At 60.5% G+C, this 115343-nt stretch carries 79 protein-coding genes and 1 tRNA gene (2 of these 80 cut by a window edge); 38 read left to right on the plus strand and 42 right to left on the minus strand.

The features are described from left to right. On the minus strand, positions 1-1255 hold the 5' portion of the coding sequence (locus AAIH70_RS15555; protein WP_165932028.1) for an ABC transporter permease. 578 nt of this gene lie to the left of the window's left edge; only the first 1255 of its 1833 coding nucleotides appear in the window; its start codon is at positions 1253-1255; its stop codon lies off the left edge, out of view. Positions 1256-1571: 316 nt separating this feature from the next. Here AAIH70_RS15555 and AAIH70_RS15560 point away from each other — a divergent pair, with 316 nt between their 5' ends. The 4 genes from AAIH70_RS15560 (at position 1572) to AAIH70_RS15575 (ending at position 3476) form a co-directional block, all read left to right on the plus strand. Next, positions 1572-1976, plus strand: a complete 405-nt coding sequence (locus AAIH70_RS15560) for a hypothetical protein (protein ID WP_132274309.1) — start codon at positions 1572-1574, stop codon at positions 1974-1976. Positions 1977-2125: 149 nt separating this feature from the next. Then, the gene (locus tag AAIH70_RS15565; protein ID WP_132274312.1) at positions 2126-2605 is read left to right on the plus strand and encodes a copper chaperone PCu(A)C; all 480 of its coding nucleotides are present in this window, start codon (positions 2126-2128) and stop codon (positions 2603-2605) included. Further along, positions 2602-3189, plus strand: coding sequence for an SCO family protein (locus AAIH70_RS15570; RefSeq protein WP_132274314.1), 588 nt, complete (start codon positions 2602-2604; stop codon positions 3187-3189). The genes AAIH70_RS15565 and AAIH70_RS15570 overlap by 4 nt, the downstream gene beginning before the upstream one ends. A gap of 212 nt (positions 3190-3401) precedes the next feature. Continuing rightward, positions 3402-3476, plus strand: a tRNA-Gln gene (locus AAIH70_RS15575). Positions 3477-3896: 420 nt separating this feature from the next. On the opposite strand, the gene fdhA is transcribed toward AAIH70_RS15575, so the two are convergent. After that, complete coding sequence (gene fdhA, locus AAIH70_RS15580) at positions 3897-5087, minus strand: formaldehyde dehydrogenase, glutathione-independent (RefSeq protein ID WP_132274317.1); 1191 nt, start codon at positions 5085-5087, stop codon at positions 3897-3899. 275 nt (positions 5088-5362) lie between these two features. Next, positions 5363-5959, minus strand: a complete 597-nt coding sequence (locus AAIH70_RS15585; protein ID WP_245519164.1) for a PilZ domain-containing protein — start codon at positions 5957-5959, stop codon at positions 5363-5365. Positions 5960-6256: 297 nt separating this feature from the next. Between AAIH70_RS15585 and thrC the strand changes: the two genes are divergently transcribed. From thrC to AAIH70_RS15605, 4 genes are all read left to right on the plus strand, one after another. Further along, complete coding sequence (gene thrC, locus AAIH70_RS15590; RefSeq protein ID WP_132275825.1) at positions 6257-7663, plus strand: threonine synthase; 1407 nt, start codon at positions 6257-6259, stop codon at positions 7661-7663. A 28-nt stretch (positions 7664-7691) separates the two neighbouring features. Next, entirely contained in the window at positions 7692-8990 is a 1299-nt protein-coding gene (locus AAIH70_RS15595; protein WP_132274320.1) for a M16 family metallopeptidase, read from the plus strand. 330 nt (positions 8991-9320) lie between these two features. After that, positions 9321-9926, plus strand: coding sequence for a GNAT family N-acetyltransferase (locus tag AAIH70_RS15600; protein ID WP_430034584.1), 606 nt, complete (start codon positions 9321-9323; stop codon positions 9924-9926). Positions 9927-9979: 53 nt separating this feature from the next. Beyond that, on the plus strand, positions 9980-12820 hold the full coding sequence (locus tag AAIH70_RS15605) for an EAL domain-containing protein (protein ID WP_430034919.1): 2841 nt from the start codon (positions 9980-9982) through the stop codon (positions 12818-12820). An 18-nt stretch (positions 12821-12838) separates the two neighbouring features. Here AAIH70_RS15605 and AAIH70_RS15610 read toward each other — a convergent pair whose 3' ends face one another. Continuing rightward, a complete protein-coding gene (locus AAIH70_RS15610) occupies positions 12839-13180 on the minus strand; it encodes a hypothetical protein (protein WP_132274329.1) in 342 nt (113 codons plus the stop codon). Positions 13181-13309: 129 nt separating this feature from the next. On the opposite strand from AAIH70_RS15610, the gene AAIH70_RS15615 reads away from it, so the two are divergent. Beyond that, on the plus strand, positions 13310-13699 hold the full coding sequence (locus tag AAIH70_RS15615; protein WP_132274332.1) for a hypothetical protein: 390 nt from the start codon (positions 13310-13312) through the stop codon (positions 13697-13699). Here AAIH70_RS15615 and AAIH70_RS15620 read toward each other — a convergent pair. Beyond that, positions 13696-13977 (minus strand): hypothetical protein, encoded by a 282-nt coding sequence (locus AAIH70_RS15620; protein ID WP_132274335.1) that lies wholly within the window; start codon positions 13975-13977, stop codon positions 13696-13698. The two genes, AAIH70_RS15615 and AAIH70_RS15620, sit on opposite strands and share 4 nt — an antisense overlap. A 127-nt stretch (positions 13978-14104) precedes the next feature. On the opposite strand from AAIH70_RS15620, the gene AAIH70_RS15625 reads away from it, so the two are divergent. Continuing rightward, complete coding sequence (locus AAIH70_RS15625) at positions 14105-14533, plus strand: DUF6678 family protein (protein ID WP_132274338.1); 429 nt, start codon at positions 14105-14107, stop codon at positions 14531-14533. Between the two features lie 406 nt (positions 14534-14939). Here AAIH70_RS15625 and AAIH70_RS15630 read toward each other — a convergent pair whose 3' ends face one another. The 5 genes from AAIH70_RS15630 to AAIH70_RS15650 all read right to left on the minus strand — a co-directional run bounded on the left by AAIH70_RS15630 (position 14940) and on the right by AAIH70_RS15650 (position 17681). Then, positions 14940-15260, minus strand: a complete 321-nt coding sequence (locus AAIH70_RS15630) for a ribonuclease E inhibitor RraB (protein ID WP_132274341.1) — start codon at positions 15258-15260, stop codon at positions 14940-14942. Positions 15261-15267: 7 nt separating this feature from the next. Further along, the gene (locus tag AAIH70_RS15635) at positions 15268-15531 is read right to left on the minus strand and encodes a hypothetical protein (protein ID WP_132274344.1); all 264 of its coding nucleotides are present in this window, start codon (positions 15529-15531) and stop codon (positions 15268-15270) included. A 67-nt stretch (positions 15532-15598) separates the two neighbouring features. Then, on the minus strand, positions 15599-16663 hold the full coding sequence (locus AAIH70_RS15640; protein ID WP_132274347.1) for a zinc-binding metallopeptidase family protein: 1065 nt from the start codon (positions 16661-16663) through the stop codon (positions 15599-15601). Positions 16664-16766: 103 nt separating this feature from the next. Beyond that, a complete protein-coding gene (locus AAIH70_RS15645; protein ID WP_132274350.1) occupies positions 16767-16958 on the minus strand; it encodes a CsbD family protein in 192 nt (63 codons plus the stop codon). A gap of 117 nt (positions 16959-17075) precedes the next feature. Then, positions 17076-17681 (minus strand): YqgE/AlgH family protein, encoded by a 606-nt coding sequence (locus AAIH70_RS15650; RefSeq protein ID WP_132274353.1) that lies wholly within the window; start codon positions 17679-17681, stop codon positions 17076-17078. 151 nt (positions 17682-17832) lie between these two features. Here AAIH70_RS15650 and AAIH70_RS15655 point away from each other — a divergent pair, with 151 nt between their 5' ends. Together AAIH70_RS15655 and AAIH70_RS15660 are read left to right on the plus strand one after the other, a co-directional pair. Further along, complete coding sequence (locus AAIH70_RS15655; protein WP_245519165.1) at positions 17833-18717, plus strand: protein-disulfide reductase DsbD domain-containing protein; 885 nt, start codon at positions 17833-17835, stop codon at positions 18715-18717. A 124-nt stretch (positions 18718-18841) separates the two neighbouring features. Next, positions 18842-19327 (plus strand): peroxiredoxin, encoded by a 486-nt coding sequence (locus AAIH70_RS15660; protein ID WP_132274356.1) that lies wholly within the window; start codon positions 18842-18844, stop codon positions 19325-19327. Between the two features lie 49 nt (positions 19328-19376). Here AAIH70_RS15660 and AAIH70_RS15665 read toward each other — a convergent pair whose 3' ends face one another. Then, a complete protein-coding gene (locus AAIH70_RS15665) occupies positions 19377-19685 on the minus strand; it encodes a Dabb family protein (RefSeq protein ID WP_430034589.1) in 309 nt (102 codons plus the stop codon). A gap of 216 nt (positions 19686-19901) precedes the next feature. Here AAIH70_RS15665 and AAIH70_RS15670 point away from each other — a divergent pair, with 216 nt between their 5' ends. The 3 genes from AAIH70_RS15670 (at position 19902) to AAIH70_RS15680 (ending at position 22533) form a co-directional block, all read left to right on the plus strand. Continuing rightward, the gene (locus AAIH70_RS15670; protein ID WP_132274361.1) at positions 19902-20264 is read left to right on the plus strand and encodes a hypothetical protein; all 363 of its coding nucleotides are present in this window, start codon (positions 19902-19904) and stop codon (positions 20262-20264) included. Positions 20265-20356: 92 nt separating this feature from the next. Next, positions 20357-21271 (plus strand): peptidoglycan-binding domain-containing protein, encoded by a 915-nt coding sequence (locus AAIH70_RS15675; protein ID WP_430034591.1) that lies wholly within the window; start codon positions 20357-20359, stop codon positions 21269-21271. Positions 21272-21456: 185 nt separating this feature from the next. Beyond that, positions 21457-22533: an NAD(P)-dependent alcohol dehydrogenase gene (locus tag AAIH70_RS15680; RefSeq protein ID WP_132274367.1), complete on the plus strand. Its 1077-nt coding sequence runs from the start codon at positions 21457-21459 to the stop codon at positions 22531-22533. Between the two features lie 136 nt (positions 22534-22669). Here AAIH70_RS15680 and rnhA read toward each other — a convergent pair whose 3' ends face one another. The 3 genes from rnhA to AAIH70_RS15695 form a co-directional block, all read right to left on the minus strand. Next, a complete protein-coding gene (gene rnhA / locus AAIH70_RS15685; protein ID WP_132274370.1) occupies positions 22670-23137 on the minus strand; it encodes a ribonuclease HI in 468 nt (155 codons plus the stop codon). Further along, entirely contained in the window at positions 23134-24108 is a 975-nt protein-coding gene (locus AAIH70_RS15690; RefSeq protein ID WP_132274373.1) for a homoserine kinase, read from the minus strand. The genes rnhA and AAIH70_RS15690 overlap by 4 nt, the downstream gene beginning before the upstream one ends. 145 nt (positions 24109-24253) lie before the next feature. Further along, positions 24254-25582, minus strand: a complete 1329-nt coding sequence (locus AAIH70_RS15695) for a PLP-dependent aminotransferase family protein (protein WP_132274376.1) — start codon at positions 25580-25582, stop codon at positions 24254-24256. Positions 25583-25685: 103 nt separating this feature from the next. Between AAIH70_RS15695 and AAIH70_RS15700 the strand changes: the two genes are divergently transcribed. From AAIH70_RS15700 to AAIH70_RS15720, 5 genes are all read left to right on the plus strand, one after another. Continuing rightward, complete coding sequence (locus AAIH70_RS15700; RefSeq protein ID WP_132274379.1) at positions 25686-26657, plus strand: nitrate ABC transporter substrate-binding protein; 972 nt, start codon at positions 25686-25688, stop codon at positions 26655-26657. Positions 26658-26719: 62 nt separating this feature from the next. Continuing rightward, positions 26720-27607 (plus strand): ABC transporter substrate-binding protein, encoded by an 888-nt coding sequence (locus tag AAIH70_RS15705; protein ID WP_132274382.1) that lies wholly within the window; start codon positions 26720-26722, stop codon positions 27605-27607. Then, complete coding sequence (locus tag AAIH70_RS15710) at positions 27604-28533, plus strand: amino acid ABC transporter permease (protein WP_132274385.1); 930 nt, start codon at positions 27604-27606, stop codon at positions 28531-28533. The genes AAIH70_RS15705 and AAIH70_RS15710 overlap by 4 nt, the downstream gene beginning before the upstream one ends. Beyond that, entirely contained in the window at positions 28530-29324 is a 795-nt protein-coding gene (locus AAIH70_RS15715; protein ID WP_281033596.1) for an amino acid ABC transporter ATP-binding protein, read from the plus strand. The genes AAIH70_RS15710 and AAIH70_RS15715 overlap by 4 nt, the downstream gene beginning before the upstream one ends. Positions 29325-29398: 74 nt before the next feature. Beyond that, positions 29399-30583, plus strand: coding sequence for a M20 aminoacylase family protein (locus AAIH70_RS15720; RefSeq protein ID WP_132274388.1), 1185 nt, complete (start codon positions 29399-29401; stop codon positions 30581-30583). 91 nt (positions 30584-30674) lie between these two features. On the opposite strand, the gene AAIH70_RS15725 is transcribed toward AAIH70_RS15720, so the two are convergent. After that, the gene (locus AAIH70_RS15725) at positions 30675-31328 is read right to left on the minus strand and encodes a hydrolase (RefSeq protein WP_132274391.1); all 654 of its coding nucleotides are present in this window, start codon (positions 31326-31328) and stop codon (positions 30675-30677) included. Positions 31329-31481: 153 nt separating this feature from the next. On the opposite strand from AAIH70_RS15725, the gene AAIH70_RS15730 reads away from it, so the two are divergent. Next, complete coding sequence (locus tag AAIH70_RS15730; RefSeq protein ID WP_132274394.1) at positions 31482-32375, plus strand: LysR family transcriptional regulator; 894 nt, start codon at positions 31482-31484, stop codon at positions 32373-32375. Between the two features lie 55 nt (positions 32376-32430). On the opposite strand, the gene AAIH70_RS15735 is transcribed toward AAIH70_RS15730, so the two are convergent. The 8 genes from AAIH70_RS15735 to AAIH70_RS15770 all read right to left on the minus strand — a co-directional run bounded on the left by AAIH70_RS15735 (position 32431) and on the right by AAIH70_RS15770 (position 66110). Continuing rightward, positions 32431-32799: a YkgJ family cysteine cluster protein gene (locus AAIH70_RS15735; protein ID WP_132274397.1), complete on the minus strand. Its 369-nt coding sequence runs from the start codon at positions 32797-32799 to the stop codon at positions 32431-32433. Between the two features lie 5 nt (positions 32800-32804). Further along, positions 32805-33119: a hypothetical protein gene (locus AAIH70_RS15740; protein ID WP_132274400.1), complete on the minus strand. Its 315-nt coding sequence runs from the start codon at positions 33117-33119 to the stop codon at positions 32805-32807. An 80-nt stretch (positions 33120-33199) separates the two neighbouring features. Beyond that, entirely contained in the window at positions 33200-33424 is a 225-nt protein-coding gene (locus AAIH70_RS15745) for a hypothetical protein (RefSeq protein ID WP_132274403.1), read from the minus strand. A gap of 219 nt (positions 33425-33643) precedes the next feature. Then, positions 33644-33853: a cold-shock protein gene (locus tag AAIH70_RS15750; protein WP_132274406.1), complete on the minus strand. Its 210-nt coding sequence runs from the start codon at positions 33851-33853 to the stop codon at positions 33644-33646. A gap of 288 nt (positions 33854-34141) precedes the next feature. Then, complete coding sequence (locus AAIH70_RS15755; protein ID WP_132274409.1) at positions 34142-35836, minus strand: flotillin family protein; 1695 nt, start codon at positions 35834-35836, stop codon at positions 34142-34144. Beyond that, positions 35833-36483 carry an OB-fold-containig protein gene (locus AAIH70_RS15760; protein WP_132274412.1) on the minus strand — a complete coding sequence of 217 codons (651 nt, stop codon included), beginning with the start codon at positions 36481-36483 and terminating at the stop codon, positions 35833-35835. Before AAIH70_RS15760 ends, AAIH70_RS15755 begins: the two co-directional genes overlap by 4 nt. 5 nt (positions 36484-36488) lie before the next feature. Then, positions 36489-37634, minus strand: a complete 1146-nt coding sequence (locus AAIH70_RS15765; protein WP_132274415.1) for a PspA/IM30 family protein — start codon at positions 37632-37634, stop codon at positions 36489-36491. Positions 37635-37862: 228 nt separating this feature from the next. Then, entirely contained in the window at positions 37863-66110 is a 28248-nt protein-coding gene (locus tag AAIH70_RS15770) for an Ig-like domain-containing protein (protein WP_430034598.1), read from the minus strand. A gap of 474 nt (positions 66111-66584) precedes the next feature. Between AAIH70_RS15770 and AAIH70_RS15775 the strand changes: the two genes are divergently transcribed. Genes AAIH70_RS15775 through AAIH70_RS15790 form a run of 4 tightly spaced genes read left to right on the plus strand, consistent with a single transcriptional unit; the run spans position 66585 to position 72485 of the window. Further along, positions 66585-68027, plus strand: a complete 1443-nt coding sequence (locus AAIH70_RS15775) for a TolC family protein (protein WP_245519166.1) — start codon at positions 66585-66587, stop codon at positions 68025-68027. 19 nt (positions 68028-68046) lie between these two features. Beyond that, positions 68047-68838, plus strand: coding sequence for an efflux RND transporter periplasmic adaptor subunit (locus tag AAIH70_RS15780; RefSeq protein WP_430034600.1), 792 nt, complete (start codon positions 68047-68049; stop codon positions 68836-68838). Between the two features lie 3 nt (positions 68839-68841). Beyond that, a complete protein-coding gene (locus AAIH70_RS15785) occupies positions 68842-70290 on the plus strand; it encodes an efflux RND transporter periplasmic adaptor subunit (RefSeq protein WP_132274424.1) in 1449 nt (482 codons plus the stop codon). Continuing rightward, positions 70287-72485, plus strand: coding sequence for a biotin/lipoyl-binding protein (locus AAIH70_RS15790; protein ID WP_430034603.1), 2199 nt, complete (start codon positions 70287-70289; stop codon positions 72483-72485). The genes AAIH70_RS15785 and AAIH70_RS15790 overlap by 4 nt, the downstream gene beginning before the upstream one ends. Here the strand turns inward: AAIH70_RS15790 and AAIH70_RS15795 are convergent. From AAIH70_RS15795 to AAIH70_RS15805, 3 genes are all read right to left on the minus strand, one after another. Continuing rightward, positions 72480-73172, minus strand: a complete 693-nt coding sequence (locus AAIH70_RS15795; protein WP_132274427.1) for a response regulator transcription factor — start codon at positions 73170-73172, stop codon at positions 72480-72482. The genes AAIH70_RS15790 and AAIH70_RS15795 overlap by 6 nt on opposite strands. Then, on the minus strand, positions 73169-75865 hold the full coding sequence (locus AAIH70_RS15800) for a sensor histidine kinase (protein WP_132274430.1): 2697 nt from the start codon (positions 75863-75865) through the stop codon (positions 73169-73171). The genes AAIH70_RS15795 and AAIH70_RS15800 overlap by 4 nt, the downstream gene beginning before the upstream one ends. A gap of 147 nt (positions 75866-76012) precedes the next feature. Further along, positions 76013-77173, minus strand: a complete 1161-nt coding sequence (locus AAIH70_RS15805; RefSeq protein WP_132275843.1) for an amidohydrolase — start codon at positions 77171-77173, stop codon at positions 76013-76015. A 230-nt stretch (positions 77174-77403) separates the two neighbouring features. Here AAIH70_RS15805 and AAIH70_RS15810 point away from each other — a divergent pair, with 230 nt between their 5' ends. From AAIH70_RS15810 to AAIH70_RS15820, 3 genes are all read left to right on the plus strand, one after another. Continuing rightward, a complete protein-coding gene (locus AAIH70_RS15810; protein WP_245519206.1) occupies positions 77404-78885 on the plus strand; it encodes a S10 family peptidase in 1482 nt (493 codons plus the stop codon). A 531-nt stretch (positions 78886-79416) separates the two neighbouring features. Further along, positions 79417-80385, plus strand: a complete 969-nt coding sequence (locus AAIH70_RS15815) for a phosphoglycerate dehydrogenase (protein WP_132274436.1) — start codon at positions 79417-79419, stop codon at positions 80383-80385. Beyond that, positions 80382-81431, plus strand: coding sequence for an Ldh family oxidoreductase (locus tag AAIH70_RS15820; protein WP_132274439.1), 1050 nt, complete (start codon positions 80382-80384; stop codon positions 81429-81431). Before AAIH70_RS15815 ends, AAIH70_RS15820 begins: the two co-directional genes overlap by 4 nt. 12 nt (positions 81432-81443) lie before the next feature. Here the strand turns inward: AAIH70_RS15820 and AAIH70_RS15825 are convergent, their stop codons facing one another. After that, the gene (locus tag AAIH70_RS15825; protein ID WP_132274443.1) at positions 81444-82361 is read right to left on the minus strand and encodes a LysR family transcriptional regulator; all 918 of its coding nucleotides are present in this window, start codon (positions 82359-82361) and stop codon (positions 81444-81446) included. A 375-nt stretch (positions 82362-82736) separates the two neighbouring features. Between AAIH70_RS15825 and AAIH70_RS15830 the strand changes: the two genes are divergently transcribed. After that, positions 82737-83402: a hypothetical protein gene (locus tag AAIH70_RS15830; RefSeq protein ID WP_430034606.1), complete on the plus strand. Its 666-nt coding sequence runs from the start codon at positions 82737-82739 to the stop codon at positions 83400-83402. A gap of 184 nt (positions 83403-83586) precedes the next feature. Here the strand turns inward: AAIH70_RS15830 and AAIH70_RS15835 are convergent, their stop codons facing one another. The 6 genes from AAIH70_RS15835 to AAIH70_RS15860 form a co-directional block, all read right to left on the minus strand. Beyond that, positions 83587-84507 (minus strand): hypothetical protein, encoded by a 921-nt coding sequence (locus tag AAIH70_RS15835; protein WP_430034608.1) that lies wholly within the window; start codon positions 84505-84507, stop codon positions 83587-83589. Positions 84508-84648: 141 nt separating this feature from the next. Continuing rightward, the gene (locus AAIH70_RS15840) at positions 84649-85854 is read right to left on the minus strand and encodes a KAP family P-loop NTPase fold protein (RefSeq protein ID WP_430034610.1); all 1206 of its coding nucleotides are present in this window, start codon (positions 85852-85854) and stop codon (positions 84649-84651) included. 110 nt (positions 85855-85964) lie between these two features. Then, positions 85965-86618, minus strand: a complete 654-nt coding sequence (locus tag AAIH70_RS15845) for a hypothetical protein (protein ID WP_430034612.1) — start codon at positions 86616-86618, stop codon at positions 85965-85967. A 570-nt stretch (positions 86619-87188) separates the two neighbouring features. Further along, positions 87189-87593, minus strand: a complete 405-nt coding sequence (locus tag AAIH70_RS15850; RefSeq protein WP_430034614.1) for a hypothetical protein — start codon at positions 87591-87593, stop codon at positions 87189-87191. Between the two features lie 227 nt (positions 87594-87820). Continuing rightward, a complete protein-coding gene (locus AAIH70_RS15855) occupies positions 87821-88303 on the minus strand; it encodes a pyridoxamine 5'-phosphate oxidase family protein (protein ID WP_430034616.1) in 483 nt (160 codons plus the stop codon). A 67-nt stretch (positions 88304-88370) separates the two neighbouring features. Continuing rightward, positions 88371-88775 carry a response regulator gene (locus AAIH70_RS15860; protein ID WP_430034618.1) on the minus strand — a complete coding sequence of 135 codons (405 nt, stop codon included), beginning with the start codon at positions 88773-88775 and terminating at the stop codon, positions 88371-88373. 428 nt (positions 88776-89203) lie between these two features. On the opposite strand from AAIH70_RS15860, the gene AAIH70_RS15865 reads away from it, so the two are divergent. Further along, complete coding sequence (locus AAIH70_RS15865) at positions 89204-92014, plus strand: type I restriction enzyme HsdR N-terminal domain-containing protein (RefSeq protein WP_430034620.1); 2811 nt, start codon at positions 89204-89206, stop codon at positions 92012-92014. A gap of 84 nt (positions 92015-92098) precedes the next feature. On the opposite strand, the gene AAIH70_RS15870 is transcribed toward AAIH70_RS15865, so the two are convergent. Continuing rightward, positions 92099-92800 (minus strand): hypothetical protein, encoded by a 702-nt coding sequence (locus AAIH70_RS15870; protein ID WP_430034622.1) that lies wholly within the window; start codon positions 92798-92800, stop codon positions 92099-92101. A gap of 323 nt (positions 92801-93123) precedes the next feature. On the opposite strand from AAIH70_RS15870, the gene AAIH70_RS15875 reads away from it, so the two are divergent. From AAIH70_RS15875 to AAIH70_RS15885, 3 genes are all read left to right on the plus strand, one after another. Beyond that, complete coding sequence (locus tag AAIH70_RS15875; RefSeq protein WP_430034624.1) at positions 93124-93789, plus strand: PIN domain-containing protein; 666 nt, start codon at positions 93124-93126, stop codon at positions 93787-93789. Positions 93790-94527: 738 nt separating this feature from the next. Beyond that, positions 94528-95682 (plus strand): DNA cytosine methyltransferase, encoded by a 1155-nt coding sequence (locus tag AAIH70_RS15880; protein ID WP_430034626.1) that lies wholly within the window; start codon positions 94528-94530, stop codon positions 95680-95682. A 418-nt stretch (positions 95683-96100) separates the two neighbouring features. Continuing rightward, complete coding sequence (locus AAIH70_RS15885) at positions 96101-96673, plus strand: response regulator transcription factor (protein ID WP_430034628.1); 573 nt, start codon at positions 96101-96103, stop codon at positions 96671-96673. Positions 96674-96900: 227 nt separating this feature from the next. On the opposite strand, the gene AAIH70_RS15890 is transcribed toward AAIH70_RS15885, so the two are convergent. From AAIH70_RS15890 to AAIH70_RS15910, 5 genes are all read right to left on the minus strand, one after another. Continuing rightward, positions 96901-97710 (minus strand): SDR family NAD(P)-dependent oxidoreductase, encoded by an 810-nt coding sequence (locus tag AAIH70_RS15890; protein ID WP_430034630.1) that lies wholly within the window; start codon positions 97708-97710, stop codon positions 96901-96903. A gap of 271 nt (positions 97711-97981) precedes the next feature. Further along, on the minus strand, positions 97982-102160 hold the full coding sequence (locus AAIH70_RS15895) for a PAS domain S-box protein (protein WP_430034632.1): 4179 nt from the start codon (positions 102158-102160) through the stop codon (positions 97982-97984). 97 nt (positions 102161-102257) lie between these two features. Next, a complete protein-coding gene (locus AAIH70_RS15900) occupies positions 102258-102398 on the minus strand; it encodes a DUF2474 family protein (RefSeq protein ID WP_430034634.1) in 141 nt (46 codons plus the stop codon). Then, positions 102398-103405, minus strand: coding sequence for a cytochrome d ubiquinol oxidase subunit II (gene cydB / locus AAIH70_RS15905; protein ID WP_430034636.1), 1008 nt, complete (start codon positions 103403-103405; stop codon positions 102398-102400). Before cydB ends, AAIH70_RS15900 begins: the two co-directional genes overlap by 1 nt. A 13-nt stretch (positions 103406-103418) precedes the next feature. Then, positions 103419-104837: a cytochrome ubiquinol oxidase subunit I gene (locus AAIH70_RS15910; protein ID WP_430034922.1), complete on the minus strand. Its 1419-nt coding sequence runs from the start codon at positions 104835-104837 to the stop codon at positions 103419-103421. Positions 104838-105133: 296 nt separating this feature from the next. Here AAIH70_RS15910 and AAIH70_RS15915 point away from each other — a divergent pair, with 296 nt between their 5' ends. Next, positions 105134-106099, plus strand: coding sequence for a magnesium and cobalt transport protein CorA (locus AAIH70_RS15915; protein ID WP_430034638.1), 966 nt, complete (start codon positions 105134-105136; stop codon positions 106097-106099). 411 nt (positions 106100-106510) lie between these two features. Here AAIH70_RS15915 and AAIH70_RS15920 read toward each other — a convergent pair whose 3' ends face one another. Then, entirely contained in the window at positions 106511-107482 is a 972-nt protein-coding gene (locus tag AAIH70_RS15920) for an MBL fold metallo-hydrolase (protein ID WP_430034640.1), read from the minus strand. A 318-nt stretch (positions 107483-107800) separates the two neighbouring features. On the opposite strand from AAIH70_RS15920, the gene AAIH70_RS15925 reads away from it, so the two are divergent. Beyond that, positions 107801-108661, plus strand: a complete 861-nt coding sequence (locus AAIH70_RS15925) for an SDR family NAD(P)-dependent oxidoreductase (RefSeq protein ID WP_430034642.1) — start codon at positions 107801-107803, stop codon at positions 108659-108661. A 149-nt stretch (positions 108662-108810) separates the two neighbouring features. Next, positions 108811-109386, plus strand: a complete 576-nt coding sequence (locus tag AAIH70_RS15930) for an NADPH-dependent FMN reductase (RefSeq protein ID WP_430034644.1) — start codon at positions 108811-108813, stop codon at positions 109384-109386. A 306-nt stretch (positions 109387-109692) separates the two neighbouring features. Here the strand turns inward: AAIH70_RS15930 and AAIH70_RS15935 are convergent, their stop codons facing one another. Both AAIH70_RS15935 and AAIH70_RS15940 read right to left on the minus strand, forming a co-directional pair. Then, entirely contained in the window at positions 109693-112638 is a 2946-nt protein-coding gene (locus AAIH70_RS15935) for a hypothetical protein (RefSeq protein ID WP_430034646.1), read from the minus strand. A 283-nt stretch (positions 112639-112921) separates the two neighbouring features. Continuing rightward, the gene (locus AAIH70_RS15940; RefSeq protein ID WP_430034648.1) at positions 112922-113287 is read right to left on the minus strand and encodes a response regulator transcription factor; all 366 of its coding nucleotides are present in this window, start codon (positions 113285-113287) and stop codon (positions 112922-112924) included. Positions 113288-113606: 319 nt separating this feature from the next. On the opposite strand from AAIH70_RS15940, the gene AAIH70_RS15945 reads away from it, so the two are divergent. Both AAIH70_RS15945 and tehA read left to right on the plus strand, forming a co-directional pair. Then, on the plus strand, positions 113607-114470 hold the full coding sequence (locus AAIH70_RS15945) for an aldo/keto reductase (protein WP_430034650.1): 864 nt from the start codon (positions 113607-113609) through the stop codon (positions 114468-114470). A gap of 68 nt (positions 114471-114538) precedes the next feature. Continuing rightward, on the plus strand, positions 114539-115343 hold the 5' portion of the coding sequence (gene tehA / locus AAIH70_RS15950; RefSeq protein WP_430034652.1) for a dicarboxylate transporter/tellurite-resistance protein TehA. Its footprint extends 212 nt past the window's final position; 805 of the gene's 1017 nt are visible here — the first part of the coding sequence; it begins with the start codon at positions 114539-114541; its stop codon lies off the right edge, out of view.

Here is a 115343-nt window from a genome sequence, read left to right on the forward strand (position 1 = left end):
GCACGCCCGAGGCCAGCGACGCGGCGCCGATGATGACCAGCGTATTGAGACCGGCGCTCCAGAATTCCGGCGTCAGCAGTATGCCGTTGCGCAACGCAACCGTATCGAGGTTCGAGCCGATCCAGTAATCGAAGGTAAAGTTTTCCGGTGTGAAACGGCCCGGCACGCGCATGATGGTCGAGAGAAACAGCGTCAGCAGCGGGACGACGACGCCGATGACGAAGAAGGCGACCGCAAAACCGGTGGCCGGGATAAACCAGCGCCCGAGCGGGCGACGACGGTTCATCGCCCCCTTGCCACCGACAATGGCGAAACGACGCGCCTCGCGCATCATCCGCGTATCGATGTAGAGCGTGAGCACACCGATCGCCATGATGACCGCCGCCATCACGGCTGCCATGCCGCTCTGGCGGGTAGAGATCGCGCGGTAAAGCGAGGTCGACAGCGTATCGAAGCCGACAGGCAGGCCGAGCACATAAGGTACGGCAAACTCGCCGATACAATCGGCAAAGATCAGCAGGCCGGAAGACAACAACGCCGGGCGCATCAGCGGCAGCACGATCTGGAATGCGACGCGGCGCCGACTTGCACCGAGAATACGAGCCGAATCCTCCAGCTGCGCATCGAGCCGCTGCAGCGCGCTGCCGAGGATGAGGATCACAAAGGGCGCATAATGCAGCGACAGGATGATGATCATCGGCAGGCGGCCATAGGCCAGCCAGTCGGGCGTGGCAAAACCGAGATTTTCCATCCAGCCGGGCTGGCCGCCCACAGTGCGGTTCTTGAAGATCGTCGTCCAGGCAAGTGCGAGCGTCCATGTCGGCAGCATGAAGGGGATGATCAGCGCCGTTGCGAACCAGCCGCGCCCCGGCAGCTCGGTCCGGTTGATCAGCCAGGCGAGCATGCCGCCGATCGACATGGACAGCACGATCGCACCAGCCGCCACCGACGCCGTATTGAGAAGCGGTTGCCACAGAAGAATGGCGGACATGCGGGAGGCAAAGGCGCGCGTGAGATAATAGAGCGTGAACGCCCCCTCCGGTGCGCGCATGCGCGCCGCATCGCCGATCTGCACGATCGCGACATTGACGAGAATCGAGATGACGGGCGCGAGAATGAGAAGAGCGAACAGCAGCGCAAGCACCAGCCCGATGGCAATGACCGGATCGCGGCGCGCCACGGCCAATTGATGACGCAGCCGCTGGAACCGTGAACCGGCATCCCCCCGCGTCATTCGCCCGTCGATCATCACCATGATGGCCGCCCCTTCTCTCGTTTATCGAGGCGGACCATAAAAAAGCTCGATGACAGCCGGATGACATTTTGCACATATGTGCACATCGAATATCGGGATTTTTTCGAAGACGCAGTTGTTATAAATCAGGTCTTGCTGGCATCGTCACAGGCCAAAGGCAGATCACAAATCAAGTATTTTTGCCCATAGGCGCATCGTTCAAAAAGGAGTTGATCGAGAGGTGCGCACCCAAGCGCAACCGTTCAGCGTCAAACCGCCGCAGATTGGCATTATCCACCTCGGTGACATCGCTGCGGCTTTGTGGCATTGAGATAACATGAGGGCGATCAGGCAAATCCTATCCGACAGGATTCTGGCCACCGCAATGGCGGTGGTGATCGCCTATGTGGTTGTCCTTCAAGGCCTGGCCGGCAGCTATGCCCGCGCATCCACCATCAGCCCGGCAGAAAACCCGTTCCATGTCATCTGCGCCTCTTCCGGCATCGTGGACACCGCGCCGGACAGCAAAAACACACCGCTGAAGAAAAGTGCGGAATGTCCATGCGCGCTGCTTTGCCGCCTCGCCGGTTCCGCAGTGCCCGCCATTCTTGCCGGCTCTGCCCCAGACATCCACAGGATCGCCGTCGCAGACAAGCCGACAGCGCACATGGTGGACATGGTCGCGCCGTCATCACAACGCCGGCTGCTCGCCGAACCTCGAGCGCCACCGCCGCGTGCCTGAACATCGGAATGTGAGGCGCCTTGCCCCCATGTTCGTCTTTCAGGAGAGATGTCTATCCGGCATCTCTCACGTTTCATGTTCGCGCTCCCCTCGCCTGACGGCACAGTACCGAACCCGAGCCGGCCGAGCGCACCCACCGGAGGAAACCCATGATCAGAAAACACATCGGCATCTTTGTGGCACTTGCAGCGACACTCAGCTTCGGCACGGCTCGGGCGCACGAATTCAAGGTCGGGGAGATCGAGATCGGCCATCCCTATTCGCGTGCCATGCTGCCCGTCGCCAAGGTTGGTGGCGGTTATCTGAAGATCACCAATGCCGGCCCGGCCGACCGTCTCGTCAGCGCCAGCTCCGATCGCGCCGGCAGCGTCGAATTCCATGAGATGAAGATGAATGGCGCCATCATGGAGATGCGCGAACTCCAGGGCGGTATTGTCCTTCCCGCCAAGTCCACAGTCGAGCTGAAACCGGGCGGTTATCATGTCATGTTCATGAATGTCACAAAGCCCTTCAAGGAAGGTGAAATGGTCAAGGCCACGCTTGTTTTTGAAAAGGCCGGCCCGGTCGATGTCGAGTTCGCCGTCGGCCCGATTGCCGGTGACAAGGCGCATTCGGAGCATGGAAAATGACGTCGAAAAATCCGTTCATGATGATCGCTGGCGTCGTGTCGGGCATTTTTGTGCTCGCACTCGTCGGCGTCATGGTCTGGATGTCGAAAGACACGCCCCGTTCGGGCACGTTCGGCACCGCCTTTTCCCTGGTCAATGACCAGGGAAAACCGGTCGATCAGTCGATCTTCAAGGGCAATCCGTCGCTCGTCTATTTCGGCTATACGCACTGCCCCGAGGTCTGCCCGACGACACTTTACGAGGTGGCAGGCTACCTTGAGGAACTCGGCGCGGAAGGCCAGTCGCTCAAAACCTACCTCTTCACCGTCGATCCGGAGCGCGACACGCCGGACATCATGAAAGGTTATGTCACCGCCTTTTCAGACCGCATCACCGGTGTCACGGGAACGCCGCAGGAAATGACAAAGGTCATTGCCGGCTGGAAGGCATTCGCGCGCAAGCAGCCAAACCCCAGCGGCGGTTATTCCATGAGCCACACGATGGATCTGTTTCTGATCGGCGCCGACGGACGCTTGAAAGGTCTCATTCCCTATGGCGCAGACCCTGACGAAGCCATCGAAAAAATCCGTAGCGCGCTTCTGTAATGAACACCGATTCCGGCCGTCGCAAAAGCTTGCGCAGCGGCCGGAAAGACCTGCGAACCTCAGCCTTGCCGCCTATTGCCGACAGGCTGTCCGTCTCCCACAAAAAAGCGCAGCCTTGCGGATTGCCGTGATGACAAAGCTTTGCTAAGGGGTGGCACCGTTTCCACCGGCTACAAGAATCTTCGCTTCGCGGAGTTGTTCCGGTTGTTTGATGGGGCGTCGCCAAGCGGTAAGGCACCGGTTTTTGGTACCGGCATTCCCAGGTTCGAATCCTGGCGCCCCAGCCACAACACTCTTTTTCAAGCCTAGAATCCATGTTTTCCGGCGTTTTCGCTTAGCTGGGAATCACGTTTCAGACGCTGTCTTACAGGAGTGTGTGACACAAGTGTCTTACAGGAACGCCGCTAAATCCTGCCCGTCCTTCCATTCAAGAGATGGGGCGAGGTTAGTTTGTGCTTTGCCAACTGGCGAATGGCTACTTCTCCGCCTGGCGATGAGAATGCTCACGGCCAGGTCGTGATAGCCGGTCACCGCAATCCAGCGACAGCCCCCAAAGATTGGCAAATGTCATCTGGGTTAAGCCGCTCCCCTTACGGGCGCCGGCAAGGACGGGCAGAGACACGCGGCTCTGCCCGGCTTGAGTCTGGGGTGAGGTGCGATGGCACCCAAGACAATACAGCCACTGGCCGCGAGATCGTCTTTGTTGATCAAGCCACCTTACCCAATACCCCATGCGGGTCGAGCACGAACTTGGTCGCCGCACCCTGATCAAAGCTCTCATAGCCTTGCGCGGCATCCTCCAGCGAAATCACCTTGGCATTGACGATATCGGCGATCGGCAGGCGGTCGTGCAAGATGGCCTGCATGAGCTGGCGATTGTATTTCAGCACCGGCGTCTGCCCCGTATGGAAGGACTGCGCCTTGGCCCAGCCAAGCCCGAACCGCAGTGACAGGCTGCCCTGCTTGGCAGCCGCATCCACGGCACCGGGATCTTCCGTCACGTAAAGCCCGGGAATGCCGATCTGACCGGCGGCGCGGGTGATTTCCATCATCTGGTTCAGAACGATCGCCGGCTGTTCGCCGCCGGCATGGCCGCGCGCCTCGAAACCGACGGCATCAATGGCACTGTCCACCTCGTCGGTGCCGACGACCTGCGCAATCATGTCGCCAAGTCTGTCAGACTGTGAGAGATCGATCGGTTCGAACCCGACCTTTGCGGCATGCGCCAGACGCTCCTTGTTGAAATCGCCGATCATGACGACGGCAGCCCCCAGAATGCGGGCGGAAGCGGCAGCCGCCAGCCCCACCGGCCCGGCACCGGCAACATAGACCGTCGAGCCGACGCCGACGCCGGCCTTCACCGCGCCGTGAAAACCGGTCGGCAGAATGTCGGAGAGCATGGTGAGGTCGCGGATTTTTGACATCGCCCGGTCGCGATCCGGGAATTTCAGAAGGTTGAAATCGGCGTAAGGAATGGTGACGTAGCGTGCCTGCCCGCCGATCCAGCCGCCCATATCGACATAACCATAGGCGCCGCCGGCACGCGACGGGTTCACCGTCAGGCACACACCTGTGTCCTGGGCCTTGCAGCAGCGGCAACGGCCGCAGGCGACATTGAAGGGCACAGAGACGATATCGCCGATCTCCAGCATCTCGACATCGACGCCCTTTTCGATCACCTCGCCGGTAATTTCATGGCCAAGCACGAGGCCAGGCATGGCGGTGGTGCGTCCGCGCACCATGTGCTGGTCGGAACCGCAGATATTGGTGGAAATGACTTTCAGGATGACGCCGTGCTCGATGCGCCGACCATCGGGCGCCTCCAGCTTCGGATCATCGATATCGCGGACTTCCACCTTGCCGGGTTTCAGATAAACGACGCCACGGTTCCTGCTCATACCATTCCTCCTTGGTTGAGTTTGCCCCCGAACTGTTCTGGTCGAAGGCATTTTTGCGGGGCCGATCCCTCCTCGGATCGACGCCGCAACCTTCCAATCGTTATTGCCGTTTCAAGAGACCATGCATGATGCTTTCGAACGCCCGCGAAAACGACATGGCCGGTCGGCAAAGACGACATATGGTCTGGAATGCGGTGAAGGGAACAGTAGGCATTAAAAAGCCGCCCGCAACATCGTCGCGGACGGCTCGAAAAATCTCTCGACGATATCGGCAATCAGCCCCGGCGCGCAGCCTTCTTCGGCGCGGCCTTGCCGTCGTCGAAACCGATGCGCACTGTCGTGAAGCGCGAAGCCCCTCCAGCAGCATTCGGGATCGAGACGTCGGCCTTGTTGAAGATGAACTGGCCGCTGCCTTCCGGCGGGATGTTGGCGTTAAAGGCAACCTTCTGCGAATAGATGACGTTACTGCCATCGACCACTTCCACCAGAACCGGCAGCGTCACGTCACCGGTCTTGCCGGCGGCGCCGGCCACGATGCGGCCCTGCGCCATCACATTGATGGTCAGCGTGGATTCACTCGCCGTGCAGGAGCGCGTCACGTCGGCAAAGGAGGCCTGATAGATCAGCTTGCTGTCGTCGCCTTCGGCGGCCTTGCCGACATAGGACCGGTGGAAACCGGTATCGGTGCGGATCACCACCTGCGGGCAATAGGCCTGCACGACCGGTGTGACACTGGCCTGCGCTTCGGCACGACCGGCAGCGCCCAGATCGGGCGTGCTGCAGCCGGCAAGCGCTGCGGCCAGCCCGGCACCGGCAGCCGTGCGCAAAACCGTCTTGAAAGATGCCGTGGTCAGGGATGTTTTTCCAAACACGTTACTCAACCCTTTTGCATATCTGATCTGCCGCCTGGCCGATCCTGGCTTTATTTCTGGCGCGACCGGAACTTCCGGCACCTCTTCAAGCCAAGGTCTATAGCAGTGGCATTTTGAAAAATCGATCCGTTATGACACGAAAATCATCTCTACGTTGAGAGACATGCGAATACGGCAAAATTCGAACTGCGGAACCGCTCGGGCATAATCCGGGCTCGCATTCCCCATCGGCTTTCTGTATTGAAGGCCGAACTTTTTTACGCCGGCTTTTCCGGAGCCGATGCTTCTTTCTGGGGAATGAACTTCGTGGAATACATCTCGACACGCGGCGAAGCACCCGCGCTCAGCTTTCGCGACGCACTCATGGCAGGCCTTGCCCGCGATGGCGGCCTTTACGTTCCGCGCGAATGGCCGACATTTTCCAAAAAAGACATCAAGGCCCTGCGCGGCAAGACCTATCAGGAGATCGCATTCGCGGTTATCAGCCGTTTCACCGGTAACGAGATCGCGGCCGACAAGCTGCAGGCGATGATCAATGAGGCCTATGCCACCTTCCGCCATCCGGCCGTTGTGCCGCTGGTGCAGACCGGCCCCAACGATTTCGTGCTGGAACTTTTCCATGGTACGACGCTCGCCTTCAAGGACGTGGCGATGCAATTGCTCGCCCGCCTGATGGACCACGTACTGGCCGAACGCGGCCAGCGCGCAACCATCGTCGGCGCGACCTCGGGCGATACTGGCGGCGCCGCCATCGACGCCTTTGCCGGCCGCGAGCGCACCGATGTGTTCATCCTGTTCCCGCATGGCAAGGTTTCGCCGGTGCAGCAGCGCCAGATGACCTCCTCGGGTGCTTCGAACGTTTATGCGGTTGCCGTGAAGGGCAATTTCGACGATTGCCAGAACCTTGTGAAGGAGATGTTCAACGACGTCGCCTTCCGCGAAAAGGTCGGCCTGTCGGGTGTCAATTCGATCAACTGGGCGCGCATCATGGCGCAGGTGGTTTATTACTTTACCTCCGCCCTTTCGCTTGGCGCACCAGACCGCAAGGTCTCGTTCACGGTACCGACCGGCAATTTTGGCGATATCTTTGCAGGCTACGTGGCCAAGAAAATGGGCCTGCCCATTGAGCGTCTGGCGATTGCCACCAACGACAACGACATTCTCGCCCGCACGCTGAAGACCGGCCGTTACGAGATGAAGGGCGTGCACGCCACCACCTCGCCGTCGATGGATATCCAGATCTCCTCCAACTTCGAACGCCTCCTGTTCGAAGCCTATGGTCGCGATTCCGGCGCCGTGCGCAATGCCATGGCGAGCCTGAAACAGTCCGGTTCGTTCGAGATCCAGCCGGAAGCCCTGAAAGCCATCCGCCGCGAGTTCCGCGCCGCCCGCGCCACCGAAAAGCAGGTTGCCGCGACCATCAAGGACACCTTGGCCGAGACCGGCTATCTGATCGATCCACATACGGCAACGGGCGTTTTTGCGGCGAAAAAGTTCGCAAAGCCGGGCGTTCCGATGGTGACACTGTCGACTGCCCACCCGGCCAAGTTCCCGGCTGCCGTAGAAAGCGCTTGCGGAATTTCTCCAGCACTTCCACTATGGCTTGCTGATTTAATGACACGGGAGGAGCGTTTCGATCTCTTGGATGCGGACCTGAAAGCCGTCGAAGGCTTCATCAGCAAACATGCCCGGGCCACCGCCTGACGGGATCAGAAGACGCCGGAGATACAGTATGAATGTTAATATCACCCGGCTCGCCTCCGGGTTGACCGTCGTCACCGAAAACATGCCGCATCTGGAAAGCGTTGCGCTGGGCGTATGGATCAAGTCCGGCTCGCGCAACGAGATGGATAACGAGCATGGTATCGCCCACCTTCTCGAGCACATGGCCTTCAAGGGCACCGCGCGCCGCAGTGCCCGCGATATCGCCGAGGAAATCGAGAATGTCGGCGGCGAGTTGAACGCCGCCACCTCGACGGAGACGACCTCCTATTACGCCCGCGTGCTGCGCGACGACGTGCCGCTCGCCGTCGATATCCTTGCCGACATCCTGACCGAATCGGCTTTTGATGAAGAAGAACTGCAGCGCGAGAAGAACGTCATCCTGCAGGAAATCGGCGCGGCCAATGATACGCCCGACGACATCGTTTTCGACCGGTTTTCCGAAGTCGCCTATCGCGGCCAGACGCTTGGCCGGCCGATCCTCGGCACGCCGGAAACAGTGCTGGCGTTCACGCCCGACAATATTCGTGGTTACCTTTCGCGCAATTACACCACCGACCGCATGTTTGTGGTAGCGGCTGGCGCCGTCGATCACGACGTGTTCGTCAAACAGGTGGAACAGCGTTTCGCCTCGCTGCCGCAGAGCCCCTCGGCACCGCCGGTTCTGGAAGCTGCCAAATATATCGGCGGTGACGTGCGCGAAACCCGCGACCTGATGGATACGCAGGTGCTTCTCGGCTTCGAGGGCAAGGCCTATCACATGCGGGACTTCTACTGCTCGCAGATCCTTGCCAACATTCTCGGCGGCGGCATGTCCTCGCGCCTGTTCCAGGAAGTGCGCGAACATCGCGGCCTCTGTTACTCTGTCTACGCCTTCCATTGGGGCTTTTCCGATACCGGCATCTTTGGCATCCATGCCGCCACCGGCGCGCAGGACCTGCCGCAGCTGGTTCCGGTCATTCTCGACGAGCTGCGCAAGTCTTCCGAAGTCATGCACCAGCAGGAAATCGATCGCGCCCGCGCCCAGATTCGCGCCCAGCTGCTGATGGGTCAGGAAAGCCCCGGCGCGCGCGCCGGCCAGATCGCCCGCCAGATGCTGCTTTACGGCCGTCCGATCCCGAGCGGCGAGATGATGGAGCGTCTGGAAGGCATCACCACCCAGCGCCTGACCGATCTTGCCGGACGGCTGTTTTTCGATACAGTTCCGACATTGTCGGCCATCGGCCCGGTGGAAACGCTGGCGCCGTTCGAAGACATCACCTCGGCGCTTTCTTCGCCGCAGATCAAGACACAACAGGCCACCGGCTGATCCGGCCCGGCCGGGGCTCAAAACATCGCTCCGGCTAACCGCCTTCCCGCCGATGTTCCCTGCCGACCCAGGGCTATCGCATATGGACCCGATGCAGCGCCGCGAGCTCCCTTTGAGTGCCCTCGTTGAAGCGGGGGCATCTGGCATCAAGAAAGTCCCCCTCTGGCCTGCCGGCCATCTCCCCCACAAGGGGGGAGAAGACTTGCGGCAATCACTTGCTCATATTGAACCTCGGCGGATCGGCTGGGTTAAGCCCCTCCCCCTTGTGGGGAGGGGTTTGGGGCGGGGTCTTTTAATATGCGAAACCGTATCCGGTGGAGCACGCATGACATGACGAAATCAGTCTTTCGTTTCCTGTCGCGGCAGCCGGAGACGCCGGAGCTTTACGGCGATCACCATCTGTTGCGCCTGCCGCGTTTTGCCGATTACCGCCAGTGGTTTGCCGCCCGTGACGGAAGCCGCGCCTTTCTGCAGCCATGGGAGCCGACTTGGCGGGCCGACGAACTGACGGAAAGCGCTTTCCGGCTGCGTGTGCAGCGCAATACACAGGAATTCTCCTCGGGCGTCGCGGTGCCGTTTTTTCTGTTCCGGCGCGAAGACATGGCACTGATGGGGGGGCTTACTGTCGGCTATATCCGCCGGGGAGCGGCACAAAGCTGCATGATCGGCTACTGGATGGGTGAAAAATATGCTGGCAATGGCCATATGTTCGCCGCACTCAAGCTAGCAGTACCCTACATCCACACCGGACTTCAGTTGCACCGTATCGAAGCAGCCTGTATTCCAGAGAATTGGAAAAGCGTGCGTCTTCTCGAGAAGGCCGGTTTCGAACGGGAAGGTCTCTTGCGAAAATACCTGAAGATAAACGGCGAGTGGCGCGACCACCTGATGTTTTCACGACTGGCCGGTGAGCCGACAGAGATCGGCACACCATGATGCAGCGTGCCCCTCGCCTGACCATGCAGCGCATTCTTGCCGCGCTGGTTCTGATGCTGACCGCCCTGGTTTCAACGGCCGCCTTCGCCGCCGAGCCGGTCAAGCTTTCGCGTGACGACACCGCGCTCGACCTGACGCCGACAACCGAGATCTATGCCAACCAGGGCGAAGCCTTTCAGGTTTCCACCGCTGCCGGCACCGATGGCATCCGCCGCCGTATCGAGGTGCGCGCCTCCTCGCAAAGCCACCAGGGCGACTGGGCTGTGTTCGCGCTCGCCAACGTCACCGACGAACAGCTGGAGCGCGTCATCGTCGCACCGCATTTCCGCCTGGCAAAATCGCAGCTATTCTGGCCCGATCTCGGGTCGCAGCGCATCATCTCGATCACGCCATCCGAAGGTTTTGCACTCGACCGTATCGCCAGCCCCGATGCCGACGTGTTTCGCATCACGCTCAACCCCGGCGCCGTCATCACTTTCGTGGCCGAGCTTTCGACTCCGCAACTGCCGCAGATCTATCTCTGGCAACCGGATGCCTATAAGGATTCGATCAACTCCTTCACGCTCTACAAGGGCATCGTGCTCGGCATCGCTGGCCTGCTTGCCGTGTTCCTGACCATCCTTTTCGTGGTCAAGGGCACCTCGATGCTGCCGGCCGCCGCCGCCCTTGCATGGGCGGTGCTCGCCTATGTCTGCGTCGACTTCGGGTTTCTCGAAAAGCTCATATCGGTGACATCGAGCGACCAGCGAATATGGCGTGCCGGCGCGGAAGTGTCGCTGGCCTCATCAATGGTGATCTTCCTGTTCACCTATCTCAACCTCAACCGCTGGCACGTGCATCTGGGCTATGCGACATTTGCCTGGATCATCGGTCTAGGTCTGCTGTTCGGCGTCGCCATCTACGATCCGTCGATCGCATCCGGTATTGCGCGCCTGTCCTTCGCGCTGACCGGCACGGCCGGCATCCTTTTGATCGTTTATCTCGGCATGAACCGTTTTGACCGCGCCATTCTTCTGGTGCCGACATGGGCGGTTCTGCTGGTCTGGCTGTTCGGCGGCTGGCTGACCGTCACCGGGCGGCTGGACAACGACATCATCCAGCCGGCGCTGGGCGGTGGTCTGGTGTTGATCGTCCTCTTGATCGGCTTCACGGTCATGCAGCACGCCTTTGCCGGCGGCGCCTATCAGCAGGGCCTGTTTTCCGATCTGGAGCGCCAGTCGCTGGCGCTGACCGGCTCGGGCGATACCGTCTGGGACTGGGACGTGGCGCGCGACCGCGTCATCACCACGCCGGATATTTCCGCGCAGCTCGGCCTTTCCTCCGGCACCATGCACGGGCCGGTGCGCAACTGGATCCCGCGCCTGCACCCGGATGATCGCGATCGCTTCAAGGCGACGCTCGACGTGCTCTTGGAACACCGCCGCGGCCGCCTGAACCACGAATTCCGCATCCGCGCAGAAGACGGCCATTTCCACTGGCTGCAAATCCGCGCCCGGCCCGTTCTCGGCTCCAACGGCGAAATCATCCGTTGCGTCGGCACCGTCGTTGATGTGACCGAGCAGAAAAACTCCGTCGAGCGGCTGCTGCAGGATGCCATGCACGACAACCTCACCGGCCTGCCGAACCGTCAGGTGTTTCTCGATCGTCTGCAATCGGTGCTGACCATCGCCGCTTCCAGCGATGGCGTGCGCCCGACCGTGCTGTCGATAGATATCGACCGCTACAAGCAGGTGAACGACAGTTTGGGCATCGCCGCGGGTGACAACATTCTCATTGCGCTCACCCGCCGCCTGCGCCGTTTGCTGAAGCCGCAGGATACGCTGGCCCGCCTCTCCGGCGACGAGTTCGGCCTCATCCTCGTGTCCGAACGCGATCCGGCCAAGGTGGCGGATTTTGCCGATGCCGTCTCCAAGGCGATCATGGTGCCTATCAATTTCGCGCATCGCGAAATCATCCTCACGGCCTCGATCGGGCTTGCCTCATGGGTGGACCAGCAGGAAAACGCGCAAGGCCTGTTGAGCGACGCCGAGCTTGCCATGTACCGGGCCAAACGCGCCGGCGGCAACCGCGTCGAACCGTTCCGCCCGGCCTTCCGCGCCTCCGGCACCGACCGCCTGCAGCTGGAAACGGATCTGCGCCGTGCGCTGGACCGCAAGGAACTGACCATGGCCTACCAGCCGATCATCCGGCTGGACAATGGCGAGATCGCCGGTTTCGAATCGCTGATGCGCTGGGAACACCCCAAGCGCGGCACGATTCCGCCGAGCGAGTTCATCCCGATCGCGGAAATGTCGGACCTGATCGGCCCGCTCGGCCTGTTCGCGCTCGACCGCTCCGCAAACGACCTGAAGGACTGGGAAACCCAGACCGGTGTTCTGCCGATCTTCATGTCGGTGAACCTGTCGAGCGCGCAGCTGATCAACAATGATCTCTGCAACGACGTCCGTTCCATCCTCGCACGCACCCATTGCGAACCGAGCCGGTTCAAGCTGGAACTGACCGAATCGGTGATGATGGAGAACCCGGAACAGGCCCGCCTCGTGCTCAACAAGCTCAAGGAAACCGGCCTCAGCCTCGCACTGGACGATTTTGGCACCGGCCATTCCTCGCTCGCCTACCTGACGCAATTCCCGTTCGACACGATCAAGCTCGACAAGGCGCTGGTGGCGGGTGCGGCCGAAAAACGCGCACTGCTGCTGCGCTCGGTGATCGCCATGGCCCGTTCGCTGGAAATGGTGGTGGTGGCCGAGGGCGTGGAGACCGACGAAGACGCCGCCGATCTGGTGAAAATGGGCTGCCATTACGGCCAGAGCTATCTGTTTGGCCCGCCGATGGATGCCGGTTCGGTGCAACGGTTGCTGAAGGAACGGTTTCCGCTGACAAAACGGGCGTGAGGGGGGAAGCGACGGTCGTTATTGCGACCGACCGTCATCCAACTCGACAACGAAGCCGCCACAGAGAAATTCGAAGGCATCCTGTTCCGCATCAAATACGCGGTATCGCACCTCCGGAAAGTGCGATGATTTCTCTGGCTCGATCTGCAGATTAATGCCGGAAAGGGTCAGCATATTTTCGGGGCGTAACTCCACGCACTGATCGAAATGAAGCGAGAGACGACGCGTGCTTGTCGGGTTCACCATCACCATTGTGATGAACAGAAAAACGCAATCCGCAGACCGCTTGATCCCAAGCTCATCGATACGGCGGTAATCCCAGCATCTGGCCAAGGAAAGCTGTTCAAGCTTGTCTATCATAAGAATTTCTCAGTAAACGAAACATCGATTGCTGGCGGGTTTCAATCAACCTAGCATCGGCAGGACAGAGAAATCCAAGTGCGTTTTCCGATATCCTTACTCAAATCGTTTTTCAGACGGACAGATCAGATGCAGATTTCGCCCGAAATGTCTGATTTTCTGTTTCGCTTCGACCACTTCAACGACAGCGTCATCGAAACCATATCCGTCGATTACGGCAGTGACCAACCATTGCCGCGCATTCGCATCGTCCTGACCTGCCAGGATGATCTAGCCGACGAGCCAACTTGGAGACGTTGTGTCCTCGACTTTCGAAATGTTCGGGAGTTCAGGATCGGGCAGGACATGAACAGATCGTCCTGCGTGACATCCTTCGGCGTAGCCGTGACGATGGACGCCGGCTTGACCTATGTCGATTTCAACTGTCTCGGAGACACGGAGCGGAAAATCGATGAGGTACGCTCGTCCGGCTTTTTTGTCGGCGCGGAAACCGTCGAATTCGGCACTCTGGAAAACTAGTTCAGTGTAGTTTTTCTCGCTTCCCACTGTCTCATGTTCTGCAGTGCGTCCTCGAACATTCCATCGATATAGCCCTTGCATTTCAGTCGTGTCGCCGTCTGCTCCAGCTTCTGCCGGATATTTTCCGGCGTTCTGCCATAGGCGATCCCAGCGGGGACATTGTGGAATACGTCCGCCAGCGTTTGCGCCTTGCGCACATTGTCGGTCGCACGGATTTCGATCAGTGCGTAACCCAGAACTTTCAGGATGAGTTTGTAATCATCGCCTTGTGCCGTCATGTGAAACTCCGTGTTATGTGTGGTTGTGATGAAGGACTGTTTCCGTTTTAATGGGCGCAACACCATTGGGCCTCATTTTTCGGGCTATGGATGCTGAGTTGTCGCCTGCCGGTCGGAGACGTGGCCTATGTCGGTTCATACAAGGGAAATGCTTGATCGCCTTTCGCGCCGTGCCAGACGCGAATTTTCCTGCGGTCTGATGTCCGATACCAAATGGCGAAAGCTGTTCGCGACACTTGCGCACCTAGACATGCCGGAAGGCCAGATGCATGTTAAATTTCTGGACACGCCCGAAGTTCGGGCGATGCCTTTTCCCGGCCCGGTAGCCTTATGGCCACCGCACCCCTACATGGACTTGCAATTCGGCCCAATCGAACTGCGCGCCATCGAATGGATCGACTTTCCGCATATCGCCAGCACACCGCGAAGTCGCAACCTGCCCGACAGGAAAACCCCTCAGGCTCTTGCTCCTATCCGCCAAAATCTGAAGAGGCTGGGACAGTTTCCGATCGTCGAAACAGAGCACGGTATCCGCATCGAAGGTTACAGGCGATAAAACTGGGTTCGGCGCAGGCTGAAGGATGTGTAACTTGGTATGATCCGATCACTTACAAAATTCGCCTGCCTCGACTGTCAGCGTGTTTTCAAGCGACCCGCCGATGCCACTCAGAAAGTGTGCCCGCGCTGCGGCGGAGTTACCTATCGGACGGGTTCGGACTTTCGGCCGCCATCGGCCTCCGATAAAAAAGCCTGGGCTGTTGCCGCCTTCCTAATCTCCAAAGGATTTCCGTATTACCGGCTGGGCGTGCGTTACCCGACAACTCTGAAGGAGGCGGAGCGATTTGTGGAAGCCAATGCGGATTTTGCCGTAGACGTCAGCGAGAATGGTAAGGTGCCGGTGCAGTCTCCCAGAGATCGGAGACCGTGATTTTCTTGTTCGCCTGATCCGCCGCCCGATACCTTTAGCTTCTAAAAAATCCCCATCCATCGGCCTGCCCGGCACAGGATAGCGCAAGCTTGCTCAGATGTTCTTCATTATCGGTGATATTGCGGCAAGTCGGTCGCATGTCCAGAGATGCGGTGACATCAAACCGGTGGCCCTCTCGCTCGATCTCTTCGCCCGTAATGCTGAATCCATCCATCCGAGCTGTTCCTGCAAATTTCTCCGCGGAATCTCTATCGGGAAACATGTGAGAAAAGTCTACGACACTTGAAGGCCGGAGATCGGCTCCCTCCCTCTCCATCTTTCTCAGGATCTCGGCATTTTCATCGTATAGCGACATGACAGCCCTACAAAACCGTGACCGTTACCGCCAGTGAACGTCCGGCATACATCTCAAATGTCACACCGCTTCGTAGCAGATGATGCGGTGCCTCATCGACCAGAAAGCGCGCAGTACCCCGATCGAGTTCCTCGAATTCGAGCACCACGCTCCAGCCTTCATCCGCCGGGTCAGGATCAGATTGAAATCTGGCGGGCGCCGTATAGCACCCCGGCACAGTCATCCTGCCCGCGGCAATCTCGCTCCAGAGTATCTTTACCTTGCTGGTCATTCGAATGATCCTGTGCGCATCAGCATTTTATCGCCCGGGCACGGTCAAGCAATGGCCAAAATCCCCCTCAATACCGCTGATGCACCAGCCCGTGAATAAACTCCAGCTTCGCCACCACGGTCGGGCCTAGAATGAACGGATAGAGATCCGGCACGCCCAGAGAGCGGTGCATGGCGTTGAGCGCCACGCTGAACGGGATCCATGCCGAAACCAGCTGTTCGGCATCATGCGCGAAATATGGATTGAAGCCGATTTCCGAGGACATTTCCTGATGTCCGCGCGGTTCCACCACCATGCCGAAGGCGCGCGCCGTTTCCAGCGTGTCGACGATATGCAGGTAATGGGCAAAGCTTTCGGCAAAATCCTCCCACGGATGGGAGCTTGCATAGGTGCTGATGAAATCCTCCTGCCAGTTCGGCGGCGGCCCCTGCTCGTAATTGCGCTTCAGGGCTTCGGCATAATCCTGCCGTTCGTCGCCGAAGGCCAGACGAAACGGGTCCAGCCGGCCGCGGTCGCGCACCAGCTTGTCCCACATGTAATGGCCCACCTCATGGCGGAAATGGCCGAGCATGGTGCGGTAGGGTTCATCCATCTCCACCCGTATCTTTTCGCGGGTGGCATCGTCGGCTTCGGCGGCGCGGATGGCGATCAGGCCGTCCTCGTGGCCGGTCATGGGCGCAACCACCGTGCCATCCGGCTGCACTTCATCGATCAGGAAATCGAAGACCAGACCGCCTTCCGGGTCCTCGTTGCGCGTGGTGCGCGGCAAGTCCCATTTCAGCAGCGAATAAAACAGATGGCGTTGCGCCTGGCTGATGCGCCGCCATTGCTCCAGCCCATCCACCGTCGAGGCATCCGGCACGAGGCGATTGTGGCGGCAGGCAGGGCAGAAGGTCTCGCCGCTGCCGGCCGGCACCGTCCAGTTACAGATGTCGTGATCCGCATTTGCGCAGAAAAACACTCTCTCCGCCGGGTTGGAAACCAGCCGCCAGCCACCCTCATCGGTGTCTTCGGCAAGCGCATGCATCGTCAACTGCCCCGGCACGAAACCGAGGCGGTGGCCGCAATTGACGCAATTGCGGTTGTCGAAATGGATTGGCTGGCCGCAATGATCACAGTCGAACAGGCGCATTGTATTTCCCGGAAAAAAGAGAAAACAAAAGGTACAGATAAAGAAAACCTGCCTCGGCGAATGCCGAAACAGGTTTTCGAAAACTCACACGCGTGACGCGCTATCAGGCGCGATCAACGATATCCTTCAGGCCTTCCTTGGCCTTGCCCTTGGCCTGCTGTGCATGGCCCTTGGCTTCCTGTGCAGCGCCCTTGGCGCGCAGGGAATTGTTGTCGGTCGCCTTGCCGGCGGCCTGCTTTACCTTACCGGCAACTTCATTACCCTTGCCGCTGATCTTGTCTGCAGTGCTACCCATTGTCGTTCTCCTTGGTTGCCGGTGCTTTATTCTTTTCACCGTGTCTGCAAATAGAACGAACTGCTGTGCTTTTTGTTCCGCGCCGCAAAACATCACAGGCTGTTATCGGGATAAAAATCAGGCATGCCCGGCATCGGTGGACAGCATGGCGGCGCTGATGCCCATGGTGGCAAGGGCCCGCTCGTATTTGCCTTCGAGGCAATGATCAAAGATCATCTCTTCCGTGGCCGGGCAGTTCAGCCAGCCATTGCCGGCGATTTCCGCTTCCAGCTGGCCCGCGCCCCAACCGGCATAACCCAGCATCATCGTGGCGCGCGTCGGCCCGCGATCCTCGCTGATGGCGCGCACCACGTCGAGCGTCGCTGTCAGCGAAATATCGTCACTGATCGGAATGCTACTATCGCCGGTGTAATCGTCCGAATGCAGCACGAAACCACGGCCGGTTTCCACCGGACCACCGGACAGGATGGGAAAGGCGCGCGTCTTCTCCGGCAGAAGGATGGCATCGTGCTCATCCAGCATCTTCAGGTGCAGAAGCACGTCGACAAAGGAAATCTGCTGCGAGCGGTTGATGATGAAGCCCATGGCGCCATCGGCCGAGTGGGCGCAGATATAAACGACGGAACGGGCAAAGTTCCCATCCTCCATACCCGGCATGGCAATCAGGAACTGGCCGTCGAGAAAGCCGCGCTCGCGTTTGTCTCCAAGGGTGGGGAATTCCATCGTGCCTCCAGCCTGCTGCCGGCCGGGTGCGCCGACGGGCAGCGTCAGTTTGCGATCATCAACTGCAACATGGGTCAGTCTCTCCTGTCAATCAACCGAAAATGATTGTGTTTTTGAGATGTTGACTGGCCTACACCCGCAAGATGCAATAGTGGCCTTGATCATGCACATCACCCTGCCCTACCCGGATACCCGTCGTCGTTCCTGGATTGTCGCCGCTGCCCTGCTTGCCGGCGTGCTCGCCCTTGCTGCGCTGTTCTGCCTGCCGTCCATTGCCACGGCTGAAACGACAGCGTGGGCGCAGAATGAAGGCGGGCGCATGCGCATCGTCACCCTGCCGCCGGATGCCAGTGGGCGGGTGCGCGGCGGCCTGGAAATCGAGCCGAAGCCGGGCTGGATCACCTATTGGCGCGAACCGGGCGAGGCCGGTATTCCGCCGAAACTGAGCGTGGCCGAGGGCGGCGCGGCCAAGATCGGCGAACTTTCCTATCCGGTGCCCAAGCGCGTCGGTGACGGCAGATTGCTCGATATCGGCTACGACAAGCCGGTGACGCTGCCATTCGAACTGACGGTGAACGATCCCGCCGCCCCCGAACCGGTCACCGTCTCGAGTTTTGTCGGCCTGTGCCGCGATATCTGCATCCCGTTTCAGGCGGATTTCCTGCTGCATCTGAAGCCGGAAAACATCACCCCGCCACAGGAATTCATGATCCTGCAGAAAGCCGGCGCACTTCTGCCCGATCCGCCATCGATGGATTTTGCCGTCACCCATTATTCGCTGACCGATGCCCAGCAGACATTGCGGCTGGCGCTGCGCCTGCCGCAGGGCACCCAGAACAAGCCGCAGGTTCTGGTGACTGGGCCTGAAGGTTACGTATTGTTCGACGAGGCATCGGGCAAACGCGAGGGCGACAGCTATCTGGTCGAGATGGCGATCGAAAAACTGCCGGTCAAATATGACATCAAGGGCAAACGCTGGGACATTCTGGTGATCGCCGGCACGCGCGCCATGGAAACGTCGCTGGCGTTCGACTGAAGGCGCGGCCCGCCGGCCGGCCTTCCCATTTTTGGTCAACGCCCCGCCTTGCCTTGATCCCCGCGCCGCCTATAGTCGCCTTGACCTGACGATTGTCAGGAATGGGGTTCACGAGGAGACTGACATGACGATTTCGATCGGTGAAAAGCTGCCGCAGGCGACTTTCAAGGAAAAGACGGCGGATGGCCCGACCGAAGTGAACACGAGCGACCTTTTTGCCGGCAAACGCGTCGTGCTGTTTGCCGTGCCGGGCGCGTTCACGCCCACCTGCACGCTCAACCATTTGCCGGGTTATCTCGACAACCGCGAAGCACTGATCGCTAAGGGCGTCGATGATATCGCTGTCGTTGCCGTCAACGACTGGCATGTGATGGGTGCATGGGCTCAGGCATCGGGTGGTCTGGGCAAAATCCATTTTCTCGCCGATTTCGATGCCGCCTTCACCAAGGCGCTCGGCCTCGATGCGGACCTTTCCGGCGGCGGTCTCGGCATCCGCTCCAAGCGTTATGCGATGCTGGTGGAAGACGGCGTGGTGAAATCCCTCGATATCGAGGAAAGCCCCGGCCAGGCCACCGTTTCCAGCGCACAGGCGATGCTGGAACGTCTCTGAGACCTGTCAGCCGGCAGAGTTGCGAAGGGCGCCCGCGAGGCGCCCTTTTTCATATATCCAGATCGAATACCAGAAGCACGGCCAGCCCGCCCTCGGCGGATGCCACGATTTTTTCGCCGACCACGACATGGTCCGGGTGAACCAGATAGGCATCGCGCGCCTCGACCGTGTCGAATGTGACGACCAGCGCATCGGCGAAACCGCCGCCAAGCCCTTCCGGCGAGACATTCGGCCCGTATTTCACATCAACGATGCCGGACAGCTTTTGCTTCAGCGCAACGATCGCTTCGAAGATCTCCTTCTTCTGCGCCTTGTCGATCGAGGTTTTGAAGCGGATCAGAACGGTGTGCAGGATCATGTGACAATTCTCCGGGTAACATCCTGCCAGACAGATAGGTGCCCGGTGCCGGCCCGGAAAGGGCATGCCTACTTTTCCACACCGCAGCCATCACCACGAGGGGAGATATACCCCGGCCGCTTCAATGCGCGTTTACCGCGTATATTATGGCGACTTTAAGGCGATCATGGCTAAACCGGGGCATTGAATATTTTTGAAAATTCGAAAGCAATCAGAATGCGTTATGGTTTTATCGGATTATTCGGTCTGCTGCTCTGCTCGACCGCGGCGCATGCCACCGACCTCTCCGGCGATTATGCCGGCAGCTGCGACAACAACAACACTGTCCAATGCTGGATCCGTATTTCCGAACGCACCAAAGTCGAACTCACCGTTGCCGACCGGCTGGATTTCGAAAAGAAGCGCTGTGTTCTTTCCGGAACGCTGCTGCCGACGGCAACCGGTCTGAAGGGCGAGATCGGCAAGGGCAATCGCCTTGCGCTGCGCGATACGCCGGCCGGCGGCATCTATATGAGCCGCCTGCCTGTTTCCGCCTGCAAGATTGCCCTCAACGGCTTTTACGGCGTCATCGGCGACTGAAGCCGGCGCTTGCCATCCGATTTTCACGCGGCGCTCCGGGCTGGAAGCCCGCCTCTCCACACATCAAACATCATCCATAAGGGTCAAGGGTCATGGGCAAGATACATCGTGCGAAATTTCTGATGGCGAGTGTCGTCAGCTTCTCGCTGGTCACCGGTCAGGTTTTTGCGGAAACGCAGGCGTTCGCGCCTGCAGTCGCCGCGACAGACAGTGCCGCAACAGCCCCGGCCCCGGTATCGGCCCCGGCCGTCGCACCGGCACCAGACGCCATGGTACAGGCGCCTGTCCCCGCAGCAGTTACCCCACCGGCCGCAGCCGCGTCCAATGATGGCTGGGAGCAGGAATTTGCCCTGTGGCAGGCCGCTTCCAGCGGCAATTCGGTGGATGAATATAACGGCTATCTTGCAGCCTATCCGGCCGGTAAATTCGCGGCCATCGCCAAGGCCCGCATCGTCAAGCTGGTAGCCAGCGAAACACCGGCAGCCGACGAACACAATGCACCCGCCGAGATCGCAGCGCCCGTCGAGCCGGCCTTTTCCGTCGGCACACCGGAAACCGAAGCCGTATTGCTGAGCCAGAGAGCGACGCGCCGCGAAGTGCAGGGCCGGTTGACGTCGCTGGGCTTTTCCACCGGCGGTGCCGATGGCGCGCTGGGCGCCCGCAGCCGCAATGCCATCATGCAATGGCAGGGTTTCGTCGATGCACCGACCACCGGCTACATTTCCTATGACCAGCTGGCACGGCTGCGCACCGATTCCGAACAGCCCTATCAGAGCTGGCTCGCCTCCCAGCCAAAGCCGAAGCCGGCTCGCGTACGCGCGCGCCCTGCCGCCGGCGACGAACTGGTCGGCCGCGTCAACGACAACAGTGCTGCCGATGCCGCCATCGCGCTTGGCGTACTGGGTCTTGCCGCCGGCGTTATCGGTGGTGCAGCCATGAGCCGTGGCCGCCATCATGGTCCGCGTTATTACCGTGGCGGTGGCCGTCCGTTCCGCCACCATCGTTGAGCGAAACGTTTTTAGAAAGGACAGAAGGGCCGGCGGGTAACCGCCGGCCTTTTTGCTTTCGATTTGACGATTGTCACCTATAGGCGAAATTTAGCGGCAACCTGCGACAAAATGCAACCTTGAGCAGTTCTCACCACCTGTCACTCTGTGGGCATCGACAAGGCATACGAGAGGGAGGACTCGGCATGACTCAGAAGATGAAGGCGGCGATATTCGTCGAAAAAGGACGCATCGTCCTCGACGACAAACCGATCCCCGAGATCGGCCCGCTCGACGCGCTGATCCGCATCACCACCACGACGATCTGCGGCACCGATGTGCATATCCTGAAAGGCGAATATCCCGTCGCCAAGCGGCTGACCATTGGCCACGAACCTGTCGGCATCATCGAAAAGCTCGGCTCCGGCGTGAAGGGGCTGGCGGAAGGCCAGCGGGTGATTGCCGGTGCGATCACGCCATCGGGCTGGAGCACGGCCTGCCTTTGCGGCTGCGGCGCGCAAGATGGCGCCGGCACCAAACATGGCTTCAAGGCCATGGGCGGCTGGCGGTTCGGCAACACCATCGACGGCGCGCAGGCCGAATTTCTGTGCGTGCCGGATGCCATGGTCAATCTGGCGCCGATCGATGATGGGGTGACCGATGAACAGGTGCTGATGTGCCCGGACATCATGTCGACCGGCTTGTCCGGCGCCGAAACCGGGCAGATCAAGATCGGCGATTGCGTCGCGGTGTTCGCTCAAGGACCGATCGGGCTGTGCGCCACGGCCGGCGCCAAATTGCTCGGTGCGACAAAGATCATCGCCGTCGATACCCTGCCTGCGCGGCTGGAGATGGCGCGGCGCATGGGTGCGGATTTTGTGGTCGATTACCGGGCGGAAAACCCGGTGGATGCGATCATGCGTATCACCGATGGGCGCGGCGTCGATGTGGCGATCGAGGCGCTCGGCACGCAATCGACCTTCGAGGCGGCGCTACGGGTTCTCAGGCCCGGCGGCGTTCTCTCCAGCCTCGGCGTTTACTCCACCGATCTCACCATACCACTCGATGCGTTTTCCGCAGGGCTTGGCGACAAATCGATCCGCACCACCCTTTGCCCCGGTGGCAAGGAGCGCATGCGGCGCATGCAGGACGTCATCTCTTCCGGCCGCGTCGACCTGTCCGGTCTCGTCACCCACCGCTTCAAGCTCGATCAGATCGAAGAGGCTTATGATCTCTTCGCCAATCAGCGTGACGGCGTGTTGAAGGTGGCGATCACGCCCTGAGCTTCCATGCTGCGTGCGCAGATCGACACTTCGCCAGGCAACAGAATGCCGGGATCACGGGAGGAGGTGGGACGACACGCCGAAACCGTAACGTCCCGCATAGCATCGGCCCGGTCGCATTCCCCGGGCCGATGTCTTATTTGATGAGCAGCGAACGGCCGAACGTGGATTTTTTGAACGGCGCCATGCCGAGGCGGGCCAGTTCATCGGCGCGCTCATTTTCCGGGTGGCCGGCATGGCCCTTGACCCAGTGCCATTTCACCTTGTGGCGCTGGTTGGCGACATCGAGCCGCTGCCACAGTTCGCCATTCTTGACCGGCTTCTTGTCGGCAGTCTTCCATCCGTTCTTTTTCCAGCCAAAGATCCATTTCGATATGCCATCCATGACATATTTGCTGTCGGTGTAGAGATCGACTTCGCACTCGCTTTTCAGCGCATCCAGCGCAGAAATGGCGGCGAGCAGCTCCATGCGGTTGTTGGTGGTTTCCGCCTCGCCACCGTTCAGTTCCTTGGTGGTTTCGCCATAACGCAGGATAGCGCCCCAGCCGCCGGGACCGGGATTGCCCGAACAGGCGCCATCGGTGAAGATCTCGACCTGTTTCATGCCGGCTCTCCCGAAATGCCGTAATCGGCAACGCCCGTTACTTTTGCATGGAAGCGCAGCTTGCGCAGATATTCGATCGGGTCCTTTTTCACCACCAGCGCGCCTTCCGGGGTTGTCAGCCAGTCGTAAAGACGGGTGAGGAAGAACCGCAGGGCTGAGCCGCGCGCCAGGATAGGCAGGGCAGCGAGTTCCTCTTTGCTCAGCGGCCGCACCGACTGATAACCTTCCAGCAGCGCCTTGCCCTTGGTGACATTGTAAGCGCCGTCTTTCTCGAAACACCAGGCATTGAGGCAGATCGACACGTCATAGGCCAGCATGTCGTTGCAGGCGAAATAGAAATCGATCAGGCCCGACAGCGTGTCGCCGAGGAAGAAGACATTGTCCTGAAACAGGTCGGCATGGATGACGCCCGACGGCAGGTTCTTCGGCCAGTGGGCGGAGAGGAAATCGAGTTCGCCGGCAATTTCGTCCTGCAGACCGGTCTCGACCTCGTCGGCGCGGTCGGCAGCCTTTGCCCAGAGCGACACCCAGCCTTCGAGCGACAGGGCGTTGGGACGGGTGATCTGAAAACCTTCGCCTGCAATGTGCATCTTGGCGAGCGCGCTGCCCACTTCACGGCAATGTTTTGCTTCCGGCTTGCGCAGCCACATGCCCTCAAGGAAGGAGATCAGCGCGGCAGGACGGCCCGACAACTCGCCCAGCAGAGCGCCATCGTTGCGCGGCAAGGGCAGCGGGCAGGTGAGACCGCGATCAGCCAGATGCTGCATAAGGCCGAGGAAGAAAGGCAGGTCTGATTTTTCGACGCGCTTTTCATAGAGCGTCAGAATCAGCGGATCCTTGGTGGTGTGCAGCAGAAAATTGGTGTTCTCGACACCCTCGGCAATGCCCTTGTAGGAGGTCAGCTCGCCAGCGTCATATTGGCTGAGGAACTGCTTGAGGTCGATTTCGGTGATGTCGGTATAGACGGCCAAGGGTATCTCGCGGGGTGTGTCGTTGTGGGGGGCAGAATCGTCCGCCGGACATTATTATGCCATTTGCCTTGATGGGCGGGCTGCGGACAAGAGGAGCCGCTCAGAAAACATGGCTTGGCCTGATGCTTCTCCCTATAGAAACCCGTCATCCGCCTCTTGCCGCAAGGGCAATCGCATCCGCCACTTCCTCGGCGCGGTCCTCCAGCGTGCTCGTTGCCACGCGCAGATGATTGCCGCGAAGCACCGAAAATTTGTTTCCTGGCTGCGCGGCAATGCCGCGTGCCGCCAGCGTGACCAGGGCAAATGGCTCCGTTTCCACCGTGACCCATGCACACAGGCCCCTGCCCACCGTCGCCTCGACACCACGCGCCGCCAGCCGTTCCGTCAGACCGTCGCGGCGCTTCTGATATATCTCGCGGGCATTGCGGACGATATCATCGGTTGCCGGATCGCGCAGTAGCCAGGCCACCGAGGCTTGAAGGATGCGGCTGGTCCAGGCCGCACTGAAACTGCGATAGGACTGGATCTGTTCGACAATGGCTTTCGTGCTGGACAACACCGCCAGACGCAGGTCCGGTCCAAGCGTTTTCGAAAACGAAAGGATGTGGATGACGCGGTCAGGGAATTCGGTGCCAAGTGAACGGCGCGGCGTTTCGGCGATATCCGCAACGCCGTCGTCTTCTATGATCAGCGTATCGCTGCCGCGCAAGACATCCGCCAGTTCCCACATACGTCCGGCAGTCACTGTCCGGCCGGTGACCGAATGCAGGCGCGGCTGGAACAGGAACACCACCGGCTTGTAGCGCATCGCCTCCTGAAGGGATGACGGCACCGGCCCGTCCGCATCGCATTTCACCGGAATGATATGGGCACCGATATGTTCGAGAATATCGAGAAGGCGCATGGCCGTCGGCTCCTCGATGGCAACGGGAGCACCTGGCGTCACGAGTGCGTGGATGGCGGTATAAACGGCGTTGTAGCCGCCATTCATGGTCAGGAATGCTTCGGCATCATAGGGCCATGTCTTGCGGACTTCCGTCTCCAGTTCCGGCAGGATTCGACTGCGCTCGTAGCTATTGAGGTCCTCGGCCTGGGCGCCATAGGCCAGCGCCTTTTCGAGCGGCGGCAACAGGCGCTGATCCGGCACGGCCATGGTCAGGTCCAAAACACCGGAACCGTAATGGCCGGAACTGGCCAGTCGTTCCGGCTTGGCGATGAAGCGATCCCCGCTTACCCAGGTACCGTTGCGCCCCCTGCCGGTAATGATTTTCTGCTTACGAAGCTCGCTCCAGGCCTCGGAAATCGTCGCCGGGCTCACACCGAGCGAAAAAGCGAGGTCGCGAATTGGAGGCAGCTTTGCCCCGACCGGCAATGCCCCGGCGCGGATCAACGCACTGGTTTCCAATGCGATTCCGCGAATTGTGCGATCGCTTAATTTTTCAGCAAACCAGGTCGAATCGTAGGCATCGCTCATTATGTCACCAAATTTAATGTTCAATAACGTAATAACATTTGATCATTTCGAATTGAACATTTTAATCTCAGCTCATCAGCATTTTCTGACATGAGTAGCTCAAATGACACTGCGCCTTAAAATTGCACTGCGTGACTGGGACTACATGACGCCGCTGGTCCTCGGTGACGTCACATCCGACAAGCTCGATCTGGAGGTCGATCGCATCGGCACGCTGGTGTCGCATGTCGGCAAGGACCCCGATCACGACGCCGCCGAAATGTCGTTCAGCCGCTATACCCAGCTGCGCCATGACGGTGATGACAGTGTTGTCGGTATCCCCAACTTCATCATGCGCGGCTTTCGTCATCGCTGCATCATGACCATGGCCGGCAGCGACATCACCACGCTCGGTCAGCTCAAGGGAAAACGCATCGGCGTTACCGGCTGGCGCGACAGCGGCAACACCTGGACACGCGCCGCCATCCGCCGCGAAGGTGTCGAGGTCACGGACGCCATGTGGTATGCCGGTCGCCTGACCGAGGCACATCCGATCACCGACCGTCTGGACGGTTTTGGCCAGCCCGGCCTGATCGAGGCCTGCCCCGGCGAAAAGCCGATGGTCGACCTTTTGCGTGACGGTGGCCTCGATGCGATCTTCACGCCGTTCATGCCGAACGGTTATTTCGAGCCGGGTTCGCCCTATCGTCAGGTTCTCTCGGATTTCCGTTCGGAAGAGCGCCGTTACTTCGATGAAGTCGGTTATGTTCCCGGCATGCACCTGATCGGCATCAAGGCCGAGATCGTCGCCGAAAACCCGTGGGTGGTCGCCGAAGTCAGCCGCCTGATCGACGAGTCGCAGAAAATGTGGACCGAGAAGCGCCGCAAATATGCCGAAACCACGCCGTGGATGTTCGACGAAGTGCTGAAAACCTCGCGCGAACTGCCCAAGGGCTGGGATGCCAGCGGCTTTGCCGTCAACCGCAAGATGATTGACGACTTTGCCGGAGAATTGCATGCGCAGGGCATCATGAAACGTCACATGACGCCGGAAGAACTGTTTGCATACGACACCGACGGCAGCCGCATCGGTTGATCGCAAGCCTGAAACCTTAGCCTCTCAAGAAACGTAGTTTGTGTAAAACAAGGGGAATGAACATGTCGCATAAGAAACTCATCGCTCTCGCATTGGCCGGCGTTGCTCTCGCCGGCGTCGCCAAGGCTCAGGACGCCGCCATCAAGCTGGACGTCGTCAAGGAACTGCACGACCGTCTGCCGGCCGACATCAAGACCGCCGGCAAGATGATCTCCGTCAACAACGGCTCGTTCCCTCCCTATGAAATCGTCACCGGCACGGAAATGACCGGCGCCAGCGCCGATCTCACCGACGCGCTCGGTCAGGTTCTCGGCGTCAAGATCGACCACGCAACCGTCGGCGGCCTGCCGGCACTGCTGGCCGGCGTCAACTCCAACCGCTACCAGTTCGCCTTCGGCCCGGTCGGCGATTTCAAGAGCCGTGAAGAAGCCAACGATTTTGTCGATTGGGTTCAGGAATTCGTGGTCTTTGCCGTGCAGAAGGGCAACCCGAAGGGCATCACCTCGCTCGACACCGCCTGTGGCACCCGCATCTCGGTCATGGCCGGCGGCTCGGCCGAGCGCGTGATCCAGGCGCAGTCGGAAAAGTGCAAGACCGACGGCAAGGCAGCGGTTGAGGTTCAGTCCTATACCGACCAGCCGGCCTCGATCCTCGCCGTCCGCTCCAAGCGCGCCGATGCCTTCTTCTCCTCGCAGGCACCGCTGACCTATTTCGTTTCCCAGGCAAACGGCCAGCTGGAACTGACCGGCGTTGGTGAAAAGAACGGCTTCGACAACCTCTACCAGGGCGCTGTCGTGCCGAAAGGTTCGCCGCTCGGCCCGATCCTGAAGGACGCCGTCAAGGTTCTGATGGACAACGGCACCTATGCGACCATCATGAAGAAGTGGGGCCTTGAGAACAACATGCTCAAGGAGCCGGGCATCAACCTCGGAGGCGTGTTGCCGAAATGAGCCAATCAACCGTGACCAACGCAGCGCCATCCGGCGCTGCGGACTTCCGCGATGTGGCAACCGCCCACGCGCCGTTCCGCTACGGGCGCCTTGCGCTCTGGCTGATCGTGACGATCGTCGTCGTCGATTTCGGCTGGATCGTCGCCAATAACGAAAACTTCGGCTGGCCGGTCGTTGCCCAGTATTTCTTCGACCCGACGGTTCTGAGCGGTCTTTACGTCAGCCTTGGCCTCACCGTGATCGCCATGATCCTCGGCGTGGCGCTCGGCCTGCTGATCGCCATCATGCGCATGTCGGACGACAGGCTGGCGAGCGGTTTTGCCTCGCTGTTCATCTGGTTCTTCCGCGGCACGCCGCTGCTGGTCCAGCTGATCTTCTGGTACAACATGTCGACGCTGTTCCCGAACCTGTCGCTGGCCATTCCCTTCGGCCCGACGCTGGCAAGCTGGGACACCAACTCGGTGATCACGCCAATGACGGCGGCGATCGTCGGTCTGGCGCTCAACGAAGCGGCCTACATGGCGGAAATCATCCGCGGTGGTCTCCTGTCCGTTGAACGCGGACAGGCGGAAACCGCGCAGGCATTTGGCATGACCAAGGCCCGCGCGCTTCGCCGCATCATCATTCCGCAGGCGATGCGCTCGATCGTTCCGCCGACGGGCAACCAGCTGATCAGCATGATCAAGGCAACGTCGCTGGTCAGCGTCATCGCCATGGCCGACCTGCTCTACTCGGTGCAGTCGATCTATAACCGCACCTTCGAAATCGTGCCCATGCTGATGGTTGCGGTCATCTGGTACCTGCTGATCACCTCTGTCCTGAACATCGGCCAGAGCTATATCGAAGCCTATTACGGCCGCAGCGACCGCCGCAACGCAACGACCGCCGCCAAACCGGCTGCGGTGACCGAGGAGGCAAGCCATTGACCGCAACTGTCAAAAAAATTGCCGTTGATGCAAAGCCCCTCGTTCAGGCCCGCAACGTTCACAAGGCCTTCGACCAGCTCGAAGTCCTGAAGGGTATCGATCTCGATGTCGCGCCCGGTGAAGTCGTCGTTATCCTTGGACCTTCGGGCTCGGGCAAATCGACCTTCCTGCGCTGTATCAACCACCTCGAAGCCATTCAGCAGGGCTTTATCGAGGTGGATGGCGAGCAGATCGGTTACCGGGTGAAGAACGACCGGCTGGAAAAGCTGACTGATAACGGCATTGCCAAGCAACGCCGCAAGATCGGCATGGTGTTCCAGCAGTTCAACCTCTACCCGCACATGACGGTGCTGCAGAACATCATCGAGGCACCGGTCGGTGTGCACGGTCAGAGCCGCAAGGAAGCGATCGCGAACGCCCGCCAGCTTCTGAAGCGCGTCGGTCTTTCGGAAAAAGAGGGCAACTATCCGCGCCAGCTTTCCGGTGGCCAGCAGCAGCGCGTGGCGATTGCCCGTGCGCTGGCGATCAAGCCGAAACTGATGCTGTTCGATGAGCCGACCTCGGCGCTCGATCCCGAACTCGTCGGCGAAGTGCTGGCGACGATGAAGGATCTGGCAAAGCAGGGCCTGACCATGATCGTCGTCACCCACGAGATCGGTTTCGCCAAGGAAGCCGCCGACCGCGTGGTGTTCATGGATGGCGGCGTCATCGTCGAGCAGGGCAAGCCGGAAGATGTGATCGGCAACCCGCAGCATCCGCGTACACAGGCTTTTCTGTCGCGTTTCCTATAAAACATCCTCCCCGACTAGCCCCGGCCGAAAGGCCGGGGTCTTTTGTTTGAATTTCAAAAAAGTCTGGATAGACCATGCCCACCCAAGACAATCTCTACGCCCGCGTTGCCGATTTCGATGCGATGGAAGCCGAACTGAAGGCAACTCGCCAGCACCTGCACGCCCATCCGGAACTCTCCTTCGAAGAGGCAGAAACCGCCCGTTACGTGGCCGACAAGCTGGAAGGCTGGGGCTACGAGGTCACCCGCAATGTCGGCGGCCACGGCGTTGTCGCGACCCTGAAGAACGGCACCGGCACCAAGAGCATCGGCATCCGCGCCGACATGGACGCATTGCCGATCCTGGAAGAAACCGGCGCATCCTATGCCAGCACGGTTCCCGGAAAAATGCATGCCTGCGGCCATGACGGCCACACGACCATGCTGCTCGGTGCTGCAGAATATCTGGCCCGCACCAAACGTTTCAACGGCACTGTGACGCTGATCTTCCAGCCCGCCGAGGAAGCCGGCAAGCAGAGCGGCGCGCAGAAGATGATCGCCGACGGTCTGTTCGAGCGTTTTCCGATCGACGCCATCTTTGGGCTGCACAACCATCCGGGCATGCCTGCCGGCGCGCTTCTGACCCGTCCGGGCGCCATCATGGCCGGCGGCAACACGGTCAAGATCACCATTGTCGGCAAGGGCGGCCACGCTTCGCGTCCGCATCTGACCGTCGACCCGGTGCTGATTGCCTGCAATCTCGTCGTGACGCTGCAGTCGATCGTGTCGCGCAATGTCGACCCGACCCAGACGGCTGTCGTCACCGTCAGCACCATCCATGCCGGTGAAGCCTCGAACGTCATTCCGAACACCGCAAAGATCTCGATGAGCGTGCGCTATTTCGATCCGGCAGTCGCAGAACTGCTGGAAGAGCGCATCCGCAAGCTGACGGCAAGCGTTGCCGAAGGCCATGGCGCGACTGCGGAAATCGAATACGAATACGGTTATCCGGTGGTGATCAATTCCGAGGCAGAAACCGCCTTTGCCAATGAAGTGGCGCAGGAACTGGTAGGCACCGAGAACGTCTCCACCTGCCCGCCGCTGCCCGGCAGCGAAGACTTTGCCTACTACCTGCACCACCGCCCCGGCAGCTTCCTGCGTCTGGGCAATGGCAAGGATTCGCCGATCCTGCATTCGTCGAAATACGACTTCAACGACGGCAGCCTGACCACGGGTTCGGCCATGTGGGCACGACTGGCCGAGCGTTATCTCGACGCATAAGCCGGTTTGTCGAGCAAGCATTTGATGAGCCTCCTGCGACGAGCATCGCAGGAGGCTTTTTCTTTGTGGGTCGATTATCGATCCGCCCGGATCAACCGGCCGGGTTCGGCACCGGCGTGTTGAGCAGCTGTTGCTCCCACAGATAGGCAATGCCGCTGCCACCAGCGTGCTGCACGACGACTTCCGTGATTTTCTGAGCCGTTTCCATCCGCGCCCAATCACGTTGCCATTCCGATGCGACAGCCAGCCAGGTCGTCATGTTTGCGCCTGCGGCAATCATCCGCTGGATGGCGACTTCATGCGCTTCGACCGAAGTGCCACCCGAAGCATCGGTGACAACCGTCACGTCCCAGCCTTCGCCGAGCGCCTGTATTGCGGGCATGGCGACGCAGACTTCCGTCCACAGGCCCGCAATGATCAACTGCTTGCGGCCGGTCGCCTTCACCGCATCCACCGTCTTCTGGTCCTGCCAGGTATTGATGAATGTGCGGTCGATGATCTCCTGGCCGGGAAACACCTCGGCGATCTGCGGAAACAGCTTTCCACCCCGATCGGCGATCACGGTCGTCAGGATGGTCGGCACGCCGAATGCCTTCGCCGCTTTGGCCAGACCAACGGTGTTGTTGATGACCATTTGCGGTTCATGGCTGTTCAGATTTGCCAATTGATAGGGCTGGTGGTCGATCAGAACCACGACGGAATCTTCGGGACGAAGAAGTGAAGCAAGGCCGTTACGAAAAGTCATAAATAATCCTCCGCTGCCATTTTGTGTGAGCAAGGTTTCCCGGCAGGCATGCGCCGACAGCAACGCCGCCTGCGACGCGGACACTGTCATTCCCGTTTTCGATACGGTAGCCTCCAGAAATGCCGAAGTGTGTCGCAGATTGAGGAACGCCGAATGGATATCGAGGAGCTAAGAACATTCGTGGAAGTGGCCGATGCCGGCGGCGTTTCACCTGCCGCGCGGCGGCTGGGGATTTCAAAATCGATGGTCAGCCGAAGGCTTGCCCGGCTGGAAGACGATCTTGGTGTCCAGCTTCTGGCGCGTACCACCCGCGGGGCCGCCCTCACCGAGGCGGGCCTGACGTTTCGTGATCATGCGGCGCGGGTCTGCGTCGAGATCGATCAGGCAAGAGAGACGATCCTGCCGACCGGCGATCTTTGCGGGCGTTTGCGGATTGCGGTGCCGCTGTCTTTCGGACCCACCCATTTTGCCCATGTGCTGGCGGACATGGCGCAGCGGCATCCGCAACTGCACATCCATACGGCCTATAGCGATCGGTTCGTCGATCTCGTTTCCGAAGGTTTTGATTGCGCCATCCGGGTCGGTTATCTGCCGGATTCCAACATGATCGCCCGACGCGTCGGCCCGCTTTACGGAAAGCTGGTCGCGAGCCCCGATTACATTCGCAGAAACGGCTCTCCCGAAACACCGGAGGATCTGGCCGGCCATCAGGCGCTCATGCAGGGAACTGAACCCTGGCAATTCATGGATGGCGACGAAATCGTGACGGTTCATCCACGCGGCCGCTTCAAGGCCGATAACGCGATAGCGCTGGCGGCCGCTGCCTTGGCAGGGGTCGGCATCGCGTGGATTCCGGACGGCGTGACCGAGGAGCATCTGGCGTCCGGCGCGCTCGTTGCCGTCATGACACGTTTTCCGCCGCCACCGGCCGGGATTTATGTCATCCGTCCGCCGGGGCAGCACCCGGCGAGAAAGGTCCGTGTGCTGACGGAGATGCTGATCGAGTGTTTTGAGCACGCTACAGCGCCAAAAGATGGGGATGGCTGAGACAGGTTTTCCGGACGGCATTGGTCAGCAGGGGGCATGTGCCCGCCGCACGCCATCACTTGATGCCGAAAGCTGCCCGCGCCGTCTTGCAGGCGTAATCTCCGGGGGAACATTCTCGACAGACATCGGGACGGACATCGTAGACGCCGCAGGATGTGCTGACACCCACGCGGCCGGTAAGGGCCGAGCAGCGTGAGTCTTCGCAGCGCATGCCCCGTTGATCCGCCGCCACGAACTGTAGCGGGATCAAATCCAGGGCTTCATCGCTTTCGGTGGTGAACCTTGGCCATTCTTCGGAATAGGAACAGCAGGCGCCACATGCCTGGCAATCGAAAAGGCTTTCGCCGCCCTCGTCATCTTCGACGAGACCATCGTTGCCGGCATCGTGCCGATCGTGATCCGGCCGCCCAGATGAGACGGCCATGATCCTTACTTGTGCTTGAGCAGCCACATCTTGCCTGCCATCGTTATGCCATGCGGGCATTCGGCATCTGCAGCATTCTGGTCAAGGCCCTGCAGAAGACCGTATTCCCGCAACTGGTTGAGCGTTGCCGTCGTCGCAAACTTGATTTTCAAGGGACGTTCCTTGAAGCGATCGGTTTTCGCATACGTGACGGCAGCGCCGAGGTGGGTCCACCTGTTGCCCTCTTGCGGGTGAAGGTCGCCATCTTTCGCGAGCTTCAGTCCCCGGATCTGGGTTGGGGTCAACTCAACAGTCAGAATGGCGGTGGTCGTGCTGGTCATTTCTTTTGTTCTTCCTCTACGTGACGAAGCGCAGCGTGGCTCAACATATCACTTTCAAGCAAATCAATAATATGGACGGGTTAGGACTTCTTTACGTTCGCGTCCGGACTAGCTGCAGCATCAGGCATGGCACTTCGTGCTTCCATGGCCAAACGCGCCTCCCGGAGGCGGGAAGTCTTTTCTTGACGAGCTTTCACAACCGAGTCCAGTTCTTCGTGCGCGCGATCGCGTGCCGTGGTCTGAACCTTCGTCTTGTCGAATGCCTTTTCGGCGGTTTGTCGCGCCTTGCTGTGTTGCTCGTTCATTGTTTTCCCCGGTGTCAGTGACAGCGCATAATCCCGAAAGCCGGTTTCAGCTTCAGGCAATGAGCAGACTTTAAACTGATAAAGCGACTTATGTGCGCCGCATATGGCCCACAGCGCTGTCTTCAGGAAACAAAAAGGCCAGGCATTGGCCTGACCTTCTGTGTCCTACGCTTTCGGCAGTGCCAGTACATCCGTGGTCACACGAAAGCGGATACCGGATCAGACGGCCTGGAGATTGCAGGCAGACATCTTGCCGGACTTCTTGTCGCGTTCCAGCTCGAAGGAGACCTTCTGGCCTTCTACGAGTTCGCGCATGCCTGCACGCTCAACGGCGGAGATGTGCACGAATGCGTCGGCTTCGCCGCTGTCAGGCTGGATAAAGCCGAAACCCTTGGTGGAATTGAACCATTTAACTGTGCCAGTGGTCATGATGAACCCTCTCATAGCAATAGACGTGGACCGCAACGCGGAAGCGTCGCGGATGATGATAACGATGCTTTAAAGGGAGGGTCGTTCAATACGCGGTGCCAATCGCGCAGTAACCAAATCTCGGCAAGAAAAATATCGGTAAACTCTAAATAGTGATCAAAGCACCGAAAGTCAACTTTTAGTTTTTGAGGCCCCGTTTCCACACCATGCTCTCAAGCTGCCGGCATTGCCCGACAGGAAAAGAAGGAAACGGAGATTCCGCCCCCTCCCTCACGTCATGTCGTCTGATCAGGCCTTGTCGGGCTGAGGGCCTTTCAAGGCATTTTCGGTCGCCTTGGGTTTTGCCGGCGCCTGCAGATCCCCCATCAGCGAGGCGATCGCGTTTTCACCGGTAAAGCCCGCTTCCTTCAGCAACTGGTCGAGCACAGACTTGTTGGCCTGATAGTTCAGCAACTGGCCGGCAAGACCTTCGCCGAGGCCGATACCCGAGCCACCGCCTTCGCCGCCACGACCCAGCATGCCGCCGGTGTCGAAGATACGGATATCGGAGATCTTCTCGATCGGCTTGACGGCTTCCGCCAGCGCCTGCGGGATGATGCGGATACGCTCGCGCAGGATCTCGTAATCGATGATGGCGGCGCTCAAGCGATTGCGCGCCTCGTTGAGCAGGGCTTCGCTTTCGGCTTCCGCCTTGCCGGTTTCGAGCACGCCCTTGGCGCGGATGATGGCGGCATCCGCTTCAGCGTTGGCAAGCGTCTTGATGGCATCGGCCTGGTCGACGGCCGCCTGCTTTTCAGCTTCGGCGCCGACGGTGACGGCAGTCGCCTCGGTCTCGGCCTTCTTGCGGGCGTCGATGATGGCGATCTGGCGTTCACGCTCGGCGATCTCGACGGCCTTGGCGGTCGACACCTTTTCCTCGGCTGCAATCGCCAGCGCGCGGGCTTCCTCGGCGCGGGCCTTGGATTCGGACTCTTCGCGGCTCTTGTTGGCAACCGCGATGGCGCTTTCCTGCGAGACGATCTGCAGGTCGCGACGGGCTTCCGTGTCACGCTGCTGGACGGCGCGGGTGGCGTCGATATTGGCGCTTTCGCGGGCCTGCTTGGCAAGTGCCTCGCGTTCGGCGATCGCCTGTTCCGAAGCGATGCGAGCTTCTTCCTCGGCGCGCTTGGCGGCCTGTTCCTGCTGCGCGGTTTCGGCGCGGGTGGCCGCCGACTTGTTGGCGACGTCGCGTTCCTGGTTCAGTTCCGCCTCGCGCTTGGTGCGCTCGATCTCGAGCGAACGCTGGCGGGCCTCAAGATCCTTCTGGGCGATCGCAACTTCCGTATCGCGGACGATCTCGTTGCGTTCCTTCTTGCGTGCCTCGGTGATGCGGGTAAGCGTGGCCAGACCCTGGGCGTCGAAGAAGTTGTTGGCGTTGAAATGCCGGATATCGGTCTGGTCGAGACGGGTCAGCGATACCGATTCCAGTTCGAGACCGTTGGACTGCAGGTCTGAGCCGACGGCTTCCTGCACGGCCTTGACGAAGTCCATGCGCTGTTCCTGCAAGGCGTCCAGGTTCATCGTGGCGGCCACCGAGCGCAGGCCATCGACGAATTTCGCTTCGATGAGGATGCGCAACTGTTCGGCATCATTGGTGCGGTCACCCAGCGTCTGGGCAGCGAGCGCGATGGAGGAGGCATCCGGCTTGACGCGGACATAGAACTCGGCGCCGATATCGACACGCATGCGGTCCTTGGTGATGAGAGCATCACCCTCGCCGCGGCGCACTTCCAGTCGCAGCGTCTTCAGGTTGACGCGGGCGATCGAGTGAAAGATCGGCAGCACGACGGAACCGCCGTCGAGCACGACCTTCTGGCCGCCGAGGCCGGTGCGGACATAGGCTTCGTCTCGGCTGGAGCGGGTGTAGAGCGACGCGACAATGAAGGCGATGCCGAAGATCGCGACAAGGCCGATGCCGGCCGGCAACAACAGATCGTATATCATGAAAGCTCCGTAGAGTTTGGGTTCGGCTCCGTGGTCATGTCCGACGGTGCAACGATGGCAATGAAGACGTTTGAAACGGTATCGACGAGCAGGACTTCCGCGCCGATCGGAATGGTATCGGCATCAACCGCCGCGCGGGCGCGCAGCGTGTGCCAGTTGCCGTGGCGGTCCTTGGTACGCACGCGGCCAGGCAGCCCTTGGTCGAGCGGGCCGACAGTGACTTCGGCAAGCCGGCCGACAAAATCGGCCGGATCGATGACATAGGTTTCGTCACGCGGGACGATGCGCGAAACGAGGCTGCTTGCCCAACGCGTCTGCGGAATGGCGACTGCGAAGGCCGGGATCGACGCCAGCACCGCCGGCAGCGGCATCCAGATGGCGCGAGCGACCGCCTGCAGCACAAAGCCGTTGATGGCGAAAAAGCCGAGAAAGATCATCAGCAGCACGAGGATGGGCACGCCGCCGCGATTGACCCAGGACATCAGGCCCGAAAGCCCGCCGCCCTGCCCTTCCGGCATCGCCTTGTCGACCAGCTCGCTGAGCGACACACCAAGCAGAAGGCAGCCCATCTCGAGCACCGTGATGGTGACGAGAATGATGCTGGCCACTGCGAACGGTGCCGCCTGAGGGGCAAGAAAAAGGTCCATGGGCGTCAGTTCTGGCCAGAGGTCTGATGAGATTTGAACTGGGCGAGACGCGTCTCTATGGCCTGTTCGCGGTGCAGGCGGTCGAGTTCATCCAGTTCGGCGGAGGCTTTGTGATCGCCGGATGCAACGCCGGTCAGGCGAGACACCGTGGCGGCTGCGCGGGCGGCGCCATCGGCCGGGTTCTTGCGTGCCTGCGCACCCTCGCCGGCTTCCGGAAACTGCTCAAGGCTGCGCTTCAGCGCGACAAGCTGTTCCTCGGCCTCGCGGCGGGTGGCAAGCACCGCCTGCAGCGCCTGGCTCCCTTCGGCCAACTGTTCACGGGCATTGGCAAGCGCCTTATCGAGGGCTGCCAGCTGCGATTCCAGATCGATCTGGCGGGCAACACCGGCCTTGGCAAGATCGTCTCGGCCGGCTGTGACCGCCGTGCGAATCTTTTCGTCCAGCGCCTGCAGGTCAGACCCGATCTCGTTACGTCGGCTGAGGATGCGGTATTCCTCGGCGCGCGACTTGCCGAGATCGGCTCGCGCTTCGTCGGCGGCCGTATCGATTTCGCGCAGCGCCTGTTCGACGACGGCGACCTTGTTGGTGCCTTCGGCCTTGTCGATAGCCGCATTCGCCATTCCGGCGATCAGGCGGCCCATGCGGGAAAGGATGCCTTCATTGGTCATGATCGTCTTCTCCGTTCTGTTCGCGTGCGTGGTGACACCGATATGGATCTGGTAGCTGCCGTTCTGCGCAACGAGTTGCGCGGGAAAGATGCCGGACACGCCAGCTGAATACCCCGCCACGTCATAGGGAACGGACACGCGACCCTGTACGGTGGCGATGGTCAGCATCGACGGCCCCTTGATGGCGAAAAGCTTGTCGTCGAGCGGCAACCGGTCGGGCCTCGCCGCATGGTTCCGGTTGGAAGCGAAATCGCGCAGGCCGAGCGTTACCAGCCGGGCCGGCAGATGGGTGCGCTCGCGCACCGTCTCGTAGGCAAGCTCATGCAGGGTAACGAGATTGGCGCCGCCTTTTTCCGAGGCGAGATCGTCCAGCATAGCCAGCATGGCCGCATAGGCTTCGAAGGTTTCCTCGAAAGCCTTCTTCGCCTGCTCGTCAGGAGCAAGATCGTAGCGCAAAGTGGATGTGTGTGTACTTTGTGGCATGCTTAAATATGTAAAGCACCACTTTGGTGCTTTCAAGGGTAGAAACACCCATTTTGAGTTGCGGAAAACCGCAACGAAGCCGCCTTGCGGCTGCAAGTGCGACATTGGCGGATGCAAAGAGAATGCTTGCGGAAAGCCTCACGACCGCTGCAGGCGGGGATCAAGAAGGAGGCTTGGACATGGCCGGCTCAGCGGCCATGTCCAAAATCGTGTCTGGGGCGCAGGCCCCTATTCCCGCCACTGCGACAATGCCCGCGACAGATCGGACGCGGCGTCCTCGCCCATCGTCAGCTGATACTGCAGCTCGTCGGAGAACAGGCTCGGGATGAGCAACGCCTCGCGATCGCTCTCGTGGTTCATGATCGAGCCGTTCATCAGGTCGATGCGGACATCGTCGGCCACCGGCTCGCCTTCCGGCGAAATGCCGCTGATCCGCAGATCGATAAACGGCAGGCCGGCCGGCGGATGGCCGATGACGATGCCCTGGCGGGTGGCGCGCAGCCAGTCCGGCAGCGGCGAACCGTCCGCCTGTGTGACCGTGAAGGATGCATCATCACCATAACCGGGCGATGGCATGATGTAGAGCTGGCCGGCATAGATCATCGTATCGACGCTGAACCAAGTCAGCGATTCCCGGCCGTCGAACAGGCGGGTATTGGATCCGCCTTTGTAGAAGCCGACCGTGAACTCATCGATGCGGCGGCCGCTCTCGATCCAGTCGCTGATCTGGCGGGCCGCATGGAGAACGGCAGCCTCATCCGGCAGAGAGCCGACGCCGTTGAGCGAGCGGATCGAATTGACGACGCTTTCGACCGGGCCATTTTCGCCGATATCGCCGGCAATGCCGTTCAGGCTCTCCATGACGGTCCCGCTTGCAGGCGCTAACGCATTGCTGGCCGTGTCGAGATCCGGCGTCCATGTGACCGCCGGGACATCGCCACCGAAGTTGGGCGCCGGCGGTTCGTATTCGATCGTACCGATCGGCAATTCCGGCTGCGGACTGCCGGCCGACACGACCGTGATGACGACCGTGAAGGAGGAGACTGTTTCGCCGTCGCTGACCGTATAGACAAACCTGTCCGGCCCGGAATAACCGGGAAATGGCTGGTAACGATAGGTGCCATCGGCAAGCACGACCAGCGTTCCATGGGCCGGCTGTCGGCCGACACCATAGGTCATGGCAGCACCTTCGGGATCGATCGCCGGCGGCAGCGTGCCGGCCGAGACCGCATCCTGCGGCACAGAGATCGAGGTGCCGGAACCGAGCGGCGCATCGTTGACCGGCGTTACCTCGATGGTGACGCGGTAGCTCGATGTGGTGATGCCATCGCTGACGACATAGGTGAAGACGTCCGTGCCGTTGTAATTGCGATCCGGAGTGTAACGATAGAAACCGTTCGGATCGATGGTGACGGTGCCGTGCGCGGCATTGACGCCGAGGAAATAACGCACCGGTTGGCCATCTGGATCGGTGGCCGCCGGAAGGGCGCCGAAGACGGCCGTATCTTCAGGCGTGGTGGTGACAAGGTCGGAGCCGACCGGCGCCGTATTGGGCGCACTGACCGAAACCGTCACCGTGTAGGTGCTGCTGCCGGCACCGTCGCTGACCGTGTAAGTGAAAATGTCGGGACCACTGTAACCGACGGCCGGCGTATAGGTGTAGCGGCCATCGGCGGAGATGGTGACCGTGCCGTGCGCGGCGGCGGTTCCCAGCCCGTAGGTCACCGGCGAGCCTTCCGGATCGAGTGCCACCGGCAAGGCGCCTTGCGTCGTCACGCCTGGGCCGACGGAGATCGACAGATCAGACCCTTCCGGCGCGTCGTTGACGGCTGCGACATAGACGGTTGCCGTATAGGTCGAGATCGAGGTGCCGTCGCTGATCGTGTAGGTAAACGTGTCGGTGCCGTTGAAATTGCGATCCGGCGTGTAGGTGAAACTGCCATCGGAATTGACAATCACAGCGCCATGCACCGGTCCGGCTGCAAGCCCGTAAGTGACGTTCGGGCTGTCGATATCGGTTGCAGGAGGAAGCTGGCCGCTGGTGGGCACATCTTCCTGCGTGGCGACCGTGGCATCCGTGCCCTGTGGCGCGTCATCGACAGGCACGACGGTGATGCTGATCGTGTACTGGCGGGTGAACAGTCCGTCGGTAACGCTGTAGCTAAAACTGTCCGGGCCGAAATAGTCGAGCGCCGGCACGTAGCGATAGGTTCCGTTGGCCAGGATCGTCACCGTGCCATGGGCTGCCTGCCCGACCAATGCGTAGGCAAGCGGATCACCATCGGCATCGGTTGCCACCGGCAGCGTGCCGTCGAAGGGCACGTCCTCGATGACGTTGATCACACCATTCGCGCCGACAGGCGCATCCGGCGATGCCGTGACAGTGACGGTGACCGTGTAGGTGGATGTCAGGTTTCCATCGCTGACCGTGTAGGTGAAGCTGTCGGTGCCGTTGTAATCCGGGTCAGGAACGTAGGTATAGGCACCGTTCGGGCCGACCGTTACGGCACCATGGGTGGCCGCCGAGCCGAGACCATAGGTGAGAGGCGTCTGGCCATCGGGATCCGTGGCGACCGGCAGGGTGCCACTTGCCGTGCCATCCTCGCCGACGGTGAAGGCGTAATTCGAGCCCACCGGCGCATCGGCGACCGGCAGAACGGTGATGCTGATCGTGCGGATGATGGTGCTGACGCCATCCGTGACGCTGTAGGTAAAACTGTCCGGGCCAAAGTAGTTGGCGGCAGGGACGTAACGATAGCTGCCATCCCCAAGAACGGTGACCGTGCCATGTACAGCCTGTCCGGCCAGCGCATAGGTGAGCGGATCGCCATCCGGATCACTCGCCAACGGCAGGGTGCCGTCATAAGGCACATCCTCGGTGACGGTAGCCGTGCCATCAGATCCGACAGGCGGGTCGTTCTGGGGCGTCACGTTGACGGTCACGGTATAGGTGGAAACCGCCGTTCCGTCCGTCACCGTGTAGGTGAAGCTGTCGGGACCGTTGTAATCCGGGTTGGGGATATAGGTGTAATTGCCGCCGGCATCGACCGTTGCCTCGCCGTAGAGGGGTGCCACACCCAGCCCATAAGTGAGGCCGGTGCTGTCGGGATCGAATGCCACCGGCAGCGTGCCGCTGGCCGTTTCGTCTTCCTCGACCAAAATCGTCAGATCGGAACCACGCGGCGCGTCGTTGACTGCCGTTACCGAGATCGTGATCGTATAGGTCGCGGTCTCGTCACCATCGCTCACCGTATAGGAGAAGCTGTCGGGGCCATTGTAATCGGCGGCCGGTGTGTAAACGAAATCGCCATTGGCAGAAATCGTCACCGTACCATGTGTCGGCGCCTGCGGGCCGGCGCTATAGATGACCGACTGGCCTTCCGGATCGATGGTCGGCGGCAGCGTGCCGGAATAGGGCTGATCCTCGACCGCGACAATGGCAGCATCGCTGCCGCGCGGCGCGTCGTTGACCGGCTGGACGTTGACCGTCACCGTATAGGTCTGCATCGCATCACCGTCGGTGACGGTGTAAGTGAAGCTGTCAGGACCCGAGTAATCCGGATAGGGCGTATAGGTGAAGTTCCGACCCGGACCGCCCGTGACGGTGCCGTTCAGCGGCTGCACACCGATGCCATAGGTGACCGGATCACCATCGGCGTCGGTGACTACGGGGAACAGGCCGGTATAGACCTGATCCTCGACCGGAGTGATGGTGATATTGCTGCCGACAGGCGCGTCATTGGCGGCACCGACCGTGACTTCGACTGTGTAGGTGGACGTCGCGGTGCCATCGCTCACCGTATAGGTGAAACTGTCGAGGCCATTGTAATCGGCGGCAGGCGTATAAACGAATGTACCGTCGGCGGCGATGATGACGCTACCATGCTGTGGCTGCAGCAGACCGGGACCGTAGGTAAAAGGCTGGCCTTCCGGATCGATCGCCACCGGCAGGCGGCCGGTATAGGCCTCGTCCTCGATGACGCTGATTTCCGTATTGTTGGCGCGCGGCGCATCGTTGACGCCCGTGACCGTGATCGACACCGTGTAGGTCGATGAGGCGGTACCGTCGCTGACCGTATAGGTGAAGCTGTCGGCACCAAAATAGTCGGCAAACGGCGTGTAGACGTAATCGCCATTGACGCCGATCGTGACGGTGCCGTGCAGCGGCGCAGCACCGAGCTCATAGGTGAACGCATTCCCTTCGGGATCGACGGCGAGAGGCAACTGACCCGGATAGGCCTGGTCCTCTATGACGGTGATGGCATCATCACTTCCGCGCGGCGGATCGTTCACACCGCCGACAGTGACCGTGACGGTATAGATATTGGTGGCCGTGCCGTCGCTCACCGTGAAGTTGAACGTATCGGAACCGCTGTAATCCGGGTTGGGCGTATAGGTGAAATTGCCATTGGCATCGACGATTGCGACACCGTGCAATGGCTGCGAGCCGAGACCGTAGATGACCGGCTGGCCTTCTGGGTCGATCGCCGGCGGCAGCGTGCCGCTATAGACCTGATCCTCGGACGCGCTGATGGCGATACCGTTCGAGCGCGGCGCGTCATTGACTGCCGTGACGTTGACCGTGACCGTGTAGGTCGAGGTCATCACGCCGTCGCTGGCCGTGTAGGTGAATGTGTCGGGGCCATTGTAATCGGCAAAGGGCGTATAGATGAAATCGCCGTTGGGCTGCACCGATACCGTACCGTGCTGCGGCAGGACGCTGCCGACATCATAGGAAACGGAAAGGCCTTCCGGATCGACGGCAACCGGCAGACGGCCGGTATAGGCCTGATCCTCCGTCGCGGTGATCGTCACATCGCTGCCGCGCGGCGCGTCGTTGTCACCCTGAACATTGACCGTGACGGTATAGGTCGAGGTCGCGAAACCGTCGGTCACCGTATAGGTGAATGTGTCCGGACCATCGTAATCCGGGTTGGGCGTGTAGGTGAAGGTACCGTTGGCCGAAACCGTGGCCGTGCCGTGCTGCGGCTGCGAACCGACCCCGTAAGTGAAGGGCTGGCCTTCCGGATCGGTGGCCGCAGGCAGAGTGCCGGTATAGGTCTGATCTTCTGTAGCGGTGAACGTCAGGTCGCCGGCACGCGGCGCGTCGTTGACCGGGGTCACATTGATGGTGACGGTATATGTCGTGGACAGCAAGCCATCGCTGACCGTGTAGGTGAACGTGTCCTGACCGTTATAATCGGGGTTCGGGCGATAGGTGTAATTACCCTGTGCATCAACGGTTGCCGTTCCATGTGCCGCTCCACCGGCAATCGCGTAGACGACCGTTGCGCCTTCGGGATCGGTCGCAACCGGCAGGCGGCCGCTGGAAACACCGTCTTCCGGCATGGTGACGGTCAGATCCGCACCACGCGGGGCGTCGTTCACATCGGTGACGGTGATATCGATGCGGTACTGGATCGTCGTCAAAAGCCCATCGGTGACCGTGTAGGTAAAGAAGTCCGGGCCAACATAATCAGCGGCCGGAACATAGGTGTAGCGTCCGTTGCCGAGCACTGTCACCGTGCCGTGGCCAGCCTGCCCGACCAGCGCGTAGGTCAGCGTATCGCCATCGACATCGGTCGCGACCGGCAGGATATCGTTATAGGGCGTGTCTTCGGTCACCGTGATCGTGCCGTTGAAGCCAACCGGCGCATCGTTGACCGGCGCGACATTGACGGTGATCGTATAGGTCGCGCTCGCGGTGCCATCGCTCACCGTGTAGGTGAAGCTGTCCTGACCGTAGAAATCGGGGTTCGGCGTATAGGTGAAATTATTTCCGGTACCGAGCGTGACCGTTCCGTGGGCCGGCGACTGCGTGCCGAGACCGTAGATAACAATCGCACTTTCCGGATCGGTGGCCACCGGGAACTGCCCGTTCAGCGGCTGATCTTCCGTAGCCGGGAATGTCGCATCACTGCCGCGCGGGGCATCATTGACCGGCGTGACGGTGATGAACACCGTGTGGGTCGCGGATGCAACGCCGTCGCTGACCGTATACTGGAAGCTGTCCTGACCGAAATAATCCTGCCGCGGGACATAGGTATAGGTGCCGTCGATATTGATGGTCACCGTGCCCTCGGTAGGACCTGCCGCCAGACCGTAGGAGACCGGCGAGCCTTCCGGATCGGAGGCGGTTGGCAGGCGACCTGGATAGGGCGTGTCTTCGGCAACGGTGATCGTGTCGTCGAAGCCGGTCGGCGGGTCGTTGACCGGGGTAACGGTGATCGTCACCGTATAGGTGTTGCTCGCCTGGCCGTCGCTCACCGTATAGGTGAAGCTGTCCATGCCATTATAATTGCCGGCCGGCGTGTAGGTGTAGGTACCCGTCGGGGAAATAGAGACCGCGCCGTGCGCCGGGCCTGTCCCGACGGCATAGGTGATGGTCGGATTGTTGCCATCCGGATCGCTGGCGACCGGCAGCTGGCCAGTTTTGACAGTGTCCTCGAGCGTATCGATCGCCAGATTGCCGGCGCGTGGTGCGTCGTTGACGCCGAGCACGTTGACCGTGACTGTGTAGCTATTGCTGATCAGACCGTCGCTGACGGTGTAGGTAAACGTGTCCTGACCGTAGAAATCCGGGTTGGGAATATAGGTATAGGTGCCATTCGGCGCGATCGTCACCTGACCGTTTGCCGGCACCGTCGAGCCGAGTGCGTAGGTGACGCTGGAGCCTTCCGGATCGGTGGCGCGCGGCAGCGTACCATTCGCCGTTACGTCTTCGGTGACGGAAATCGTGGCGTTCGAGCCGACCGGGGCGTCATTGACCGGATCGATCGTGATCGATACCGTACGGATGACGCTCGTCTGACCATCCGAGACGCGGTAGGTGAACTGGTCGGTACCGTTGTAATTGCCCGTCGGCGTATAGGTGAAGCGACCATCCGTGCCCATGCTGACGACGCCATGCGTCGGGCCTGTTGCCACTGAATAGTTCAGCGTGTCACCGGCATCGGGATCGGTGGCGATGACACGATCAACCAGAGGCGTATCTTCATCGATGGTGAAACTGTAATTGCCGGCAACAGGCGCCGCATTGTCGGAGCCGACATTGATGGTCACCGTGTGGGTGATCGTCTCGGTTCCATCGGTCACCGTGTAGGTGAATTCGTCGAAGCCGAAATAGTCGGCATTCGGGGTGTAGGTGAAATTGCCGAGCGCATCGACCGTGGCGACGCCGTTGATCGCTTGGGTCGCGAGAGCGAATTCAAGCGGATCATTATCGACATCGACCGCCGTCAGCTGGCCGCTGACAGCCTGGTTTCGTGGCGTCGTGACATCGACATCGACGGCAACAGGTGCATCGTTGACCGGGCGCACGGTGACGGTGACGGTATAGCTGGAACTCGCCTGACCGTCGCTGACCGTATAGGTGAACGTATCGGTGCCGTTGAAATCGGGGCGCGGCGTATAGGTATAGAGGCCGCCCGACGTAATCGAGACCGTGCCGTTGGCCGGCTGCGAGCCGACGTCGTAGGTGACGGTTGTGCCTTCGCGATCGGTGGCGACCGGCAGCGAACCGGTGGCCGGGCCGCCATCCTCATCCATGGAGAATGCAGCATCGGCCGCCGTCGGGGCATCGTTGACGGGCGAGATGGCGATGGAAACGGTGACCGTGCGAACACCGCCCTGCCCGTCGCGGACCTCGACCTGGAAACTGTCGGCGCCGTTATAATCGAGCGCCGGCGTATAGAGGTAGCGGCCTGCATTATCGATCGTGACCGTGCCGTTTCCGGGCTGGGTAACGACGGCATAGGTCAGCGGATCGCCGTCCGCATCCGTTGCCACGATCGTGCCGGAGACGGGCGTATCCTCGGCGGTCGAGATCGACTGGTTTTCCGCAACCGGCACATCGTTGACCGGCTGAATGAAGATGGTCGACTGGCTGGTGGCGATCAGTTCGCCGCCGGCGCCGCTATTGCCGCCATCGCTGGTGGTCATTGTGAGGCTGACAGCGGCATTGCTGTCGGCGATCGGCCGGTAGATCGGCGCCACCGCGCTGGCGAGATAGGCGTTTATATTGGCAAGCGTGCCGGTGAGCACGATCGTGCCGGTGCCACCACCGGTGACATTGACACTGCCGCCGCTGAAGGCGGTGATCGTGCCGCCGCTGACGGTCAGGTTCACTGTGATCGGACCATTGCCGGCATCGACATCGGTGATGGAAATGCCGGACAGCGGCAGCGCGCCATCTTCCAGCATGGAATAGCTGGCCGGCAGCGTGTTGACCGGCGCATCATTGATCGGCCGGACAAGGCCGGTGACGGTTGCCTGCGCCGTCAGCGCGCCATCGGAGACCGTATAGGTGAAGGACGGCGTGCCGGAGTAATCGGGCGCTGCGGTAAAGGTGATCGTACCGTTGGCATTGAGCGATACCGTGCCGCCGGTCACCGTGACCGGACTGCCGGTCGAGATCGGCTGGCCATCGATCTGCGTGACCGCCAGGGTATCACGATCGATATCGCTGTCGTTGGCAAGAACGTCGATGATGGCAAAACCGTCTTCATCGATCGCAAAGCTGTCGTTGTTTGCGACCGGCGCATCATTGACGGCGGTGACGGCGATCGTGACCGTTGCCGAAGAGACACCGCCATTGCCGTCATCGATCTGGTAAACGAACGTATCAGTGCCATTGAAGAACGCCACAGGGACATAGGTGAATGTACCATCGGAATTCAGCGTCAGCGTGCCGTGTGCCGGCTGGGTGACCAGCGAGACAGAAAGCGGATCGCCATCGGGATCGGTATCCGGACCATTGCCGCCGCCGGTCAACACATTGCCGCCGAGAATGCCGCCTTCCGCGACGCTAAAACTGTCGGCAACAGCCGTCGGTGCCGGGTTGATGACGGTCAGCACAAAGCTCTGCGAAACGGTGCCGCCATTGCCGTCGCTGGCGGAGACGATGATCGTAAATTCGTTGCGACCGGTCAGGCCGGACGCAGAGCGATCGATCGTGCCGTAGATTTCGCCGGTGGCAGCGTTGATCTGCAGCCCGGTGGGCTGGCCAGCAATCGCATAGGTCAGCGTGTCGCCATCGGGATCGGAGAAGGTTCCGGCCGTCGGGTAGGAAATGGCCTGGCCATCGCTCCATGTCTGGTCGGGCAGCGGGCCGGCGACCGGCGTGTCATTGGTGCCCGTCACGGTGACCGTCAGCACCGCCGTTGCGGTCAGGCCACCCGGATCGGAGATCTGGTAGGAGATCGTGGTGGTGCGGGTCTGGCCGACCCTCAGATCATTGAAGGCCGCACCGGGATCGAACGAATAGCTGCCGTCAGAGGCGATGACGAACGTGCCGCCATTGCTGCCGGCGAGCGGCAGGCCGACAGAAGTGGTGCCGCCGACTGCGATGACGAGAATGGAATCCCCATCCGGATCGCTGTCGCTGCCGACGATGACATTGCCGGTGATGGCGATGCCCTGTTGCGTCGTGGCATTGTCGTTGACGGCAACCGGAGCATCATTGACCGGATTGACGGTGATGGTGACGGTCGCGATATCGGTCAGGCCGCCCGGATCGGTAACGATCACCTGGAAACTGTCGGTGCCGTTGAAATTGAGCGCCGGCGTATAGGTATAGGTGCCGTTCGGGTTGACGGTGACAGTGCCGTGCGCCGGGGCTGCATATGGCGCATAAACCAGCGAATTGGCGGCATTGTCGATATCCACGGCAACGATCTGGCCGCTAAACGCAGTGTCCTCATTCGTCGAGACCGAGACGTCCTGCATGACGGGCGCATCGTTGACCGCGGTGACGGTGATCGTCATCGAATAGGTCACCGTGTCGGTGCCGTCGCTGACCGTATAGGTGAAGGTGTCGGTACCGTTATAGTTCGGGTTTGGCGTGTAGGTGTAGGTGCCGTCCTGGCGGATGACCACCGCGCCATTGGCAGGCGGCGTGCCGACCGCATAGCTCAGCGTATCGCCCTCGGCATCGGTGACGGCGGGAAGAGCCGCTGTCAGCGCACCATCTTCGGCAACCGTGCCGGTGCCATTGGCGCCGATCGGCGCGTCATTGGTGCCGGTGACGATGACCGTCAGTGTGGCGGTGGAGAAACCGCCCTGCCCGTCGGAGATCGTGTAGGTGACGGAGGTTGCGCGGGTGTCGCCGGCGCGCAGGGCATCGAACGCCGTGCCGGGCACGAACTGGTACTGACCATCGGAGCCGATGCGGAACGTGCCGCCGGCAGAGCCGGTGACAACAGCGCCCACACTGCCCGCCACGCCGTTGACGGCGGAGACGGTGATGGTGTCGCCATCCGGGTCGATATCGGCGCCGGAACCATTGTCGGCGAAGACCGAGCCGGTGCGGGTCTGGTTTTCGCCGGCCTGGACCAGATCGTCACGGGCGATCGGTGCAGGGTTTGCGACCGCAAGCGAGAAGGTCTGGGCGACGGTGTTGCCTGCCGGATCGGTTGCGGTGACGGTAACCGCATAGGGGCCGGCGACCGAGGCATTGCTGGCCAGCGTGCCGGTGATCAGGCCCTGCGCATTTATGGTAAGGCCGGTCGGCAGGCCGATCTGGCTGAAGGTGAGCGTATCGCCGTCCGGATCGGAGAAATAACCCGAAACGTTGATCGAGACGGGATCGCGATCGTTATAGGACTGGGTCGGGATCGGCGTTGCCACCGGAGCATCCGGCTCCGCGCTGACATTGACGGAGACGGTGAAGGTGACCGTCGTACGACCGTCATTGACAGTGTAAGTGAAGCTGTCGGGGCCGTTGTAATTGGCGGCCGGCGTATAGGTGTAGTCGCCGTTCGGGCTGATGGTGACGGTACCGCGCGACGGCTGCGTGGCAACCGCGAAGCTGAGCGTATCCCCATCGACATCGAAGGCTGTGAGCGTGCCGGTGGCGACCGTGTCCTCGATGACGGGGATCGTCGTCGTTCCGTTGACCGGCGCGTCGTTTTCACCGTTGACGGTGATGGTGAGCGTCGCGGTGGTTTCCGCGCCCTCCGTATCGCGGATCGTGTAGGTCACAGACGTCGTTCGGCTTTCACCGACCTGCAGGTCGTCGAAGGACGTGCCGGGATTGAACGAATACGTGCCATCGGCGGCGAACACGAACGATCCGCCGTCACTGCCCGTCACGGGCGAACCGACTGCACCGGCTGCACCGACGCGGACGATGGTGAAGGTCTGGCCTTCCGGATCGCTGTCATTGGCGAGCACCGAGCCGCCGTTGAGGACGGCGTTTTCCGTCGTCGTGCCGGTATCGTCTATGGCAACGGGTGCATCATTGACCGGAATGACGTTGATACTGGTAACGGAGGCTGCAGACACGGCACCGAGCGTGTCGGTAACTGTGAAGGACAGAGTACGGACACCGGCTGCCGGATTGTCGCTGCGGTTTTCGTAGCTGATGGCGCGCAGGAAGGCGCTGAGATCGGCATCCGGCACGATGACATTGGGTCCGGCTGCATTCTCGATATGCAGGCTGTTGCCGCTATAGGTGTAGCGGAAAGTCGTGCCGCCAAATGTGAGCGTGCCACTCGACGCATTACCGTAAGCAATGTCGACGACGCCATTCAAATGGACGATCTCGAGCGCACCACCGGCACCGAAACCGCCAAGTGCGACATCCATGGAAACAATGCTACCTTCGACGTCGAAGACAGAAGCATCCGGCGTGGCGATGGAGACGGCAGCGCCGCCTTCGACGAAATCGATCGCACGGTCGGTGCCGGCGCCGGCACCGTTGAGATCGATGATGGCAGGGTCGTTGACAGGGGTGACGGTGATGGAGATCAGACCATCGTCAAAACCGCCATTGCCATCGCTGATGCGATAGGAGATCGCGACATTGCCGTTGAAATTGGCGGCAGGCGTGAAGGTGAGCCTGCCGGTATTGTCCATGGTGACGACACCATTGGCGACGGTGACACTGCCACCTGCAACAATCGACTGCCCTTCGATCGAGACCAGCGTCAGCGGATCGCCATCGGGATCGCTGTCTGCGCCGGCAACATCGGTGACCGGATTGAAGGTGATCGGCGTGTCTTCGGCGGTCGTATAGCTGTCATCGACGGCAACCGGCGGCGGATTGGTGACGGCAAAGACAAAGCTCGTCGATGCCGAAAGGCCGGGGCCGGTTGGCGGCGCCTGACCAAAGCGGTCATAGGCGGTGATGGTGACCGTATAGGGGCTGCTCGCCGAGGCATTGGCGGCCAGACGACCGCTGATGATGCCGGTTTCTGCGTCGTAGGTGAGGCCGGGCGGCAGGTTGGAGACCACGTAATCGAGGTCGTCGCCATCGATATCGGAGAAATAGCTGGAAACGTCGAGGCTGAAGGTCGAGCCGTCCGCTTGGCTCTGGTTGGGAACCGGCGATGCGGTGGGCGCATCGTTGACCGGATCGACGGTGATGGTGACGCTTGCCGTGTCGCTGCCACCATTGCCGTCGTTGATCGTGTAGGTGAAGGACTCCGTGCCATGGAAATTGGTAGCCGGCGAGAAGCGCAGGACGGGATCGCCGGCGCCGTTCAGAACCAGCTGGACGCTACCGTTGGTGGTGGCGACCGAAGGACCGTTAAGCGTCAGGTTGACGCCATTGACGAAGATGACGGTGCGGGTGTCGTTGTCGAGATCGACGTCGTTGGCGAGAATATCGATATCGACCGGTGTGTCTTCGTCAGTCGATGCAACATCGTCCTTGGCATCAGGGGCGACGTTGTTGATGATGTAGACGAACTGGATCGTGCTGTTCAGCCCGGACGGATCCGTTGCCTTCACCGACACGACATAACTGCGGGCGCCCATCGGGCCTGACGCATCGCTGGCGATCTGGCCGGTGATAATGCCGGTCGTGGTACTGTACTCGAGGCCCGGCGGCAGGCCGGTGATTTCATAGGTCAGCGTGTCGCCTTCGGGATCAACGAAGTGCGACGAGGTATCGAAGCTGATGACATCGTAGTCGTTGCGCTGCATGTCGGCGATCGGCGAGGTGATCGGCGCGTCGTTGCTGGCGTTGACGCTGATGGTGACGATACCGGTGGAGACGCCGCCCTGACCATCGGTAACGCGGTAGATGATGGTGTCTGTGCCGTTGAAATCGAGATTGGGCACATAACGAAGGGTGCCATTCGGATTGACGGTCACGGTGCCATTCGCGGCGACCGGGGTAAATGTCGGGTCGAGCGAGAGCGGGTCACCGTCCGGGTCGGTATCGTTGGCGACGACGTTGATATTGTCGAGCGGCGTGTCTTCGGGCGTTGAGAAACTGTCGTTGACGGCGGTCGGGGCCGGGTTGGTGACGTTGAAGACAAAGGTCTGGCTTGTCGACAGGCCACCGGTGAGACGGTCTGTTGCCGTGACGGTGACGACGTAACGGCCATTGGTGGCCAGCACCGAAGCATTTTTGGCAATCTGGCCGGTAATCGTGCCATCGGGGTTCATGTCCAGCCCCATAGGCAGGCCGCTGGCGGAGAAGCGCAGTGTGTCGCCGAGGTCGGGGTCGGTAAAATACGAAGCAAAAGCCAGTTGCGTGCCCGAGACGACCTGATAGTCCGCCATCGTCACTGATGGCAGCGAGGCTGGCTGCTCGGGCGCCGTATTGACGCCTGTGACGGTGACGGCGATCGTCGCCGTGCTGGAAGCGCCATCGACATCGGTGATGGTGTAATGGACGACGGTAGTACGGGTCTGGCCCGCGCCGAGATCCTCGAAATCATTGCCGGCGTCGAAGGAATAGGTGCCGTCCGCATTGACGATGAATGTGCCGCCCTGCGAGCCGGCTACACCGACGCCGATATTGGCGGCAGAGCCATTGACCTGACTGAGATCGAAATCGTCATCATCGGAATCGTTGCCCAGCCAGTCACCGCTGCCTGAGCTACCTTCACTGACGCCCAACTGATCGTTGACGGCATAAGGCGGCTGGTTGGTGATCGTCCAGATGATGGTCTGCGTAGTGACACCACCGGCACCGTCGCGTGCCGTGACGGTTACCGCATAGCGGCCATTCGGGACAGCGGTTGAGGCGCTGCTGTCCAGCGCACCGAAAATGCGGCCATCCGGCGAATATTGCAGGCTTCCCGGCAGTCCGGAGACCTCGAATGTCAGCGTCGCAGAATCGATATCGCTGAAATACGGCGCGATGCTGAAATCGATCGGCTGGGTGTCGCCATCGGTGCGATCTGGGATAGGTGTCGCGACAGGTGCGTCGTTGACCGCCGTGACAGTCACACGCACGGTTGCGGTGGAGACACCGCCATTGCCGTCCGAGATCGTGTAGACGATCGTGTCTATGCCGTTAAAATTGGCATTCGGAGTGTAGGTGACCGTGACACCGTCGGCGTTCACAGAAACAGTGCCGTGTCCGGCGGAAATGGCGGTGATGGTCAACGGATCGCCATCCGGGTCGATATCACGGCTGGTACCGTTGAGACCGCCATCGGTGTTGAAACCGCTGATCGGATTGAAGACGATGCTGGCGTCTTCGGCCACGGTCACCGCATCATTGACGGCTGTCGGCCCCGGATTGGTCACCCTGAGGGTGAACTCCTGGAAAGTGCTGTTGCCGGTCGCGCCGGCGCCGTCATAGGCGGTGATGCGGATCGTGTAGACGCCGCCGTTCAGCTGGCTGGCGTTCTTGTCGATCGTGCCGAGAATGGTGCCGGTGGCGGCATTGATGGTCAGGCCGGCAGGCAGGCCCGTTGCCGTGTAGTTGAGAACATCGCCATCCGGGTCCGTGAAGAAATCGCCGGTATCAAGCGCCAGCCCCTGGCCATCGGCACGCACAATGTCGTTGGGAAGCGGCTTGACGATCACGGGCGCATCCGGGACCGCAGTAATGTTGACGCGGACGGTTGCCGTGGCAACGCCGCCGTTTCCATCGTCGATCGAATAGGTGAAGCTTTCCGAGCCGTTGTAGTTCGCATTCGGCGTGAATCGCAGGTACGGTTTGCCATCCTGTCCCACCAAAAGCGTGACCGTGCCATGCGCGGTCGCCAGCGGCGTATTGAGCGTCAGGTCCTTGTTGTCGACACGCACGATCGACAATACGTCCCCATCCGGGTCCCTGTCGTTGGCAAGCACGAAGATATCGACAGGCGTGTCTTCCGTCGTCGTCACGGTGTTATCGAGCGCGACGGGCGGCAGGTTGAGAACGGTATACCGGAAGGTGATCGGCGTGACGCCGCCCTTGCCGTCGTTGGCAGTAACGATCACCGTGTAGACGGCCTCACCGGTTGGGCCGGAAGCGCCGCTCGAAATCGTGCCGCTGATGACCGAGCCGTTGAATGTAAGCCCTGCCGGCAGGCCGCTGACGGTATAGGTCAGCGTATCGGCATCGGGATCGCTGAAGAAACCGCGCACGTCGAGCGTATCGGCATCGCCGTCATTGCGGGTGCGATCTGGAATGGTGCCGCCAACCGGATCATCATTGACCGGCGTAACGGTGACCGCGACGGTGGCGGTCGCCGTGCCGCCATTGCCGTCGGAGATCGTGTAGACGATCGTGTCCGTACCATTGAAATTGGCGTTCGGCTGATAGGTGATCTGGCCGTTTGCGCCGATCGTGACCGAACCGTTGACGGCAGTCGCGCTGGTGATGAAGAGCGGATCGCCATCGGGATCGCTGTCATTGGTGAGGACGTTGATCGTATAGGGCGTGTCTTCAAGCGTGGTAAAACTGTCGCCGACGGCGATCGGCGCCGGGTTGGTGACCGTGTAGGTGAAGGTGCGGGCAACACTGCCGCCATTGCCATCGGATGCCGTGACGGTGACGGTGTAGACGCCGTTGCCGTTCGGGCCGCCAATGCTCGCCTGGCGGTCGATCGTGCCGGTGATGACGCCGGCTGCGGTGATCGAAAGCCCAGCGGGAAGGCCGCTCTGGCTGTAGCTTAACGCATCGCCATCTGGATCGCTGAAGACACCGGACACATTGATGCTGATGCTGGCGCTATCGGTGGCAGAACGGTTGGGCAGCGTGCCGGCGGTCGGCGCGTCGTTGACCGGCGCCACATCGACAGTGACGGTGTATTCGTTGGTGCCGCCCTTGCCATCGCTGACGATGAAGCTGAACGCATCGCGGCCGTTGAAATTCGCATTCGGCGTGTAGGTATAGGTGCCGTTGGCATTGATAACGACGGTACCATTGGCCGGTGGCGTGGAGCCGGCGGCATAGGTGACGGTATCACCGGTATCGACATCGGTGGCAGCCGGCAGCGTGCTGGAAAGCACCGTGTCCTCGTTGATACCGACGGTGACATCCGAGGAGACCGGCGCATCATTGACCGACGTGACCGTACCGCTGATGTTACCCGTCGTGCTCAGGAGGCCGTCGGAGACGGTATAGCTGAAGCTGACCGGGCCGTTGAAATTGGCCGTCGGCGTGAAGGTCAGGCGACCATCAGCATCGAGCGTGACAACGCCGCCGGTAACGGTGACCGAACCGTTGATGGCGATCGGCGTGCCGTTGATGGCGGTGATCGAGATGGCATCGCCATCAATATCGCTGTCATTGGCGCGCGGATCGAAAGTGATGACCGTATCTTCGGGCGTGGTGAACGTGTCGTTGACGACGGTCGGCGCATCGTTGACCGGCGTGACAGTGCCGGTGACGGTAGCGGTGGCCGCGCCGCCATTGCCATCGGAAACCGTATAGTTGAACGAGATCGGGCCATTATAATTGGCAGCCGGCGTGAAGGTCAGCGTGCCATTGGCATTGAGCCGGACACTGCCATTGGTGACGGCGACCGAGGAGTTGACGGCAATGGCACTGCCATTGACCTGGGTGACCACAAGGCTGTCGCCATCGATATCGGTATCGTTGGTGACCACGGCAATATTCACCGCATTGTCTTCGGCGGTGGTGAACGTATCGTCATTGGCAACCGGCGCATCGTTGACCGGGGTCACCGTGCCGTTGACCGTGGCGGTTGCCGTGTTCCCCTGCCCGTCGGACAGGGTGTAGGTGAAGGACGGGGTGCCGAAATAGTTGGCGTTCGGTGTGAAGGTCAGCGTGCCATTGGCATTGAGACGCACCGAACCGCCGGTAACGACGATGCTGTTGCCGGAGGTGATGTTGGTGCCGTTGATCTGCGTGACCGACAGCGTGTCGCCATCCGGATCGCTGTCGTTGGTGCGTACATCGAACGTGACGGCAGTGTCTTCTGCCGTCGTGAACGTATCGTTGACGGCGACCGGCGGATCCTGCACCGGCGTGACCGTGCCGTTGACGGTGGCGCTTGCCGTGTTCCCGTTGCCGTCCGAGATCGTATAGGTGAAGGACGGGCTGCCGTTGTAATTCAGATTCGGCGTGAAGGTGAGCGTGCCATTGGCATTGAGCGTGACCCGGCCGCCGGTGACGGTGACGCTGCCGCCAACCGAAATCGCGCTGCCATTGATCTGCGTGACGGTCAGCGGATCATTGTCCGGATCGCTGTCGTTCAGGCGCACGTCGAATGTGGCGGGCGTATCTTCTGCAGTGGTGAACGTGTCGTTGGCGGCGACCGGCGGGTCCTGAACCGGGACGATCGTGCCACTGACGCTGGCGGTCGCGAAACCGCCCTGCCCGTCGGACAGCGTATAGGTAAAGCTGACGCCGCCATTGGCATTGGCGTTCGGCGTGAAGGTCAGCGTGCCGTTGGCATTGAGCGTGACCGTACCATTGGCCAGCGCGACGCTGCCATTGACCGCGATCGGCGTGCCGTTGATCTGCGTGACCGACAGCGTGCCGCCATCGATATCGCTGTCATTGCTGCGCACATCGAAGGTGACCGGCTGGTCCTCGTTGGTGGTGAACGTGTCGTTGACTGCGACCGGCGCATCATTGGTGCCGGTGACCGTGACGGTGAGCGTTGCCGTGGCGGTGCCGCCCTGTCCGTCCGAGATCGTATAGGTGACGGCGGTGGTGCGCGTCTGACCAGCAGCCAAATTGTCGAAGGCAGTGCCGGGATTGAAGACATACGCACCATTGGTGCCGATCGTGAACGTTCCACCGTTCGAGCCGGTAACAGCCGTACCGATGCCGGCAGCCGAACCGCCGACCGCCGAGACCACGATCGGGTCGCCGTCCGGATCGCTGTCGGCACCGACGCCATTGACGTCACCGGTGATGACATTGCCGGACACGTTGGCGTTTTCGGTGGTCGCCGCCGCGTCGTTGACGGCAACGGGCGCCGGATTGGTGACGGTCCAGCTGAACGTGCGACTGACCTGCGCGCCACTGCCATCCGTCGCGGTTACCGTGACCGAATAGGGGCTGCCGGTGCTGGCGCTGCGGTTGATCGTGCCGGAAATCGTGCCGGCGGCATCGATGGAAAGACCCGGTGGCAGGCCGGTCTGGCTGAAGGTCAGCGTATCGCCGCTGTCCGGATCGGAGAAATTGCCGGCAACCGAGAAGGACACGAATTGCGCATCGCTGCCGCTCTGGCTGGCGATCGGCGTCGAGACCGGAGCATCGTTGACGCCGGTAACCGTGACGGTGAAGGTGGCAAAAGACGTGCCGCCATTGCCGTCGGACACCTGATAGGTGACCGATGACGTGCGGGTCTGGCCGGCTGCAAGATCGACAAACGCAGCGCCCGGATTGAAGACGGCCTGACCGTTTGCACCGATGGTGAACGTGCCGCCACCGCTGCCGGCAACCGCCTGGGCGACGCCTGAGGCCGAACCGTTGACCTGCACCACGGTCAGCGTATCGCCATCGATATCCGTATCGTTGGTGAGAACGTTGATCGAGGCCGTGCCGGTGGCGAGAATGCCGGCGGAATCATTGTTGGCGACCGGTGCGTCGTTGACCGGATTGATGCCCACGGTGACGGTGTATTCGACCGCGACTTTGCCGTCGCTGACGCGGTAGGTGAAGGTGTCGGAGCCGTTGTAATTGGCGGCCGGCGTATAGGTGAACGTGCCATTGGCATTGATGACGACGGTACCGTGGGCCGGTGCCGTGGCGCCGGCGGAATAGGTCAGCGTGTCGCCATCGACATCGGTTGCCACCGGCAATGTGCCGTTGAGAGCGGTGTCTTCATTGGTCGTGTAGCTGCCGGGTGCGCCAACCGGCGCATCGTTGACCGGATTGACGGTGATGACCGCGGTGTCGGTATCGCTGAGCGCGCCGCCCGCGCCGGCATTGCCACCATCATTGGTGACCATGGTCAGCGTGACACTACCATTGGCATTGAGCGCCGGCGTGAACTGCGGACGGTTGGCGGACGCCAGATAGGCGTTTATCTGGGAAAGCGTGCCGGTCAGGGTCAGCGAGGCGGTGCCCGTGCCGGCAACCGTGACGCCACCGGCAGCATTTGCCGACAGAACGCCCGACGAGACACTCAGGCTGACGGTGATCTGGCCGGCGCCGGCATCGACATCGGTGATGGAAATGCCGGTCAACGCGAAGGACGTATCCTCGTCGGTGACAAACGTGCCCGGCAGGGTGTTGACCGGCGCGTCATTGACCGGCGTGACGTTGAAGGTGATCGTATTGGGGCTTTGATCGGTATCGATACCGCCATTGGCAGTGCCGCCATTGTCGCGCACCTGGAAGGTGAAGGCGGCAAGCGCGGTACCGTTGGCATTGGCCGCCGGCGTGAAGACGAGATTGCCGAGACTACCGGCGGCGATGAACTGGCCGGCGGTGACGGCCGTACCGCCAAGCGTCAGCGTGCCATTGGTGGGCAGCGTGGTGATGACCACGCCGGAAATGGCATTGGCCGGATTGTCATTGGGATCGGAGAAGCCGAAATCGGCGGTGCTGAACGTGTAGCTCACGTCCTCGGCAATCGTCACCGTCTTGTCGGTGCCCGAAGGCGCATCGTTGACCGCCGTGATGGTGATCGTCGCGGTATCGATATCGGTCAGCGCCGGCCCACCGGTATTGCCGTTATCGTTGGTGGTCATGGTCAGCGTGACGCTGTCGGTCGAATTGGCGGCAGGGGTGAAGACCGGGCGGTTGCCACTGGCCAGATAGGTGTTGATGGCGGAAAGCGTGCCGGTCAGCGTGATCGTGCCGCCGTTGACGACGGCAACGGTGACGCCGCCGGACGAGGAGGCAGCCAGGCCGCCGGAGCCGACAGACAGGGTGACCGTGACATTGCCGGTGCCGGCATCGGGATCGGCGATCGACAGGCCGGCCAGCGGCAGGGCATTGTCTTCCAGAACCGAGAAAGTCGGCGGCAGCGTGTTGACCGGCGGCTTGTTGACGGCCGCGACGGCGACGGTGACGGTAGCAGTTTCGGTCGCGCCCCCGGAGGTGACGGTATAGGTGAAACTGGTAACGCCGGCATAGGCGTTGTTCGGCGTGAAGATGAGCTGGCCACCGGCGGTCAGCTGCACCTGGCCTCTGTCTACCGTGACCGGCGCACCGCCGGCCGTGATGGCAACACCACCGACAGCGGTGATGGTGCGGCCCGAATTTTCAAAACTGTCATTGGCAAGGACGGAGATCGCCACCGCCGTGTTTTCCGGCGTCGATGCTGTATCGTCGACGATATCGGCAACACCGGTGACCGTAACGGCGATATTGGAAACGGTCGGTGATCCGACCTTGCCGTCCGTCGTCGAGATGGTGATGCCGCCGGCCGCACCGTAATAATCGGCGGTGGGCGCATAACTTGCGCCGGCAAGGGCTGCGTTGATCGCTGCCTTTGTGCCGGAGAAGGTCATCGTGGTGTTGGACGTGCCATTGCCGGTGGTGAAGGTCAGGCCGGCAATGCCCGAAAGCGAGAACGTGCCGTTGGCGGCGGTGATGGTGACGGTCAGGCTGGTGTCATCGACATCGCCGACGATGATGGCATTGCCACCGGCAGAGGAGAAGGTGAGCGTGCCGTCTTCGGTCATGCTCTGCGCACCTGGCACAGTATTGACCGGCGCATCGTTGACCGGCGTGACATTGACGGTGACGGTGGCCGTTTCAGTGACCCCGCCCGAGGTGACCGTATAGGTGAACGTCGTCTGGCCGTTGAAATCGGCAGCCGGCGTATAGGTGATCGAGCCGTTGGCGAGGAAGGTGACGGTGCCTTGCCCGGCCGGCGGCTGGGTGACGGAGGTGATGACCGGCGTGCCTTCGAAATTGTCGGCGGAACCGCCACCAACGCCGGTGATGGCGTTGAAGGTGATCGGCGTATCTTCAAGCGTGGTCACCGTATCGGCGACGATATCAGGAACGGCCGTGACGGTGACGCCGATCGTATCGGTATCGCTGACCGTGCCGTCGGAGGTGACGACCGTAATCGTGTCTTGACCGTTGTAATCGGCGGTGGGGTTATAGCGCAGGCTGGCGAGCACGGCGTTGACCGCGCTAGCGCTGCCGCTGATCGTGACGGTGCCTGAATTGTTGTTGCCGATCGTGGCGCCACCGGCCGCGGTGACGGAGATCGTGCCATGCGCGACGCTGACCGTCGTCGTCAGGTTGTCGCCATCGATATCGGTGACGGAAATGCCGCCGATCGCAAGCGTTGTGTCTTCCGCCGTCGTCTGCGCGCCCGGCACGGTGTTGACCGGCGCATCGTTGACCGGCGTGACGGTGACGGTGACGTTGGCGGTTTCGGTGACACCGCCGGAGGTGACCGTGTAGGAGAACGTGGCCGGACCATTGTAATTGGCAGCCGGTGTAAAGGTCAGGGTCCCGTCGGCATTGAGGCGAACGGTGCCATTGGTGACGGCGACGACACCGTTGACCGCAATCGCAGTGCCGTTGACGGCCGAAATGGTGCGGTTAGCATTGGTGAACGTGTCGTTGGCGAGAACGTTGATCGAAACCGCACTGTCTTCCGCGACCGTGGCCGTGTCGGCGACGATGTCGGCAACGGCATTGACGGTGATGATGCTGGTATCGGTATCGGTCAGGCTGCCATCGCTGCTGGTCATCGACAGCGTGACGGGGCCGTTATAATCGGCCACCGGATTGAATTTTGGTGCAGATGCGGACGCCAGATAGGCGTTGATATTGGCGAGCGTGCCGGTGAGCGTGATGGTGGCGGTGCCCGTGCCGGAGACCGTGACGCCACCTGCGCCAACGGCGGTCATCGTGCCGGAATTGACCGCGAACGTGACCGTCATCGTGCCCGAACCGACATCGGCATCGGTGAGCGTGATGCCGGCGAGCGTCAGTTGCGTGTCTTCATTGACGCTGAAGGTCGCAGGCAGACCGTTGACCGGCGCATCGTTGACCGGAATGACCGTGACGGTGGTGATCGCCGTGTTGGAATTCAGTGCGCCGTCATTGACGGTGACAGAGATGCTGCGCGGCGTCGAACCCGGATCGCTGGAGGTGGAGCGATAGAGAACCTGCTGTAGTGCCGCCTGATATTCCGCCTTGGTGCCGGCACCCGTCAGGGTAAGGCGGAAATTGACGGGGTCATAGCTCGCGGTGATGGCGCCCGGCAGTGTGCCCGACACGATGAGAACATCGCCTGCCACCGCATTGGTGATGGTGATCACTGCGCCCGCCATGCTGGTATTGTCGATATCGATGATCGACACGTCGGCATCGGCGATCGAGACGCCCGCACCCTTTTCCGTATAGCTGGTGGCAAAGCCGGTGCCGGCACCGGATGCGTCGAGATCGAGCACCGGCGCATCGTTGACCGGCGTGACGGTGATGATGCTGGTATCGACATCCGTCAGCGTGCCGCCCGAGCCGGTATTGCCGCCATCGCTGGTGGTCATCGTCAAGGTGACATTGCCGTTGAAATCGGCCACTGGGGTGAAAACCGGGCGCGATGCGGCGCTGGCCAGATAGGCGTTGATATTGGCGAGCGTGCCGGTGAGCGTGAGGCTCGCCGTGCCGGAACCGTTGACGGTGACACTGCCGCCGGCCGTTGCCGACAGAAGGCCGGAATTAACGCTGAGGACGACCGTCATCGTGCCGCTGGCGGCATCGACATCTGTTATCGCCAGGCCGGCAAGGCTGAGCGCGGTATCCTCCGCCACCGAGAAAGTCGGCGGCAGCGTGTTGACCGGCGCATCGTTGACGGCGGCAATGGTGATCGTGCGGGTATCGATATCGGTAAGCTGCCCGCCCGAGCCGGTATTGCCACCATCATTGGTGGTCATTGTCAGGACGACGGCACCATTGGCATTGGCGGCGGGATTGTAAAGCGGCACCGCGCCGGATGCGAGATAGGCGTTGAGATTGGCAAGCGTGCCGGTGAGCAGCAGTGTGCCGGTACCGGAACCATTGACAGTGACATTGCCGCCGGCCGTAGCGGTGATCGTGCCGGAGGGAACCGAAAGCGTGATCGTCATCACACCGGTGGCGGCATCGACATCGGCGACGGAGAGGCCACTCAGCGCGACCGCGACATCCTCATTGGTGGACCAGCCGGCGCCCGGCAGCGTGTTGACTGGCGCATCGTTGACGGCGGCGACATTGACGGTGACGGTTGCGGTTTCGAAAACGCCACCCGAATTGACGGTGTAGGTGAAACTCGTCTGGCCGTTGAAATTGGCTGTCGGCGTGTAGGTGATCGTGCCGTCAGCATTGAAGGTGACGGTGCCCTGCCCTGCTGGCGGCTGGGTGATTGCACTGACGAAACGGGCCGGATTGGCAAAGGTATCGGCGGTGGCGCCGCCGGTGCCGGTCAGCACGTTGAACGAGATCGGCGCGTCCTCGACCGCCGCGATCGTATCATTGGTGGCATCGGCCACAGCCGTGACGGTGATTGCCACCGTATCGGTATCGGTGAGCGAACCGTCGGATGTGACGATGGTCAGCGTGTCGGAACCGTTGAAATCGGCATTGCCCTGATAGCGCATCGAGGCCAGCACGGCATTGACCTGCGCCAGCGTGCCGGAGACAGTAACGGTCGCCGTGCCGACGCCCGTTACCGTACCGGAATTGGTGACCGACGGCGACAGGATGCCGTTGGTGACGGTGAGCGTGACCGTGACGTTGGTGCTGTCGACATCGCCGACAGAGATGCCGCTGATCGGCGTCATCGTATCTTCGGCAATCGATTGTGCGCCGGGCACGGTGTTGACCGGCGCATCATTGACGGCAATGACATCGACGGACGCAATTGCAATGTTGGAGTTGAGTGCGCCATCATTGGTGACGACGCTGATGTTACGGGTAACCGTCGAGGGGTTTTCCGAGGTCGAGGAATAACGCACCTGCTGCAGGGCAGTCTGATAGGCGGCCCTCGACGCCGAACCGGAAATCGTCAGGGTCGAGGTGGCTGGGTCGTAGACCACCGACGTGATGCCGGAAGGCAGCGTCCCGGTAAAGGACAGCACGTCGCCGGCCTGCGGATTGGTGATCCTGACGATGACCGACGCCATGTTGGCGTTGTCGACATCGGTGATCAGCGCATCCGAGGCGACGATGGCGACGCCCGTGCCATTTTCCGTATAGCTGGTCGAATAACCGGTGCCGCTGCCGGCAGCGCTCAGATCGAGGATGGGCGCGTCGTTGACCGGCGTGATGGTGATGGTTGCGGTGTCGGTATCGGTCAGTGCGCCGCCACCGGTATTGCCCCCATCATTGGTGACCATGGTCAGCGTCACCGCGCCGTTTGCATCCGCCACCGGCACATAGACGGGGGCTGCCGCGCTGGCGAGATAGGCGTTGATATTGGCAAGTGTTCCGGTCAGCAGCAGCGAGTTGCTGCCGGAGCCACTGACGGCGACATTGCCGCCAGCCGTCGCGGTGATGGTGCCGGTCGGCACCGAAAGACGGACCGTGATCGTGCCCGAAGCGGCATCGAGATCGGTGACGGCAAGGCCGATCAGCGCAACACTGGTATCTTCGTTGGTGGTCCAGCCGGCCGGAATGGTGTTGATCGGCGCGTCGTTGACGGCGGTGACCGCCACCGTGGTGACGGCAGTGTTGGAGGACAGCGCGCCACCACTGATGGACACGTTGATGCTGCGGCTGGTGGCCGTGCCGCCATTGGTCGGATTGTCGGATGTGCTCGAATAACGGACCTGTGCCAGATAGCTCTGGTAGGCTGCCTTGGTGTCGGAGCCGGTGAGCGTCAACGTAAACGTCGCGGCATTATAGGAGACGGTGATATTGCCCGGCAGGGCTGCCGCCATGGCAAGAACGTCGCCGACCTGGCCATTGGTGATAACAACGGTTGCCGAAGCCATGTTGGCATTATCGACATCGATAACCGACGTATTGGCGGCCGATGTGATGGCGATGCCGGCGGCATTTTCCGTGTAGGCGGCGCTGAAGCCGGTGCCGGCGGCACTGCTGTCGAGGTCGAGCACCGGCGCGTCGTTGACGGGATTGATGGTGATGGTGCGCGTGTCGGTATCGGTCTTGGTGCCGCCGATGCCAGTATTGCCGCCATCGCTGGTGACCATGGTCAGGGTAACCGCGCCATTGGCATCGGCGACCGGGACATAGACCGGGGCGGATGCACTTGCGAGATAGGCATTGATGGCGGCAAGCGTGCCGGTGAGCGTGATCGAACTGCCCGAACCGCTGACGGTGACGCCGCCGGCGCTGGTGGCGGTGATCGTGCCGCTGCCGACCGACAGCGTGACCGTCATGGTGCCGGTGCCGGCATCCGGATCGCCAATCGACAGGCCTGTCAGCGCGATATTGGTATCTTCGTTCGTGGTCCAGCCTGCGGCTGGCAGGGTATTGACCGGATCGTCGTTGACGGCGATGACGCTGATCGTCGAGGTAGCAATCGGCGAAGAGAAGGCACCGTCATTGACGGTGACGTTGATGACGCGGGCCGTGGTGCTGGGATTGTCGCCGGAATTGGAGAAGGTGATGTTGCGGATTGCCGTGGCATAGGCTGCCTTCGTGGCGCTGCCCGTCAGGTTGATGGTGATCTGCCCGGCAACCGATGTATCGATGCTGCCGGTGATGCCGGCCGGCAAGGTGCCGAGCGCCAGCAGATCCCCCGCCTGTGCGTTGGTCAGCACGATGGATGCTGCGCGCATGTTGGCGCTGTCGAGATCCCGCACGCTCGCGGCAGCAGCGGCAATGTTCACGCCGGCGCCGTTTTCCGTGTATGTGGCCGAATAATTGACACCGGGGCTCGCATCGACATTGGTCAGCGCGCTGACGCTATCGATAAAAATGTCATCCGTGCTTGGAGCAAGGCCCAGAATGCCGCCCGTGGCGGAATAGCTGAACACCAGAGCGCCTGATGCCGCCACCGTCGACGGCAGATTGATCGTGACGGCGGTCCGGGTCCACGCCGCGGTGTTGACCGCGGAGGCGGCAACGGTGGCCGGCGAGCCGCTTGCGCCGTTCAGATAGGTGATGGTCGCGATATTCGGCGTTCCGCCCGTGACACCTGTCGAGACACGCGCATAAACGACACCGCCGATGGAGATATCGAGCGTCGCTGGCGTCGTGTTATCCGTCGAGCCAAGGATGCCGGCATTGTTGCTCCAGCCGACTTCGAACGTGAGCTGGGCTGCCCCGGATGGAGCAAGGCCATCGTTCCAGCCGGACAGTCCGGTCTGCGTCACCGTGCCCGTGCCGCCGGTATCCGTCCAGGCGAAGCCATTGTTGACAATACTGCCGCTGCCGGAAACCGTCCAGCCGGTTCCGCCGGGGGCGGCGCCATTGGAAACGATTTCCTGGCTTACCGTGCCGGAGTTCAGATCGACTGTGGGGCCGACGGCATTATAGCCGAAATCGGCGGTCAGCACCGACGCGCCGATGGCGCCTATCGACACGGAGCGTGTGGTGGCAGTCGTGGCGGGTGAACTGCCGAGTGCGCCGTTGGTATCGGTAACGCGGACGACATACTGGCCCGGCAACACGCCGGTAAACAGATAGGCGCCGTTGATGTTCGTGGTGTCTGTCGCAATCACGCGCTCGCCGGAATCGGCAACGCCATTGTTGTTGACGTCATCCACCAGCTGCACCGTAACGCCGGAAATGCCACCGTCAACGCCCGCTTCGAACGTGCCGTTGCCATTGTTGTCGTCGAACACGATATCGCCGATGGACGCCGTCGGCGGGGTCCAGGTGGCCGCATCGCTGACGAGCGTCGACAATGCCGTCGTGCCATTGGTGGTGATGGTGAGGGCGGAGCCGACGGTCGCACCCGTCGTCGGGTTGAAACGCTGGATGATCGGCGTGCCATTGGTGGTCAGTGCGCCGACGACATAGGAATTGCCGGCCGCATCATTGGCACCCTGCGTGGCGCCGGGATTGGTGAAGGTACCGGTGACGGCAACGCCGGTGGTTAGATTGTAGCGGGTGATGCCGGTGCCGGTGATGCTGAGCAGATTGCTGTTGGTGGCATCGATGGCAAAGTCGCCCCAGTCCGTGCTGGCGAGATTGGAGCCGAAGGTCGAAACGCCGGCCAATGTCTTGCCATCCGGCGAAAAGGTCAGGCGCCAGATCTGGGCGTCACCGGCACCGGATTCCACGCCGAGATAAAGCGTGCCGCCATAGAAGGCCGCCGCGCCACTGCCGAGGCCACGCGTGCCCAGAACAACATTGGTAATGGAACCGTTGCTGCCCAGATCGTTGTCGATGAGGATGTGGGTATTGTTGATGAAGTCATAGGCGAACAACGCCCTGTTGGTGCTGGCCGATGCGGAGTCGGTGTAATAGATCAGCCCGTTCGCCTGATCGACGGCCAGCGAATTGATGGTGTCTGACATGGTGATGCCGCCGACGGAGCCGGGCACAACCGTGATCGCCGTTGCCTTGCCGGTGGCCAGATCGACGCTGTAGATCGTTCGCTCGGACGACACCAGAACCGCACCGCTGCCGACCGAAGCCTGCACATTGAGCAGTTCCGCATAATGTTCCTGCGCATCGGCAGAAACGACGGATTTGGTGCTCACTTCGCCGTAGCGATATTCCAGCGTCCAGTCGCCGCCCTTGGCGGTCGCACCGGTCGCATCGTCCGATGCCGCGATATCGGCGCCGGTCTGATAACCCATCATCCGGGCAGCACTTTCGCCGAGTTCGCCGCGGGCAAAATCACAGCCGTAGATGAGAATATCGGCATCGTCAGCGAGCGAGGAGCGCAGGCTCTGCAATTCGTCCGCATATTCATCGGCCATCGATTCGACCGTCAGCGTCGCCGTGCCGAGGTAAAGGCGGCCTTCATCGCCATGGGAGATGATGTGGATGGACTGGACATTGTCCATGCCCCGCAGCGCTTCCGCCAGCTGCTCGACGCCGTCGCGTCCGCTTTCCAGAACGACGAGTTCGAAATCACCTTCGATGCCCTGCAGAAGTGATTCGTAGTTCGGCACCGAGCTGTCGACCACGACGACCTGCCGGCCGGCCCCGGATGTCGCGGCCTCAGTCGTGGGTTGTACACCCGTATGGGCGCCTTCGGCCGCGGCCGTCAGCGCGCGCGTAAGCGCGTCGCTTTCACGCGTGTCGGAAACCGCCTTTTCAGCGGCTTCATGGGTGGCTGATTGATCTTTCTCCTGAGCATGTTCGAGCGTCGCTGCACCGGCTGCATCGAAGGCAATACGCTGCTCAAGCTCCATCAACATGGAACCGAAGCGATCCTGCCCCCTCGCCTTCTGTGTTTTCGCCTTCTTCTTCGGAAGAGGCTTTTTCGGGCGAGTGAAATGCTCGTTCATGACTTACCTTCCCGCGCATAAATGGCCTGGACACTACGTCCAGATTTTGCGCCGGCGGGCTTTTTGAACCCACCTGACATCAGCGATCGCATTAACCGGTACGCAATATTAGGATTCAGTTGTTTACCAAATTACAAACAGCAGCTATTAATTTTAGCAATACATGATGTTTTGGAAACCCCGTATTTTTCCGGCACATCATGAAAATCATTCCGCGCTTGCCTCAGCCTGTGCGCGAGGTTTTTTGGCGACCACACGTTCATTAACTCTAATATGTTAGGCGCTTATTAATCATATTCGTAAATGTTAAATCAGCCGTGGGTTTTCTTTCTTTCCGTTCAGCCTCTCTTAGGTTGATCTGCGAATCCTGACGATGTCCGCGGTCCCTGTCAGCTGTATGCGGCAGGTGTTTTTGCGGGTCGTAATTGAGGTGTAGCGGTGAAATTTCCCTATTTATGGATTGTCCCGGTCAGTTTGATTGCAGTCGGGTGCTCGGTAAAAACCGAACCACTCAAAGCCGAGGCAAACGTTTCCTTCGCCAATGACAAGCTGGTGAGGGCGACCGCGAACCAGGAACCGATCACCGGCTCGATCGATCTTTACGAGGCCATGGCGAGGGCCCTCAAATACAACCTGGATACGAAGGTCGAAATCATGGAGGCTTCGCTGAAGCTTCGTGAAGCCGACCTCGTGAGCTACAGCGCACTCCCTAAACTCGTCACCGGTGCCGGTTATGCCGGCCGTGACGAAGGCGATCCGACGACCCCTTCGACCCGCGATCCGAACGTGCGCACCGCCGATCTGACCTTCTCCTGGAACGTTCTCGATTTCGGCCTGTCCTATGTGCGCGCCAAGCAGGCGGCCGACCAGGCTCTCATTCAGGAAGAGATGAAACGCCGCATCGTCAACAAGGTGATCGAAGATGTGCGCACCGCCTATTGGCGGGCGGCAAGCTATCAGCGCCTTGTCGGCCGCATGCGGGCACTCGAAGGACGCGTCGCCCGAGCGTTGCGCGAAACCCGCGGACTTTCCGGCAGCGGCGAGGCCTCACCGCTGGTGGCGCTGACCTATGAACGCGAACTCATCGAGGTGAAACGCGAAGTGGAGCAGCTGGAAGGTGAACTGAGGGTCGCCAAGAGCCAGCTGGCGGCGCTGATGAACATCACGCCCGGTACCGACTTCACGCTGGCGCTGCCCAAACGCAGCATGCCGAAACTGAGCGTGCCGGACAATCTTTCGGAAATGTATCGCATCGCCGCATCGAACCGCCCGGAAATGCGCGAAGTGGCTTACCGCATGCGTATCAACGAGCAGGAGGTCAATGCGGCCCTGCTCGACATCCTGCCGGGCTTCAGCGTCTATGCCGGCAAGAACTATGACAGCAACGACTTCATCTCCGATCCCAACTGGGCCTCATGGGGCGCCAAGGTCAGCTTCAACGCGATGAAGCTTGTGGCTCTGCCGGCGACCAACAAGAAGATCGAAGCGGAAAAAGAGGTGCTGGATGCGCGCGCACTATCCGTCGCCATGGCCGTGATGACGCAGGTTCATATCAGCCGCGCCCGCTTTGCCCATCTCAACAAGTCCTATTCGACGGCAGCGGCGCTTTCCAACGTCTCGCATCGCATCCTCAATCAGGTACGGGCAGAAACAAAAGCGCAGAAAACCAGCGAGCAGATCCTCATTCGCGAGGAAATGAATGCGCTGGTGGCCGATGCGAAGCTCGATATGGCCTATGCCGACATGCAGAATGCCTATGCCAATGTCTACGCCTCTCTCGGCGTCGATCCTTTTCCGCGCGGCCTGACCACGAAGGAAAGCGTTGCCGAAATTTCCACGCGCATGAAGGCGCTGTGGAACGAGGGCGGCGGTGCCGCGGTGATTTACGTTAAGCCCGAAACAGCGAGTATCCAGTAACCGCATAACGAGGTCGATCATGACCGATCGGACAGATTTTTCGACCCATGGAACGCGCCCGCATCTTTGCGGCGCGTTTCTCGCCGTCTGCCTTTTCGGCACATTCGCCAGCATCAGCATCGCCTCCGCACAGGCCGGCAACGAAACGCTGCGCGGCATCGTCAAGCCGGTCAACGAAGCAATGATCGCCTCCGACCTGACCTTTCCGATCCGCGCCCTGCCCTTTCGCGAAGGCCAGAGTTTTGCCAAGGGCGATACGCTGGTCGAATTCGAATGCGGCGATCTGGCAGCCCAGGTGAAATCGGCAGAAGCAATGTTCCGCGCCGAACAGATCACGCTGGAAAACAACCAGCGACTGGCAAAATCGCGTGCCGTCGGCAATTTCGAGGTCGATCTTTCGCGCGCCAAGGCCGATCAGGCCGCCGCCGAACTGGAGGGTTTTCGCTCCAAGATGGCCCGCTGCATCATCCGTGCGCCCTATGACGGCCGTATCGCCGTGATGCGGGCGCATACGCATGAGATCCCCGAAACGAACCAGCCGATGATGCAGATCGTCAGCCAATCGGATCTGGAGATCGAGATCCTTCTGCCATCCGACTGGCTGCGCTGGCTGAAACCGCGCAGCCGCTTCACCATCCGGATCGACGAGACGGGAAAAAGCCTCGGCGCCGAGATCGTTCGCATTGCCGCCGTGGTCGATCCGGTCAGCCAGACGGTGAAGGTGACCGGGCGGTTCTGGAATGGCGCCGACGGCGTGCTGCCGGGCATGAGCGGCCCGACCACGTTCGAAGACGTGCCGGCGAGCGAGTAGCCCATGGAATTCAAGATCACGCCGCAGAACGATCCGCCCGGCCGGGATAGCGCGCCAACTATCGGCCCTGTACGGCAGCAGAGCGGCAATGCCGGCACAGTGCGAGGCACCGCCGCGCCGGCCAATGCCGATGCCAACTCCAAAGGTCTCGATCTGCTTTTGAAGGTGGAGGCGGAAGCACGGCAGGCTGAGACGGTTGGTGAACTGGCGTTTCTGATTGCCAACGAGACCATGCGCCTGACCCGCTGCCGGCAGGTGTTTGTGCTGCAGGGGCGCTCCGACGTCTTCACCGTGGGGGCAGCCAGTTCGATCGGCGCAGTGGACCGCAATTCGCCGCGCATCCGCTGGGTCGAGGCGATCATTGCCGACCTGCAAAAGGCGCCGGGACTGGGCGCCCCCCGCGTGTTCAACCTGCCGGCCCATTGCCCGCCCGGTGATGCAGAGCACAAGAGCTTTCCCTATCGCTTCATGAACTGGCAGCAGTTTGCGCTGCGCGACGGCAAGGTTTTCGGCGGTATGCTGCTGGCGCGCGAAACGGCGTGGAGCGAGATGGACAGTCTCATTTCCCGACGTCTGGCCGATACCTATGCGCATGCCTGGGCGGCGCTGACCGGCGAGCGAAAACTGCGGCGGCGGCTGAAGATCAAGCCGCTTCTCGCCGCGGCCGCCATCGGCACCATCGCGCTTGCCTTCGTGCCGGTGCCGATGACCGTGCTGGCACCGGCTGCGGTGGCACCGATCGCGCCGGCAGTAATTTCCGCGCCGCTCGACGGCGTCATCGACGCCATCCTCGTCAGCCCCGACCAGAGGGTGGCGAAGGGTGAGCGGCTGGTGCAGATGTCCGACGTGGTGCTGCGCAACGAACTGGCCGTTGCCGAACAGGATGTGCGGGTGGCGCAGGCCAAGCTGATGCAGGTGACGCAGGGCGCGGTTTCCGATCCGCGGCTGCGTGCGGAACTGGCGGTCACCCGCAGCGAGGTGGCCGTCGCCGCCGCCAAACGCGACTACGCCCGCGACATGCTGGAGCGCTCGGACATTCGTGCGCCGGTGGATGGCGTGGCGATCTATACCGACAAACGCGACTGGATCGGCCGGCCGGTGACGACCGGCGAGCGCATCATGGAAGTGGCCGATCCTTCGCGCATGCAGTTGCGCATCGATGTGCCGGTGGCCGATGCGATTGCCGTGGCGCCTGGGGCAAGCGTGCGCGCCTTCCTCGATTCCGATCCGCTGCGACCGGCAAAAGCGACGGTGGTTTCGGCCTCGTTCGAGGCGCGCATGGTGGAAGGCGACAAGCTCGCCTATCGCATCTACGCAGAACTGGAGGATCAGCCGAAGAGCATGCGTCTCGGCATTCGTGGCACGGCGCAGATTTATGGCGACCGGGTGTTTCTTGGCTATTACCTGTTCCGCAAGCCGATCGCGCTGATGCGGCAGAAGTTCGGGTTATGACGGCCGCGCCGCAAACCATGACACTGCCCGCCGGCACACAGATGCTGGCGGGCGGCAAAGGTCCTCCGGGCGTGCCGCAGGAAATACCGCTGCCGCCGATCCGCGAGGATCTGCAGATCACCAAGGGCGGCACCAGCTATTCCGGCGCGCCGACATGGGTCGTGCTCGATCCGCTGCGCAACAAGTTCTTCCGCATCACCTACGAGATGTTCCAGATCCTGTCCTTGTGGAATGCGGCGCGCACCGTCTCCAACCTGATCAAGGCGGTCGACACGCGCTTCGGCAACACGCTTTCCGGTGAGGATATCGTTTCTATCATCCGCATGCTGGAACAGAACATGCTGCTCTCGCAGCCCGCCACCAGTTCATGGCGCAGCCTGCATGCCCGCGCCAACCAGAAACATTCGTGGTTCATGCGGCTGATCCACAATTACCTGTTCTTCAAGGTCCCGCTGGTGCGGCCCGACAGGTTCATCCGCGCCACATGGCCGAGTGTTTCGCTGCTGTTCAGCCGCGGTTTCGCCATTGTCACGCTGATCGCGGCAGCGTTCGGCCTCTATCTCGTTTCTCGGCAATGGGAGGATTTCATCGGCACCTTCCCTTACGTCTTCTCTCTCGAAGGCGCGGTGATTTCGGTCGTGTCGATCATCTTCATCAAATGCCTGCACGAACTCGGCCACGCTTATGTGGCGCATCGCTATGGCTGTCGTGTGCCGACCATCGGCATCGCCTTCATGGTGATGGTGCCGCTGCTTTACACCGATGTCAGCGATGCCTGGAAACTGCGCTCAAGGCGGCAGCGGCTGAGGATCGATTCCGCCGGCATCATGGTGGAACTGACGGTCGCCTCGTTTGCGGTTCTGCTCTGGGCGTTTCTGCCGGATGGCGTGTTGCGCAGCGCCGTGTTCGTGCTGGCCGCGACCGGGTGGATCATGAGCCTGATCGTCAACCTCAACCCGTTCATGCGGTTCGACGGTTATTACATGTTCGCCGACCTGCTGGGCGTGGAAAACCTGCAGCCCCGCGCCTTCCGGCACATGCGCTGGCGGCTGCGCGAATTCCTGTTCCGTCCGCATTACGCCCCGCCAGAAGCCTTTCCGCGGCGGCTCGATGCGACCCTGACGATCTATGCGGTGGCGACCGCCGTCTACCGGATCGTGCTTTATCTCGGCATTGCCCTTCTCGTGTACCACTTCGCGGTCAAGATCGTGGGTATCATGCTGTTTGCCGTCGAAATCGGCTTTTTCATCATCCGGCCCGTCTGGATGGAAGTGAAAGAATGGTGGTCCATGCGTAACGACATCCTTGCCAGCCGACGAACCTATGTCAGCGCCAGCGTTTTTCTCGGGCTGATCGTGCTCGCCTTCCTGCCGCTTTCCACACAGGTCAGCGCCCCGGCCATGGTTCTGCCGCGCGAATTCGTGCGGCTTTACCCGCAGGAACCCGGAAGGGTGGAAACGATCGCCGTCACCAAGGGCCAGTCGGTCAAGGCCGGCGATATCCTGTTCGTCATCGACGCACCGGCGGTGGAGCAGGAAATGCGGATCGTGGCGGAGGAGATCAAGCTTGCAGAGCGCCGGCTTGCCCGCGTTGGCGCCAATCCGGAAGACCTCGCCGCCCGCAGTGTCATCGAAAGCCAGCTCGGCGGGCTTTCCGCCCGGGCCGAGGGACTGGCAGAGCGCGAAGGGCAGTTGACGGTGCGCGCACCGTTTGATGGCCGCATCAACGATATCAACCCCGACATCCACGAAGGCCAATGGGTTTCGCGCGCGGATCAGCTTGCCTTCCTCTCCTCGACAGCCGGAACCGTGGTGCGCGGTTATGTGGGCGGCAATGAAGGACGGCGGCTGGCGCAGCAGGCGGGCGGATGGTTCGTGCCCGACGATGTCAGCGAGCCGCGCCTGCCGATTTCGCTGACGGCGCTTGCCCAATCCGGTGCCCGCGAGATCGACATTCCGCAACTGACCTCGCATTTCGGCGGCGCGATCGCCGTGCATCCGCCAAGTGGGGGGCGACGCCAGACACTGGCGCCCGTCACCGCCGAATATGGCGTGACGGCCGACGTGATCGGCACGACTGAGTTGCCGCAACGATCGCTGCAGGGCGTGATGGTGCTGGATGCCACAGGCGAAAGTTTTGCCGCCGCGGCCTGGCGCCGTGTGGTGACGGTCGTGCTCCGCGAGGCGGGACTATAAGCCTTCCTGCAGCCGATACCCGACACCGGTTTCGGTGAGAATATACTTTGGCTGATCCGGCGCCTGCTCGATCTTCTGGCGCAACTGGCGCACATAAACGCGCAGATATTGCACATCGGTCGGCTCGCCCCAGACATGTTCCAGCAGAAAGCGATGCGTCAGAACCTTGCCGGCATGCTGCACGAGCACGCGCAGAATATCGTATTCCTTCGGCGACAGTTTCACCTCATTGCCGGCGACCTTGACGATGCGCTTGACCAGATCGACCATCAGTTCGCCCGTCTGGAACACCGGTTTTTCGCCCTGCGTCTGCAGCCGGTGACGCAGAGCCACGCGAATGCGCGCGACCAATTCGTTCATGCCAAAGGGTTTGGTGATGTAATCATCCGCTCCCAGTTCCAGCGCCTTGACGATGCCGGCCTCATCGGTGCGGCTCGACAGGATGACGATCGGCAGGTCCAGCCCTTCGGCCCGCCATTTTGCCAGCAGATCATGGCCGGACATGTCCGGCAGGCCGAGATCGAGCAGGATCAGGTCGGGTTTGTCAGTCTTGGCGAGTTCGATCGCCACCTTGCCGTTCATCGCTTCGCTGATGGCGTAATCCTGCGAGGACAGGCCGACCCGCAACAGTTTTCTGATCGGTGGCTCGTCATCGACGATGAGGATGCGGACAGCAGATTGCATCACTTGGTCTCCTCTGGGATCAGCCGCGGCGATGCCGCCGGCAGGCTGATCGTAAACATGGCGCCGGAGCGATCCGTGCGATTGGCCGCCTTGATGCGCCCGCCCATGGCCTCAATGAAACCACGGCAGATGGACAGGCCAAGGCCGGTGCCCGCACGCACGAAATCGCCCTTGCGGACGCGATAAAAACTGTCGAAAATGCGTTCCAGATCATCGGCAGGAATACCGTGACCTTCATCGACCACCGCAATCTGGACCGCCTCGCCATCCGACCAGCCGCGAATTTCGATCGTCGTCTGATCCGCCGAATATTTGGCGGCATTGTCGATCAGGTTGAACAGGACCTGTTCGAGCAGCACGGCATCGACCTTCACCATCGGCAGATCCGGCGGGATCGATACGCGGATGCGATGATCCGAGGCGATCTTGGCGGCGCGGCTGAGTGCGGTGCCGACGATATCGCCGGCAAAATGCAGGGCGGAATTCGGCTCCATCGTGCCGGAGCCGAGGCGGGTCATATCCAGCAGATTGCCGATGAAACGGTTGAGCCGTTCGGATTCGTCGATCACGGTTGAAAGCAGGTCCAGCCGCGCCTCGTCATCGAGGTTGGCGTGAAAATCCTTGAGCGTGCCGGCAGAGCCCATGATGGAGGCGAGCGGCGTTTTCAGATCATGCGAGATGGAACTGAGCAGCGCGCTGCGCAGACGGTCGGTCTCCGCAGCCAGGCGGGCACGGTCGACATCCGACACCAGTTGCACGCGCTCGATGGCCAAGGCTGCCTGATCGGCCAGCGCATCGAACAGGCGTTGCTGTTCCGGCGTCAAAAGCGGCCCCTGCCGATCATTGTCGAGACCGATGACACCAACCGCGCCGCGGCCGCTGCTGAGCGGCAGATAAAGGCGTTTTGCCCCCGGCAACGTATCGGCGGCCCGGCCGGCCGGGCGGTTGTGCTCCCAGGCCCATCTGGCAGCCGCGATATCGGCATCGACAAGCGTATCATCCGGCGGATAACCGGCCTTGACGGTGATCTCACCCGCTTCCGGCAGCAGGATGACCACACGCACTTTCAGCATCGACGCGATCTGGAAGGCGGTGGCCCACAGCACGTCGTCCAGCGTGCCGGTACCGGCCAGTTTGCGCGAAAAGAGATAAAGGTCTTCGGTCGTCTTGGCCCTCTGGCGCGCGGCGGCCGCCTGACGTTGCACGGCGGCGGCAAGGTTGCTCGCCACCAGCGCCACACCGAGAAAGAACACCAGCGCCACCACACTTTCCGGATCACGGACGGTGAAATTGTAGCGCGGCTCGAGGAAGAAGAAGTTGAAGGAAAGGGCGGCCAGAACCGAGGCATAGATGCCCCCCGCCAAGCCGCCCTGAACGGCGGCGGCCAGAACGGCCATGAGAAAAACGAGCGCGAGGTTCTGCACCGCCAGTATCTTGTCCAGCAACGTGCCGACACCGACCGCCAGCGCAACGAAGACGGTGCTGCCGAGATAGGGCAACAGCTTGAATGGTGTTGGCGGTGCGGCGGTGCGCACGCCGCTCGACGGGCCATCCGCCTGCCGGCCGGAAATGACATGGACACTGATATCGCCGGCATATCGGACGAGATCCTGCGTCACCGACCCCTGCCACATTTCCACAAGCCGCGATTTTGCCGAGCGGCCGATGACGATGTGCGTGAAATTGTTGGCGCCGGCATAAGCGACGATTTCGGCCGCCACCCGCGAGGCCGGCAAGGTCACGGTTTCGGCGCCGAGTTGTTCGGCCAGCCGCATCGTGGCGGCGAGCCGGCTCTTGTCCTCTTCGCGGTGCATGGCATCGCGGGGCGTTTCCAGATGCAGTGCCGCCCATGGGGCGCGCAACCGGTCGGCCTGACGGCGGGCATACCGCACCAGACCCGGACCATCGCTGCCATGATCGAGACAGACCAGCACCCGCTCACCCGCCGCCCATGGACCGGAAATGGCATGCGCGCGCATGTGGTTGAGCAACTGATCATCGACCCGCTGGGCGGTGCGCCTCAACGCCAGTTCACGCAGGGCCGTCAGGTTGCCGGGCGAAAAATAGTTCTCCGTCGCCCGTTTGGCGGTCTTCGGCATGTAGACCTTGCCATCATGAAGGCGCTTGATCAGATCGTCCGGCGTGATGTCGATGATCTCGATATCGTCGGCGCGGTCGATCACCGAATCCGGCACGGTTTCGCGCACACGGATACGGGTGATCTGCGCCACCACATCGTTGAGGCTTTCGACATGCTGGACATTGAGCGTGGTATAGACATCGATACCGCGCGACAGCAGTTCCAGCACATCGAGATAACGCTTCGGGTGGCGGCTTTCCGGTGCGTTGGTGTGGGCCAGTTCATCGACCAGAACCAGCGCCGGCTTGCGCGCCAGCACGGCATCGAGATCCATCTCGTCCAGCGTCTGGCCGCGATAATCGATGATCCGGCGCGGGATGATTTCAAAACCCTCGACCAGCGCCATGGTTTCCTGCCGGCCATGGGTTTCGACCACGCCGATGACGACATCGACGCCATCAGCCTGCCGGGCGCGGCCGGACATCAGCATCTCATAGGTCTTGCCGACGCCGGGGGCGGCCCCGAGAAAAATCTTCAGGCGGCCACGACCTTCCTGCGCCGCGCGTTCAAGAAGCGCTTCCGGGGACGGGCGTCGGTCGCCGTCATCGAGTGCCATCAAAGATCTCCGGCATGCCGATCTCCGGCGCGCCTCAAGGAATTGCTGTGTTCAACCCGCAATAAATGGCCCGGCGGCGATAGGAAAGCGAGTGGGTGGTGGAGGCAAACATATAGGAATTTTATATATGTTTGCCTCCTTCAGACCCTAGCCCAGAATATCCCGGATGGTGCGCAGAAAGATGCGCGAACCGGTGTCGATCAGTTCATCGGGAAAGTCGTAATCCGGGTTGTGCAGGCGCGGATGGTTTTCGCCGGCGCCGAGGAAAAACATCGCCGATTTCGAGACGTGGCCGAACAGGCCGAAATCTTCCGATCCCTTCATCGGCACGAAACCGTCGCCGTCATCATAGGGAACGTTTTCCGCATCCATGGCCGCCTTCAGGTAGGCAACGGCGGTCTCATCGTTTTCGCAATGGTGAAAGACGTCATGATAGGTGATGCCGAGGTGAAGGCCGGCAGGCAAGGCCACGCTTTCCGCCAGCTCCTCGGCCTGGGCAACGAGAGCCGCCATGCGGGCGTCGTGCAGCGTGCGCAAGGTCACCCAGATTTCCGCATATCCGGGGGCGATGCCGAAAGCGGGTTCGCCGATGCGGGCATGGGTGAGCGTGACCAGCGAAAAATCGGGACCGACATGGCTGTTGCGGTTGGCACCGAGGCCAGGCAGTTCGGCGATCAGTTTTGCAGCGGCTGGCGCCGGCGATGTGCCGTCTTCCGGCATCGAGGCATGCGCCGTCTTGCCGGTCAGTTCGATGCGCATGCCGCGCGAGGCACAATTGACATGGCCGGCCATCAGCGCCACGTGGCTGAGTGGACGGCCCGGCATGTTGTGCAGCGAGAACGAGAAATCCGGCTTGAGCGCCGCAAATTTCGGATCAGCGATGACGGCGGCGGCACCGGCACCGTTTTCCTCTGCCGGCTGGAACATCAGAATGACGCGGCCCTTTTGCGGGCGCTGGCGGCCGAGTGCACGGGCAACGGCGAGAAGCGTGGTCATGTGGCCATCATGGCCGCAGAGATGGCCCTTGCCGACAATCTCCGACTTATAGGGAAGATCCGTGAGCTCCTCGATCGGCAGTGCATCGAGTTCGCAGCGCACCAGCACGCTCGGCCCTGGCTCCCTGCCCTGATAAACGGCGGCAACGCCATGGCCGCCGATGCCGGTAACGATCTCTTCCGGTGCGGTGGCGGAAAGCGCCTCGGCGATCAGCTTTGCCGTCTCGATTTCCTCGCCGGAAAGCTCCGGCTGGCGGTGAAGACGATGGCGAAAATCACGCAGGTCCTCGAATTCCGCTTGTGTCAGATACATCATTCCGCCTCTCAGGTTTTGCAGTCTTTTATCGATGACTATACCTGCGCCGTGAGGCTTTCAATGCGCTTGTGGCGGTCTTTCATGACGCAGCGATCAAGCCAAGTTGAGTTTCCTTAACGGCGCTGCGACCTACATTCGCCATGCCCGACAGGAAATGCTGGAGAAGACCCTTGTCCCATCGCCTTGCCCTTCGTTTTGCCGCCGCCACCACCGCCGTGCTGCTCACCATGACCGCTCCGGCATGGGCGCAAGAGCCGCCGCCGGAACGCGGGCAGAAGGAAACGGCGCAGGAGAACGAACCGGCCTCATCCGGCATTTTCAGCCTGATTCCTGCGGATTCCACGACCGACCACGTGCTGAAAACCGGCGATACCGAGCTGCCCTATACGGCTACCGCCGGCACGATTGACCTGATCGGCCAGGACGGCAACCGAACGGCCAAGATTTTCTACACCGCCTATGTCGCCAAGGATCGCAAGCCGGGCCGGCCGCTGACCTTTGCCTTCAATGGCGGGCCGGGGGCGGCCTCGGCCTATCTGCATATGGGGCTGATCGGGCCAAAGGTGCTGGAATTCGGCGAGACGGGCGACAATGGCACGATGCCGTTGCTGAGCGACAATCCCGACAGCTGGCTCGCCTTTACCGATCTCGTGCTGATCGATCCCGTCGGTACCGGTTGGAGCCGCGCGACCAGCGACGAGGCGGCCGGCAATTTTTACAAGGTGCGGCAGGATGCCGAAAGCCTTGCCAAGGCGATTGCGCTTTATACCCAGCGCAACGACCGGCTGGATGCGCCAAAGTATCTGCTGGGCGAAAGTTATGGCGGCTTTCGCGCGGCCAAAGTGGCGGCGGCGTTGAAGGACAGCCAGAGTATTCTGGTCTCCGGCATCGTCATGCTGTCGCCGCTGCTGGAGGGACGGTTCGTCGGCAATTCAGACGATCCGCTCACCGCCGCCCTGCAACTACCGTCGCTGGCCGCCGCCGAGATGGAACGGCACGGTACGTTTACCCCCAGCGGGCTGAAGGAGGCCGAGAGCTTTGCCATGGGCGCCTATCTCACCTCGCTTGCCGGCGCGCGGCCATCGGGTGCAGCGGCGGACGGGCTGTATAGCCGGCTGGCCGGCATGACCGGCATTCCCAAGGACGCCATCGCCCGAAGCCGTGGTTTCCTCGGTGACATTTATGCCAAGCAGATGGCGGGCGCGGGCAAGGTGGTGAGCCCGTATGATGCCGCCTATTCCGTGGCGGATGCCTATCCGGAAGCGCCCTACAGCCAGAACGACGACCCGATCCTCGACGGTTACACACGCGCATATGGCTCCGCCTTTGCGGCCTATGCCCGCAACACGCTCGGTTTCAAAACGGAGATGACCTATTCGCTGCTGAATACCGAGGTGAACCGCCGCTGGGAATGGAACGGCAATCGCGGCGGTGACGCGCGGGCGCTGGCCAGCGTTTCCAACGATCTGCGCGATCTCCTGTCCGTCATCCCGTCCTTCAGGCTGCTGATCGCCCATGGTTATAGCGATGCGCTGACGCCCTATGGCGCCAGTCGATATGTGATCGACCACCTGCCGCCGGAACTCGCGGGCGGCCGGGCCGCGCTGAAGGTCTATCGCGGCGGGCATATGTTCTACACGAAAATCCCGTCGCGGCAGGCGATGGCGGAGGATGCACGCGCCTTCTACGAGGCGAAGGCCACCGATTGAGCGAGTGCGCCGCTTGCGGCCGGATGCAGGTGGGAAAATTGCCACGATGGCGTTTTGATGCGTCGATTCAGAATAAGTTGTAAAATTATTTTGCAAAAGTTGTCTGAAATGATCTTCCGCAGGCAGAGGAGGACAGAGAGATGACCAAGACGCAGCGGGCGAAACGACATCCAATAAAATCATCATTATAACAGATGATTACCAGCCAAAACGTCCTCTTTAACATGCAAGGTCGCATGCAAAATCTCCATCACAAGCCATAGTCTATAACTTTTTTGCCAATTTCAATTGACAACTACCCCTCACCGCGCGATGTCTTGGAGGCTGTCGTCTGCGGGGAGGAGTCTCGCGGCGACCATGCGGGAGAGACAATGGCGCGACGCGCCGGCAGAGCCTTTTACCACCACCGACCGATCTTTCCCGCAGCATGATTTCAGGCCTGCCCTCATGGGCCGGTGAAGAGACGATCGGGAGAGACATGAACACCAGCATTCCGTTTTGTACCGTCCTCAATCGCCGACGGTGGCGCGCATGAGCATCGTCATCGCCACCACCTCGCCCGGTTTCGGCCGTCACTGCCGCCTGCCACAGATACTGGAAGAAACCGGCTGGGAGATCATCCGCTGCGTCGACACGGCGCTTGCTGATGGCGGACTGTCGAAACATATTGAACGCGCAGATTTTCTGGTTGCCGGCCTGACCTCGGTCACCGCCGAGAGCATTGCCCATGCGCCGAAACTGCGCGCCGTCCTCAAACACGGCGTCGGCACGGACAGCGTCGATATCGCCGCCTGCACAGCACGCGGCCTGCCGGTCACCAATACGCCGGCGGCCAATGCCAATGCGGTGGCGGAGCTTGCGGTAGGCCTGATGTTTGCGCTCGCCCGCAACATTGCGCAGGGCCATATAAGTGTCGTTTCCGGTGGCTGGGATCGTCGTCCCGGCGTCGAGATTTCCGGAAAAACGCTCGGCATTGTCGGGCTTGGCAATATCGGCAAACTGCTGGCGAAAAAGGCGATCGGCCTCGGCATGACGGTGGTTGCCTCCGACCTCTACCCTGACCGCGCCTTCATGGCCGAGCACGGGATCGAACTGCTAGAACTCGATGCATTGCTGGCACGCGCGGACTATGTTTCGCTGCATGTGTTTGGTGGCGCCGGCAATGCCGCGCTGATCGATGCGGAAAAACTGGCACTGATGAAACCGACTGCCTGCCTCCTTAATCTCGCGCGTGGCGAAGTGGTGGACAATGATGCGCTGGCGGCAGCCATTGGCGACGGGCGCTTGAAGGGCGCGGGCATCGACGCCTTTGTTACCGAACCGCCGGATGTGTCGCATCCGCTGTTCAAGCTGCCGGGCGTGGTTTTCACGCCGCATAGCGGTGCCGACAGTCTCGAAGCTTTTGAAAATGTTGGCCTTATGGTGATCAGCGACATTCAGGATTTCATTGCCGGCAACCGCCCTGCCCGCGTGCTCAACAAGGAGGTTTATGACCGATGACCGAACCCCGTTACGCCGCTGGCGATCTTTTGGCCCTTGCCCGCTCGCTATTCACCAAGGCCGGACTTGAGACGGAAAAGGCCGAAGCCGTTGCCACCTATCTGGTCGAGGCAGACCTGATGGGCCATTCCACCCACGGGCTTGCGCTGGCCGGCTGGTACCTGCAGGGCATTGCCGATGGCGTGGTCACCAAGGCCGGAACCTATGACGTCGTCAGCGACAAGGGACCGGCCGTGTGCTGGAATGGCAACCGGCTGCCCGGCGCATGGCTGACATCGGAAGCGGTAAAACTCGCCGTCGAGCGCGCCGAAAAATTTGGCACCGCCACCGTGGTCATCGCCAACAGCCACCATATCGGCGCGCTGGCCGCCTATCTGGAACTGGCGACATCCAAAGGCATGCTGGTATCCGTCGCCTCGTCCTCGCCATCTGGCGGACAGGTGGCGCCGTTCGGTGGTCTGAAGGGCGTTTATACGCCGAACCCGGTCGCCTATGGCATTCCCACACCGGATGGGCCGATGCTGATCGACATTTCCGCCTCGATCACCACCAACAACATGTCGCAGCGACTGATCCGCGAAGGCCGGCAATACGAACATGACTGGCTGATGGATGCGCAGGGCAATCCTTCGCGTGACCCCAAAGTGCTGGATCAGGGCGGCTCGCTGCTGCCGACCGGTGGCTTCGACCACGGCCAGAAGGGATATGGCATGGCGCTGCAGGTGGAGGCGATCACGCAAGGACTGGCCGGTTATGGCCGCGCCGACGCGCCGAAAGGCACCAATGCAGCCGTCACCGTGCAGGTCTGGGACCCGGAGGCTTTTGGCGGGCGCGACGCGTTTCTGCGCCAGACCGGCTGGCTGGCCGATGCCTGCCACGCCACCCCGCCGCGACCGGGCGTCAATCGCGTGCGCTTGCCCGGCGAGGCAGCGCTTGGCCGCAAGAAGACGGCCTTGGCGGATGGCGTGGCGCTTTACCCGACCATCATCGGCTCCATCGAGCCACACGCCGAACGGCTGGGCGTCACCATGCCAAAACCGATCTGAGATGGCACGGCCTCACGTCGATAGGCGTGAGGCCGAACCCTTGATGAAATCGATGAAGGCGCGAAGCGGCGCCGGCACCAGACGCCGGCCCGAATAATACAGAAACGGCCCGGGAAAGCGCTGGCTCCACGGCTCCAGAACCTCCTCCAGCGCGCCGCTGTCCAGATGCGGTTTCAGCCAGCCATCGAACAGATAGATGATGCCGCTTCCGGCCACCGCTGCCTCGACCGCAAGATCGATGGCGCCGCCGGACTGGACGATCAGCGGCCCGGTGGGATCGACGCGGATGATCTCCGCATCCCTTTCGAATTCCCACGGCCCCATCATTGCACCGCTGGCAAAACGCCCGCGCATGCAGGCGTGATCCAGCAGATCGCGCGGATGCTGCGGCCGGCCGTGACGTTCGAAATAGGCGGGCGAAGCGGCTGCGACAAAACGCTGGACACGCGGGCCGATCGGCACCGCAATCATGTCCTGCTCCAGCCGCTCATCATAACGGATACCGGCATCGCAACCGGCAGCGATGATATCGACAAAACTGTCCTCGCTGATGATTTCCAGCCGGATATCCGGATATGCGGCGAGAAAACCCGGCACGATGGCGGGCAGGACCAGCCTTGCGGCGCTGACCGGCACATTGATGCGCAGCACGCCGGTGGGGCTGTCGCGATAGCCGTTGACCACGTCGAGCGCCGTTTCGACCTCTGCCAGCGCCGGCCCCAGACGCTCCAGCAGGCCTCTGCCCGCTTCTGTCGGCACGACGCTGCGGGTGGTGCGGTTCAAAAGCCGCACGCCGAGCTGCGTTTCCAGCCGCCGCACCGCCTCGCTTAAGCCAGACGCACTGTAACCGCTGCTACGGGCGGCATCACGAAATCCGCCGGCACGCGCCACCGCAACAAAGGCATTGAGATCACCGAGATCGGTTTTCATTGTTCGAAATCCTGCACAACTCGTGCCGATTATATCCGGTTATCGCGCGAACCGACAGGGCCTATCTTCGTTTCACCCAACACCAAGGATGTGGAAATTCATGTATGATGACCCAATTGCATACAGTTGACACAAGTTTCCGTACGTAGTTTGGGAGCCCCGAGAGAGCTCCTAAAGATGTTCACTCCCATGACAAGCCTACTTTGCACAACCATGACGCTAAATGATGCATACTATCCGCTCTATTACGCGGATATGTAACCTACTACATACGATTCGGCTGAGGAGACAACTTTATAATCAGACCAAAAGGATTTTGTTTCTTTCAAGCGCACATATCACTCTACCTCATCGCTTAATATTTGAGGTATACTTATGACGCGCGCCTATCATCCTTACCGCTATCAGCGCAATCTCTCGCTAGCGACCACACGTATAGAAGCGGTTCTTGCTGATAACCCGGACAGGTTGGCCGCGGAGTTCGACGGATTGTCTGATGCCGACCTGTGTAGCAGGCGAGAAATTCTGAACCACGTCGAGGCTCTTATAGCGGATTGGAAGGCTGATGGTTCATGCAGCTTCGACGCCGAATTGGTGCTGGACTCCGTGCGCGACGTTGAAGGTTGGGTATCGGATATCTCAGACGAGATCGGCCATACCGTCACCTATGTCAATTTCGGTCCTGCGTCCGGTTTCTCCGTAGGGACGGCCGGCGAATTCATTGAAGGCATGTATTTCCGCGAAGCGTACTGCGACGGCAAAGCCGGGCTGGAGATTACATTCAGTTGTGACGGCCCCTCTTGGAATAGCATGCATACCGATCGGTACGCAGCGGTTCTCCTTACCGCGTCTCGAACGGCAACATGCTTCCGGACGGAGTCAGAAGGCGCCGTAGCGGTTAGGTGGCTTCACGGCGACAGCGCGCTTATCGCCGAGCCAGCCATACAGTCAGCACTGGCCGCTGCGGACATTATGCTGACCATCTTCTCCAGTCCTGCCGTCGACCCGACTCCTCTGGTAGCTGCGATAAAATTTCACTGAAAGGCATCGACCGCCGTTCGATCATAGAAAATTTGCAAGCCCCAAAATCTCAGCGCGAAGATGCCGCAGAACATTCACGCCCTGTTGGCAAAAAAGCGCTGCCACGGCGAGAAGGTACCGAGCACATTACGGGAGTTGCCAAGGTTGTCCGTGGCTCCTTCGCCAGAGAGCCGGACATGTCATGTCAGTCCTCTCCGCGCCGTCGCCGGTCCGCAGCTATCAACACTCTTGACGCCCAGGTTGCGAGCTCGCCACCATGTTCGTTGAACCGCTGTGCTGCTCGGACCAGTTCGCTTAAGTCGATGAAGTCGTCGACGTTCGGCATCAATGAAAAGAAGCGGCCAATTTCTGACGAATTACCCTCGTTAAGAACCGTCTGTGCGATACCTACGAATCGCTCGCTGAGAAATACGCTGGTGTTCAGATGCTCTCGAACCACGGCTACACCGAGAAGTTCCGCGGCAAGAAAAATGATGTGTGGCGGGTACGCCGACTGTAACACCCGGTTGTCCGCCAGCGCCTTGTAGAATTTATCTGCCATTTGTTTCACGAGTGCCCGTTCGGAACGGGAGATGTCCCTGCCATCAGCGTTGCGCGGAATCCCAAGTCTTCGCAGCACCGCGGACATAAGAGACAAGTCATCGGAAATTTCGAGCATGCGGCCCAGTAAGGAGAACTTCTCGTCGTCCGGTAACCGCTCTACACCGGACGAGACAGCACCGTTCAGGCGACGGAGATTATCCGGGGTGAACACATCGTCCGTAAGGCGATCGCCTAGCCGGATCAGTCGCGGGCCCAGTTTGATGAGAGCGCTCGCCCATTCCTCCGTAAGAGGCATCGTGCCGAAGTTCTCCCATATGGTATCGAGTATCTCCGCACGAATCTCCGGACCATATGGCGAATTCCCGGCATGCTCGACAAGTTCGCGCAATGCGGCTTCGGGGATTTCGCTGGCGAACAGCCGCTCGAGATCAGTCTTTCCGATGCTCGTAACGGGTTCGGACAGCGCGAAATATGTTTCCGCGCATTCACGCTCCCTCAAACGCTTGCTACGGCGGTCGTTCTTCGACTTGTTAGGAGGCCGGTGGAATTCCTTCGATGCCATCGGAAAAAGCTGCGACAGGGCCCGTTTTCGGCGTTCGGTGGTCTCGATCCGGCTTTCTTCCAGGGCTGTCTCGATCGTTGTGCCGTCTTCGAGCTCGCCTTGACACAACCCGTCGAGGTTCTGTCTAATCCAGCTGTACAGCTATGTATCTTTTGCGTTTAGGGTTTCGAGTATTAGGAGGTCGACCGGATCGGTCTGATCCTTAAGCAAGCGATGGGCGCGAAGGACCCAGTCGGCGCAACGAACGGCGTCTCGCGGCGTTACGACGTACTGGCGGAGGACCTGAACACTTGCTTCTTGGGCGCGATCCAGCACCTCGTCGGTAGCCCCGTCGAAAAGTTCTCGTCGGCATTCGTCGAGCAGCACTAGCACGCGCTCCGGCGACAGCATTGGCAGCGCGCGGCGGTACTGAACGATTTTCTCCAGGTAGGCTTCGGCGTCTACGCGGAGTGTACGACGGAGATGTCCACAGAGAACATTACGGTCATAGCTTATCAGGTAGAGGATATTCGGAAGGTTTCCCAGGCTCTTTACCAAGCCGACCATTTCGGTCGCTTCACGAGGACTCAGACGATCGAGGTCGTCTATGACCAGAATAATTTTTCGGCCGTCCAGTTCGCGAAGGGCAGCTTCCAACCGAAGCTTCCTGGTTTCCATGCTGGCTTCTTGCCTGCCATAGGAAGCAAAAAAGTCGCGCACGGCATTCCCGCTACCTGGCAAAGCTGCTTGCGCGGCGATACCGGCGACCGGAGCCAAACGTTGCATAACCTTGGCGTACTCCCGCATTGCCCCTTCGACGTCCGTGCCGAGTGCGCCGCCGACGGACTTCGACAATTCGTCGAGAAACACGGATGACAATGCCGCCGTGTCAGGAACCAGCCAAGGGCGAAAATGAACGACCACGTTACGCGGAGCGACTGCTGCATTGAGCCGTAGACGGAAGTACCGATAGAGACGCTTTCGGAGTTCTTCGTCTCCGTCAGCTTGAGCGGCAATGGCGCGGTGATGATGGTCGGGATGAAGATATGGGATCGTTTGCTTACGTTCAGCCATCGTGCTTATCGCATCATATCGGGCTGACAGCTCGCTCAGCGTCTCCGGAGTCTCCGTCTTGCCCTCATCTCCATGGAAAGCGGGTTCCGCTGAATTCGAGCTTAGTTCCAGATGAAGCAAATGCTGAAGCGTCATGTTTATGACGCTGCTTTTGCCCGCGCCCCACTCGGCTTCGATTCCCACGACGTATCCCTCGGGGAGATCATTGATCGACCAGACTTGGCGAGCGAGTGACTCTGCGAAAAATCGTCGACCTAGCCGATCCGAGGCCCCGTTGCGTATTGCGTTATCCAAGGGGCCTCCTACGGACGTGTCGGGGACACCTTCGAGTTGAACCGTTTTCGTCCATAGCCGCCTGAGATAACTCGAGATCGCTTTTCCAGGTCAGCGAGCAATCGAAACTTTTAGGAGGTCTTCGGAAAAAGAGGCGTGACATTGGTCGTCTCTCCGGCAGAAGTGGAGTCGCCTCTGCGTTCGGCAGCCGCTTCGACGTTCCGCAGGATGTTGGACAGTCCTTCTGCCTGACGGTAATATTCCGGCTTTTCCGGCATCGTTAGCTCGAACTCACCACAGATACGGGCGATAAGATCCATCGCCCGTACTGCAAGTCTCGCGTAGCCCTCGATCCTCCTTTCGAAGAAGCCATCATGGTGGTTCCTCGACAAATCCAGACTCTCGAGCGCACTTTCAACGTTCGAGACGCGGTTGGAGAACCACATGATCTCCTCACCCAGATCTTTCCCAAGCAGGTGCCAATCTACCTCTTTCGGAAATGAAAGGATCGGTTCCGGAACGTGGAATGCGAACTCAACCTGATCCGCCGGATTGAATTCGGGCACGTCGTGAACGGCGGCGTAGCACGCACCGACATAGTCATCCAGCGCGAGCACAGCCTGCATCGCCAAATTGCGAGCCGCCATTTTGCTTTCGCGTGTACGGAAAACCGAGCCGGCCACCTGCCCTTTCGACTGGCTGGCTATTCCCAGGCCGAAGCAACCTACGCCGATCACGGCGAAAAGCGCGACGGTTCCGAGAGACGAAGTGAAGAAATCGGTCACTGGGGACCTCCAAACGACACGGCGGGAGGCTGCTCGTGGACGACTCACGCCAGCCGGAACTACAGCTTGCATCGTTTCGTGTAGATCGCAAATGCCCGACCGTGCTGCGTCCGGGTTCGCATGCCACAGGCAGGATCCGAGCCGTTGGAAACGGAGAATGCCGCGATGGCGACCGCCTGATCAGTCGGACATCATGCTGGTTCTGCATTCAGGTGCGGGTATCGATCCTGCGAGCGCCATGGATGGCTATTCCTATGGTCTGACCCTTTGATCCAAGGATCGACCGTCCATGAAACGTATAGATTCCTGCATCCACGAGACGAAGGTTGCCCGCATCGAGAGCGGTGATCGGAACGAGTACGCCTTGACCTTCCGCCAGGCGGGCATACCACTGTGAATCGACGGAAAAGACGGTACCCTCGAGAGTTCCTCGCTCCAACTGGGCGATCTGATGTTCGGAGATACGGAGGCTGGACGCGGGTCGCTCCTCAACAGCGTCCGACCTCACGACGTGTCTGGGCGTGGCAAGGCCAGCAATCAAAGCCTTCGCATGTTCGCTGTCGCCGAGGTTTAAAAGATGGTGCCATGGTTTACGATATTTACCTGCTGGGCTCTACCGTTTGCTACGGGAGCGGCAAGAGATGTGAGCGTGATCCGATCAACCGGAGCTATCTCTAAATCGGCACTCATCGATCGTATGCCTAGCGCCGAGCCGACGATTTGAGCGAGATGGCTCGCGAACGGCGCGAGATTCTCGCGCGCTGCGTAAACTTTGCCCGCTGCGTCGACGGCATCGACGAGGACTTCGATGCTTCCCGGACGAACCGCTGCAACCGTCAGCTCGGCCTTCAGTGAACGCCCACCCGTACTTCGGACGAATGCCTTATAGGACTTGTCCAGCCTGAGTAGAATCTGCGCGAGTTCCGTGGAAGAAACCGTGTCGGCCCCGATAACTAACTTGAAATGTCCGTCCACAAAGACCTCTCCGTATGGCAATGACCGGGTTTGAACCGACACCGACGTGCCTCTATCCGGCGACGCGTAGTAGCCTCGGTACCCGAGCCAACAAGTCCCGACGATATGAGACGTTAATTTGGCGAGAATTTCCTGTCCAGCGGCATCCGCCGAACATCAGGAGCTCGATCCCGTACGGACCGAGCTTGCCTATAGTTGCCTTTAAAGGGTCCGCCGGCGACGGCGGCTCACATGTCGACCTTCGCATTGTCGCCCATGTCCGGACGTGCGCTCGACACGGCTGCCGCCGCCATCTTGATGTAGCTGATTACGGTCCCAGGACTATCCCAATACTCGGCTGACGAGGGCGTTACCTTCAAGACACGAATGGATGGGTCTTCTGGATTATCCCACCACGCTTTCGCCGGGGTCGCCCAGAGATCACGGATTTTCACACGATCGTTCTGAATTTCGGCCGTGCCCGAAATAGAAACATACTTCTGGCCCTTCGAGTCGGCGAAAGCCAGGCAGACATTCGGCTGCCGAGCGATCTCCTCATCCTTGTGGCTAGCGACATCGGTCAGGAAGTAGAAGGCGCTCTCGTTAGGTTCGCTATAGGCCGACATCGGGCGAGCCCGCAGATCGAGGCCGCTCTGGGTGGTGAGCATGCAGAACCCGATCTTATCTGCAAGTTCCCAAACCTTCGAACTATCGGTTTCGTGGTTCGTCATCGCGATCTCCCTTTCGTTACAGTCCGAGAACGAGATGATTGCGCAGAGGTTCCTGTCTAGAGGGCGGCTACGACGCTCGCGCAAGCGACGCTGCACCCTTGCTCGCCGGATGAAGTCCTCGGCCTAAACTAGCCTCGAGCTGATCGACGACTGCCCGCACCCCGAACGGCTTCGGGATGAAAGCCCAGCCGGTCGCGATACCTTCGGTCACCGCCCGCCCGGAGGTGACGATGATTGCCGTGGTTGGCGCGTGAGAGGCGACCATCGATGCCAGATCGAGCCCGTTTAGACCGCCGGGCATATCGACATCTGTGACCAGGGCGTCGAACGCCGGGTTACGGCCGATTACGCCGACTGCCTGCAGGACATTCGAGGCGATCGATACATCATAGCCTTCATCGAGCAGAACCTCTGCGAGGACCATTCTGATGAGTGGTTCGTCTTCTACCAGTAGTACAGAACGCTTGGACAAGGGCAGGCCTCCGTTGACATCGGTTACTCAAAACTCGTCCGAGCCGAAATTCGGCCTGCCCCGCCGACTATTCTTCGTGAACATGTTTAATAAAATGCGAACTATGGAATGACATAGAGTGAGGGCCGAGATTGACCTGCATTTTCGCGCTCGCTGGCTGTGACTATCGGACGATGGAAATCCGTTACCGGGCCTTCAGTGCGCTTGTTCGGTTCGACGGATAGATCGCGACGATTAGTCGGACTACGAGCATTTATGTGCAGAGCCGCCCAGGATCTTTATGCACCACGAACGCGCTTATTGGCCTGCTCGCTAAGATGGCGGCACGATGGACGCCCCCTGAATGCGCGGCGGCCGCAATAAGTATATGTTTTCCAGGCGCCGAAATGATACCAAATCCAAGTTCCAGAGAGGATGGAGACATTGCGTTGCCGAAAGCCGAATTCTGGGACGGTATTCCCGCCCTCGCATTTTCGAATGAGGGTGATGTCGAGGTCAGACTTGTCGTTCCGCTTTTGCGGGCATTAGGTTACGATCTTGACGACATACAAAGTAAAGCGCCTGTCGTTTTCCACGAAGGCAGCAAGGGTCGTAAGCTCGAGGCCGACTTCGTTGTTCATGCATCGCGTCCCCATGGACGCTCGACATCACTCATAGTGGTTGAAGCAAAAGCTCCGGGAAAACCTCTCGACGCTGCTATCATGCAGGCAGAGTCCTACGCGGAAAAGCTGCGCGCGCCGCTGATCCTCGTCACGAACGGCGAGGAGCTGAAGCTCCTTCAACTACAGCGTACGGGCGAAAATGAGGTCGTTTATGAGTCGTCTGTCATCGATATTGTAGGCAGGCGGGGTGAACTTGAGCTGCTGGCTTCAAAGCCGGCCGTGCGCGAGCTTTGCAAAACGCTGGCCGATAAAAAGCTTACGGTCTGCGTCAGCGAAGTCACCCCGTATGAAGAAAGCGAACGAAGAAGACTGGGATGGGCGACCGGTGCGCTCGAGAGAAAACTTTCCCGGAAGGAAGGCATCAGTGTTTCGTCGACTTCCCTGCTGAAGGACTTCACCCAAGGGGCGGTGATTGTCGGCGCGTCGGGTTACGGAAAAACCACACTGGCAGCCAATCTCGCCGTACAATCGATAGAAAGCCGCTGGGCCGGCGATCACACCGCCCTGACGTTCGAGGTCTTCTTACCCGATCTGGATGCAGAAGACGCCGATGTCGAGAAATTTCTCTCGACCCGTTTGATGCGACACCTGCCCCAGTTTACGCGTGAAGCCCTTTTGGACAGGTCCCGCGCGGCGGGTTTGGTTATCGTAGGCGACGGATACGAGCGCGTAGAGATCACGAGACGGAAAAAGCTCATCGCCCGGCTCCGGACGGTCCGACGGGATTTTCCGCTAAGTAGAGTTTTTCTGTTGGCGCGCTCGCTCGACGGAGATCTCGTCACGATGCGGCTCCCCGTTCTGGAGCTTCAGGACTATTCGGCCTCTGACGTCGACGCACGTATGAGGGCTCGAGGTATCGCGCGTCCCGAGCACCTAGCGGCCGGAGATACGATGAGCGACCACCTTCGCCTCATCTGCCGCGAACCTTTGCTCGCTGACCTCGTCCTGGATCACCTCGAGGCTTACCGACGCTACCCGACGTCTATTCGCCCCATTTATGACCGTTGGCTCGAAAATCTTCTTTCGCAGTTCGACCCGGCCGATAGGCTGATGTATCGCGCCCTTCTCACCAGTCTCGCGGTCGGCAGCACCGGGTCATCGCTCTCCATCAAAAGCGCGTTCGAGCTAGCAGGCAAGTTCGGGGATGCCCGCGCACTGATCCGTGACCTGACTGACGTCGGGGCTCTGAGCGTCGGAAGCTCGACGCTCGAAGTTGTCCACGAAGCTTTGGCGGATTACCTTCGAGCTGAAAACTTCATTGAAAAGCATGGGTCGGATCTGCGGGGCGAGGCCAAGGACCTGAGCTTAGAGAAGACTTCCCACTTTCCCGCGCTCCTGCTGGCTGCCACGGATTCGTTATCGGACAACAGAGACGTATGGCGCTCGATGGTCGAGAACGATGTTTCTGTCGCGATGGATACCTTGAGGTTCACCCACGGTTTCACGGACAGTCATGACGATTCGGCTATTATTCTGGACGACATACTTCACGCGACCGAAACCGTAATCAGCACTCACTTTCCCAAGCGCTCATCCGATATTATCGAACATTTGACGGGCACGCAGACACTTAGACTTGGCATCAGGGGCGAATACGACAACGGAAGGGTGAATTATTCTTTCTTTGACACGGCAAGTCGGCAGAGGCGGCTTCCGGTTTCGCCCTCAGGCAGAGATCCCGGTAGATGGCTCTACTACGACCTCTCGGCCTTTGGACTTGGACCTGATTGCGGAAGGGCGCTTGGAGTCGGTGCGGTTTTCAATGCCATCAAAGGCATCATCGAAGCGCGAGAACTTTTCGGAGGCAGAGTATGGACCGAGGACCTCGTGGCCGGACGCCTTCAGTACCTGAACGAGGCCGTCGGCATCCATTTCAAAGACGTTTTCGACCTTCCCGGCTCCCACCGGACCCTTGCGCCTCAAGCGGAAGCCTTTGTCAGTCGAACCAATTCCTTTGGACGCGGCCAAAGCTTTTCGATGAGCCGTCTTCTTGCGGACATCGAGTATCTTCTCGATCTCGGCCTGTCCCGGATCGAGCCTTGGTGGTGCTCTCCGGATCAACCCGACCTCTCTACCGAGGCCGACATGGAAACATTCGCCCGATCCCTCGACGCTCAGTCAGCAAGAACGCAGAAGGCATATCTCGAGGTGGTAGAGGCGAACTTTCCATCTTTGACACCTTTTCTGGACGGTGCACAGCAGTTTCCTGCCCGACGGGAACTTCAGGTGACGGCCTCGAGCGAGAGACGTGAGATTTTCCTGACCTACCGTGACCACCCGGTTTCGGATATCGAGGATGCGGGTGCGGATGTTTCGTTTCCGTCCGAAGTGTCCGAATGGTCATCATCGGAAGCGCTCGATGAGCACCACGACGCGACTCAGACCAGAGTAGCGGAACTCGGCCCCGGACGAGCGAGGTACAAGACACGCTCTGGATGGTCTATGTTTCATGGCTTCATAGTCGATCCTTGGCACGGCGATGGCCTTCCCTATGAAACGGTCGTTGTCCGAGACGTGACCAAGACCCTGATTGCCGACATGAAGACCCTCTTCGGCAGGTCACCGATCGTGCGTTGAGCGAGACGGTGAAAGCGGCGGTTCTGTCCCCGCCCTGAGGTATGCAGTGCCGGAGTGTGTCGCAATACCCGTCCTCGTTACACGCTAGGCGAAAATCCTCATCTGCCGCCCCCGGCCCGACGGCAACCACTCGCTTCGAAACAGCATATGCTTGCGAGCCGTCGCCTCGTTCGTGAGGTGCAATAATACTTCCCCGTACGCGACGCTGTTTTCGTCGTTCAAAACCAAGGCCTTGATCGCACCCTCCGGCCCGTCGCCCGCGCGGTACTGTCTATAAAACGTAACGGTCCCCAAAATGGACAATCGGTCCTTCAGCGTTACCTCACGAGGCAGCTCCTGGTACCTGTCGACAAACTCCCCGTTGTGCAGCCCGAACTCCGAGACATCCAGGATTGCCTGAACGTTTTGCTCCCAGTTTACGGGCCAGCCCAAAGATTTCAGCCTGAACGCCGCATCGATCACCGCTTTCAGAGCCACTCGATGGTTGTCGGTCACACCGAAAAGAGCGCTGTTCGAAAACCGCACCTGCTCGAGGTTCTGAAGGCTTTGGATGTAGGTCTCGAAGGCCTCACCGATCCCCGCTGTGGGCACCCAGCGCCCCGGCACGAACTCCTCCGTAGATACGAATTCAATCGACGCTCGAGCGAGTGAATGGCTGCGGGTCAGGGAAAGCGCCTCGGCGACCGCCTTCTCCGAGGCAGCCTGCCTTTCCAACGACGCCGCCAGGCGCTCGTGATAGAGCTCCAATCGGCGCTCGCGCTCGATCCCAAATACTGCCTGGTTCATTCTCGATCTCCGGTTACCGACCAAGCGTGACGTCGAAATCGATCGGCTGCAAGTACATCGCGTGGTTCCCCATAAGAGGACGCACGCAGCGTTCTCTTCGTTCCGACTCTTTTCGGCATCTCGAAATGCGGCAGAAGAGACACTTGTCCACGAAACGCCGTACCGTGGCCCATAGCGGGGTCACGGTGGGATCTGACCACTGCAAGGGAGGGGTGCGCCCAATTGGGCCGCCCGCCTACAACAAAAGACTCCGTTAACGCCGCGTTAACCATACGACGTCACCGTGTAGTCGCAGATTTCGCAACCACCGACGGACAGACGTCATGTTTCTATTGGACACGAGTGTTCTCAGCGAAGCGCAGCGGGTAAAGCCGTCGCCGGAGGTCCAAAGATGGCTTCGGCGACAGCAAAGGATCGCAATTCCTTTTCCGGTCATCCTCGAAATCGAACAAGGCATCTTGGACGTCATCGAGACCAAGCCACACAAAGGGCACGAACTGCGTGAATGGCTGTCGGAGTTGCTAGAGTCGGAGTTCGAATACCCGGAGGTTACGCCCCGGGTCGCGGCCATCCTGGCGGAGATGATGTGCTGCGCGCCCCTCAAGAACTTCTGGTTCATAAACCCCGATGGCAAAAAAGATAAGAAGCCTAGCCAGGACTTGTTCATCGCCGCCGTAGCCATTGTGCACGCCCTACCGCTGGCGACGTTGAACGATAGGGATTTTCAATCCATAAACCGCTTTTTCCCGATACCGGGCGTGTTCAATCCCGGCTCCGGGCAGTGGCCCGTGGCAAAACCAGGCTCATCAAAACGGGACTTCGTCGATATGGAGCTCTGCGTGCTTGAGGCCATATTTCAAGGCGCATTTCTAAAAGCCGGCACGTCAATCGATTTAGAAAATGCATCCTGCCCTCAAAGCCGGGCTACTCTGTCCCAGGCCCTCCCCGGGCCAGCACCTCGCCAGCCCGAGATGTTCTTACGGCTCTGAATTTGATTTCGAAGACGCCGTCGACATCCAAGATACGCTGGATACGTCCGCCCTTAGCGCCGTCGAGCACTTCCGAGGGCCGTTTCTCGGCATCCGCCCGGGTCCAGTCTTGAATATTTTCGAGCACTACGAACCTCGTTTCTTTGAAGACTTCATATCCGATTCCGGCCCGAAGTGAAACGGGCGCTTTCGAAGGGTCAGTACGTCCCTCCGGAGCTGCTGTGAAACTTTCCGATTCAAGAGCATACATTTCGGTCGATTTACGGTTCGAGCTGAGGTCCGGAAACTAACGGCCAGGCCCATGTACCCGTGGAGCCCATCCGCCTGTTCCCGTCGCTCGAAGAAATGGTCGAAGGCGTCGGGGATGCTTTTTCCCGAACGGTTCGCATCCGAACTCGAATTACCGGACGACGGTTCCGAGGCGATCCGTCTTCCAAGGGTTCGAAACGGGTGCGAACCATGTCTGACGAATAGCTGCCAGCCCCTTGGCCGAAGTGGATTGCCAACTTTCAGCGAGCAGGAATGTCGCACTCGTGCAACAGACTTGCTCGGGTAGTTGCCGCTATCCCGCTCGGGGCGGGGAACGATATACCCAAAGAATGCATCCGATGTCGGTACAGGTAAATTCACTATACGGGCGAGTTATGATCGCGACGGTTTCGCGTCTGCTATTCCCGTTAACCCGCTGTCACTACGTTCCCGCCACTAGAAGGCGTAGGGGCAAAAATGTATCGCGTAATGGACTTGTTCGCCGGGGCCGGCGGATTTTCACTCGGAATGGCAATGGCGAATTTTCACATCGCCGCTTCGATCGAATACGACAAGGATGCGGTCGCGACATTCAAAGCCAACCATCCTCCCGAGGGCCTGATGGCGTTCAGGAGTCCGATCGAGATTTTTCCGAACATCATGCTGTCTTTCACGCGAGGCATCGATGTGGTCGTCGGCGGTCCGCCCTGCCAGCCGTTCTCCGAAGCTGGCCTCCAGAACCCGCTCGACGAACGAAAAAATCTTTTCCGGGAGTTCGTGAAAACCCTCCGGACGGTCGACTCGTACGGGAAATACAAGCTTCCTTCTGCGTTCGTTTTCGAGAACGTCGAAGGTCTAGCCACCACGCGTGGCGGTAAAGACCTGGCGGTAATCCAGGAAGCTCTAGCCGATTGCGGCTATTTCCTCTCCACGCGGGTCCTGGACACCTCGGAGTACGGACTGCCACAGCGCCGTCGTAGGCTTATCATGGTCGGATCGAGATTTCCCGGCTTCGAATTTCCCGACCCGGTCCCCGTCGAAGAGCGCACGACGCTTCGGGACGCCATCGGCGATCTTCCGCCGCCTACCGCCGACGGGATCGTGCAAGTAAACGGCCGAGAAGTCACCGGGCACACGAGCCCTAATCATTCTGCCGATCTAGTTGCGCTTATTTCCCAGATTCCGGAAGGCGGGCGGCTCTTCGATCTCGAGATAGAGGGCGCACCGAAAGCCTTCCGGGGTTCGTACGCTAGATTGAGTTGGAACAGACCCTCACAAACCATCACCGGGAGCTTCGGAAAACCCTCGTCGGCTCGTTGCATCCATCCGGAGCAGCATAGAGGCCTGACCGTGCGCGAAGCAGCGCGACTCCAGGGGTTCCCGGATGGTTTCCGGTTCCATGGCGGCGTGGGTGCCGTCCGGATGCAGATCGGAAACGCGGTTCCACCGCTTCTCGCTTATCACATCGGAACGGCGCTCCGCAGGCACCTGGAGGCCAACGGCGTCCCTTTCCAGAACTACGAAGCCCCGGAGCAAAAGAAGGTCCCGCGAGACCAGCTTCCCTGGTATCTCGTAAAAAATTACGACAAGGTGTTCGAGGAGATCGTTCGACAGAAGAGGTCTGCTGCAGCTGAGGCGGGATGACAGCCGATCCGAAGGCGAGTGCCTAAGAGATCGTTTGCTTGTTCGACAGGTGAAGGACAAACGACAGGGCGGGACACAAAGGGGTGATAACCGAACGGACATGCAGCAAAGTGTCCGGTCTCCTTTCCCAGATCTACCCCCCGAGAGCGCGCCCTCGCACGGGCGCTAGCCGGACATCCGCCCTTAGCCCGGACAGGGCATCTGCATCGCAGCGCTCTCCGGCGGATGACCGGAGAGCGTTTACCTTGGTCGGCGTGCCGATCGAAATCATCCGGTGGATGCGTGATCAGGCTTACTGCTTCCTCCGGGAACGATTGCGCCTCACGCGCCGACAGCACGAAGATACCGCTTCGTACAAGAGGAAAAAAACAAACCGTAAGATTATCCGGCGATCCGAAGGCAACGGAAGCGATGGAATATGTCTCACGGTCTCCCACCGTCCGTCCGGCGGACAGGCTCCGTCCTGATCGCAGACCCCCAAGCCGAGGGTCTGACCCCGTTGATCGAAACACTCCGCCGCGCCGACTTCGCGGTAGAAACCTTCCCTACTCTGACAAGAGCCATCGCGGGATGTCACGATCTGCGTCCGGCTTTCGTTTTGACGGAACTGCGGTTTCCCGACGGCTCCGGATACGACCTCGCTCGAGTTGTGAGAGCCGTCCTTCCAACGGCGAGGACGGTCGTCCACACCTGGTTCGCCGACATTCACGCAGCCGTGGCTGCGGTCAAAGCAGGCGCCGACGAATTCGTACCTAAGCCGACGGATCCGGAGTTCCTTTCGAGCATATTGCTCGGAAATTCGCGGTGGATTTCATCGTCCTGCAGGATCGCACATCCGAACAGCATCCGGCGAAGCCACGTCGAGCAAATCCTGCGCTCCAACGGGTCCAACGTGTCGGAGACGGCCCGGAGACTCGGCCTCCATAGAAGATCGCTGCAGCGAATGCTGGAGCGTTACGACCGTCATCGCGCGACTGCCGCAGATCTATAGGATCCGGGACCGAATAGATGCGGATTGTATCCTAACGTCTTCGTCAGGCGGCAAGCGATAACTCCCCCTCCTCCCGTAGCGTCGAAGCACGTCGGCAACAGCTACACCGCTACCCATATCATCGGCCGTGTGCGGGAAGGCGGGCCGCGGGCCGACGGAGGCCGTGTTCGGGCCTTTCGACGGACGGACCGTGCCGTCCATCGAAAAACCCGTCTTCCCGTGATCCGCTAGTGCACCGGCGCGGGCTTTTTCGTGTAGCGCGGGCCGGGAGTGTTGCTCGACAAGTGCGGAACCATTACCTGGCGGGCGGCTTCGTAGGCGTTCCACTCGTCGATATCCTGAAGGGAAGGAACACTCGCGAACTCACCGCTATCGAGGTCTGATAGCGCACAGTCCACCAGGTCGGCGGCGCTCATCAGCCATGCGCTCGGAAGATTTCCGATGCCAACGCCCGCTACGTCCCAGAAGTCCGTCGCGGTCGCGCCCGGCAAAACGACCTGCACTGCGACGCCTTTTCCGGCCAACTCGTGTCGCAAAGACTGACTGAAGCCGAGGATGAACGATTTCGTACCGCCGTAGACACCGTTGAGGATTTCCGGACCGATAGCTACGATGGACGCGATGTTCACGATCGTCCCGGAGCCGCGGGCGACCATCGCGGGCGTGACCGCATACGTCAGGCGCATCGGTGCGGTGACGTTGATGGCGATCATGTCTTGCATTTCTTCGACGTCGGTTTCGAGAAGCGGCGACGCACCCCCGACGCCCGCGTTGTTGACGAGCGCCGTGATCGTGCCGTCGCTCCGAAGGATATCCTCGACCTTCACCAGGTCTGCTCCGAATGCGAGGTCTGCAATGACCACCCGAACCTGGACGCCGTGATTGTCCCGAACCTTCGCCGCTACCGCCTTAAGACGTTCCTCGTTGCGTGCCACGAGGATCAAGTCGTACCCGCGCCCTGCCAACCGGTCGGCGTAGACCGCGCCTATGCCTGAAGACGCTCCGGTCACGACAGCGGTTCCCATTTTGCCCGTCATGGAATTACTCCTTTTTGCTGCTTGCTTTCGCAGCTATTTTGACCCGGATAACGAGGATCGGATTGTAGGATCGGTCCCTGGCTTCGATCACCGCACGCAATTGTGCTTTCACAGCCATTCGGCACGGCCCGTCGCCACCTCGGCTTCGGGAGCTGAGATGCGATAACCCGTTCACGAACCTCGACAGGCCTTGAGCAACGGAGCACGGGTTGCGCGCCCGCCACGTACCTATGGCACGCTGAGAACATTCCGGATTTGAAAACCCGGAACCTTAGATGGGATCCGTAAGCGGCCGATCCCCTGCACTTCCGCCGTCATTCGCGGTCAGCGGCAGCGTAAACTCGAATCGGCATCCCCCGACGTTCTCCGCCAAGCGCATCTCTCCGCCATGGTTTTCGATGATGGTACGGCAGATCGAAAGCCCCATTCCCATGCCGTTCGCTTTCGTTGTCTCGAATGGCCGGAAAAAATCGTCTATCCGCTCTTTCGGGATGCCCGGTCCACTGTCTGTTACGCCGACAATTACGACCCCGCCTTCGCGCCGGAAATCTATATCGAGAGTTCGGTCGCGACCCGAGGTCTCGCGCATCGCCTCGATAGAGTTCAGTATCAGGTTCACGAACACCTGCTGCAACTGCACCCGGTCGACCGGGACGGGCGGGAGGTCTGCGGGAATATCCAGGTGTAGAACTATCTTGGTTTTCTGCATCTCCCCGCGCGTCAAGGAGATGACGTCTCCGATCAGCTCCCTCATCGCAATAGGTTCGACCGTCGCCATCTCCTTCCGAAACATTTTCCGGATTCTCGTTACAATTTCGCTCGCTCGCCGACCGTCGTCCATGACGTTCTTGAGGCTTTCTTTCGCCCGGTCCACGTCGGGTGTCGGCCTGGTGAGCCACCGCAGGGCGGCGCCTCCGCTCGCCACGATCCCAGTTAACGGCTGGTTGACCTCATGGGCGATCGACGCGGCCAGCTCTCCCATCGTTGTGGCGCGGGCGACATGTTCCAGTTCGGCCTGGACCTCTCTCAGGTGAGCAGCGCTTTTGATGAGCTCCGCCTCGACCCGCTTGCGCTCGGTGATATCCATCGTCGTACCGACATAGCCTGTCACCGTGCCGCTATGGTTGCTTGCGCTTCTTCCTGTGCACAGCAGATGGATCACCCTGCCGTCAGGAAGGGTGGCTTGGTACTCGAATTCTATGTCACCGTAGTCGGCCGACGCACGCAGCATCGAAGTCCTGACGAGGTCTGCCTCCTCGCTCTGCATCCTCGTAAGCATGCCCTCGAGGGTTCCGCCGACGTCGGCAATGTCGTAACCGAAAATGTTCGCGTGTTCCTGCGACCACTCGAGCTTGTCGGTCGCGACGTTCCAGGCCCAGCTTCCCGTCCGTGAAATCCGTTGCCCCTCGGCCAACATGGACTCGCTCTTCTTGAGGGCGTCCTCGGCTATCTTGCGTTCGAGGACGAAACTCGTGAGCCGGGTGAACCTGTCGATAGCCTCGCGTTCGCGGTGCCCCATAAGCCGCCGTCTGTCCGAATACACGGCGATCGTGCCGAAGACGGTTCCACGACCGGACATGATAGGCGTTGACCAGCACGCTTTGAAACCGAACCGCTCGACGATGCCGCGCGCACAATCCCATCGTGGATCGGCCTCCACGTCGTCAATCCATACGGGCTCCCGACGGAACGCCGCAGTCCCGCATGAGCCGAAATCAGGCCCGATCGGAATTTCGCCGACCACATCGCTGAAGCCCTCGGGCAGTTTATGCCCCCCGCCCGGCCGCAACCTGCGCCCCTCGTCGTCCTGGAGCATTATCGTGACGAAAGACGCGTCCGTCAGAACCGACAGCGTCTGGCACAGGGAGTCCAGGATGTCGGGAAGCGGCTCGCCTTTCGCGATCATCTCGAAAGACTGCTTTTCTCCTGCGAGGATGATTTCGGCCCTCTTCAGGTCGTCGATGTCGCTTTCCGTGCCATAGCATCTGACGATGCGCCCGGTAGCGTCGCAGTGGGGCTTCGCCCGGACGATAAACCAGCGGTATTCCCCGTCGTGCCGTCGCAGTCGCGCTTCAAGCCCGCTCATCTCTCGCTTGGTGACGATGCGATGCCACGTCGCGGCGGACTCCGCTCGGTCGTCGGGATGGAAGACGAATTTCCACCCGCCGTTGCCTGCCTGCTCGGGTGTCAGCCCCGTGTATTCGTACCATTCCTTGTTGAACCACTCGTTCGCGCCGTTCGCGTCGGCACTCCATGTCATCGAGGGCATGGTGTCGTTCGCCATACGGAATTCATGCTCGCTTTCCGCAAGCTCGGCCTTTTCCGACCGTAGCCCGGCGAACGCCTTCGCGTTGTCGATTGCGATCGCAGCGTGTGGCGCGATAGCGAGGAGGCTCGTGAAGCCGACAAGGTCTCGCCGCGGGTCGCCGTGGCTATTCGCAAGATGCAGGATCGCGATCAACCGGGACTTTTTGACCAGAGGGACGTAGTATTCAAACTGTCCCGGCAGACCTTCCTCGGTCCGGGTAGTCGGCTCCAACGTTCGCCGCACCTCGAAAAGAGCTTCCCGGTCGAGCGAGGCAGCTTGGGGCTGCCTACCCTCCTCGGTATAGGTCGTTTCGCCATTTTCGCGAAACGCGGCCGCGGTGACGCGGACCTGTGTCTTGTCGAGCTCGATCAGCTTCGCGCATTGCGATCCGGAAAGATCCATGGCCGTATCGAGGATAAGCTCCGCCAGCGGACCGTAGTCGACAGCGGAGGACATCGCCTGTGCGATCTCGAGCACGGCTTCCAGCCGACCGACTTCGCCGTAGCCCTGAGGCCGCTTGCCGGAGCCGTTAGAGAACAAGCCGGATAAAGACCTCTCGAGCTCCGCGGCCTTTCCCGCGGCTCCCCATCGGACATAGCATTCCTTAGCCCTGGACAGGTGTGTCTCCGCCGACCGCATCATGTCCGACGCGAGGTAAAACCGTCCGGCGGCTTCGCATGCTAGCGCCTCGTCTGCGGTCAGGCCGAACCTGGCGGCTGTGTCTATGGCCTGCTCGTATAGCCGCTCTGCTCCCGTATGGTCACCGTCCACTCGTGCCAGCTCGGCAAGCGCGAGGAGGCGTTTCGACTGAAATGTATCCGGGCATGTGTCTGCCCACCGCGCCAGCCAGTCCACATGTCCGACGATGGCAGCTCGTTCGTCTGCGGAGTTGCCACTGAACACCGCGGCTTGTGCCAACGCGGCGAGGAAGTGATAATTCGCCAACTGGATGTGACCCGTGCATGCCCAGACAAGATCAGATATGCGACGCACCGAGTCCGCCGCGCCTATGAAATCGCCATAAATGAACGCGGCGTGGGCTTTCAGTATCCAGTAAAAACAGATGTAGGTCGGTGTCTGCTCCGGCACGAACCTGGCCTCGAACGCGCGCACATCGAAGCCCTCGCGGTCGAATATGTCGTCGGCGCCCCGTCCGGCCGTCATCGCGGAGACGAACGCCTTTTGCGAATGCAGAGCCATCAGCGGAGCGCCGAAGTTTGCCCTCTCTACGAAGCGCTCGGATTTGTCGAGTTCGTCGGCGACTTCGGCAAGTCGGTCGCCTCGCGCGAGACGGTAGGCCACGATCCTTACCCGTGCGTAACACGAGTACGGAATATCGTCGCTTCCGGCCGCCGCTTCGATGCACGATCTCGTCAGCTCGATCACCGAGCGCAACGGACGGGCCCATACGGCTACCAACTCGATATAGCTGATCGCCTTGACTTCGTGTTCCCGGAAGCCGTGCGCTTTAACCAGATCTCGCGCGACCTCGCAGAATTCCAGGCCATCGTGATAGCGGCCGAAGTGATTGCTCAGGAAGAAGCCGAATAGCCCGAATGCGGGAACAGCCGCCTTTGTGATCCCGTGCTCCAGGGTCAAGCTGACCATATAGCCCAGAGTGATTCCAAGGAGCCGCTCGTCCGTTAGCTGAGCGGAGTTAGTCATCGCCGACAGGAGGTTCACCAACGCCTCGATCTCGGGATTGTGCATCTTGGGAAGATGCAACAATGCTTCTACAGGGCGGTCGTTCAGCCGTTCCCAGACTTCGATGGTAGCGCTTTCGAGCGCTAGCTGGTCAGGATGTGTAGGGATGTCGAGGCCGAATTCTTGGAGGCACGCGAGGCCTGCGGCTACGCTTTCCGGAACTTCGGATCTACGGAGATGCCAGTCTATCCTCAGGCAGCAAACCTCGGCCTTTTCCACCTTCGTGTTTGCGGTCTCGGAAGCGAGGTGGATATTCCGCTCGGATGCAGAGAGATCCGCAGCGGCCAGGCTCAGTCTCGCTGCCACCAGTGATGCTTGAAACCTTCCACGCCTCTCGGTGTCGGCCGTCACCGCGTTGCGATCGTCCGACTGATGGGGAATTTCCGATTGGGACAACATCCGTTCGCTTTGACCGTGCTTTGGAGACATGATTTTCATCTGTTTTGGCAGTTATGCCAGCAATTGAATACCGTGCTTTCTCCGATCACGAAAGAATAACCCGTCGGGTCGGCGGGATCCGCCCCGAACCACGACCTCACACCGTCATTCCCGCCAACGACATGATCCATTTGACGCCCAGCGCGGCGACGGAGAGCCCTGTGACGCTCGCGGTCCAGATTGCGGCGAGCCAAAGGAGCCGAACCCGAAAGGAGGGAGACCCGGACACTTCCTTCATCAGTGGTATCCCTCCCCCGCCTTAACCTTTCCGCGAAACACGTAGTAGGACCATGTCGTGTAGGCCAGGATAAAGGGGATTATGAAAAGAGCGCCCACCAGTGCGAAACCCAGGCTCTGCGGAGGGGACGCTGCTTCCCAGATGGAAATGGCCGGGGGCACGATGTTCGGCCACATACTGATTGCCAGTCCCGAGTAGCCGAGGAATAGCAGAGCCAGCGTCAGCACGAAAGGCATCGCGTGACTACGCCCGGCGAGCGTTTTAGACAAAGCGATCGAGGCGAATACGACAAGGACCGGAACCGGGACGAAGAAGAAAAAGTTGGGCAAGGCGAGCCAACGGCTGGCGATCGTTTCGTGCGCGAGCGGTGTCCAGATGCTCACGACGGCGATCACGAGGAACAGGGCCGCGAGGATCGGTCTTCCTACCCGTCTCATGCTCTCCTGCAGCTTCCCCTCCGTCTTCATGACGAGCCATGTCGCGCCCAGAAGAGCATAGGCGACGAGGAGCCCGAGCCCTGTGAAAACACTGAACGGCGTGAGCCAATCCAGTGCCCCGCCCGCGTAAGCCCCGTCGACGACCTTAAAGCCGTCGATGAACGCGCCCAGAGCCATTCCCTGACAAATAGTCGCCGTGTAGGACCCGCAAGCGAAGGCCTTGTCCCAGAAGGGCCTGTGGCCTTCGTCGGCTTTGAACCTGAATTCAAAGGCCACGCCGCGCCATATCAGCCCCACCAGCATGAAGATAAGCGGAAGGTAGAGTGCGCTCAGAATAACGGAATAGGCCAGAGGGAAAGCCGCGAGCATCGCCGCACCTCCGAGGACGAGCCAGGTCTCGTTGCCGTCCCAGACCGGAGCCACGCTGTTGACCATGATGTCGCGTTCCACTCGATCACGAACAAAGGGAAACAATATACCGATGCCGAGATCGAACCCGTCCATCACGACATACATCATAAGGCCGAAGCCTATGATGATCACCCAGAGCAGTGGAAGGTCGATGCCCATGTTATCTGTCCTTTCAACCGGAGATGGGATCCACGTCGTCGGGGGCGGCCGATAGCGGCCTGGCGGGACGCATGGTTTTTCCGCTGCCCCCGCCATGCAATTCGAGGCTATTTGCCTCGAGAGGGCCTTTGCCGACCAGCCTCAGCATGTATCCGATGCCGAGACCGAACACGGTGAAATAGACGACCACGAAGACGACGAGCGTCGTGGAAAGCGCTAGCGCGGAGTGGTTCGAAACCGCATCCTCCGTTCGCATCACGCCGTAGACGACCCATGGCTGCCTACCGATTTCGGTCGTGTACCAGCCCGCAAGTAACGCGGTCAGTCCGGATGGCCCCATTAAAGCGGCAAAGCGAAGGAAGAGGCGATCGGAGAAAAGGCGCTGACGCCATCTGACGAAAAGACCGACTAGACCTAGCAGGAGCATCAGCAGGCCGAGGCCGACCATGATCCGGAACGACCAGAAGAGTATAAGCGAGTTGGGCCTGTCTCTGGGCTCGAATTCAAATAGTCCCTTGAATTGTCCGTCGAGGCTATGGGTAAGGACAAGACTTCCTAGACGGGGAATTTCGATCGCGTATTTTGTTTCCTCAGCCGCCATGTCGGGAATGCCGAAAAGGATGAGTGGCACTCCGGCTCCGGGCTCGTTCCGCCAATGGCCCTCCATCGCGGCGATCTTCGCGGGCTGGTGCGAGAGCGTGTTGAGGCCGTGGGCATCACCGACGACGATCTGGATAGGTGCGACGAACACCACCATCCACATCGCCATGGAGAACATTTTCCTGACCCGCGGGTTGTCGTTGCCCCGTAGCAGATGCCACGCGCCGGACGCTCCGACGAAAAGCGCCGTGCTGAGAAACGCCGCGAGGGTCATGTGCGCGAGGCGATAGGGAAAGGAGGGGTTGAAAATCACCTTGAGCCAATCGGTCGGGACCACCCGTCCGTCGATAATCTCGAAGCCCTGCGGAGTCTGCATCCAACTATTGGAAGCCAGAATCCAGGTCGCCGAGATAAGCGTACCTAGCGCCACCATAGCCGTCGCGAAGAAGTGGAGACCCGGCCCGATCTTGTTCCAGCCGAAGAGTGCGACACCCAGGAAGCCCGCTTCGAGGAAAAAAGCCGTCAGCACTTCATAGGCGAGTAGTGGACCCGTGACAGGCCCGGCGAACGCTGAAAAGAAGCTCCAGTTCGTGCCGAACTCGTATGCCATTACCAGACCGGAGACGACACCCATTGCGAAGTTGACCGCGAAAATAGCCGACCAGTGTCGGTAGAGGTCACGGTACACCGCGTCCTTCCTAAGCAGCCACAAGCCCTCCAAAACGACCAGGTAGCTCGCGAGGCCGATGGTGATTGCCGGGAAGACGATGTGGAAGGACACCGTGAAGCCGAACTGGATCCGGGCCAGTTCGAGTGCCGTCAAACCGAACATGTGTGCTTCTCCGATGCGCGCGACGGGGCGGTCTTCGACAACGGGCCGGATACTCTTCACGGCCCCTGCGTCGTTGTCGGTCAACGGAAAAGCGAGGTCTTGTATGAATCGGCCCCGCGCACGTGAGTGCTGAACCGGATCTGCCGCGCGCACGAAGCTATGATCGTAAAAGACCACGTCGACGCCACTCCCGTACCATCCGGCATCTTTCCATCGGGGAAATCCCGCCTGCAAGTCCGTCCCGGGATCGCCGTACTTCCAAGCGGCGGGCGGAAATCCGGACCTAGAGGAACGCCATGACCGTCCTGGCCTCGTATCTTTACCGCGACGGCGTTCGCGAACGCGAAATCGAGCTGGAGCTTCACCCGGTAGGCACCGCCGATGGCGAGTTCATATGGATCGGCCTGTCATCACCTTCTGAAGAAGAGCTGGATGCGCTTAAGTTAATGTTCGGCCTCCACCCTCTGGCCGTAGAAGACGCTCTTATCGGGAGGCAGGTACCGAAGATCGACGTCTACGGCGAGCAATTGTTCGTCGTGGTCAAGACGGCCCACCTGGAAGGTGACAGGATTGCCTATGGCGAGGTATGCGTTTTCGTCGGCAGAAATCATTTGATCTCCGTTCACCACGGATCGTCTCGCTTCGATCGCCAGTTCAGAGAACAACTCGAGCGCTCCCCTCAACTCCTCGCAAACGGGCCGGACTATGTACTGCACGGTATCGTCGACCTAGTCGTCGACGGTTACCTTCCGATGGTGGAGACGATGGAGGATCGTGTCCTCGAACTGGAGAAGCATATCCTCGCGTCGTTCCTCGACCCCGAGCAGATCAGACGGATTTTCCGAATGAGACGGCAAGTCATAAAATTCCAGCGGGTACTCGGGCCGATGGGAGAAGTCGTCGGCAAGTTGACGCACCTCGACCTTCCGTGCGTAGACGTGAAAATGCGTCCTTTCTTCGGTGACGTCCACGACCACGTGCGGCGGGTGGAAAGCGTGGTCGGCGGCTTGCGCGAGATAATGATCTCGGTAATCGAGGCGTCTAGCTTGCTTGAGCAGCAACGTCAGGGCGCCATCGCCCGACAGCTCGCTTCCTGGGCCGCGATACTCGCGGTTCCTACCGCTGTCGCCGGAATCTACGGCATGAACTTCAGCAACATGCCGGAGCTGAAAGCCGAGTACGGCTATCAGGTTGTCCTAGCGGTGATCGCAGCAATGTGTGCAGTACTCTACTGGCGCTTCAGGAAGAGCGGCTGGCTGTAGCGATGGCTGGCCACCCGTGTGCTTACCCGCCCTTTCACCGCGACTTTTTCGAATGCGGACCTCTACGGATTTACCGGGGGGAGCAGCCGATAGCCCGGTCTGTGGAGCCCCTGCCCGCCGACCGGACCGATGCCGCTTCGAGAGAACCTCGAGACCGTCGTCTCCGCCCGAACGGCGGTTGTCGAAGAGGTCGCAAATCCCATTGGCAAAACGTGTCCAGGACGAACCGCTGGGAAAAGACGGTTGCAAGCCCGCTTTTCCCGCGTGGAAAGTTGCTCCTTCGCGCGCCCGGTCCGGGCTGGATCCGGGTCCCGATCGGCGACTTGGTTTTGGAGGTGTGCGTACTCTCGTTGATCGTCATTCGACAAAACCACCGGAGAGCGTGCTCGACGGCACGCCCTCCGGTGTCGGTCAGACACCCTCGTATACGAGTTCGGTGAAGAGCCCCGGAGTGATGACGAACTGACCCCACTTGGCATCGAATTTCTTGGTGGGCTTAGCCGCGACGACCTCCCCGACGGACATCCCCTTCTTCTTCAAGGTGCTGACGTTGTCGCGCACGGCGACCAGCATGTCGTGGAAAGCTTTGAGTTCGGCTTTGTTACTGACCGGATTGCCGTGGCCCGGAATGACGATCGTCTTGTCGTCGGCCATCTTCAGGCTCTTTTCGCAAGCCGCGATTTTGCCGTCGATGCTTCCACCCGTGGAATAGTCAATAAAGGGGTAGATCCCGTTCCAGTATGTATCCCCCGTGTGGAGAATATTCTGGTCGACGAAGCGCACGCCGATATCGCTGTCGGTGTGAGCGGCTTCGTAGCAGACGAGGTCAAGCTTGCAGCCCTCGAGTACCACCTGCTTATCGGAGGAAAAAGTCTCCGTCGGGATCGCGCCGGGCGCGGACGGGGGGAAGGTATAGTCCCAGTCTTCGACTCTCTGCGTCTCTAGCAGGCGCGATTTGGTATTGGCGTGCGCCATGATCGTCGCACCTTCGTCATGTACCCATTCGTTGCCGTCCGCATGGTCGAAATGCCAATGGGTGTTGATGAGCGTGGTCACGGGTTGCGCCCCGAGCGCTCCCAGTGCTTTCGCGATTTTCGGGCGGGTCGCGGTGATGCCCGCATCGATCATCACTTTTCCGCTCGCGCCGACGAACACCGCGATGTTCCCGCCCGATCCCTCCAGGGCGTATACTCCGCCTCGAAGCTTGTGGGTCGTGATGTCTGCCTTCGCCGCTGAATCGCGGATCATGTGCACGAGCTGATGTGCTTCGGCGTAAGCCTCGCGCGGAGAGAGCCAGCCCCCGGCGACGCCGATAGACGCGACACCGACACAGCACAGGCAAAAGCCCCGCCGGGAGAGCTTGGGTACTAGATTGTTAGACATGGCGTTGTCCTCTTTGAGCCGATGTTTGACTTTCCCTGCGTAACCACCTCTCGCCGGAAGCTATTGTAAATCTGAGCAGTCATCAGCGCCCCGGAAGCGCGACACGAATAAGGGCCGTCAGTTCGAACCAAGTGCGAAATCTTACAAGAAGCTATCGTCGCTCAGCGGTATTCCGACACAGGAAAAGCAAATGCGGGCTTGCAGCTGAAACTGACGTTGCTCGCCAGCGAGACAACGCGGCTACTTCTCCGCCAGTACCGCTAAGCGAGCCGCAACGAAGATCCCAACGGCTGCACCGTAACCCGGAGATGTATTCGCATGTCGAAAGTATGGCTGATAACAGGGAGCGCGCGCGGCCTCGGACGCTCGATTCTCGAGGCTGCGCTTGCGGAGGGCGACAGCATAGTCGCAACTGCCCGCAATCCAGAAAGGTTGTCGGACCTAGAGGCGAAATTTCCGAACCGACTAAAATCCTTTGCGCTCGATGTCACCGACGGCAATGCTGCCAATGCGGCCGTCGATTTCGCTATCGACACTTTCGGTCGGCTGGATGTCCTGGTCAACAATGCAGGCTACGGCCACATCCTTCCTTTCGAACAAACGGGCGAGGCAGAGTTCCGCGATCAGTTGGAAACCAATTTTTTCGGCGTCGTCAATCTGATCCGGGCTGCGTTGCCGCATATGCGTCAGAGGCGGACCGGGCACATCATCAACATTTCGTCCGTCGGAGGCCGCACGAGCGCTCCCGGCCTGAGCGCCTATCAGTCGGCGAAATGGGCCGTAGGCGGCCTCACCGAAGTGCTTGCCAAGGAGACCGCGGGGTTCGGCATCGAGATAGTCGCCGTCGAGCCCGGCGGCATGCGCACTGACTGGAGCGCTATAGCAAGCGAGCAGCGGACAGATTTACTCGAGGAATACCGGGCATCGGTAGGCGCGATGCTCACCCACCTACAGGAGTATTTCGGGAACGAAATCGGCGATCCGGGCAAAGTCGCGGAAGTCGTCGTCGGACTGTCGAAGCGTCGAAATCTCCCGGCTCATCTTTTGCTGGGGAGTGACGCTCTCGCTGTGTATGCGAAAGCCGAAGGCGAGCGGCAACGCTCCCTCGATGAGTGGACCGCCGTAAGCAAATCCGTCGATATCGAGAACGTCGACATCGGATTTCTCGATCATCTGTAGCGTGGAATCCGAACTCCGGCATCGCCGTTTTACAAACGTGGACGAAAGCCCGTTCGAACTGCTCGGGCAGTCCCCGACGAAAGAAGACTCGCAACAGTCGCAACCAACCCGAGCTGCCTGCAGCTCGTCGAACGAGGAATACGAACACCATGAAACTCAAGTTGAATATCATAATCGCTACCACCCGACCTGGACGTAGCGGCCCGGCTGTCGCCGACTGGGTCTACGACGCCGCCGTTGCGGACAGCAGGTTCGACGTCGAGCTAGTTGATCTCGCGGACTTCGCCCTCCCGCTGTTGGATGAACCAGCGCACCCGGCAATGCGAAAGTACGAAAACGAACCCACGAAGCGTTGGAGCAGCAGCGTTGACGCGGCGGACGCGTTTCTCTTCGTATCGCCGGAATACGACTACTTCGTCCCCGGATCGCTCGTGAACGCCATCCAATGCCTGTTCCACGAATGGACGTACAAACCCGCGGCCATCGTTTGCTACGGCGGTGTCTCGGGCGGGCTTCGCGGCGCTCAGGAACTCAGGCAACTGCTGGGCAACCTCAATGTGATGGCGATCAATCAGCCGGTGCCCGTTCCTTTTTACAGCCAATACCAGGGCGACGACGGCGTCTTCAGTCCGAGCGAGCAAATTGCTTCCGGACTCGGTACGCTCATGACTGAGTTGCACAAATGGTCCGTCGCTCTGAAGCCGATGCGTCAACCCGCCGGTTAAAGCTGCTCCCGAATAGGCCGTCGCGTGAACGCTAATTCGCGCGCGGTGTTCTCCTAGTACATTGACCTCAGCTCGGTCGGCCGGATCGAAGTCTGCCGCTTTCGAATTCACCGCCACAATGCATCAAAAGAAGGCACTAACTGCCCCGAAGTTGAGGGCTGCAGTTGGGCCGCAACCCGTCCGCCCACTTTTAGTGCCACCTGGTAGACAGCAGACACTTTCGACGTGCGCCACCCAACGAAAGTCGATTATCCTCAGCAGTTCTTGGAGCGGCAAACACAATGGTCGACTGTAGCCAAGCGACCTTCATCCCTGAATGTCGTTCCATCCAAACCAGTCGTAATGCGCCACGTCGTCTTCGCGGTGGCGGAAACGATCGACGAGCAATTTCTTTAGGGCATCGAAGTCCGGCGTCTGCCGCAGGACGCTCAGACCCCAGCTTTGGGCGACGGGTCCGAGCGTGGCCTGCATTTGCATTGGAAGCTCGCCAGCGTTGAGCCATTCGTTTTCAAAAGGTACTACACCCGTTCCGGCGAGGAGCTTTTCGGGTATCGTCGCCAGCCGCTTCTTATAATCTGCGTATGCAGCGGCCGACATCCCACGTGGATCCACCCGAACAGAGCGATTGAGAGCGATGTTGAACAATACAAGGACAAGCTCCCAGTCCTTGACCCCCAGATCGTGCTGCTCCTTAAGAATTTTCCTCGTTCTGGTGTCGGACATGAGACCGGGGATGACCCGCGCAGCGAAGGCACCCATTTTCCCATAGCGGTTGGAAATCAACTCGGTCGCCTTCTCGGCCGAGTACGTAATTGCATTGCCCGTTGGACCGCCAAGCTCGGACGAGGCCAAAGGAGCGTAGTTTGGTCTGCTGCCTTGGATGGCGAGGGGGCCACCCTCGCGCTCGAAATCTGCCATCGAACGCGCTTCCTCCATCAGCTGCTCGGGCGGACGGACGAAGAAAATCTTTTTCCATAACCCCCTCTCCATTCGTGCTTCGAACAACTTCAGGAGGTCGTCGTGAGGTAGGGCCGAAACCTGTCTGAGCGCCTGCATGATGAAGGCGAGCCCGAATTGGGCCTCGTCCTCCACGCGCGTATCGTCCGTCAGTCGACCGTCGTGTTCGGGCAAGAAGAGCGTCCAAAGGAGCTTTCCATTGTCCGGCTCCTGGCGGCTGTCCCACCTGCTCCCCCCTTTTTCCAGTCGGACTTCAACCGCGGAAGGAATGACGACCAGGTCGAGACCGCCAAGATCGGCTTGGGCGATCTGCAGCATCGCCGCCAGCGCATCGGCACGATTTCTCAGTCGCTTCGGCCCCACGATTGTCCACTGGATACCCAAGGCCGACCACGTGATCCTGACCGGATCCCTGACGTCGTTCACGATATCCTGTCCCAATTCGCTGCGGAGCTTCGCGACGAAGTCCTGCTGCGACATTTGAGACCAGGGTGGCGATAAGGCACCATTTCGCATGGCGGCGAGATAGGCGTCGTCGATCCCCCATCGATCGACAATGCGATTGGCGCGCGCAGCGATCTCCGGCGCAACTACGGGTGCCGTGGCCAAGACGACGGCGCCATGCGCGATCGCTCTCGTAAAGTCGTCGTGCCGCTCAGTGTCTTCCGGATTTGTGCGATAACTTGCGTGGGCCGGGATGACGTTCTCAATGCAAGTGAGATAGCTCATGAACTCGCCGGCTTGATAAAAGGTGTCAGCAAGCGCAAACCCGCTCCTCACAGATAGCTCACCCATGGTCTCGTCATTCGTACGCACCAAAGTGTAAAGCGCCATCGACGCGTGATACCTGGCTGCGTGCGGAAGGTTCAGGTGTCCGTACCAATTGGAAAGCAAGAGCATTGCGAGGACAGACCCTTTCAACGTCTGTGCGTTGAACCAATTCTCCTTGGCGCGCTGAAGCTGGTCGATAGCGAGCAGCACATGCCCTGCATCAGCGAAGGCAATCGCGCGATCGCGGGCGAGGTCCCCCGCAGCCGCCGAGCCCTCTCGCTTCGAGACCAGGGCGTCGACCTTGTCCGTGAGGGCTTGGTATTCGGGCCACCCGCCCACGACGGGTGCGAGGAGGAGCAACAGATCTGCCAGCGCGGTCGGGTCACTCATTGGATCGTGCTCGGCGATGTCGGCGGCCTCCGACCACACTGCCAGCCCTCTAAGCCCAGCATCCTTCGAACCTCGCTGCCAGAATTCAAGGAAGGTATTCTGGCCCTGGGCGCGCAGCAGGCGAAAGCGACGTGACTGGGAACCCGGTCGAAGGAGTGCGTCCGTTATAGCCTTGTCAGCAGATTGAACCCACTTGTCGACATTGTCGCCGGCGTTCTGTAAGTGGCCGTACACCGATGCGCTCGACACGTAGGAGGCGAGACAGGCAAGGTCTTCGACGTCTTCGAGTTCGGGCTCGATCGGAAGGGAATCGAAATACGCGGGCAGCGAACCACTCTCGGCATCCAGCACGCCCCGGCCGCGGAGCGAAGCCACGGCGAGTTCGTAAGTAGCCTTCCGCTCAAGTTCCGGGATCTGCTTGACGAGCGCCATCAGGCGCATCCAGCCCGCGAGGTCGGGCTTAGCTGCTTCTTCGAACGTGGCGCGCCGAAGTCCGCGCTTGATCTCGAGAAATTCGGCAAGATTGCTGGGACCACGTTCTTCGCCTGTGAACCAACGCTCCTTCAGATCCTGGTACTCGTCGTCGACCGTGACCGGGGGAAACATCTCGGACGGGACAGAGAGATAGTGCTCAGCGATCCAGAACGTATCACCATCGCTGAGCATGTCAGAGATCTGCTGACCGTCGAATAGCTCTAGATTGGCCTCGTACGCGTCTCGACAATGGGCCTGGAGCTTGTGCCGCAGGGCAACCGGCACGTCGGGGACGCAGAAGTAAGAGACGCTATGGGGGCGCGTGCCGCTGCCGAAGATGGTGCTTAGGTCTGAGCGGATCTTAGCATCTATGCGTTTATTGAGGGTGCAGGCGAACGCGATGGTGCTGCCCGAGGCATTGGCGACGAATGCACTGCCCGCTATCGCCGACCTGCCGAGATAGGATTGGAATGTCTCAAAATCGCGGCCCTGGTCGCCACCCGATTGCACTGGACCGGTTGCCCTTACGACGTTGGCGGCGACCCTTGCGCGCGCGAGCTCGAAGGCGAGCTCTTCGAAGCGATGAGCCTCGTTTCCCGCCCCCATTTGTTCGAGTTGGAAACGGATGAACTTGCGCAGAGAGATTCGATTTGGTGCCATGCTTAACGGTAGCCGCATTCGAAAGTTAAGAGAAGTGGTGCTCGTGGCGCCGACCGCGATCGAAGTATGACCGGGCGTTCCTATTCACGAATGCTACCCAACGGGTGCATATCGTCGGCTTAGTCACCCGCTTCCTGCATGCGCGCCGCAACAATCGCGTCAAAGCTATTGCGAGGTCGCAGAAGTAATGATGGAAGAGTGCCGAAAAGCTGTCATCCATTCTTCGCGCGCCTCCATGGCGCTTCTAGCCAGCTCAAAAAAGCTGTTCAATCCCCGGTAGGTTTCAGCGCCCTCTGCGAAGGACGTCGGCCACACAACGTACGAGCTCATCGGCGTCGATCGGTTTGTTCAGGAAATGCACCGCTCCGTTTTCAAATGCCTTGGCCCGGGTGACGGGGTCATCGTGGGAGGTCACGAATATAATAGGCAGGGTACACTGAATTCGCTTCAGCCGTGCCTGCAGCTCGAGGCCGCTTAACCCCGGTAGCTGCTGGTCGAGAACAAGGCATTCGACGAGGTCCTGGCAGGCCGAAGCGATGAAATCTTCGGCAGAGCCGAAAGTCCTCACCTCGTAGCCGTAGGACGACATGAGATCCGAATAGGCAAGCCTGATCCCGTCGTCGTCTTCAACTATTGCAATGGTCAGCAATTCATATGGCTCCAAGGGCCTTTATTATGAAAGCCCCGAGGGCCTTCGGAATGTGATGCGGCACGCATTGTTTCACCAGCCTGAATTGCGGCCTATCAGGTTGTTACCGGAAGACCATGGTCGCTATCCTAACGAACAGAAACGACAGGTCCACCTAGCTCTAGGTATAGAGGTGCCCAAAAAAACAGCCTTGTGCACGATGTTACAATAACGTCCGCGCGGTCGACCGTAGTCTCCCTACACACTGGAATTCGTGGCGGCCCTAAGTCGTCGAAAAAACAGGCGTGCACGAAGTGAACGCTGAACCTGGGATATCTAGATGGACGACAACACAGCAGTAGCAAGCTTCTCCGGGACGTTTAAAATCGGCAATTTCGTTGTGAACAGGCTGGGTTTTGGCTCGATGCGTCTTACCGGTCGTGGGATCTGGGGTCCCCCGACGGACAGGAACGAGGCACTTGCGACTGTTCGAAGAGCGACGGAGCTGGGAGTAAACTTTATCGACACCGCGGACTCTTACGGCCCAGATGTCGCCGAAGAGCTCATCGGCGAGGCTTTGGCGGGTCGTAGCGATATCCTCGTCGCCACCAAGGCTGGACTGCGCCGCCCCGGTCCAGACCAATGGATGCCGCACGGTCGCCCCGAGTACCTTATCGAGCGCGCGAAGGGCAGCCTTAAAAGGCTCGGCGTGGATCAGATAGGCCTTTGGCAGCTACACAGGATCGATCCGCGCGTCCCCATGCAAGACCAGTTCGCGGCGATCCGTCAGCTCCTCGATGAAGGCGTGATCGCAAATGCGGGTCTCAGTGAGGTCTCCATCGAGGAGATCGAGGCCGCATCCCGGCACTTCAAGCTCGCCACCGTTCAGAACCGCTACAACCTCGTGGACCGAGGAAGCGAGGACGTGCTCGATTATTGCGAACGCAACGGTATCGGGTTCATTCCTTGGTTCCCGCTGGCTGCGGGCGACCTCGCGCGTCCGGGTGGAGTACTGGATTCGCTCGCAAAACGCCACGCCGCCACACCAGGTCAGATCGCCCTGGCATGGATGCTCACGCGGAGCCCGGTCATGCTGCCGATCCCCGGCACGTCAAAAGTCAGCCATCTGGAGCAAAACGTGGCGGCTGCGCGCATCCGGCTTTCCGACGATGAATTCCAAGAACTCGAAAGCAGCGTTCGCTGATCATGTGGCATCCGGCTGGCAGTTGCGACAGCGAGCCGAAAGCTACCTAAAAAGTTCATAGGTGTGAAATGGCAATCGACACGACCGGGTTCGGCCCCGCCAATCAACAGCTTCGCATCGGGCGGATCTCGCATTTGGCCTCCAAAACCCCGGCCGCGTATTTCGGCATGGTGTTAGGTCTCGGCGGACTTGGTAACGCCTGGAGAGCCGCCGAGCAGACCTGGGGTATCGGCAATGGGTTTTCGGAGTGGATTCTGTCATTGGCTGCCCTTGTTTGGGCCGTCTTGGTCCTCCTGTTCGCAGCCAAGGCGTTGCTCGCGCCGGACAGGCTGGTGGCGGAGATCAATCATCCGGTTCAATGCTGCTTCGTCGGCCTGATCGGGGTTGCGACAATGCTGATCGCGAGCGCGGCGGAGCCGTATTCCTACGCCGCCGCTTTCACACTTTTCGGCATCGGCTTTACCTTCACCGCCTGCTTTGCCGTGTGGCGCACGGGCGGCCTTTGGCGCGGCGAGCGCGACCATGCGACCACGACGGCCGTTCTTTACCTACCGACCGTAGCGGGCAGTTTCGTTACCGCGATGGTTGCCGCGTCCCTCGGATATCGAGACTGGGGACAACTGGCATTCGGAGCGGGGATTTTCTCCTGGCTTGCGATCGAGTCAATTCTTCTCCATCGCCTGCTTATAGGCCCCATGACGCCGCCAGCGCTCCGTCCGACGCTTGGCGTGCAACTGGCGCCGGCTCCGGTAGGAGCCGTTGCCTACATCTCCGTGAGCGGTGGCACGCCCGACGTATTCGTGCATGCATTGATCGGCTACGGGATATTACAGCTAGTCGTGCTCTTGCGTCTTTCTCAGTGGCTGCGCGAAG

The organism is Neorhizobium sp. BT27B (assembly GCF_050455485.1).
Lineage (GTDB): Bacteria > Pseudomonadota > Alphaproteobacteria > Rhizobiales > Rhizobiaceae > Neorhizobium.

Bases quoted from the DNA above. Each gene is read 5' to 3' on its own strand.
- AAIH70_RS15650 (WP_132274353.1), bottom strand. From the start codon at position 17,681: ATGGAATTCCCCACCCTTGGAGACAAACGCGAGCGCGGCTTTCTCGAC.
- AAIH70_RS15745 (WP_132274403.1), bottom strand. From the start codon at position 33,424: ATGAACGAGCAACACAGCAAGGCGCGACAAACCGCCGAAAAGGCATTC.
- AAIH70_RS15675 (WP_430034591.1), top strand. From the start codon at position 20,357: ATGGGCAAGATACATCGTGCGAAATTTCTGATGGCGAGTGTCGTCAGC.
- AAIH70_RS15895 (WP_430034632.1), bottom strand. From the start codon at position 102,160: ATGAAAATCATGTCTCCAAAGCACGGTCAAAGCGAACGGATGTTGTCC.
- AAIH70_RS15805 (WP_132275843.1), bottom strand. From the start codon at position 77,173: ATGTATCTGACACAAGCGGAATTCGAGGACCTGCGTGATTTTCGCCAT.
- AAIH70_RS15670 (WP_132274361.1), top strand. From the start codon at position 19,902: ATGCGTTATGGTTTTATCGGATTATTCGGTCTGCTGCTCTGCTCGACC.
- AAIH70_RS15925 (WP_430034642.1), top strand. From the start codon at position 107,801: ATGTCGAAAGTATGGCTGATAACAGGGAGCGCGCGCGGCCTCGGACGC.
- cydB (WP_430034636.1), bottom strand. From the start codon at position 103,405: ATGGGCATCGACCTTCCACTGCTCTGGGTGATCATCATAGGCTTCGGC.
- AAIH70_RS15855 (WP_430034616.1), bottom strand. From the start codon at position 88,303: ATGACGAACCACGAAACCGATAGTTCGAAGGTTTGGGAACTTGCAGAT.
- AAIH70_RS15560 (WP_132274309.1), top strand. From the start codon at position 1,572: ATGAGGGCGATCAGGCAAATCCTATCCGACAGGATTCTGGCCACCGCA.
- AAIH70_RS15635 (WP_132274344.1), bottom strand. From the start codon at position 15,531: ATGACCAGCAAGGTAAAGATACTCTGGAGCGAGATTGCCGCGGGCAGG.
- AAIH70_RS15880 (WP_430034626.1), top strand. From the start codon at position 94,528: ATGGACTTGTTCGCCGGGGCCGGCGGATTTTCACTCGGAATGGCAATG.
- AAIH70_RS15930 (WP_430034644.1), top strand. From the start codon at position 108,811: ATGAAACTCAAGTTGAATATCATAATCGCTACCACCCGACCTGGACGT.
- AAIH70_RS15780 (WP_430034600.1), top strand. From the start codon at position 68,047: ATGACCGATCGGACAGATTTTTCGACCCATGGAACGCGCCCGCATCTT.
- thrC (WP_132275825.1), top strand. From the start codon at position 6,257: ATGAACTTCGTGGAATACATCTCGACACGCGGCGAAGCACCCGCGCTC.
- AAIH70_RS15885 (WP_430034628.1), top strand. From the start codon at position 96,101: ATGTCTCACGGTCTCCCACCGTCCGTCCGGCGGACAGGCTCCGTCCTG.
- AAIH70_RS15890 (WP_430034630.1), bottom strand. From the start codon at position 97,710: ATGACGGGCAAAATGGGAACCGCTGTCGTGACCGGAGCGTCTTCAGGC.
- AAIH70_RS15645 (WP_132274350.1), bottom strand. From the start codon at position 16,958: ATGGGTAGCACTGCAGACAAGATCAGCGGCAAGGGTAATGAAGTTGCC.
- AAIH70_RS15600 (WP_430034584.1), top strand. From the start codon at position 9,321: ATGACGAAATCAGTCTTTCGTTTCCTGTCGCGGCAGCCGGAGACGCCG.
- AAIH70_RS15740 (WP_132274400.1), bottom strand. From the start codon at position 33,119: ATGACCAGCACGACCACCGCCATTCTGACTGTTGAGTTGACCCCAACC.
- AAIH70_RS15700 (WP_132274379.1), top strand. From the start codon at position 25,686: ATGACACTGCGCCTTAAAATTGCACTGCGTGACTGGGACTACATGACG.
- AAIH70_RS15730 (WP_132274394.1), top strand. From the start codon at position 31,482: ATGGATATCGAGGAGCTAAGAACATTCGTGGAAGTGGCCGATGCCGGC.
- AAIH70_RS15900 (WP_430034634.1), bottom strand. From the start codon at position 102,398: ATGAAGGAAGTGTCCGGGTCTCCCTCCTTTCGGGTTCGGCTCCTTTGG.
- rnhA (WP_132274370.1), bottom strand. From the start codon at position 23,137: ATGAAACAGGTCGAGATCTTCACCGATGGCGCCTGTTCGGGCAATCCC.
- AAIH70_RS15750 (WP_132274406.1), bottom strand. From the start codon at position 33,853: ATGACCACTGGCACAGTTAAATGGTTCAATTCCACCAAGGGTTTCGGC.
- AAIH70_RS15605 (WP_430034919.1), top strand. From the start codon at position 9,980: ATGCTGACCGCCCTGGTTTCAACGGCCGCCTTCGCCGCCGAGCCGGTC.
- AAIH70_RS15915 (WP_430034638.1), top strand. From the start codon at position 105,134: ATGACCGTCCTGGCCTCGTATCTTTACCGCGACGGCGTTCGCGAACGC.
- AAIH70_RS15920 (WP_430034640.1), bottom strand. From the start codon at position 107,482: ATGTCTAACAATCTAGTACCCAAGCTCTCCCGGCGGGGCTTTTGCCTG.
- AAIH70_RS15790 (WP_430034603.1), top strand. From the start codon at position 70,287: ATGACGGCCGCGCCGCAAACCATGACACTGCCCGCCGGCACACAGATG.
- AAIH70_RS15720 (WP_132274388.1), top strand. From the start codon at position 29,399: ATGCCCACCCAAGACAATCTCTACGCCCGCGTTGCCGATTTCGATGCG.
- AAIH70_RS15800 (WP_132274430.1), bottom strand. From the start codon at position 75,865: ATGGCACTCGATGACGGCGACCGACGCCCGTCCCCGGAAGCGCTTCTT.
- AAIH70_RS15570 (WP_132274314.1), top strand. From the start codon at position 2,602: ATGACGTCGAAAAATCCGTTCATGATGATCGCTGGCGTCGTGTCGGGC.
- AAIH70_RS15640 (WP_132274347.1), bottom strand. From the start codon at position 16,663: ATGCGCCTGTTCGACTGTGATCATTGCGGCCAGCCAATCCATTTCGAC.
- AAIH70_RS15935 (WP_430034646.1), bottom strand. From the start codon at position 112,638: ATGGCACCAAATCGAATCTCTCTGCGCAAGTTCATCCGTTTCCAACTC.
- AAIH70_RS15835 (WP_430034608.1), bottom strand. From the start codon at position 84,507: ATGGCATCGAAGGAATTCCACCGGCCTCCTAACAAGTCGAAGAACGAC.
- AAIH70_RS15710 (WP_132274385.1), top strand. From the start codon at position 27,604: ATGAGCCAATCAACCGTGACCAACGCAGCGCCATCCGGCGCTGCGGAC.
- AAIH70_RS15610 (WP_132274329.1), bottom strand. From the start codon at position 13,180: ATGATAGACAAGCTTGAACAGCTTTCCTTGGCCAGATGCTGGGATTAC.
- AAIH70_RS15910 (WP_430034922.1), bottom strand. From the start codon at position 104,837: ATGTTCGGTTTGACGGCACTCGAACTGGCCCGGATCCAGTTCGGCTTC.
- AAIH70_RS15760 (WP_132274412.1), bottom strand. From the start codon at position 36,483: ATGGACCTTTTTCTTGCCCCTCAGGCGGCACCGTTCGCAGTGGCCAGC.
- AAIH70_RS15870 (WP_430034622.1), bottom strand. From the start codon at position 92,800: ATGAACCAGGCAGTATTTGGGATCGAGCGCGAGCGCCGATTGGAGCTC.
- AAIH70_RS15595 (WP_132274320.1), top strand. From the start codon at position 7,692: ATGAATGTTAATATCACCCGGCTCGCCTCCGGGTTGACCGTCGTCACC.
- AAIH70_RS15820 (WP_132274439.1), top strand. From the start codon at position 80,382: ATGACCGAACCCCGTTACGCCGCTGGCGATCTTTTGGCCCTTGCCCGC.
- AAIH70_RS15810 (WP_245519206.1), top strand. From the start codon at position 77,404: ATGACCGCTCCGGCATGGGCGCAAGAGCCGCCGCCGGAACGCGGGCAG.
- AAIH70_RS15705 (WP_132274382.1), top strand. From the start codon at position 26,720: ATGTCGCATAAGAAACTCATCGCTCTCGCATTGGCCGGCGTTGCTCTC.
- AAIH70_RS15625 (WP_132274338.1), top strand. From the start codon at position 14,105: ATGTCGGTTCATACAAGGGAAATGCTTGATCGCCTTTCGCGCCGTGCC.
- AAIH70_RS15825 (WP_132274443.1), bottom strand. From the start codon at position 82,361: ATGAAAACCGATCTCGGTGATCTCAATGCCTTTGTTGCGGTGGCGCGT.
- AAIH70_RS15875 (WP_430034624.1), top strand. From the start codon at position 93,124: ATGTTTCTATTGGACACGAGTGTTCTCAGCGAAGCGCAGCGGGTAAAG.
- AAIH70_RS15815 (WP_132274436.1), top strand. From the start codon at position 79,417: ATGAGCATCGTCATCGCCACCACCTCGCCCGGTTTCGGCCGTCACTGC.
- AAIH70_RS15725 (WP_132274391.1), bottom strand. From the start codon at position 31,328: ATGACTTTTCGTAACGGCCTTGCTTCACTTCTTCGTCCCGAAGATTCC.
- AAIH70_RS15735 (WP_132274397.1), bottom strand. From the start codon at position 32,799: ATGGCCGTCTCATCTGGGCGGCCGGATCACGATCGGCACGATGCCGGC.
- AAIH70_RS15695 (WP_132274376.1), bottom strand. From the start codon at position 25,582: ATGAGCGATGCCTACGATTCGACCTGGTTTGCTGAAAAATTAAGCGAT.
- AAIH70_RS15660 (WP_132274356.1), top strand. From the start codon at position 18,842: ATGACGATTTCGATCGGTGAAAAGCTGCCGCAGGCGACTTTCAAGGAA.
- AAIH70_RS15785 (WP_132274424.1), top strand. From the start codon at position 68,842: ATGGAATTCAAGATCACGCCGCAGAACGATCCGCCCGGCCGGGATAGC.
- fdhA (WP_132274317.1), bottom strand. From the start codon at position 5,087: ATGAGCAGGAACCGTGGCGTCGTTTATCTGAAACCCGGCAAGGTGGAA.
- AAIH70_RS15615 (WP_132274332.1), top strand. From the start codon at position 13,310: ATGCAGATTTCGCCCGAAATGTCTGATTTTCTGTTTCGCTTCGACCAC.
- AAIH70_RS15630 (WP_132274341.1), bottom strand. From the start codon at position 15,260: ATGTCGCTATACGATGAAAATGCCGAGATCCTGAGAAAGATGGAGAGG.
- AAIH70_RS15945 (WP_430034650.1), top strand. From the start codon at position 113,607: ATGGACGACAACACAGCAGTAGCAAGCTTCTCCGGGACGTTTAAAATC.
- AAIH70_RS15565 (WP_132274312.1), top strand. From the start codon at position 2,126: ATGATCAGAAAACACATCGGCATCTTTGTGGCACTTGCAGCGACACTC.
- AAIH70_RS15665 (WP_430034589.1), bottom strand. From the start codon at position 19,685: ATGATCCTGCACACCGTTCTGATCCGCTTCAAAACCTCGATCGACAAG.
- AAIH70_RS15755 (WP_132274409.1), bottom strand. From the start codon at position 35,836: ATGATATACGATCTGTTGTTGCCGGCCGGCATCGGCCTTGTCGCGATC.
- AAIH70_RS15620 (WP_132274335.1), bottom strand. From the start codon at position 13,977: ATGACGGCACAAGGCGATGATTACAAACTCATCCTGAAAGTTCTGGGT.
- AAIH70_RS15770 (WP_430034598.1), bottom strand. From the start codon at position 66,110: ATGAACGAGCATTTCACTCGCCCGAAAAAGCCTCTTCCGAAGAAGAAG.
- AAIH70_RS15680 (WP_132274367.1), top strand. From the start codon at position 21,457: ATGACTCAGAAGATGAAGGCGGCGATATTCGTCGAAAAAGGACGCATC.
- AAIH70_RS15830 (WP_430034606.1), top strand. From the start codon at position 82,737: ATGACGCGCGCCTATCATCCTTACCGCTATCAGCGCAATCTCTCGCTA.
- AAIH70_RS15765 (WP_132274415.1), bottom strand. From the start codon at position 37,634: ATGCCACAAAGTACACACACATCCACTTTGCGCTACGATCTTGCTCCT.